We start from the raw sequence: 115,343 nt of genomic DNA on the forward strand, positions 1-115,343 counted from the left end.
AATGTGCACGCTGTTGAGTTCTCAAGGACCAGACGCACTCGACCATCCACCCGCAGGCTTCAGCACCGAGGCTGTGTTCCGTTCACTCCGCAGAGCCCCGTCATCCGGGTCAGTGTTGTGGAGTGGTCCCGCTTGAGGATCGTCGGGGGCCGTACTGCATCCCGATGTTCATCGAGATCGTCTCAGCCGCTCCGCCGCCCTGTGGGGTGACGAGGGATTACTTTACGCAGACCTCGCCTGACGTGCCAAACCAGCCGCCCGCCGGGCGTGTCGCGGTGCTGCGGGCATCCCCCGGGCCTCCCGGTCGACACAGGCCGGCGGCCGCGTCAGCGGCGGGCGAGCGCCGGGTTCGTGAGCGAGCCGATGCCGGAGATCGTCACCTCGACGACCTCGCCGTCGTGGACCTCCCCCACCCCGGCGGGCGTGCCGGTGAGGATCACGTCGCCCGGCAGCAGCGTCCAGATCGACGAGACGAACTCGACGATCGTCGGGATGTCGTGCACCATCTCGGACGTCGACGCCGCTTGTCGGAGGTCACCGTCCACGCGGGTCTCGATCCGGACGTCGGACGGGTCGAGGTCCGTCTCGATCACCGGGCCGAGCGGGCAGAAGGTGTCGAACCCCTTCGCGCGCGTCCACTGCCCGTCCCGTGCGGCGAGGTCGAACGCGGTGACGTCGTTGGCGATCGTGTACCCGAGGATGACGTCGGCGAAGTCCTCGCGGCGGACGTTCTTGGCGACCGACCCGATGACGATCGCGAGCTCACCCTCGAACCGCACCCGCCCGGCCGACTCCGGGATCCGGATCGGGTCGCCAGGACCGACGACGGCGGTGTTCGGCTTGAGGAACACCAGCGGGTCGTCGGGGGCGTCGAAGTCGAGCTCCGCGACGTGGTCCGAGTAGTTGAGTCCGATGCCGACCACCTTCGACCGCGGGATCACCGGCGCGAGGAGCGTCGCGGCCTTCCGGTCCACGCGCTCCCCCGTCGGCTCGAAGCCCTGGAAGAGCGGATCGCCGGCGAGGACCACGATGGCCTGCTCGTCGAGGATGCCGTAGCGGGGGTCTTCACCCTGGGTGCTGAACCGTGCGATCTTCACGGGACGAGCCTAGTGACCCGGCGCAGGCATCCCGTCGGTCAGCTGCAGCATCCACCCGTGCGGGTCGGCACGCCGACCGTACTGGATGTCCGTCAGTTCGTCGCGGAGGGACATCGTCAGCTCGCCCGGACCGTCGGTCGGCGACCCGATCGTGAACCCGTCCCCCCGCAGCTCCGCGATCGGCGTCACGACCGCGGCGGTCCCGCACGCGAACGCCTCGACGATCGACCCGTCCGCCACGCCGTCGCGCCACTCGTCGAGCGTCACGGGACGCTTCTCGACGCGCAGGCCGCGGTCCTCCGCGAGCTGCAGGATCGAGTCGCGGGTGATCCCCTCGAGGATGCTCTCGGAGTCCGGCGTGATCAGGGTGCCGTCGTCCCGGACGAGCACCACGTTCATCCCGCCGAGTTCCTCGAGGTAGCGGCCCTCGACGGGGTCGAGGAACATGACCTGCTGGCAGCCGTGCTCGTAGGCCTCCTGCTGTGGGAGGAGCGACGCGGCGTAGTTCCCGCCGGTCTTCGCCGCCCCCGTCCCGCCCTTGCCGGCGCGGCCGTACTCGGTCGAGAGCCAGATCGACACCGGCTCCGGGCCCGAGGAGAAGTACGCGCCGGCCGGACTGGCGATGACGTGGAAGGCGGCCTCGTGTGCGGCGCGGACCCCGAGGAACGACTCGGTCGCGATCATGAACGGGCGGAGGTACAGGCTCGTCTCCGCCGCGTTCGGCACCCACCGGACGTCGGTCGCGACGAGTCGGGTGATCGCCTCGACGAACAGCTCCGTCGGGAGTTCGGGCAGCGCGAGCCGCCGGGCGGAGCGCTGGAACCGGCCGGCGTTCGACGTCGGTCGGAACGTCCAGACCGAGCCGTCCTCGTGGCGGTAGGCCTTCAGTCCCTCGAAGATCTCCTGGCCGTAGTGCAGCACGCTCGCGCTCGGGTCGAGCGTGATCGGACCGTACGGGTGGATCGACGCGTCGTGCCATCCGGCGTCCACGGACCACTCGATGGTCGCCATGTGGTCGGTGAAGTGCTTGCCGAAGCCCGGGTCGCTGAGGATCGTCTCGCGCTCGGCCTCGGCGCGGAGTCCCCGGGACGGGGTCGTCGTGAACGACGTCGCGAACACGGTCGTGTCGGTGTTGGTCATTGCTGGACTCCTGTCGGACGACGACGGTCGGGTCGGTCTCGGTGGGGACCGCGACCCGGACGGGGACGAGCGGATCGGTCTCCGAGCAGACTACGACGTCGGGACGGCGCGCACCGCCGCGGCGATCGCGTCGCCGATCTCGGCCGTGCTGCGCTGCGTGTCCCCCCGGCCGGTGAGGTCGGCCTCGACGGCCCGCGTGACGGCCGCCGACTCTGCGCCGTGGCCGAGGTGGTCGAGGAGCAGTGCGACGGACAGGATGGCGGCCGTGGGGTCCGCTCGCTGCTGACCCGCGATGTCCGGTGCGGAACCGTGCACCGGCTCGAACATGCTCGGGAAGGTGCCGTCCGGGTTGACGTTCCCCGAGGCCGCCAGACCGATGCCGCCGCTGATCGCGCCGGCCAGGTCGGTGATGATGTCGCCGAAGAGGTTGTCCGTGACGATGACGTCGAACATGCCGGGCTCCCGGACCATGTGGATGGTCACCGCGTCGACGTGCTGGTAGTCGACCGCGACCTCGGGGTGCTCCGCCCCGACCGCCGCCACGGTCCGCTGCCAGAGGTCGCCCGCGTGCACGAGCACGTTGCTCTTGTGCACGAGCGTCAACCGGCGACGCGGACGGCGCTCCGCGAGGTCGAACGCGTACCGGACGACCCGCTCGACCCCGTACGCGGTGTTCAGCGACACCTCGGTCGCGATCTCGTGCGGTGTGCCCTTCCGGATCACGCCGCCGTTCCCGACGTAGGGCCCCTCGGTGCCCTCGCGGACCACCACGAAGTCGACCTCGCCGGGGTCCGCGAGCGGCGACACGACGCCCGGGTGGATGGTCGTCGGCCGCAGGTTCACGTAGTGGTCGAACGCGAACCGGAGCTTCAGCAGCAGCCCGCGCTCGATGATGCCGCCGGCGAGCCGGGGGTCCCTCGGGTCACCGCCGACCGCGCCGAGGAGGATGGCGTCGTGCCGGGCGAGGGCCGCCAGGTCGTCGTCGGTCAGGATCTCCCCGGTCTCGAGGTACCGGGTCGCGCCGAGCGGGTAGTCGGTCTCCGTGACCCGGACGGTGCCGCCGACCGCGACGCGGAGCACCTTGAGGGCCTCCTCGACGACCTCCGGTCCGATGCCGTCGCCGCGGATGACGGCCAGGTCGATGTCGGCGGTCACAGCGTGATGTCGATCTCGCGGAGCGACTCGGCCGCGATCGCGTCGCGCACCGTCTCGAGGAGTCCCGACGGCGCCGGCGAGTCGATGGTGAGGACGCTGAGCGCCTGTCCGCCGGCCTCGCGCCGAGCGATCTGCATGGCGGCGATGTTGATGCCCGCGTCGCCGAACTCCTTGCCGTACACCGCGACGATCCCGGGCCGGTCCGTGTAGACCATGACGACGTGGTGGCGCCCGAGGGGCACCTCGACGTCGTAGCCGTTGATCTCGACGATCTTCTCGATCTGCTTCGGGCCGGTCAGGGTCCCGGAGACGCTGATGGTCGGGCCGTCGGACTGCGCGCCGCGGATCGTCAGGACGTTGCGGTACTCCGGGCTCTGGTCGTCCGTGATGAGCCGCACGGTGACACCGCGCTGCTCGGCGAGGAGCGGCGCGTTCACGTAGCTCACCTGCTCGCTGACGACGTCGGTGAAGAGGCCCTTGAGCGCCGCGAGCTCCAGCACCGAGACGTCGTAGCGACTGAGCTCGCCGTGGACCTCGACGTCGACGTTCGTGACCGACGTGTCGGCGAGGCTCGCGAACACCTGCCCGAGCTTCTCCATCAGCGGGATGCCGGGGCGGACGTAGGGATCGATGACGCCGCCGGCGACGTTCACCGCGTCCGGCACGAGCTCCCCGCCGAGTGCGAGACGGACCGACTTGGCGACCGACACGCCCGCTTTCTCCTGCGCCTCGTCGGTCGAGGCGCCGAGGTGCGGCGTCACGACGACGTTCGGCAGGCTCGTGAGCGCGTCGTCCGTCGGCGGCTCGGTCACGAAGACGTCGAGTCCTGCGCCGGCGATGGTCCCGGCGCGGAGCGCCCGCGCGAGGGCGTCCTCATCGACGAGCCCGCCGCGCGCCACGTTGACGATGAACGACGACGGCTTCATGAGGGCGAACTGGTCGTCCGAGACCATGCCGAGCGTCTCCGGCGTCTTCGGCATGTGGATGGTCACGAAGTCCGAGCGCCGGAGCAGGTCGTCGAGGGAGACGAGTTCGACCCCGAGCTGCTGGGCACGGGCGGGGGTGACGTACGGGTCGTACGCGATGACGCTGACGCCGAACGCCTGCAGCCGCGCCGTGATGAGCGCCCCGATCCGCCCGAGTCCGATGATGCCGACGGTCTTCTCGTAGAGCTCGACACCGGTGTACTGCGACCGCTTCCAGGCCCCGCCGGCGAGCGAGGCGTGCGCCGCCGGGATGTGTCGTGCGAGGCTCAGGATGTGCCCGACGGTGAGCTCCGCCGCGGAGATGATGTTCGACGTCGGTGCGTTCACGACCATGACGCCGGCCGTGGTCGCGGCCTTGATGTCGACGTTGTCGAGGCCGACGCCGGCGCGGGCGATGACCTGCAGGTCCGGCGCCGCCGCGATGGCCTCCGCGTCGACCTTGGTCGCCGAGCGGACCAGGATCGCGTTCGCGTCGGCGAGGGCGGAGAGCAGCGCCGGACGGTCGGTGCCGTCCACCGTGCGGACGTCGAAGTCGGGCCCGAGGGCCTCGACGGTCGCGGGCGAGAGTTCTTCGGCGATCAGGACGACCGGCTTGGCCACGGGGTTCCTAACGAGAGGGGTCGGATGCGGATCCATGCTATCGACGCCGACGTCGCGTTACGCGCCGCGACCAGGCGCCGGACGGGAGGCTCGGGGGCGGCCCCGCCACGGGCCTCCCGTCCGACGGATCACAGGTTGAGGAGACTCGGCACGTAGAGCTGCAGGTCGAGCCAGACGACCCCGGCCGCGGCGAACGCGACGAAGAAGACGCCGACCATCCGCGCGAGCGTCGTCCGCCGTGTGACGAACCAGGCCACGACGTACGCGACGGGCGCCACCAGGACGTCGACGACGAGCCAGGTCCAGGGCACGCTCCGCGCGAGGGTCGCTCCCCCGTTGCCGGTCACGAACGCGTTGAACGCGTGCACGTTCTGCACCACGGTCACGAGGTTGCCGATGCTCTGCCAGAGCACGTAGGCCGAGAGCAGGCCGAAGACGACCCGGACCACGATGCGACCGGTGGTCCCGGAGCGGTTGCCGTCCGTGGTCGCCAGTGGTTCGACGGCGCTCACCCGAAGCTCCTCGTCATCACGAACGGCCACGGGACGAGGACGACGAGCCCGAGCAGCAGCCAGAGGAACCGGGTGCGCGTCCTGGCGGCGGCACCGACCCACAGCGTCACCGTGAACCACGCCGCCGGCGCGACGATCGCGAGGACCCGGAGCACCTCGACCGCGATCGTCAGGAGCGCGTCGGCACCGGACACGTACTGCGTCGACGCGGTGATCAGCCAGGCGACCGTGTACAGCAGGTAGACCGCACCGACGACGCCCATGCCGACCAGGCTGCCGGACCCCGTCGGCGCGTCCGGGTCGTGTTCCCGACGTTGCTTCGTCCGGACGACGTTGTCCGGGGCGTCGACGTACGTGGCGTCGCGGTCGTCGCCCCAGGAGAGCGCGTCGTCGTCGTGCTCGCCCGCGGGCGGGGCCTCGTGCGGCGCGTGGTCGGCCGGACCGGCCGGGGAGGCGGCGTCCGCCGGGGAGGCGGCGTCCGTCGGGGAGGCGGCGTCCCGGGGAGTGCTCATGCGTCCAGTGTAGAAGCGACGACCTCGCGCACCGCCGGGAACAGCGGGTGGCTCTCCATGAGTCCGGTGAGGATCTCGGTGAGCGCGTGGGCCGTCGCGCCGGAGCGCAGCAGCGCGTGCAGCTCGATGGACTCGGGATCGTCCTGGTCGTCGAACTCGAGGGCGACGCGGACGGCTCCGAGCAGGTGGTCGACCGGGAGCCCGCGTTCGGCGAGCTGTGCCGCGGGGCCGATGAACCGCTCGCGTCGACCGAGCTTCCGGAGCGGGTTCCGCCCGACGCGGGCGGTCGTGTCCGGCAGGAGCGGGTTCGCGATGCGGGCGAGGTTCGCCTCGACGTACCGAGCGTGCTCCGCCGGGTCGAACCCGTGCTTGGCGACGAGGAGGGCGGTGGTCTCGGCGAGGACACCGTCGACCTCCGGGCGGACGTCACGGTCCTCGAGCGCTTCGCGGATGAGCCGGATGCCCCGGACGAACCCGTGGTAGGCCGCCGTCGCGTGCGCGGTGTTCACCGTGTAGAGCTTCCGCTCGACGAACGGCTGGATGTCGTCGACCCAGGTGACGCCGTCGATCTCCGGGTGCTGCGTCCCCGCCCGTTCGAACGGTCCGCGCTCGATGACCCACTCGTAGAACGGCTCGAGCACGACGTCGAGGCCGTTCGCCTCGCCCACCACGCCGACCTGCTCCGGGACGATGCGGTCGATCGCGCAGTTCGCGAACACGGCGTCGATGTCGCGGTCCTCGAGCACCGGTGCACGCCGGATGCTCGCGTGCAGGGCATCGGTGGCGTTCAGCGCGTTCTCGCACGCGACGATCGCCACCGGACCGGCCTCGGCGGCGCGGGCGGCGAGGCCCTCGGCGATCACCGGTGCGACGAGCGGGAGCGTCCGCGCACCGACCGCGGTCGTGACGACGTCGGCCGCTGCGATCGCAGCGACGACGTTCGCGCGGTCGGTCTTGCTGTTGCGGGCGCGGAACCCGGTGACGACGTGGTCGACCGGGACGTCGCCGACCTCGTGGACCACGAAGCGGCCGGTGTCGTTCAGGGCCGTCACGACGCGGTCGTCGACGTCGACGAAGGTGAGGTCGTAGCCGCTCGCTGCGAGGAACTGACCCACGAATCCGCGGCCGATCTTGCCGGCGCCGATGTGGACCGCTCGTCTCGTCACCGCCATCCTGCGATCCTCCCACGGGCCGGGGACCGGTTCGGACGCGCAGACCGGTCGATGCGGGCACGGACCGTCCACGAGGGTCGAGGAACGGTCGACGGAACGACCGCGGACACCGGGATGACGGCGGGAGTCGGGGCTTCGGTCTGCTGCATAACGTTCGGGTCACATCGCGAGGCGGCGGTGCGGGTGCACCGCCGCCTCGTCGTCGAGGGGATGCCTGCGACTCTAGCGGGCCGCCGAACCGTCGACGTAGTCGGAGTCGGTCTGCTTCCACGCGAACAGCTTGCGCAGCTCGCGCCCCGTCGCCTCGATCGGGTGGCCCTCGCCCTGCTCGCGGAGCGCCGTGAACTCCGGTGCGCCGGCGTCCTGGTCGTCGATGAAGCGCTTCGCGAAGGCGCCGGACTGGATGTCGTCGAGGACGGCCTTCATGTTGTCCTTGACGTGCGGGTCGATGACGCGCGGGCCGGAGACGTAGTCGCCGAACTCGGCGGTGTCGGAGACCGACCAGCGCTGCTTGGTGAGGCCGCCCTCCCAGATCAGGTCGACGATCAGCTTGAGTTCGTGGAGGACCTCGAAGTAGGCGATCTGCGGCTGGTAGCCGGCCTCGACCAGGGTCTCGAAGCCGTACTGGATGAGCTGCGACGTGCCACCGCAGAGGACGGCCTGCTCGCCGAACAGGTCGGTCTCGGTCTCCTCGGTGAAGGTGGTCTTGATGCCGCCGGACCGGAGCCCGCCGATCGCCTTGCTGTAGCTCCACGCGAGGTCCCAGGCGGCACCCGAGGCATCGACCTCGACCGCGACGATGACGGGGACGCCCCGGCCGGCCTCGTACTCGCGGCGGACGGTGTGACCGGGGCCCTTCGGGGCAACGAGCAGGACGTCGACGCCCTCCGGTGCCTCGATGTAGCCGAAGCGGATGTTGAAGCCGTGTCCGAAGACGAGCGCCGCGCCGTCGGTGAGGTTCGGCTGGATCTCGTCCTTGTAGACGTGACGCTGGACCTGGTCCGGCGCGAGGATGACGACGACGTCGGCCCACTTGGTGGCCTCGGCCGGCGTCTGGACGGTGAACCCGGCCTCCTCGGCCTTGCTGCGGCTCTTCGAGCCCTCCTGCAGGCCCACGACGACCTCGACGCCGGAGTCGCGGAGGTTCAGCGCGTGCGCGTGGCCCTGCGAGCCGTAGCCGATGACGGCGACCTTCTTGCCCTGGATGATCGACAGGTCGGCGTCGGCGTCGTACACGATGTCAGTCACGGTGATGGTTCTCCTTGTTGGTGTTCGTTGTCGTTGTCGTCCGCGAGCGCTCGCGCCGGGTCAGCGCGGCACGCGGTCGGTGATGCTCTTCGGGCCGCGCCCCATGCCGAGGAGCCCCGCCCGTGCGAGTTCCTTGATGCCGTACGGCTCGAGGACCCGCATGATGGCCTGGATCTTGCCGGGGTCGCCGGTGACCTCGACGACGAGCGAGTCCGTGGCGACGTCGACGACGCTCGCGCGGAACAGGTTCACCGCCTCGAGCACCTGCGACCGGGTCTGGTTGTCGACGCGCACCTTGATGAGCATGTGCTCGCGCTGCACGGACTGCGAGAACTCGAGCTCGACGATCTTGATCACGTTGATGAGCTTGTTGAGCTGCTTCGTGACCTGCTCGAGCGGGAGGTCCTCGACGTCGACGACGACCGTGATCCGGGACAGCCCCGGGACCTCCGTCGTGCCGACGGCGAGCGACTCGATGTTGAACCCACGCCGGGCGAACAGCCCGGCGACGCGGGTCAGCAGACCCGGTTTGTCCTCCACCAGGAGGGACAGGACGTGGCTCATGCGGGCCTCCCGGTCATGTCGGCGTCCTCGTCGTCCCAGCTCGGGGCGAGTTCGCGGGCGTGCTGGATCGCGGAGTTGCTGACGCCCTGGGGCACCATCGGCCAGACCATCGAGTCGCGGCTGACCACGAAGTCGATGACGACCGGCCGGTCGTTCGTGTCGAGCGCCAGCTGGATCGCGGCGTCGATCTCGGACTCCTCGGTCACCCGGATGCCGAGTGCGCCGTATGCGTCGGCGAGCTTGACGAAGTCCGGGACCATCCGGGAACCGTGCCCGGTGTCGAGGTCGGTGAACGAGTGCCGGCCGTCGTAGAACAGCGTCTGCCACTGGCGCACCATGCCGAGCGAGGAGTTGTTGATGATCGCGACCTTGATCGGGATGTCGTTGATGACGCAGGTCGCGAGTTCCTGGTTCGTCATCTGGAAGCAGCCGTCGCCGTCGATCGCCCAGACCACACGGTCCGGCTGTCCGACCTTGGCGCCCATCGCGGCGGGGACCGAGTAGCCCATGGTCCCGGCGCCGCCGGAGTTCAGCCAGGCGTTCGGCCGTTCGTACCGGATGAACTGCGCCGACCACATCTGGTGCTGTCCGACGCCGGACGCGAACACGCCCTCCGGCCCGGTCATCTCACCGATGCGCTGGATCACCTTCTGCGGGGCGAGCAGGCCGTCCTCGGGCTCGGCGTACCCGAGGGGGAAGTCGCGCTTCAGGGACTGCAGGCGCTCCCACCACGCGGTGGTGTCGGCGCGGTCGTCGGCGGGGATCTCGCCCCACGCGGCGAGCAGGTCGACGATGACCTCGCGGGCGTCACCGACGATCGGGACGTCCGCGAACCGGATCTTCGAGATCTCGGCGGGGTCGATGTCGACGTGCACGACCTTGGCGTCCGGGGCGAACTCGTCGGCCTTGCCGGTGACACGGTCGTCGAAGCGTGCGCCGAGCGCGACGATCAGGTCGCTCTCCTGCAGCCCGAGGACGGCGGGCACCGTGCCGTGCATGCCCGGCATGCCGAGGTGCTGCGGATGCGAGTCCGGAAAGGCGCCGCGGGCCATCAGGGTCGTCACGACCGGGACCCCGGTGGCGTCCGCGAGTCGGAGCAGCTCGGCCGAGGCGCCCGAGCGGATGACGCCGCCGCCGACGTAGAACACCGGGCGGGTGGCCTCGGCGAGGAGCTGGGCGGCCGCGGTGATCTGCTTGCCGTGCGCCTTCGTGACGGGACGGTAGCCGGGCAGGTCGACCTTCGGCGGCCACACGTACGGCGCCGAGTTCTGCTGGGCGTCCTTGGTGATGTCGACGAGCACCGGGCCGGGGCGCCCGGTGGTGGCGATCTGGTACGCCGCCGCGATCGTCGCCGGGACGTCCTCCGGCTTCGTCACGAGGAACGAGTGCTTCGTGATCGGCATCGTGATGCCGACGATGTCGGCCTCCTGGAACGCGTCGGTGCCCATCAGCGTCGAGAACACCTGCCCGGTGATCGCGATGAACGGGACGGAGTCCATGTAGGCGTCCGCGATGGCGGTGACGAGGTTCGTCGCGCCCGGTCCGGACGTGGCGATGGCGACGCCGACGCGACCGGAAGCCGCGGCGTAGCCCTCGGCAGCGTGTCCGGCGCCCTGCTCGTGCCGGACGAGGATGTGTCGGATCGCGGTCGAGGCCATGAGCTCGTCGTAGAACGGGATGATCGCGCCGCCCGGGAGCCCGAAGACGTCGGTGATCCCGAGGTGTTCGAGCGAGCGCAGCACGGCACCGGATCCGGTGAGGATCTCGGGGCTGCGACGGGCTCCCGCGGCGGACAGCGGAGTTGCTTCCGTGGGCATGGGGGTCCTTGCCGTAGATGGTGGATCGGACGACCCGCACGGGCGCGGGTCGGACTCGGCTCAGCCGGTGACCGCGCCCCTGGCTGCGGACTGGACGAGCTTGGAGTACTTCGCGAGGACTCCGCGGGTGTACCGCGGGGGCAGCGGAGCCCAGCCGTCACGGCGGGACTCCAGCTCGGCCGGGTCGACCAGTAGGTCGAGCGTGCGAGCTGCGATGTCGACCCGAATCTGGTCACCATCGCGCACGAAGGCCACAGGACCTGCGTCCACTGCCTCCGGTGCTATGTGGCCGATGCACAGGCCGGTTGTGCCGCCCGAGAATCGTCCGTCGGTCAAGAGTAGTACATCCTTGCCGAGGCCAGCGCCCTTGATGGCCGCCGTGATGGCGAGCATCTCGCGCATCCCGGGTCCGCCCTTGGGGCCCTCGTACCGGATGACGACGACGTCGCCCTTCTGCACGGTCCCCTCGGTCAGGGCGTCCATCGCCGCGCGCTCGCGGTCGAACACGCGGGCCGGACCCTGGAAGACCTCGGCGTCGAAGCCGGCGGTCTTGACGACGGCGCCCTCCGGCGCGAACGTCCCCTGCAGGATCGTCAGGCCGCCGGTGGCGTGGATCGGGTCGTCGAGCTTCCGCATCACCTTGCCGTCGAGCGCCGGCGGGTCGATCTCGGCGAGGTTCTCGGCGAGGGTCCTGCCGGTGACCGTGAGGCAGTCGCCGTGCAGGAGCCCGGCGTCGAGCAGGGCCTTCATCACGACGGGGATGCCTCCGTTCCGGTCGACGTCGACCATGACGTACTGCCCGAACGGCTTCATGTCGGCGATGTGCGGGACCTTCGACCCGATGCGGTTGAAGTCGTCGAGGGTGAGCTCGACCTCGGCCTCGTGCGCGATCGCGAGCAGGTGGAGCACGGCGTTCGTCGAGCCGCCGAGGGCCATGAGGACGGTGATCGCGTTCTCGAAGGCCTCGCGCGTCAGGATCTGCCGCGCGGTGATGCCGAGCCGCAGCATGTTCACGACGGCCTCGCCGGAGCGGTGCGCGTAGTAGTCGCGGCGACGGTCGGCCGACGGCGGGGCGGCCGACCCCGGGAGGCTCATGCCGAGTGCCTCGGCCAGGGACGCCATCGTGTTCGCGGTGTACATCCCGCCACAGGCGCCTTCGCCCGGGACGATCGCGCACTCGATCTTCTTCAGCTCCTCCTCGGTCATGGTGCCGGCCTTGCACGCGCCGACGCCCTCGAACGAGTCGATGATCGTGACCTGCTTCTCCGTGCCGTCGGCCTGCTTCACGTAGCCCGGCATCACCGAGCCCGCGTAGAGGAACACGCTCGCGAGGTCGAGCCGGGCGGCCGCCATGAGCATCCCCGGGAGCGACTTGTCGCAGCCGGCGAGGAGCACCGACCCGTCGAGGCGCTCGGCGTTCATCACGGTCTCGACGCTGTCCGCGATGACCTCACGGGAGACGAGCGAGAAGTGCATGCCCTCGTGGCCCATCGAGATGCCGTCGGACACCGAGATCGTGCCGAACTGCAGCGGGTAGCCCCCGCCCGAGTGCACGCCTTCCTTCGCTCCCTGCGCGAGGCGGTCGAGCGACAGGTTGCACGGCGTGATCTCGTTCCACGACGAGGCGATGCCGATCTGGGGCTTGTCCCAGTCCGCGTCGCCCATGCCGACGGCACGGAGCATCCCTCGGGACGTGGTGGCTTCTATCCCGTCGGTGACGACTCGTGACCGGGGCTTGACGTCGATATCAGGCATGGAGCGAGTCTACGACGAAGTGGGATACCACCCGCGCACGTCGGGACCGGCGCCCGGTCACCGCGTCGCGCGGAGCCGCGCGAGCGCCTTCAGCACGTCCGTCAGCGCGGCCGGGTCGGCGACCCGGTACCGGGCGGCGGTGTCGCCCGGTCCGACCTTGACGCCGAGGTCCGCGTCGTCCTGGTCGAGGACGCCGAAGCCGTCCTCGTCGGTCACGTCGTCCCCGGCGAACACCACCGCGTCGGCCTGGAGGATCGTCCGCAGTCGGGCGATCGCGTCGCCCTTCGTGACGTGTCGGATCGAGAACTCCAGGATGTCCTTGCCGGCGCGGACGTGCACGTCCGGGTGGACGGCGGCCACGGCCGCCCGCGCGTCGTCGTCGGCGGCACGGGCCTCGTCCGGCGAGACCCGACGGGTGTGCACGCCGTGCCCGGCCGGCTTGTGCTCGATGACGACCCCGGGGTGCCGGGCGCCGACCTCGTCGAGGACGGCGCCGACGTCGGCGACGGCGGCCCGCTCGTCCGGGGTGAGGGCCTCGGACGACTCGCCGGCCACGCGCCACTCGACGCCGTGCGAGCCGATGAGCGACATGCTCGACGGTGCGTGTGTGACGCGCTCGAGGCTGCCGAGTGAACGGCCGGAGACGAGCACGACGTGTGTGTCCCTGGCGCGGTCGAGCGTCAGGACGGCGGCCCAGGAGCCGGGGAGCGCGCCGACCTGGGCGGGCTCGTCGGCGAAGGGTGCGAGCGTGCCGTCGAAGTCGAGGGCGACGAGGAGCGTCCCGGCTGCCGCGGTGCGTTCCACCGCCGCGCGGATGCGGGTCGCGTCGTCCGTCGTGACGCCGACCGCGTCGGTGCCGGTGCCGGTCTGCTCGGCCATGTCGTTCCTCCAGTGCGAAGCGGATGGTGCGCGGGTCGTGCCGCCGGGCTGCGTGGGTCGTGCCGCCGGGCTGTGGAGCGGGTGTCCGCGGGTCAGGCGTTGTCGCGGCCCTCGACCGCGACCGTGTCCGCATGCTCGACCGCACGCTCGTCGCCGGCGTCCACCGAGTCCGGGTCGATGCCGGGGCCCCGCGTGTGGCGGTCGAGCGCCTCGATGAACAGCCGCGACCACCGGGCGACGTCGTTGTCCTTGACGCGCTTGCGGAGCGCACGCATCCGGGTCGAGCGCTCCCGGCGCGGCATCTCCATCGCCCGGGTGACGGTGTCCTTCAGCGCCTCGATGTCGTGCGGGTTGATGAGGAGTGCCTGGCGGAGCTCGTCCGCGGCACCGGCGAACTCGGAGAGCACGAGGACGCCGTCGTTGTCGAAGCGGCTCGCGACGTACTCCTTCGCGACGAGGTTCATGCCGTCGCGGAGCGCCGTCACGAGCATGATGTCGGCGGCGAGGTAGAGCGCCACCATCTCCTCGCGCGGGTAGCCGTGGTGCAGGTACGCGATCGGCTGGTGGCTGATGGTGCCGAGGTCGCCGTTGATCCGCCCGACCATCAGCTCGATGTCGTCGCGGAGCGTGATGTACGTGTCGACACGCTCGCGGCTCGGGCTCGCGACCTGGACGAGGGTGGCGTCCTCGACCGCGACGCGGCCGTCCTCGATGAGCTCGCCGAACGCCTTGATGCGGTGCCGGATGCCCTTGGTGTAGTCGAGGCGGTCGACGCCGAGCAGCACGGTCGTCGGGTTGCCGAGCCCCGCGCGGATCTCCGCGGCACGCGCCTGGACCTCGGGGCGGCGCGCGATCTCCTCGTAGCTGTCGGCGTCGATCGAGATCGGGAAGTGCCGCGCCTCGACGTGCCGGACGGTGATGCCGCGACGGCTCCTCGGCGCGTCGGGGTCGTCCACCGGCACGTCCACGAGGGTGCCCTTGGTCGTGTAGCCCTTGATGTGCCGGACGGCCCGGAGGAAGTTCGAGGCGTCGTCCTGGCGCTGGAAGCCGATGACGTCCGCGCCGAGCAGCCCGTCGATGATCTGGGCGCGCCACGGGAGCTGCGCGTAGATGCCGACCGGCGGGAACGGGATGTGGTTGAAGAAGCCGATCGTGACGTCCGGACGGAGCTCGCGGATCATCCGCGGGACGAGCTGCAGCTGGTAGTCCTGCACCCAGACGACGCCGTCCTGCTCGGTGACGGCGGCGGCGGCCTCGGCGAACCGCTCGTTGACGCGCTTGTACGCGTTCCACCAGTCGCGATGGTAGGTCGGCTGCTCGATGACGTCGTGGTACAGCGGCCAGAGCGTGTCGTTGCTGAAGCCCTCGTAGTAGTCCCGGATCTCGTCCTCGGACAGCGGGACGGGGACGATGTGGATGCCGTCGTTGTCGAACGGGTCGACGCTGATCTCCGCGTGGCCGGCCCAGCCGACCCAGGCACCGTCGTTGGCACGCATCACCGGCTCGAGCGCCGTGACGAGTCCGCCGGGCGAGTGCCGCCAGCCCTCGGTGCCGTCGTCGTCGACCACCCGGTCGACGGGGAGCCGGTTCGAGACCACCACGAAGCCGTAGGTGGTCGGGTCCTGCTCGGCGGCGTCCTGCTCGGCGGCGTCCTGCTCGACTGGGGGCATGTTCTGGCGGTTCTCCGTTCGACGCTCCCCAGGCAGCGGTGGTCCCGGTCGGGGTCGAGTGCGCGCCGGAGGGCCGGTCCAGGCTACCAGCGGGGGTGACCGTCCGGCGGGGCGGCGGTGCGTGCGGTGCAGTCGGACGGTCGTCGCGTAGCGTCGTCCGCATGACACGCACCAGGGCCTGGCGGGACGGTTCCGTCGAGGCGGAGGGCTTCCCCGTCGCCGACACGTCGGACCACCTCGAGCACGACGACGGCATGGTCTGGATCGACTTCACCGACCCGTCGGCCGACGACCTCGCCCAGGTCGAGGAGGAGCTCGGCGTCCACGAGCTCGCGAGCGAGGACGCATTGGAACCCGGGCAGCGCACCAAGCTCGACCGCTACCGCGGCGGCCTGTTCCTCGTCGTGCACGACATCACCCGTCCGCGATCGGTCGACCCGGACGACGCCACGCTGGTCTCGCGCGAGGTGAAGGCGTTCATCACGCCCCGCGCCCTCGTCACGATGCACGGTGCCGACTTCGACATGGACGAGATCGTCCGCCGATGGGACGCGAACGCCGACCTCGCGACGCACGGTGTGCCGTTCCTCGTCTGGGGGCTCCTCGACGGGGTGGTCGACCACGCGACGACCGCCGTCGAGCAGATGGACGAGATGGTCGACCGGCTGGAGAGCGACCTGTTCGACACCGATGCCCGGACGGCCGGGATCCAGCGGCGGTCGTTCGGGCTCCGGAAGTCGCTCGGGACGATCCGGAGGCTGGTCGTCCCGATGCACGACGTGATCCAGTCGATCCTGCACGGGGACGCCGACCGGCTCACCGACGGCATCCGCCCGTACTTCCGCGACGTCGCCGACCACGTGGCGAGCGTCGCCGACGAGACCGACTCACTGCGGGACACGGTCGCGAGCGTCCTCGACACCAACCTGAACCTCGCGTCGAACCGGCAGAACCTCGTGATGAAGAAGGTGACGAGCTGGGCGGCGATCATCGCGATCCCGACCGCGATCACCGGGTTCTTCGGTCAGAACGTCACGTTCCCCGGGGAGAGTTCGTGGAGCGGCCTGGTGATCTCCCTCGTGCTCATCATCGGCACGAGCGTGACCCTGTACGGCGTGTTCAAGCGCAAGGACTGGTTGTAGGAACGCGGGCGTCGCGGGCGCCCGGGGCCTCGTTCGCGTCGGAGACGGCACGGAACCGCCGGGCGGGACCGTCGGGCTACAGCGCCAGGGCGAGGACGCCGGCCACGACCGTGAGCGGGGCCACGACGCAGCCGAGGAGCATGTACCGGCCCCAGGAGAGCTCGACGCCCTCGGCGCGGAGCCGGGCGTGCCAGAGCAGCGTCGCGAGCGAGGCCCACGGCGTGATGAGACACCCCGCGTTCACCCCGATGAGCAGGGCGGCGTACCGAAGGGGCTCCCCCGCTGCGGCCGGCTCGAGCACCAGGTAGGCCGGGAGGTTGTCGATCGCGTTCGCAGCCACCCCGCCGGCACCGCCGAGCAGCAGCAGGTCCCCGAGCGACGTGCCGTGGCCGCCGCCGCGCAGCGCGTCCACGAGCGGGTCCGTGACGCCCGTCGCGTGCAGGGTCTCCACGACCACGAACAGCCCGGCGGCGAGGAGCAACGGCTGCCACGGGATGCGCGACGCACGGAGTGACGACGGCTGCCGGACCGCGGCGACGACGACGAGCACGACGGCGGCCGCGATCGCGGCGATCCACACCGTGACACCGGCGGTCAGGGCGACGACGAGCGCGACGAGGACCGCGGCGGCGGCGGCGAAGAACACCCGGTCGGTCGGCTGACGCACGGCCGGGGGCGTGTACCGCCCGAACAGCTGGCGTCGGAACACGACCACGAGCACGGCACACGGCACGAGCACGCCCGCGACCGCCGACCACGCCATCAGAGCCGCGAACGGCAGCGGACCGTCGAGTCCGATCCGGGTGACGGCGAGCAGGTTCGTGAGGTTCGACACCGGCAGCAGGAGCGACGCGGTGTTCGCGAGCCACACCGTCGTCAGCGCGAACGGCATCGCCGGCAGCCCGACCCGACGGGCGAGCGTGATGACGATCGGGGTGAGCAGCACGGCCGTCGTGTCGATCGAGAGGAACACGGTGCAGAGCACGGCGAGGACGACCACCGCGCCCCACAGTCCGATCGTCCGCCCGCCGCCCACCCGCGCTGCCAGGTCGGCGAGCCGGTCGAAGACCCCGGCGTCGGCCGCGAGCTCGGCGACGATCGTCAGGCCGAGGACGAACGCGAGCACCGGGACGACGCGGTCGGCGAGCTCGACCAGGGTGGACACCGGCAGGAACCCGAGGACGACGCAGATCGCCCCGATCACGAGCAGGGCTGCTCCCACGGCGGCTTGACGCAACGGTCCTCCTCGGCACACACCAACACTCGACACGACGGTGCGCGCTGCGACCGGCGCTCCAATGTACCCGCGGGTAGCCTTGCGGACGAACGACTCCAGGAGGCACAGTGCGCAAGTTCTTGTTCAACGGTTCGGTGTTGAGCTCCATCTTCAGCGGGTACAGCGTCCTGCAGACCACCCGGAAGGGTCCGCGCGACTGGCGGCTGGCCCTGACCTGGGTGGCGTGGCTCGCGACGACCATCGTCGCGATCGGCACGGTCGTCGAGGACGACCGGCACATCAAGGCCAAGCAGTAGGGACGTCGCGACACGCGACCGGACGGACTGGAGGGACGGTGCAGGTGATCCTGCACCGTCCCTCCAGTCCGTGGTCGCGTCCGCATCGCCGCATCCGGCCCGTGTGACCATCTCGTGACAGATCGCATCCTGCATCCGGGGGACACCCCGCCTGCGCGTCCACACATGTAGCGTGTCGCGAATGACAGCCCAGGACGAGACCGGTGTGGAGACGAGACCGGCGAACGACTTCTCCCACGAGCAGGAGGGGTTCCAGCACGGACTGAAGCCCCGACAGCTCCAGATGATCGCGATCGGCGGTGCGATCGGGACCGGTCTGTTCCTCGGTGCCGGTGGTCGTCTGCACTCCGCAGGACCCGCGCTGGCCGTCATCTACCTGATCGCCGGTGTGTTCGCGTTCTTCATCCTCCGGGCGCTCGGCGAGCTCGTGCTGCACCGTCCGTCGTCCGGGTCGTTCATCTCCTACGCCCGGGAGTTCTACGGTGAGAAGTTCGCGTACGCCGCCGGCTGGATGTACTTCCTCAACTGGGCGATGACGTCGATCGTGGACACCACCGCCGTCGCGCTCTACCTGCACTACTGGTCGGGCACCCGGCCGGTCCCGCAGTGGGCCCTGGCGCTCGCGGCGCTCCTCGTCGTCCTCGCGGCGAACCTCGTCGCGGTGAAGGTCTTCGGCGAGCTCGAGTTCTGGTTCGCGATCATCAAGGTCGCGGCGCTCGTCGGGTTCCTCGTCGTGGCGCTCCTCTGGCTGTTCTTCGCGTTCCCGGTCGAGTCCGGCGGACAGAGCGTGCAGACCGGGTTCCGGATCTGGGCGGACAACGGGGGGATCCTGCCGACCGGCATCCTGCCCGCGGTCCTCGTGGTGCAGGGCGTCGTGTTCGCCTACGCCGCGATCGAACTCGTCGGCACGGCGTCCGGCGAGACGCAGAACGCCGAGAAGGTCATCCCCCGTGCGATCAACTCGGTCGTCCTCCGCATCGCGGTGTTCTACGTCGGCAGCGTCGTCCTGCTGTCCCTGCTGCTCCCGTACACGTCGTACAAGGAGGGTGTCAGCCCGTTCGTGACGTTCTTCTCGTCGATCGGGAACCCCGCGGTCGGCCAGGTCATGGGGTCGGTGATGAACTTCGTCGTGCTCACGGCGGCGCTCTCCTCGCTGAACGCCGGGCTCTACTCCACGGGGCGCGCGCTGCACTCGATGGGCATGAACGGCTCGGCACCGAAGTGGACCACGAGGATGTCCAAGGGTGGTGTGCCGTTCATGGGCATCCTGCTCACGGCGTGCTTCACGCTCCTCGGGGTCGTGCTCAACCTGTTCGTGCCGGCGCAGGCGTTCGAGATCGTCCTGAACGTCGCCGCGCTCGGCATCGTGACCGCGTGGGGCACGATCATGCTCTGCCAGATGCGGCTCCGGGCCTGGGCGAAGAAGGGCCTCGCGAAGGAGCCGACCTTCAAGCTCCCCGGTGCCCCGGTCACGTCGTGGCTGACGATCGCGTTCCTCGTGTCGGTCCTCGTGCTCATGGCGATCGACTGGCCGATCGGCACGCTCACCATCGCGTCGCTCGTGGTCATCATCCCGCTGCTCGTGGTCGGCTGGTTCCTGCAGCGTGACCGGATCCTCCGCATCGCGTCCCTTCGCGAGGGCGTCACCGGGCCGTTCCCGGTGACCGGCCGCGACCCCGCGAACCAGGTCCGTCGCGGCGACGGCGACGGCGACGACCGCGAGTAGGCACGCGGTGTCCGACGAACGCACTCCACCGACCGTGGGGTGCGTTCGTCGTTCCGGGTCCCCCATATGATCGCGTCGTGCCAGACCCCACGCTCGACCTGCAACTCACCTGGCGCGGCACCTTCGGCCGCGTCCGGGTGTTCACGGACTCCGTGCTCGCCGAGACGAGCTTCGAGCGCCCGGAACGGACCGTGGTGCCGATGGAGCAGGTCACCGGATGGCGCATCGAGCCGTGCGACTTCGACGCGGTGTGCGTGGAGTTCGAGACGTCGGAGGACACCTACCGCGTGCTGCTCGACACCGCGGACGAGGGCGTCACCCACCACGCCCTGACCCGGGTCCTCGGCGCGCCGCTCCCCCGTCAGTCCTAGTCCCCGGGCCGGCGCCCGTCGAGGATGCAGGAATCCGGGGTACTCGGGGCGCCGACCCCGGTTCGGTGCGTCCTCGACACGGTTCCGGGGACGGGACGGGACAGGACGGGCCGGTCGGACGGGACGGCGGGGGCGGACGGAGCGCGGTCGTCAGACCCCGCGGACGCCGACGTAGAGCGCGTACAGGGACATGCCCGCCGTCATGAACAGCCGGTTCCCCGCCCGCCCGCCGAACGCCACGTTCGCACATGGCTCGGGCAGGTCGATCGTCCCGATGCGCTCCCCCGCCGGCGTGAACACCCGGACCCCGTGCGCCGCCCGCTCGCGTCCGGCCCACCCGCACCAGAGGTTCCCGAGCTCGTCGATCGCCATGCCGTCCGGACCGCCGTCGACGCCGTCGACGAGGAGCCGCCGACGCCCGAGCCCCGTGCCGTTCGCGACCACGTCGAGGACCCAGATCCCCGGGTTCGGGTCACCGGTCGACTCGACCACGTACAGGTGCTGACCGTCGGGCGAGAACGCCAGCCCGTTCGGGTCGGCGAACTCGGTCGACACCACGGCGACGGTCCCCGAGCGCGGATCGATCCGGTACACGTCCGGATGCGTCTCGGACACGGCGCGGTGGCCCTCGTGGTCACTGCTGATCCCGAACCGCGGGTCGGTGAACCAGACCGCACCGTCCGGGGCGATCGTCACGTCGTTCGGTGAGTTCAGACGGGCACCGTTCGGAGCGCGGTCGGCGAGCACCGTGATCTGGCCGTCGTGCTCGGTCCGGACGACGCGACGACCGCCGTGTTCGCAGGTGACCAGGCGGCCCTGCGGGTCGCGCACGCTGCCGTTCGCGAATCCGGCGGGCTGCCGGAACACGGTCGTCCCGCCGGTCTGCTCGTCCCACCGGAGCATGCGGTCGTTCGGGATGTCGCTCCAGACCAGCTGGCGGTGGTCGCCGAACCAGACGGGCCCCTCCGCCCAGCGGCACCCCGTCGCGAGCCGTTCGACCGCCGCGTTCGACAGGCGGATGGCCGCGAACCGGTCATCGTGGACGTGGACCCTGCTGTCCGGGTAGTGGTCGGTCAGCGGTCCGAGCGGCTGCGCGTCATCGAGGAGCATGCCGCCATCCTGCCGGATCGGCACACCCCGTGGACGGCGACACCGGTGGACGGACGGCTCAGGCGTGCCGGCCGACGCGTCGGGTGATGGCGACGACGGTGACGTCCTGCGCGAGTTCGCGCCGTACCGCCTGGTCCGCCACCTGGCGGAAGAACAGTCCGAAGTCCCCGAGCGCGTGCAGCCGACGTCCGGCGAGTGCGAGCGTCTCGATCGAGTCGTCGTGGAGCCGGAGCAGACCGTCGCTGCCGATCAGGAGCGACTCGCCCGGCGCGAGGACGACCTCGCCGAGCACGTAGGCCTCACCGGGCGGCTGCAGCCCGATCGGCAGGTTGCGGCTCGTCAGGACCTCCGGGGACCCGTCGGCCCGGACGTGCACCACGAGCCCGAGCCCGGCGTCGACGAACTCGATCCGTCCGGTCGCCGTGTCGACCCGGGCCGTGAACGTCCTGGCGTGCGCATCCGTCGCGGCGAGCTCCGGGACCACCTGTGCGGCGACGTCGCGGAACGCGTCGCCGAGCGGCAGGCTCGTCCGGGCGCGGATCGCACTCCGGAGGCTCGCGGCCAGGACGGTCGCGCCGGCCGAGGACCCGCTCACCCCGGCCACCGTGACGGACGGGCCGCCCTCGCTGAACTGCCAGTCGTGGAACCCGCCCGCGACGGCGTCCGGGGTCGTCGAGGCGCCGTCGATCGACCATCCGGGCACGGTGAGGGGCGTCGGTCGGAACGCACCGGCCACCGCGCGCACGTCGTCGGCCCGGCGGCCCTCGGCGAGGATCCGCTCGGCCCACCGCGCCAGGTCCTGGAGCAGCTCGGTCTCGCGCTCGTCGAAGCTCCGCGGCACGGTGTCCATGATGCACAGGCTGCCGACGGTGGTGCCGCCGGGGGTGCCGATCGGAGCACCGGCGTAGAACCGGACGTTCGGGTCGCCGACGACGAGCGGGAGCGCCCGGAACCGTTCGTCCGTCCGGGTGTCGGGCACCACGACCGGATCGGTGCCGGACACGGTCGCCTGGCAGAAGGACCCGTTGAGCGGCATCGACCGCACGGGCCCGTCGGTCGGCGACACCATGTGGAGTTCGGCGGCGTCGGCGACGTTGAGGTACGACCACGGGACGTCGAAGAGGTCCCTCGCCATCCGCGTGATCCGGTCGAAACGTTCCTGCGGTGGGCCGCCGACGATGCCGAGCGCGCCGACGATCGCGGCCCGACGAGCCGCGCTGCGGTCGCGTTCGATCTCCTGCATGGGTCCTGGTCCTTCCCCGGGGCGGGTCGCTGTCTCCGCCGACACGGTGGCTCCGGAGTGGTCGGGTCCGTTGCACACCGTGCAGCAACGCTACGGGGCGGGTCGCTCGGTCGTCCAGCGGCGCGGACCCCCACTCCGGGGACGAGACCCGTGCCATGGTCCCGATCGGTGTCTCAGCCCGCGGTGTCGTCCGGTCCGCTCGGCACCGCGCCGCACCAGTCGACGGTCGATGCCTCGATGGTCGCCTCGATCGCCCCGCTCGACGCGTCCGCGACGAGGACGCTCTCGCCGGCCGGACTCCGCGTCAGCACCGCGACGAGCTGCGCGTTCGGCGACGGGCACAACCCGGTGACGGCGGCGTCCGCTGCGACGACGATCGGCAGGGTGGTCGCCGTCGCGCCGGCGACCCGCTCGACGTGCGCCGCGACGGTGCCGTCCGCGCGGAGGTCGCCGACGACGCGCAGGTACGTCGACGGGGTGAGCGCCGCGATCCGACCGAGGTACCCGTCCGTCGGCACGTCGGCCGGCACGTTCAGCGCGCTCGTCCGACCCGTCGCGAGGTCGAGTCGCTCGATCCCGGTCCCCGTCTCGACGATCGCGGTGGTGCCGGTGCCGACGAAGCCGTGCAGGGAGGTCGCGGCACCGAGCCGCACGGGCTTCGCCGTGCCGGTCGTGTCGACCAGGAGCAGGTCGTCGTCGTCCGTGCGGACGAGGGCCGACTCGGTGCGCGGGACGAAGGCCCACTGCCCGACGCCCACCGGCGACGCCGTGGTGCGGTCCGCGATCGTCCCGTCCGGGCGGACGGGCATCGGCAGGTGCGTCCCGGACAGCGGGACCAGGTAGAGCCCGGACGACACCGTGCGCCCTCCGGACGTCGCGTCGAACACGAACCCGAACGCGGCGCCGTCGTCCGCGACGTGCAGCGACGAGGCCCGTCCGGACCGGGTCGGCATCTGGATGTGCTCGACGGCACCCGTCCCGCTCGCGGGCACGAGGTCGATCGACGACTGCCGGTCCGTGTCGGTGCGGAGCACGACGAGGTACCGACCGAGCCGCTGGAACTCCGCGATGTCCGATGCCGCGTCGAGCACCGTGTTCCCGGCACCGTCGAGCGGCCGCCGCACGATGCGGTCCGGCGCACCGCTCGTCCGGGCCGGCAGGAGCGACAGCACGGACGTCGTCCCGGTCCGGACGGACGTCCGGAGCGTCGCCGGGACGCTCCGGCCGGCGGCGGTGACACCGCGGACGACCACCCGGTAGGACGCGTCGTACCGGAGCGGGCCGGCGAACTCGAGAGCGATCGCGTTGCCGCTCGTCGACACCGAGAACGCGGCACGGGGGGTGACGCTGACGTCCCGAGCCCGGACGGGTGCGACGCGCTGGTTCGCGGAGAGGATCACCCGCTGGGCGGCCTTCGTGACGAGGTCCGTCGCCGAGTACGACACCCTGGACAGCCGCGGACCCTGACCGGCCCCGACGACGGCCGACACGGCCGCGACGAGCGCCAGGACGAGGACCGTGCCGACGAGTCGGGCCCGGAACCGCCGAGCGCTGCGGGGACGGCCTCGGGACGGCGCCTCAGTACTCATACGGGTCCCCCGGTTCGGGCACGCGACGGACCGTGGTCGCGCCGATCACGAGTCGGTCCGACGCGGCCGGGTCGGGGTTCGCCGTGATCGTCCCGCGCACCCGGACCCAGGCGTCATCGGCCGGGACGTCGGCGCCGGCCGGCTCGACCACCCCGACCCCGACGGGCTGCGCGTCCACGGCGCAGCAGCTGATCACGAACCGGGTGAGCGTGAACCCGTCGGCGCGGTGCACGACGAACCCGGTCAGGTCGACGCGCTGACCGACGAGCGACGAGGCGTCCGTCGTGGTCCGGATCGCCGCCGCCCAGTCCTTCACCCCGAACGCGCTCGTGTCCGTGGTCGCACCGAGCAGCGACACCGCGCCGGACGACCCGGTCGCGTCGGACAGCGAGCCGGCGTCGACCGACCGCTGCACCGCGGTCCGCGCGGACAGGGTCGCGGGCGGCAGCACGAGCATCGACAGTGCCAGCCCGACCACGACGACCGTGCCGAGGGCGCCGGCGACCGTCCCGACGACGCGACGTGCGCGCCGCGGGCTCGCAGCGCCTCCCGTCCGGTCGACGGTCCGCGGTCCGGCGGACGACGTACCGGACGGGAGGCCCGGGGTCGCGTCCGCCCCATGGGCGCGGCGAGCGCTCCAGACCGACCGCACGACGGCCGCGGTCCCCGCCGTCGCGAGCACCACGGCGATCCCGGCGAGCACGATCGTGAAGACGACGTACCGCGGGTTGATGTAGAGGTCGAGTCGCCCGGTGGCCCCGAGCCACATCGTGCACGCGGCGACGACGGTCAGCGTACCGAGCGACAGGAGCGTCCCCGGAGGACCCGAGCCCGCCGGCGCGTGGTCGTGCTCGTGGTGCTCGTGGTGCTCGTGGTCAGACAACGACGTTCATCCCCCATCCCACGGCGGCCGCGAACAGGACGCACACGACGGCGAGCACCCCGAGGAACCGCACGCGGAACGTCGTCCGGAGGAGCGCGATCATCTTGACGTCGATGATCGGACCGATGAGCAGGAACGCGGTGATCGACCCGGGCAGGAACGTCGACGCGAACGACAGGGCGAAGAAGGCGTCGACGTTCGAGCACAGCGAGATCGTCATCGCGAGGACCATCATCGCGACGACGGACAGCACCGGGTCGCTGCCGATCGCGACGAGGGCGCTCCTCGGCACGACCACCTGGATCGCCGCCGCGAGCGCCGCACCGACGAAGAGCGCGGGGAGCATGGTCCGCGTCTCGCCGCCGAAGTGGACGATGCTCGACCGCCAGCGGTCCCGACGCTCGGCGGGGTCGACCCCGACGTCGCACTGCGCCCGGAACGCCGGGACGAGCAGTGCGCTCGGGTCGCGGTGCGCCGACACGATCCACCCGACGAGGTTCGCGACGACGAACCCACCGAGCACCCGGACGGGCAGGATCGCCCCGGTCCACCCGAAGGCCTGCGCCGTGCTGACGATGACGAGCGGGTTGAGGATCGGGGCGGCGACCAGGAACGTCGTCGCCTCGGCCGGCGAGAACCCCCGGACCATGAGGCCGCGGGCGAGCGGCACGTTGCCGCACTCGCACACCGGGAAGAGCATGCCGATGAGGGAGATCACCGCGCGTCGTGGGATCGGACGACGGGGCAGGATGCGCTCGAGGACGCCGGGCGGCACCCACACCTCGACGACGATCGAGAGCACGATGCCGAGGACGACGAACGGGACGGACTCCACCACGACGCTGATCGCAAGGGTGAGGAAGTCCTGCAGGACGCTCGGCAGGCCCGTGCTGCCGGTCCCGGGCAGGACGATGCGGACCGCGAGCAGGAGGACGACGAGGCCGACCGCGAGGCCGAGGGACCCGGCGCGACTGCCGGTGCGCGGGCGACTCGTCGGGATCGTCACCGCGGAAGCGTACGACGACTCCGGGTCGAGGACGCACGAACACGCGGTGCAGGTCGTCCCCCACCGCGGGTTCGTGCATTCTCGAGGCTAGAATCCGCGGGCCACCCGGTGCCAGACCTGCTGGGCGCGGACCTCGTCGCGGAACCCCCGGCTGGTGGTCTCGCCGTCGATCACCAGGAACTCCGTGCCGAGGATCGCCGCGAACCGCTCCACGACGTCGAGCCCGACCGCCGTGGTCATCACGGTGTGGTGGGCTGCCCCGGCCGCGAGCCAGGCCTCGGCCGCGACGGCGAACGACGGGCGGGGTTCCCACACGGCCCGGCCGACCGGGAGCTTCGGCAGCGGGGCGTCCGGGGCGACGACGTCGACGACGTTCGCGGTGAGGCGGAACCCGTCACGCACGTCGGACATCGCGACGACGACGGCCTCGCCGGGGTCGGCCGTGAACACCAGACGCACCGGGTCGTCCTTGCCGCCGATGCCGAGCGGGTGGATCTCGAGCGTCGGGCGGCTCGCCGTCAGCGTGGGCGAGACCTCGAGCATGTGGGCGCCGAGGATCTTCTCGCGCCCGGGCGTCAGGTCGTACGTGTAGTCCTCCATGAGCGAGGCGCCACCCGGGAGGCCCGCCCCCGCGACGTTCATCGCCCGGACGAGCACCGCGGTCTTCCAGTCGCCCTCGGCCCCGAACCCGTAGCCCTCGGCCATCAGGCGCTGCACCGCGAGGCCGGGGAGCTGCGTCAGCGACCCGAGGTCCTCGAAGTTCGTGGTGAAGGCGCCGAACCCGCCGGACTCGAGGAACGAGCGGAGCCCGACCTCGATCGCGGCCCCGTCCCGGAGCGCCTGGTGACGTCCGCCCCCGCGCCGGAGCACCGGGTCGACGTCGTAGGACTCCTCGTACTCGGCGACGAGCGCGTCGACCGCCGCCGTCGACGCCGCGTCCACCGCCGCCGCGAGCTCGTTGACGCCCCAGGTGTTCACCTGCACGCCGAGCTCGATCTCCGCCTCGGTCTTGTCACCCTCGGTGACGGCGACGTAGCGCATGTTGTCGCCGAACCGCGCCAGCTGCAGCGAACGGACGGCGGCGGCACCCGCTGCGGCACGTACCCAGGCCTCGACCGACGACACGACGGCCGAGTCGGAGACGTGCCCGATCGTCGTCGCGTGCGGGACGCCGAGCCGCGCGAGGACGTACCCGAACTCCCGGTCGCCGTGCGCGGCCTGGTTCAGGTTCATGAAGTCGAAGTCGATGTCGGCGTACGGCAGCGCCACGTTCGCCTGGGTGTGCAGGTGGAGCAGGGGCTTCGTGAGCGCCCGGAGTCCCCCGATCCACATCTTGGCCGGGCTGAAGGTGTGCATCCACGTCGTGACGCCGATGACCCGGTCGTCCGCGGACGCCTCGACGAGGGCGCGCCGGATGCCGTCGGGATCGGTGAGCACGGGCTTCCACACCAGGCGCACCGGGAGGCCGTTCGCCTCGAGCGACCCGGCCAGCGCCGCGTGCACCTCCTGGCTCTGCGCCGCGACCTGCCGCAGCGTGTCCTCGCCGTAGAGGCCTTGGGAACCGGTGAGGAACCAGACCTCGTACCCCGCGAGTGTCGTGGTCGGGTCGATCGTGCTCATCGCAGTGCTCCTGTGGGGTCTTGTCCGTAGACGTTCTGGTAGCGGTCGAACAGTCGGTCGACGTCGGCCTGGGGGATCGGGAGGGGGTCGCCGAGCTGGCGGGCGACGTGCACGGTGCGGGCGACGTCCTCGGTCATCACCGCGGCCTTGACGGCGTCCCTGCCGTCCTTGCCGATGGTGAACACGCCGTGGTTCTGCATGAGCACGGCGCGGGAGCGGTGCCCGGAGAGGGTCTCGACGATGCCGCGGCCGATCGAGTCGTCGCCGATGATCGCGAACGGTCCGACCGGGATCGGTCCGCCGAACTCGTCGGCCATCGCGGTGATGACGCACGGGATCGCCTCGCCCCGGGCGGCCCACGCGGTCGCGTACGTCGAGTGCGTGTGTACGACGCCGCCGACCTCCGGCATGGTCCGGTACACGAACGCGTGGGCGGCGGTGTCGGAGGACGGCGCGTGCGCGTTCCCCCACCCGTCCACCGGCGTGCCGTCGAGGTCGCAGACGATCTGGTTCTCCGGCCGCAGTTCGTCGTACGACAGCCCCGAGGGCTTGATGACGAACAGGTCGTGCCCGGGGACGCGCTGCGACACGTTCCCGCCGGTCCAGACGACGAGGCCGTTGCGGGTCAGCTCGGCGTGCAGGGCGGTGACGGTCGCGCGGGTGGTGGCGACGGCGGACTGGAGGGACGGGTCGGCACCGTCCCGCGCCTCCCCTCCGTCGGCGTCCCCGGCGGGCTCGCCGCGACCGCGGGTGACGGCGACGGCCGCGTCCTGGAGCGGCAGCGCCGCACGGAACCGGTCGAGGAAGGTCCGGAACCCGGCGACGTCGTCCGCGTCCGGGTGGGCGGTCGTGAGGTCGTCGCCGCCCGGCAGCGCGTCGGCGAGGTACTGCTGGAGGGTCTGCCGGTCCGCGTGCTCCAGGTAGCTCGCGAGGACCGCGATCCCCCAGGCTCCGCCCTCGGCGGCGGTGTGGGACACCGCGACGGGCACGTCGAGGGCCGCTGCGAGCAGGCGCTCGGCGACGCCGGCGGTCCGGAACAGCCCGCCGTGGGCGAGCATCCGGTCGACCCGGACGCGCTCGTCGGCGAGGACCTCCATCCCGATGGCGAGGGTCGCGAACGCGGCCGAGGTCTCGGCCCGGACGAGGGTGCCGAGGCTGAACCGGCTCCCGGGCGGGCGGACGAGGAGCGGACGGCCCTCCTCGACACCCGCGACGGGTTCGCCGGAGAGGAAGTTCGCGGTCACGAGTCCACCGGCGTCGGCATCGGCACCGGCGGCCTCGGCGAGGAGCGTTGCGTACACGGCGTCGGCGTCCAGCGGGCTGCCGGCGGCCTCGGCGAACCGTCCGAAGACCTTCGCCCACGCTCCGAGCTCGCTCGCGCCGTTGTTGCAGTGCACCATGGCCACGGTGTCCCCCGCGGGCGTCGCCACGATGTCGAGCTCCGGGTGGACGGTGCCGAGCGGCCGTTCGAGGACGACCATGGCGAAGATGCTCGTGCCGACGCTGACGTTGCCCGTCCGCGGGGCGATCGCGTTCGTGGCGACCATCCCCGTGCCGGCGTCGCCCTCCGGCGGGCAGAGCGGCGCTCCGGGCCGGAGCGCGCCGCTCGGGTCGAGCCAGGCCGCGCCCGTCTCGGTGAGCGTCCCGGCGTCCTCCCCCGCGACGAGCACCTCGGGGAGCAGGTCGGTGAGTGTCAGGGCCGGCGCGCGCTCGGCGACGAGTGCCTGCGCCCGGGCGAGCCGGTCGGCGTCGTAGTCGTGCGTCTCGGGGTCGACCGGGAACATCCCGGAGGCGTCCCCGACGCCCAGGACGTCGCGACCCGTCAGGACGTGGTGGACGTACCCGGCGAGCGTCGTGACGCGTGCGATCCGGTCCACGTGGGGCTCGTCGTCGAGGACGGCCTGGTACAGGTGTGCGATCGACCAGCGGAGCGGGACCGAGAAGTCGAGGGCCGCGCCGAGCGCTGCGGACGCCGGCCCCGTGCTCGTGTTCCGCCAGGTGCGGAACGGGACGAGGAGCTCGCCAGCGGCGTCGAACGCGAGGTACCCGTGCATCATCGCGGAGACGCCGATCGCGCGGACGTCGGACGGCGCGACGCCGTGGCGGTGCCGGGCATCGCGGACGAGGTCGGCGTAGGCGGTGCGGAGCCCGTCCCGGACGGCGTCGAGGTCGTAGGTCCAGCGGCCGTCGACGAGCTGGTTCTCCCACTCGGCAGTGCCGGTCGCGATGGGCGCGAGGTGCTCGTCGACGAGGCAGGCCTTGATCCGGGTGGACCCGAGCTCGATGCCGAGCGTCGCCTGACCGTCGAGGATGCAGCGACGAGCGTCGTCGCCCCGCGCGGTGTCGTCGCTCGGCTGGGTGTCGTCGCCCCGCGCGGTGTCGTCGCTCGGCTGGGTGTCGTCGCTCACGGGGACTCCTTCGTCGTCGCGGTCGGTCACCCGGCATCGGATGCGCGCGCTCATCGTCCCATGTGAGCGCTCACTTCCGCAACCACGACGGACGCGCGGTCGCCGTGCCGGCCGGATGCGTCAGGCCGACTCCCGGACCACCAGCGACGGCTGCAGCGTCACGTCGTCCCGCGCCGGACCACCGGCGAGCATCCGGTCCACGGCGTCCAGGATGTGGCTGCCGAGCGCGGCGAAGTCCTGGCGCACCGTCGTCAGGGGCGGGAGGAAGAACGCCGCCTCCGGGATGTCGTCGTACCCGACCACGGCGACGGCCCCCGGGACGGACACCCCGCGCGCGGCGAACGCGTGCAGGACGCCGAGCGCCATCTGGTCGTTCCCGCAGAACACCCCGTCGACCGTGGCGGGGTCGAGCGCCCTGGCAGCGGCGAACCCGCTCTCCGGCGTCCAGTCGCCCTCGACGAGGACCGGCTCGAGTCCCGCGCGCCGCACCGTGTCGACGTACCCGTCACGCCGCAGGGCGGCCTCCTGCGAGAGCAGCGGCCCGGACAGGTGCACGATCCGGCGCCGTCCGCGGTCGAGCAGGTGCTGCACCGCGGACCGGGCGCCGGCGACCTGGTCGATCGCGATCGCCGTCCCCCCGCCGGGCATCCCCGGGACGCCGTTCGCGGTGAGGAGCGGGACGGGGACCGGGACGGGCAGCGCGGCGAGGGCGGCGATGGCGGTCGTGTCCGCCGCGACGAGCACGATCGCGGCGACGTCCTGACCGAGCAGCGTCTCCACCGCCTCGCGCATCGAACCCGGTTCCGGGTCGTCGAGCGCCGCCATCACCACGTGGTACCCCGCGCGTCGGGCGGCCTGGTTGAAGCCGAGACCGGTGCTCATCGGACCGTGCAGCGTCCCGCCGGTGGTGACGAGCCCCAGCGCCCGGTTCGTCCGTGAGGCGAGGGCCCGGGCCACGGCGCTCGGGCGGTACCCGAGGGCCGCCACGGCGGCGTCGACCCGCTCCCGCATCGGCGGCCGGACCGTCGGGTCCCGGTTGATCACACGCGACACGGTCTGGTGCGAGACGCCGGCGTGCTTCGCGACGTCGAAGATGGTCGGTGCTCGTCCGGTGCTCCCGTTCACGGTTCCTCCCACCGCTGCACCGTAGCGCGTCGGCGCACCCCGGAGCACGCGGTCCGGGTCACGTCAACCGAGGACGCTGCGGAGGAACCCGTTCCGGAAGCGCCCGTGCGGGTCGACCCGGTCCGCGAGGGCGGCGAACTCCCCCAGTCGCGGGTACACCTCGTGCAGGCGCTCGGGCGTCATCGACGTGACCTTCCCCCAGTGCGGTCGGGCGTCGAACGGTGCGAGCGCGGCGTCGACGAGCGGCAGCACCCGCGCGACGCCGTCCTGGTCGCGCCGGAACGTGAAGTGGAACGCCACGGAGTCGCGGCCGACGCTCGGCGCGAGCCACGCGGTGTCCGCGGCGATGCGTCGGATCTCGGACACGAACAGCACCGGGGCGAGCTGCTCGCCGACGGCCCGGAGCGCCTCGATGGCGGGCACTGCATCGGTGGCGGACAACAGGTACTCGCACTGGATCTCTGCACCCGCGCTCGGCGTGAACGACGACCGGAAGTGCGGCAGGCGTTCGTGCCAGGGACCCGGGACCCCGCCCTGCTCGGTGACGCCGACGGTCTCCGACCCGGGGACGGGGTGCATCGCGGCGGTCGTGGGGACGGCGCCGAGGGCCTCGAGGTCGACCACCGGGTCGTCCCGGTCGAGCCGGCGCTTCGTCCACACCTGCCGGATGCCGTCGTCGACGAACCCGGTGAACATGCTGACGCTGTACCCGGCCGCCATGATCGACTCGAACGCGTCCTGCGCCGGCGCCCAGCCGAGCCCGGTGTGCACGGTCTGTGCGACCTCGTACCGCGGCTCGACCGCGAGGTGCAGGGCGGTGACGACACCGAGTGCGCCGAGGCCGACACGGTGCGCGTCGAGCAGGTCCGGGTCCGAGCCGTCGACGACCTCGACGTCGCCGGAGGCCCGGACGAGCTCGACGCCGACGACGCTCGCGGCGAGGGAGGGGTTCCGGACCCCGGAGCCGTGCGTCCCGGTCTGCACGGCGCCCGCGACCGAGATGTGCGGCAACGAGGCGAGGTTCCCGAGGGCCCACCCGGACTCGTCGAGGGCGGCGGCGACCTCGGCGTGCGTCAGTCCCGCGGACACCCGGGCGACCCGCTGATCCGTGTCGACGTCCACCACCGCGGGCATGTGCCGCAACGAGATCTGGACCGCGTCCGTGTCGGCGATCCGGTTGAACGAGTGCCGGGACCCGAGGGCGGTCACCTGCGGGTGGCCGGTGACGGCGTCGCGGAGGTCGTCCATGCTCGTCGGCGCGATCAGCTCGCGTGCGGCGTACTCGACGTTGCCCGCCCAGTTCGTCCCGACGGTGTCCGGCGTCTCGGTGGTGGTCATGTCCGCTCCTTCGCGGTCGTGGCGCGCTCGCGGGGATCCGAGTGAGCGCTCACCCGATCTCGACCCTAGCGCGCACCGCCGACGAGTGCGAGCGCCGATAGGCTCGATCCGACATGCGCGCCACCGTGCGGGACGTGGCCACCCTCGCCGGGGTGTCCGCGAAGACCGTCTCCAACGTGATCAACGGCGTCGTCCCGGTGCGCCCGGCGACCCGGGAACGCGTCGAGGCGGCGCTCCGCGAACTCGACTACGTGCCGAACATGTCCGCCCGCGGCCTCCGGAACGGACGGACCGGCGTCATCGCGCTGGCCCTCCCGGACCTCGCGACGGCGTACTCGGCGGAGCTCGCGAAGTGGTTCGTCGAGTCCGCGCACGACCGCGGCTGGGCGGTGCAGATCGAGCAGTCCGGCGAGAACGCCGAACGTGAGCTGGAGCTGATCTCCCGCGCGCGGACGCACCTCGTCGACGGGCTCGTGCTCAACCCGACGACGCTGATGGGCAGCGGGGTGCGGGGCGACCACGGTCCCCTGCCGCCGACCGTCGTGATCGGCGAGGTCGAGCCGCAGGGCGTCGACCAGGTGCACGTGGACAGCCGGCGTGCGGCACGCGAGATGACCGAGCACCTGATCGGACTCGGGCACCGCCGGATCGCGATCGTCGGCGCCTCGGACGACACGTTCCGGAGCGCCACCAGCGAGCTGCGACAGGCGGGCCACGAGGACGCGCTCCGCGCGGCCGGCATCCCGGTCGACCCGACGCTCGCCATCACCGCGACGTCGTGGTCGTCCGGCGCCGGGGCAGCGTTCTTCGCTCGGTTCCTCGACCACCACGAGCTGCCCGACGCCGTGTTCTGCTTCACCGACTCGATGGCGCTCGGCGTGCTCTCGGTCCTCGCCGATCGGGGCGTCGACGTCCCGGGCCGGGTGTCGGTCGCCGGGTTCGACGACATCCAGGACGCCGCGTTCGCCGTCCCGGCCCTGACGAGTGTGAGCTTCGACAAGCGCGCGATCGCCCTCGCGGCCCTCACCGCCCTCGAACGACGGATCGAGGACGCGACCGCCGAGCGCGAGGTCGTCGTCATCCCGCACCGCATCGTGACCCGGGCGAGCACGGCCCCTCGCGCCTGACGTCGCCGGATCGCCGCACGACACCCGCACCCGCCGACGCCCGGACGGACTGGAGGGACGGTGCCAGCTGGCACCGTCCCTCCAGTCCGTCTCGACGGTCTCGACCGCCTGGCGGGCGTCAGCCCTTCAGACCGCTGCCGGTCACACCCTCCACGATCTGCCGCTGGAAGACCAGGTACAGGATGATGAGCGGGAGCGCGGCGAGGATCGCACCGGCCTGGATGTCGGCGTAGCGCTGACCGAACGAGCCCTGGACCGTGGCGAGCCCGACCGGGATCGTCATGAGGTTCGGGTTCGACAGCACGAACAGCGGCAGGAGCAGGTTGTTCCACACCCCGACGAAGGTCAGGATCGTCACGGCCGCGATCACCGGGCGGGACAGCGGCAGGATGACCGACCAGTAGACCTTCCAGTAGCCGGCGCCGTCGATGCGGGCCGCCTCCTCGAGCTCCTTCGGGATCCCGTCGAAGAACTGCTTGAAGATGAACACCGCGATGACGGCGGGCACCTGCGGGAAGATGACCGACCAGTAGGTGTTCAGCAGGTTGACCGCCCCGAGCTCCTGGAAGATCGGGATGATGAGCACCTGCCCGGGGATCATCAGGCCGATGATGATGAGCAGGAACACGATGTTCTGGCCACGGAACTGCAGCCGGGACAGCGCGTACGCGGCCATCGACGCGAAGAACACGGTCAGGACGGCGGTGATGACGCTCGTGATGCCGCTCGCGAGGTACCAGTTCCAGATGTCGCCGGCCTGGAACAGCGCCGCGTAGGAGTGCAGCGTCGGGTTCCAGTTCGACAGGATCGACGTCGCGCCGAGCGCCGCGGTGCCGTTGTCGGTGAGGGAGGTCTTCAGCGCGAACAGGCTCGGGATGAGCCACACGATCGCGAACACGACCAGGACGATCCCGGAGATGACGTTGAACTTCCGCCCGCTCACCCCGGTCGACGCCCCGGTCTGCCGGCGCTGTGGTGCCGCGGCGGAGATCGGGGACTTCATGCTGGGGCGCGGAGCCGTGGTCGTACCGGCCATGATCAGGCCTCCTTCCGCGCTGCGGCGCGCTCGACGAGCTGACGGATGATCGCGATGATCAGGATGACGATGAAGAGGAGCACCGACGCCGCCGATGCCGCACCGAGGCGGTTGTCGGTGAACCCGGTGTTCGTGACGAGGCCGAGCGCGACCTGCGTCGAGATCCCCGGGCCGCCCTGGGTCATCAGGTAGACCTGGTCGAAGATCTTGAGGCTCGCGATGATCTGCAGCAGGATCACGAGGGTCGTCGTCCGGCTGAGGAGCGGCAGCGTGATGTACCGGATCTGGGACCACGTCGACGCCCCGTCGACGGCTGCGGCCTCGTACAGCTCCCGCGGGATCTCCTGGAGGCCCGCGAGGTAGAGCACGAAGTTGAAGCCGAGCGTCCACCAGACGGTGGCGATCGCGATGCCGATCATCGCCGTGTTCGGCCCGGCGAGGACCCCGGCACCCGGCGTGATCCCGAAGGCGCTCTGGGCGGTGGCCCAGAGACCGGAACCGGGCGTGAAGATGAACACCCAGATCAGCGAGATCGTGGCGGACGGCAGGATGTACGGCAGGAAGAACGCCAGTCGGAAGAACCACTGACCGCGGCGGATCCGGTTCGTCAGGATCGCGAACGCGAACGCGAGGATGACGAGCGGCGGGGTCGTGTAGAGCGTGAACTGCAGCGTGTGCCACATCGCGCTCCAGAAGTCGGCACGCGTCAGCATCTCGGAGTAGTTCGCGAACCCGGCGAACGAGCCGAGCCCGGTGCGCACCGTCGACGTGTTGAAGAAGCTCGAGATGAGCATCCAGATCGTCGGGCCGATGAGGAACGCGAGGTAGAAGATCCCGAACGGCAACAGGAACAACCACGCGGGACGCGAGTCTCCCCGCCGGAGCGGCGATCGACGCAGGATGGGTGAAGCCTTCGGGCGAGCCGTCGTCGGGCGACGGGTCAGCGCTGGTGCGGCGGTCACGACGTTGTACCTCCGGTGTGGGGGATGAGCGAGTGGGGGTCGTACACGGGGATCAGAGGGGGCTCGGCGTGCTGAGGTAGACCGCGAGCTGGTCCTTGATCGCGGAGAACGCCTGCGCGGGCGTGGACGCGAGCTGCTGCACCAGACCGAGCTGGGCGCCGACGATGTTCTCGAACGTCGAACCGGACCCGCCGTACCATGCCGGGTCGTCGTAGACCGCGTACTTGGCAGCCGACGCGTAGTCGGCCTGCGGCTCGAGCGCCTTGTACTTCGCCGAGTCGAGGGTCGGCAGGTACGCCGGGATGTGCCCGCCCTGCGCCCAGGTGTAGCTCTGGTCGAGCATCGACTTGATGAACCCCATCGCCTGCTTGCGCTGCTCCGGGCTCCGGTCCTTCCGCGGGAGCACGAACGTGTGCGAGTCGGCCTGCGCGGCGGGCTTGTCGTAGATGTTCGGGATCGGCACCATGCCGAACTTCAGCCCCTTGACGGACTGGGCGGTGGTGATCTCCCACTCCCCCTCGAGGTAGAACCCGCTCTTGCCGGTGAACATCGCCGTCTCGGCACCGGCGTAGTCGAGGCCCTTGTTGAGCCATCCGTTCTTCACCCAGGTCTGCAGCCGGTCGGCGACCTTCGTGAAGGCGTCCTGGTCGACCGTCAGCTTGGAGCCGTTGTCCGAGATGAACGGCGTGACGCCGCTGATCTGGTGGTAGAAGGTGGTGAACACGCGCCACGGGGTGGCGTTCTCGCTGACGTTGCCGACGGTGATCGCCGTCCCGCCGGTGACCTTGCTGATCGCGGCGAGCGCGGCCTCGAAGGTCTCCATGCCCGTCAGGTCCTTGAGCTTGCCGTCGCTGTCGAGCAGGCCGGCCTTCTTGACGACGTCCTCGTTGTAGAACATCACGAGGGGGTGCGTGTCGAGCGGGATCGCGATGTTCTTGCCGTCGGTCTTCTGCGCCGCCCAGGACTTCGGGTTGAAGTCCGCCGCCGACAGGCCGACCGATGCCAGGTCCTCGGTGGTGATCGGCTCGAGGACGTTGCCGTCGTAGAGCGGCTTCGCGCGGGTCAGGTGCGCGATCGCGACGTCCGGCGGCTTGTTCCCGACGGTCGCGAGTGTCAGCTTGGAGTAGTACGGGTTCCCCCAGGCGAACACCGTGGCCTGGAGCGACCCGCTGCCGCCGTGGGTCTTCTCGTAGCCGGCCTCCATCGTCTGCATGCGGCTGCCGTCGCCGCCGCCGAACAGGTTCCAGAAGATCAGCTGGTCCGGGTTGAGCTGGCTGCCCACGAGTCCCGCTCCGATCGGACTCGTGGCGCACCCTGCGAGCGGCAGCGTGATCGCGGCCGCGACCCCTGCGCCCAGGAATCCGCGTCTCGTCAATGAACTCGCCATCTTCGACCTCCTCGTCGATGTGACAGGTTGATGTCGCGGTGCCGGGGGGATGGTCGGCACCACGATGTGTTGCGCTGACTTTACATCGATGGAATGACCGCGCAACACCCCGGAGTGATCGCTCACACGAACCGTGACCTGATCGGCGCGTTGCGCTTGCTGCCGCGGTTACAACGATGTAATGATCGATGTACCCGCTCACACGAGCCAGTGCCGTCTCAACCAGCAGGAGCATCATGACCACCGCTCACATCACCGTCGACCGCGAGTTCACCGTCGGCCCGGTCCCCCGTCGTCTGTTCGGCTCCTTCGTGGAGCACATGGGCCGCTGCGTCTACACCGGCATCTACGAACCCGGCCACCCCGAGGCCGACGAGCACGGCTACCGCCAGGACGTCCTCGCCCTGACCCGCGACATGGGCGTCTCGATCGTCCGCTACCCCGGCGGCAACTTCGTCTCCGGCTACATGTGGGAGGACGGCATCGGCCCGGTCCCCGACCGCCCCCGTCGCATCGACGGCGCCTGGCACACGATCGAGACGAACGCGTTCGGCCTCCACGAGTTCGCCGGCTGGGCCGAGCAGGCGAACGTCGAGATCCAGGAGGCGATCAACCTCGGCACCGCCGGCGTCGAGGAGGCCCGCGCGATCGTCGAGTACGCGAACCACCCCGGCGGCACCGCGTGGAGCGACAAGCGCCGCGCGAACGGTGCCGAGGACCCCTTCGGCATCAAGGTGTGGAACCTCGGCAACGAGCTCGACGGCCCGTGGCAGATCGGCCACAAGACCGCCGACGAGTACGGCCGCATCGCGCAGGAGGCCGGCAAGGCCATGAAGCTCGTCGACCCGAGCATCGAGCTCATCGCCGTGGGGTCCTCGAGCGCGCACATGCCGACCTTCGGCGAGTGGGAGTACGACGTCCTGTCGCACGCGTACGACGAGGTCGACTACATCTCGCTGCACGCCTACTACCAGGAGCACGACGGCGACGCCAAGTCGTTCCTCGCGAGCGCGAACGACATGGACTACTTCATCGAGTCGGTCATCTCCACCGTGGACGCGGTCAAGGCGAAGCGCCAGACGAAGAAGCAGATCAACCTGTCGTTCGACGAGTGGAACGTCTGGTACCAGCAGCGCGGCGACGCGGACGACCAGCTGCACGTCATCGAGGCGAAGGCGCAGTGGCAGGAGCACCCGCGGCTCATCGAGGACACCTACAACGTCACCGATGCCGTCGTCGTCGGCACGTACCTCAACTCGCTCCTCCGCCACGGGGACCGCGTCACGATCGCGAACCAGGCGCAGCTCGTCAACGTCATCGCCCCGATCCGGAGCGAGGCGAACGGCCCGGCCTGGCGCCAGACGATCTACTGGCCCTTCGCGCGCACGGCCGAGCTGGCCCGCGGCGAGATCCTCCGGACCGTGGCCTCCGGCGACCAGTTCGAGTCGAAGGAGTACGGCGACGCCGACCTCGTCGACGCGAGCGTCACGTACGACGCCGAGCGCGGCCGGGTCGCGGTGTTCTTCGCGAACCGCGGTCTCGACGAGTCCGCGGACGTCACGGTGAGCCTCCGTGGGTTCACGGCCGGCCGGGTCACCCGCGCCGAGGTGCTCACCGCCCCCGAGTCCGGTGACCGCTTCACCGCGAACACCGAGCACGAGCAGGACGTCGTCGGGCTCGTGGCGCTCGACGCGGCGGCCGTGGTCGAGGGCGAGCTCAAGGTCACGCTGCCCGCGCTCTCCTGGGCCGTCGTCGAGGTCGAGGTCACCGAGGCCTGATCGGGGTCCGCGCGGCTCCAGCGCGGGACACGCCGCGTCGGCTCCGTCGAGGTCGCAGGACACGCCGCGTCGGCTCCGTCGAGGTCGCAGGACACGCCGCGTCCGGCAGATGGACGCGGCGTGTCCTGCGATCCGGGCTCGCCGCATGCGCGCGTCCACGGCCGGACTGGAGGGACGGTGCCAGCCCGCACCGTCCCTCCAGTCCGCACGTGGTCCGGCAGCAGCCCCATCGTGGCCGTCCTGCGCCACCTCCCGACGCGCGGCCGGTAGCGTGTGGAGACCATGCCCCGTGCCCAGGCGCACAGACCCCGAGGAGTCCCCGGCTTGACGACCGCCGCGATCGCCCCCCGCGCGGAACAGCAGCGCCGCCGGGTCCCGCTCTGGGACACGGCACGGTTCGTCGCCGTGATCCTCGTCGTGATCGGGCACTCGACCCTCAAGCTCATCTCCGGCTCGGACCCGTCGTACGCGCTGTACCTCTTCGTGTACGCGTTCCACATCCCGGTGTTCGTGCTCATCAGCGGGTACTTCGCGCGAGCCGAGCAGGGCGTGCGGAAGCTCCGGGCGACCATGACGACGGTGATCATCCCCTACCTGGTGTTCCAGACGATCTGGAGCCTCGTGCACTGGGGCCTCGACGGCGAACTGGAGCTCGACTACTCGAGCGCGTGGTGGACGCTGTGGTTCCTCGTCGCCCTCGCCATCTGGCGGATCGCACTCCCCTACCTGGCGATCCTGCGGTTCCCGATCACGATCAGCCTCGTGCTGTCGATCGGCATCGGGTACGTCTCGACGATCGACGACGCGTTCGCCGCGGCGCGGGTCGTCGGTCTGTTGCCGTTCTTCGTGATCGGGTGGCGCCTCAAGCAGTGGAAGCTCGCGGACCGGTGGATGGACCTCCGCCCCGACACCGTGCTGCGGATCCGACTCACGGCCGTCGCGCTCTTCGTCGTCGTCGCCGTCGTGCTCGGCGTGTTCATCGACACGTGGCGGGACGTGCTCGTCCGGCGGTTCCTGCTCTACGACGAGTCGTACACGAGCTTCGGGTACGACCAGTGGTGGGCCGGGGCGATCCGCGTCGCGACCATCGCCGTGGCCCTGCTCCTGAGTGCGGCCTTCCTGGTGCTCATGCCGCGCCGCCAGACCGCGCTGACGGCCTTCGGGCAGCGGACGCTGTACGTGTACCTGCTGCACAGCTTTCTCCTCTACCCGCTCCGGGAGTCCGGGCTGCTCGACGGGTACCACCCGGTGTGGGTCCTCGCGGCCGTCGTGCTGCTGTCCGTCGGGATCGCCGTGTTCCTCGGGCTGCCGTTCATCAAGACGGTGTTCCGGCCGCTCGTCGAACCACGCCTCGACTGGCTGTTCGTGCTGTCGCGCAAGCAGCAGAGGGGCGGGAGGCGCCCGGGCGACCCCGCCGCGCCGGACCCGGTGCAGGAACCGATCGCCGGGGTCGGAACCGCGGAGTAGCGGGCGGTGCGTCCGGGGGACGGACCACGACACAGCCAGGCGCTTCGTCCCTCCGACGCTCGGTGTGCGCGTAGTGTGGGCGGCATCGAACGGGACCGAGGGGGAACCGGATGACGGACCAGCAGCCCTACCGCGGACGAGCGGCCGGGGGTGACCCGCAGCACTACGGGGGTGTCCCCTACCAGCCGCCGGAGCGTGTCCAGCACCACGAGCGTGCGACGGAACCGCTCCGCACGGGCGGGATTGTGTGGCGTGTCGTGCTCTCGGTCCTCCTCGGTGTCCTCGGCGTGGCCGCGCTCGTCCGGGTCGTGCTGACCGTCGTGGCGATGGTGATCCTCGCGTGGCACCCGGACGCCGGCGTCGGGTGGGGCGGACTCTGGGGGTCCCTGGTCGCATCGGTGTTCCTCGCCGGCGCGCTGCTCTTCTGGCCGGTGGCGAACCTCGTCGCCCTGGTCCGCAGCCGCGGTCGCAGCACGGTGCGCTGATCGCGGGCCGGGACCGTCCGGTCCCGGGTTCCCGGCTCGTGCCATGCCGGACAGGAGGCGCGGGTCGGAGCGGGACCGCGCCTCCCGTCCGACACGCATCGCCGGATCGCGTAGCGTGCTGTGCATGGGCAGCTCGAGGATGGACGTGCACGTCGACATCGGCGGCGGCGACGTCCGCGACCTCGTGTGGGGCACGCCGCTGCCGTCCGTCTACGTGCGCCAGTGGGTGACCTTCGGCGTGTTCGCGATCGTGTTCGTCGCGCTCCTGCTCCGGATGCCGATGGCGTCCCCGCTGGAACGCTGGCTCGGCGCCCCGCTCGTGCTCGTCGCCGCGTTGTTCACGGTCCTGTCGCTGTTCATCGTCCGGGGGACCGCAGCGATCCGTCGGCGCGAGGGCCTCAAGAAGCTCGGCGCCTCGCTCGTCGAGCACGGGATCCTGCGGCTCGACGAGGTGCAGGCGATGCGGACGACGACGGTGCTGTCCCGGACGGGACCGGAATCGATCACGTGGACCGCGTCTGCGGCACTCGAGCGGGACGGCCAGCCGTTGCGGGTCGTGGTGCACGGGGGTGCGACCGACGAGGCGCGGGTGGTGCTCGCGCCGGAGCGCTGAGCGGGATCGGTTCGTCCCGTGCTCGCGGCGTGCCCGGCTCGGTCTGCGACGACGGACAGCCCGACCGTCGGACGCGGTCGCGTCCGGCGGTCGGGCTGTCCGGTTGGTCGGGCTGTCCGGTTGGTCGGGCTGGTCCGGTTGTCCGGGCTGGTCCGGGCGATCAGCCCTTGCTCGCTCCGAGTGTCAACCCCGCGACGAACTGCCGTTGCAGCGCGAGGTAGATGACGAGCGTCGGGATCACCGTGATGATGGCGCCGGCCGCGAGCAGGTTGTAGTTCGACAGGAACTGCCCCTGCAGGTTGTTGATGGCGGTCGTCACCGGCAGACGGTCACCGGACTGGATGAGGATCAACGGCCAGAAGTAGTCGTTGTAGATGAAGATGATCTCGAGCGTGCCGAGTGCCGCGAGCGCCGGCCGGGTCAGCGGCATGATCACCCGCCAGTACTGCGTCCACACGCCGGCTCCGTCGACGCGGGCCGCCTCGGACAACTCGATCGGGATCGCCTTCATGTAGTTCGACAGGACGAACGTGCAGAACCCGATCTGGAACCCCGTGTTCGCCAGGACGACGCCCGTGAGCTGGTTCAGCAACGACCCCGAGTCGGAGATCGAGTACGGCAGCTGGATCAGCTTGAACAGCTCGAAGATCGGCGCCGCGAGCACCTGCGGAGGGAGCAGGTTGCCCGCGGTGAACATGATGAGCAGGGTCACGTTGAACCGCCACGAGAACCGGCTCACCGCGAACGCCATCATCGACGCGAACAGCAGCGTCAGCAGCACCGTGGGGATGGTGATGAGCGCCGAGTTCCCGAAGTACCGCGCGAACCCGCCCTGGCTCCACGCGTCGACGAAGTTCTGGAACCCGAACGTGCCGCCCACCGAGAAGTAGCCGAACTTGTCGGTGTCCGCCTTCGGCCGGAGCGCGGTGTAGACCGCCCAGAGCAGCGGCACGAGCCACATCACGCTCATCACGACGAGGAACACGTGCGTGCCGTACTTCGGTCGCCCGACCGGACCGGTCGTCGCGGCCCGGCTGGCACGGGCCGCTCGGGCGGCCCGTGCCGGTGTCGGGGCGAGGGATCGCCCGGTCGTTCCGCTCGCGGTCATCGTTCTGCCTTCCGGAAGGTGCGAACCAGGTAGAAAACGATCGGCACGAGCGAGATGACGAGCAGCACCACCGCGAACGCGCTGCCGATGCCGATCACCTGCGTCTCGCCGACCAGGTACTTGACGACCAGGACACTCAGGAGCTCCAGGCCGTTCGTGCCGCCGTTGATGACGTAGACGATGTCGAACGCGCGGAGCGACTCGATGATCGTGATCACCACGATGATCACGTTCGTCGGGGCCATCGCCGGGAACACCACCCGGAAGAACGTCTGCCGGGCGTTCGCGCCGTCCAGCGAGGCCGCCTCACGGAGGCTCGGGTCGACGCCCTTCAGACCCGCCAGGTACAGGATCATGATGTACCCGGCATGGCGCCACGTCGCGGCCACCATCGCCGCCCAGAGGTTCACGCTCGAGTTGCCGTACCAGTCCACGGCTCTCGACGTCCCGGCGGTCCCGAGCACGTTGTTGATGAGGCCGTTGTCCTGGGAGTACATGAGCTCCCAGATGATCCCGATCAGCGCCAGCGACAGCATCACCGGCAGGAAGAAGATCGACTGGTAGATGCGGCTGCCACGGATGTTCTGATCCAGGAGCACGGCGAGCAGCAACCCGAGGGGTGTCCCGATGACCGCCAGGAACAGCAGCCAGATCACGTTGTGCAGGACGGCCGGCCAGAACTGCGGCGACTGTTCGAGCGCGAACTTGTAGTTGGTCAGTCCGTTGAAGTGGAAGCCGCCGAGCGACAGGCCGTCCCACTTCATGAAGGAGAGCGCGATCGACGCCAGGAGGGGCAGCCACACCAGGACGGCCTGGATGAGCGTCGGCAGGCCGATCATGACGCCGAGCACGCCCTTGTCGCGCCCGGTCAGTTGACTGAGGCGGCGCCGGGGGGCCCGGCGCCGCTCGAGCTGTGTCGTCACTGCTGTGCGTAGAGCGTCTTCGCCTGCGACTCGATGTTCTTCAGGTCGATCGAGCCGCCCTTGATGAAGTCGAGCATCGCGGGCTCGAGCACGTTGCCGGCCATGGCGGGCAGCGCGTCGCGGTCGAAGAACTGGCTGATGTACTTGGCGTCCGAGATCACACCGGCGAGCTTCTTCGTGAAGTCCGAGTACCCGGACGTGTCAGCGTCCTTCGCGGTCATGATGTTCGACTTGTCGACGCTGTAGTACGCCTCCTGGCCCTTGCCGGTGCCCATGAACTGCAGCATCGCCTTCGCCGGGTCGGACGACCCGCCCTTCTTCGACAGCATGAGGCCGTCGATCGGTGCCTCGACCGCGTCGGTGCCCTCGACCTTCACCTCGGGGAACGGGAAGAAGTCGATGTCGGCCAACACGGTCGCATCGGTGAACTGCTGGGTGATGAACGACCCGAGCAGCATCATGCCGGACTGCTTGTTGCCGAGCTTCTGCGCCCCCTCCTGCCACGTCAGACCCGCGGCGTTCGGGTCCTGGTAGGGCAGCAGCTCCTTCCAGGTGTCGAAGACGTCGCTCACCTTCGAGGAGTTCCACGACTCCTTGTGCGCGCAGAGGTCGACGTGGAACTGGTAGCCGTTGATGCGCATGTTCAGGTAGTCGAACGTTCCGCAGGCGGGCCAGGTGTCCTTGTCCGCGAAGCCGACCGGGATGAGCCCGTCCGACTTCATCTTCTTCGCGAGCGTGATCAGGGCGTCCCAGGTCTTCGGGATCTCGTAGCCCTTCTCCGCCCAGAGCGACTTCCGGTAGAAGAAGCCCCACGGGTAGTTGTAGTTCGGCACGAAGTACTGCTTGCCGTCGTCCGCGGTCGACGCCTTCTTCAGCGCCGGGGTGAAGTTGTCGCCGATCTTGTCCCAGACGTCGCTGACGTCCGCGACGAGGCCCTTCTTGGCGTAGTAGCGCATGCGGTACCCGGCGAACCAGGTGAACGCGTCGTCCGGGCTGCCCTGGAGGTAGTTCGTGATCTTGTTCTGGAAGCCGTTGTGGTCGCTCGTGTTGATCGTGACCTTGTCGCTGGACTTCTTCTCGAACGCCGACACGAAGGCTGCGTAGGCCTGCTTCGGGATCGGGTCCGAGGCGTTCGAGCCGAAGGTCAGCGACCCGGTCTTGCCGGACCCGCCGGTGCTCGAACCACCTCCGGTCGAGCAGGATGCGAGGGTCGGGGCGACCAGGAGCCCGATGGCTCCGGCGCCGATGCCGCTGAGGAGGCCTCGGCGGCTGAACTGTGCTGTGGTGGGGTGAGGCATGCGACGACTCCGTTGTTGTCTCAGATGCGAACCTCGTGCTCGTGGTTCCAGGGCGAAGCTAGACCAGGCCGTGACCGCCGTCAATCACCGAGCGCCGCCGTGTCGCAATCGGTTGCATCAGCAGGGTGAGAACTCGTCCAGCTCGGCTCCGGCGCGCGACCGTGATGTGGCTGGGTGCGGGGGCGGCTCCGGCCGTGTGCCGGTGCGGTTCGAACCGGGTCCGGGGCGGTCTGCGCCGGGAGCGGTGGTGTTCGGTTCCCGGACATGGGAAATCCCCGCCCTGTGCAGGACGGGGATCGATGTGCACCCCCTCGGACTTGAACCGAGACCCCACTGAGGGAGACTCAAGGTGAGCGGCACCCCGCATCGTTACCCGTCGATCCGCTGTGATCGGGCTATTTCGACGACAGGGCCATCGTAGCCTGCGCGTCGTTCCGACCCGCCGTGTTCGCGCGTCGTTCATGACAAGTAGATGACATCTCCCGGCTCGCCCCGGTGCGAGCGCTGGATCACCCTGTGAGCTCGACGACCTTCGCCAGCGTCGCGGTGAACCGCTCCTTCGCGCCGGCCTGCGCGAAGGACTGCCCCGATGGGTGCACGGTCCGGAGCACCCGGTACCTGTCGCCGACTGCGACATCGAGGTGAGCGCTCCACCCGTCCTGGGCCTTCTGGCCGGCGAGCACGATGACGCGAAGGTGGGGTAGCAGTTCGAGGAGTCCGCGCAGCTCCACCGATCCCTGGGCGAGCTCAGCTGGCGTCGGCTTGACCGACGCCCGTCCGAGCACCCACGGAACGATGTTCCATGCGAGGACATGCTCGTGAAGGCCTACCTCGTTCCGGGTGTTCCACACGTTCTGCGCGGTCGTGTCGTCGTTGTCGGCCGAGATGAACCCTGAGCCGCCCCACCCCGGCACCGTCTTCGGGCCGGGCGCCTCGAGCAGCAGCAGCGCCCGTGCCCGGACGCCGGCCTCCGCCGGGTCGAAGTGCGGGAGAACGATGTCGGGCATCTTCGGACGCTGTCTGTCCTCGACGCTGCGCGCCCACGCTTCCAACTGCAGCGTGTCCTCGGCCTTCGCGAGCATCTCCACCCGCGCGGCGATGCGGTCAGGGTCGCGGAAGCCTCGGGGCGCGTCGAGAAACATGACGCGAGCGTACCGAGCGCCCGCCAGCGCAGCAGCGGTGCCCGCTACCCGTTGTTGATCGTCGCAGCGAAGCGGCGCACCTCGACCTCCTCGTGGGAGTCGAAGCGGACCACGTAGCTCGCAGCCGGTGTCGAGAGCGTCAGGAACCGCCGCGATGCGTCTTTCCGGAGCGAAGCGCCCATGAGTGCGCCGAGGGCCGTTCCGAGTCCGGGCGCGAAGGCCGTTCCGATTGCCGCCCCACTGACCACACGCGTGACGCCCGACCGCGTGGCGGGGTCAACGTCGACGCTGGCCGACACATCCCGAAGCAACCACGACAAGGACTCGTAGCGGTACAGGCGATCGGCCCGGATCTTGAAGCCGTGGAAGGACTCTCGGACGGGTACGGCCCGCACCCGCCGGGCCTCCTGCTTCGATCGGCCAGCCCTCTTCTGGAACAGCTTCTTGTCTCCAGCCTTGTCCGCAGCTCTCGCGGCCTCGTCGACGAACGACCACGTCTCGAGGGGTGGAAGCCAGCCATGTCCACCAGCCCGTAGATGCACGTCGGGGTCGAGCCACCCGCGGCCTTGTGAGCAGAATGCCTCTGACCCGGCGCCGCCGCCTTACCGGTTCCCACGAAGTGGCTGCGGTCAGGGCCCGGGGCGGTGGCGCTCCCGTGCGTGGTCTTCGAGCCGTTCGAACAGTTCGTGTTGAAGTTGAAGGAGTCTGAGGACCCCACATAGCAAGCGCCCGAAGGGTCCGCGAACGTGATGGGGCTGTTCGCGCTGTACGAGTACCCGTTGTCCTGCTGCGGGTTATCGGTCGAGAACACGGGATCTACAGAAAGGAACCGACCCAAGGTGGCGTCGTAAGCGCGCGCGCCCAGCTGCGTGAGACTCGAGAAGGTCGACGTTGTCTGGTTCAGGAAGCCGTGGGTCGAGCTCCAGGTGTTGGAGCCGCCGCATCTGCCGTCTTTCGGGTCATGCGCATGGGCATGCTCTGTCTGCCACATACTGTCGATTTCTCCGAACTTGGCGGAAGGGGCAGCACCTGAGATCGACTTCACTGCGAAGAACTGCCCGGTAGTCGTTCCCCGTCGGTCACCCCGCGCCGGCATCCAATGCGGTGGCGCAGCGTGTCTGACCACAATCATCAATAGTGCTGATAATATGGATTATGTCAGTACTTCTCGACGACGCTGATGTATGAACGATTCTGCTACCTCGCTTAGCCGTCGGTCGCTCGTGGCACGATCGAGCCATGGCGTCCCCGTTCCCTTGCTACAACCCGAGCTGGATCTTCCAGGACGCCATCAAGGCAGGAACTCGCGCGAGCCTGGCCGCGAGCGAACTCATTGACCCAGGCAAGCTTGCGTTTAGTCGGTGTAGATCATGCCCGGGGCAAGGGGTTGAGCTCTAATTTTTTTTGACTTCTATAGTGCGTCCGTCATCAATGTCGCCCTGGATAAACTGTAGAGTCTCGTTCACATGGGACGCGTGGATCACTCGGGCGCTTGTTTTTCCGGTGGCGTCTATTGCCAATGCTACGGAGCTCCGATCATCCTCCCCGATATACCACCTACCCGACGCATCTTCCCTCAAATTGCTTTGAATGTCGTGGTTCACGACGGACACCGGTATGTTCCGAACTCGAACGACGCCTGATCTCAGAAATTTGACTCGCACACCGTCTCCACTCCAGGAACCAACCACCTCCGTCTTGGTGATGGGAGACGGTCCTGCTGCACAAGAAGTCAGCGCGAATGCGACCACTACAGTCATGCCGATCGCCGCACGGATGGCTACTTGTCGTCCCACGAGACCTCCTGATCCCAGTCTATCGTCTGAGATGTCTTCGACAGTGGCCCGGAGGAGAACAGTGAATTTAGAGGGTCACCGATTGTCTTTTGCCATATCGGCGTGTACCCGATGATAGGTGGATGAGTTGCCGACTGGATGGTGGATGTGTTCTCGATATGCACGTGCACACTTGCAGTGCTCGAATCTGGTGAAATCGAGTTGACAGTTATATCCATTGTGTAAGATCCGAGATAAGTCTGTGCCAGGTTACCAGTGGCACCCCCATCGAGGATCGACGTGTAGTCACGCACAAACTTCGCCGGGCCGTCGATGCCGCCAAGCTGATAGGGGACGGAGTTCTCATCGGTAATACCATTGGCGAGCTGGGTTCGTTCTGAATTGATACCAGCCTTCACTCCGCTGCTTTTGCGTAGGAGCTTCGTAAATGGGTCCTCCTGATTGAAATGATGTTGTCTCGGACCAAGACCGGTTAGCCACTGGAATCCGAGCTGCCAAGGATTGGTATTGTCGCGGGCTCGGGAAGAGTTGTGTGCACCCGTTGTTTTTGATTTCGCAGTGCCGCTAGTCCCCTTCGGCCTCGAGGTCCGAGTTGTGGCGACGTGAGTGCCTGCGCGGCTACCTGACGCGGCGGAATGCGCTGCGGGAGCGCGGTCTGGACCTGGCGCCGCTACATTGCCATGCGTAGCTGGTGCATTCTTGCCAGTGGCGCAATTCGTGTTGAAGTTAAATGAATCGGATGACCCTACATAGCAAGCTCCAGATGGATCAGCGAGCGTGACCGGACTGTTCGCACTGTAGGAATATCCATTATCCTGCTGCGGGTTGTCGGTCGAGAACACGGGATCCACCGAAAGGAACCGACCCAGGGTGGCGTCGTACGCACGTGCCCCTAATTGTGTGAGGTTCGAGAAGGTCGACGTTGTCTGGTTCAGGAAGCCGTGCGTTGAGCTCCAAGTGTTGGAGCCGCCGCGTTGGTTGCCGAACGGATCGACCCAGCGCCGGGTGATGGACTTGTCGGAGGCTCCCACCTCGAGGTCAGCTGTGCCATCGATGTCGGTGTCGATCGAGAACACTTTGTTCGAGCCGCTAGTGGTCGTGCGCTCATCGACCGGGGTGCCGTTGATGGAGTACGTGCGCGTGGCGGTGGTTGAAGTGCTGCCGGCGTTCTGATGCACCTCCGTCATACCGAGGTAGAGCGTGGACCCGGATGTTGGGTCGGTCTGGAGGAGCAGGTTCCCGTCAGCGTCGTAGATGTTCGACTGGGTCTTGCCGTTCACCGACACTGTGGAGAGCTTTCCCTCGGCGTCGTACGACAGTGCCTGGTTCGGACGTGTGGTGGTGTCACCGGCAGCGTCGTACCCGTATGCGTCGGTCGTCGATGAGGCACCCGTGGCTTTGATGACAGCCTGCACACCGTGAGGGTTGGCTGCGCCGGCGGCACGGTACTGGTAGGAGTCGACCTCGTCGGTTCCGCTGCCGACCGCGTGCTTGGTGGTCGTGAGACGGTTCCCGGTCGCGGTGTCGTAGGTGTAGCTGCTCCAGTACGGGGACGGTCCGCCGAGCGTCGAGCTGCTGCGGGCGTCCGAACAAGCTCCCGAGGACGGTGTCCAGGCTTCCGTGAGCTCCTGGAGTCCGTCGTAGGCGTAGCACTGCGTCTCAGCGCCCGCCGCACCGGTGACCTTCGCCGAGGTAATGGCGCCTGCGTCGTTCCGGGTGTAGTTCCGGTCGGCTTGGGTGGCGGAGGCGGTTCCGGTGCCGGTGGAGTCCATGATCTCGCTGATCGCGCCGGTCGCGGGGTCGTACCCGTAGGTGGAGTAGTTCGTCAGGTTCCCGTTGCGGTTGATCTGCGCGACTTGGCCGATCGCGGTGTACACCACGGACGCGTAGCTTGCCGTTCCGCCAATGGAACCGAGCTGACCAAGCCCATCCCAGCTGTAGGTCGTCTTTTCGGCTGCGAGGCCGCCGATTGCGGGAAGGCTCTGGTTGTTGAGGCTTTCGTCCTGGTTGTAGGTCGACGACGTTGTGTAGGTCGTCCCGCCGAATGCAGGAGCAGAGGAGGGGATGCTGACCGTGGTCCCCGTCGGCCGGTTCCCGCCGTCGTAGCCGGTGACAGCGCTGGTGTACGCCGTGCCAGGAGTGCCGGGGGTGGACCCGGTGTAGCTGCTGGAGGAAGTGAGGAGTCCCTTCTTCAGGGTGTCCCAGGTCCATGAGTCCAACAGGCTCCCGGACGTGGTGCCGGAGTACTCCGCCGTCTTCCGATCGAGGGCGTCGTAGGCGTAGGAGAGAGTCTGCCCGCGACCGTCCGTGGACGAGAGCAGGTTCCCGACCGCATCGTAGGAGAAGCTCGAGGTACCGGTATCGGGATCGACTGCCTGGATCTTGTTCCCGTGGAGGTCGTACTGCCAGGTCCAGGTGTTCCCGGCTGGGTCGGCCATGCTGGTCATGTTCCCGGCGGCGTCGTATCCGTAGGTGGTGGCTTGCTGCGCGGTGCCCGCGGACGGCGTCGAGCCGAGGTACTGTACGAGCTTGGTCTTCTGCCCCAGCGTGTTCGAGAAAGTCGCAGACGCGGTGCCGCCGGACGGGGGTGTGGTGTCGATCTCGTCGGCACCCTTGTAGCTCGTCGTGGTGCGGAAGCGTTCCTTGCCGAACGAGTTCGTGATAGATGCTGTCTGCCGTCCGGCGCCGTCGAACACGGATGCGATGCTCGAGGCGATCTGCTGCTGGTTCTCGGGCACGAACAGTGTTGCGGAGGGGCTGACCGAGTTCGTCCAGTAGTCGTTGTTCGTCAGGACGGCGTTGCCGGCGGAGTCGTACTGCGTGTCGGTGACGACGGTGCCGCCGCTGCCGGACTGCCGCTGCGTCTGCACGGGGCGGCCGAGGCCGTCGTAGAGGGCGTAGGTCGTCATCGTCTCGTGCGCCATGACGGTTGTCGTCGCGACGGACAGCGGTGCGGTCTGGCTCTCGACGTAGGCGTATGCGATCGACGGTGAGGTGGCGTTCGCTGACTGTGGCCGTTCCGGCCGCCAGACGCTCACCCGTCGCCCGAGCGCATCATAGGCAGCGCTCGTGATGCCGCCATCGGCCGTTGTCTGGGACAGCACCGATCCGCGGGTCGGGTCGAACGTCGTCGTGGCGGTCCAGTTGAACGGAGACGGGTTGGTGGTGACAGTTTTCGTCGTGGGGCCGCTCGTGGCGGGTGTGTACGCCGTGGTGCTGGTGCGGTTCAGTGCATCCTTGGTCGAGACTGCCCGACCGAGGGTGTCGTAGGCGACCTGGGACGTTGTCGACCAGTGCGGCGCGGACCCACTGTAGGAGTCAACGGCCTCGGCGGAGGTCGCGTCACCCTTCGTCGGTGTGGCTCCGACCGCGGTGCCGTCGTAGGCGGTCCGGGTGTCGGAGATCGCGTCGGCCGGCAGTGAGGGGTTCTGCCCGCAAGCGACACCAACACTGCGCTGTTCTTGGACCACCGCCGTCAACCAGACGGTGGTGTTCGCCGGTGCGTACGTGGTTGTGGTGCAGCTACTTCCGGCATCCGAGGTGGTCGTGTTCACCGATGTGGGGTTGCCGTAGTCGCCGTGGGTGGTGGTGGTGGTCACGGTGCGGTTCCCGCCGGCAGCGGTCGGCTGTGCCACGGTCGTGGTGCCTTCACCGACCATGCGGGCGGTGTTGGTTCCGTCGTTCGCTTCGACAGCGGACACCCACGGTGCGGTGACGGTGTCGTCGACGACTGCGCCGCCGACGCCGTTCAGCGTCTTTGTCTCGCGGACCTGTCCGGCGAACCATGGAGAGTCCGCGACGCCGGGAGCACCGGTGACGGACACCGATTTCGTGCCCCCGGTCGTGCTCGCTCGATCTCCGTCGAGGCCCTGGTAGAAGGTGTACGCGGTGGTCTGCTGCGCGCTCGGCGTGGCGGGATCACCGACCCGCACCTCAACCGTGTTGTAGCCGGCGAACTGGTCCCAGGTGCGGTGGTTCGCGGGAGTGAAGAGGGAAGTGTTGTACCTCCACGCTGCGGTGCCCGTGTAGACGTAGTTCGACACCTGCGGGCGGTCGGCGCCGCCACCGGTCTTGGGGTCGGAGACGACGCTGGTGACCATGTATTTGTGGAACAGGTCCAGCTGCGCCGGCTGCGCGGGGGTGACGGCTGGAACCCACCATTCGGGATAGCAGCGGCGGGTGTTCGTGGCGGCGTTCGCCTCGATCGTCTTCGCTTCCGACGGCTGGCAGTCCTGCCCGGAGTAGTTCACCGACGTGACCGCGCCGGTGGCGCCGGTGATCGAGGCGATGCGCCACTTGTCCAACGGTGCAAGCCCGTCGACCGCCCACACCCGGTTCTGCATCGTCGTCCCGGTGAAAGTGGTGGCGGGCTCAGTAAGTGTCGTGCTGCCGCTGGTTCCGGTGTGTTGGATCTGGGTGAGCCAGAGGGCTGCGTTCGTGCCGTCGCCGGGGGCTGGAAACGAGTGGCCGAGGGTCCAGGTGTCGACGGTGGAATAGGTGGTCGAGGCGGTGCGTGCGGCGGTGGTGACGGTGTCGAGCATCCCGTCGGTCCAGAACGACGGCACGAGGTTGGTGCTGCAGCTTGTGGTGCAGAGCTGATCAAACGGCACGTCCGGGTATGCCGACGGTGTTGCCGGCTTTGTGGCGGCGTTCATGATGTTCTCGGCCGTGCACGAGGAGTGGCTGCTGTCGCTGCATCGTCCGTAGGCGTTGTACCCGAAGGTGACCTTGTCGGAGGCAGCGTTGGCCGTGTAGACGGTCGATGCGGTGAGGCCGTACTCGATGCGGTTCAGCTGACCGCCGCGGATGTATGAGGTCGCAGCGCCGCCGTTCTTGGCGTAGCTGTTCGTCTCGGCGTTGTAGTAGAACGCTTCCGCGTTGTTGTGGACGTCGACGACGTAATCGAGGTTCCACCGCCACGCCTGCGCGCACGCGGATGCTGCGAACGTGCTGGCGTGGCAGGGCTCACCGGCGTCGTTGCCGAACACTGGAACGGTCCAGGTGGAGTTCGTAGTGGCGTTGCCGGAGCTGTAGCCGGGGAGCTGGTTCAGGCCGAAGTAGTACTGGGTGCCATCGGTGGTGGTGACACGCCAGCAGTCGGTGTCGTACGTGCCGTTCGCGGCGCAGCCCTGGCTGGTGCCGGTGAGGTGGTCGATGCGGGAGCCGTCGTCGGACGCCATCTTCCATGCACCGGTCGTCGCGTCACGGACGAGCGGGGCGCTGTGGCCGCCGAGGGAGAGAACCGCGTTGTCGCTCTTCCAGCACAGGTCGCCGGATGAGGTGACAGCGCCCGACGAGCCATCGTCCTGGGAGCAGGAGACGTACTGCCGCTCGATGAAGCCGGCACCGCTCATCGCCCAGCCCTCGCCGATGGCTGAGGGCTGGTTGTTCGTGGACCCGGTCTCGCCGTCGACGGACTGCGAGTCGTACTGGAACGACAGATCGGGAGCCGGCCCCGCGGCCGACGGTGGCGCGGTCATCGGGTACTTCCAGGAGAAGTCGCCGGTCTGCGCCGAGACGTCCCACGACGTCGCCGGCTTCAACGACGTCGCGGCGAAAGACCCGGTACCCGAGCTTGACACCGCTGAGCTCGCTGCGGCGACCATGACCGCCTTCGAGCTGACCTTCGGGGTCATCATCACGGTGCTACTAGTCGCGCTCTGATCCGCTGCGACCGGAGTCGCCTTCGCCGTCTTCGCGGTCGAGTCGGCGGGGACCTGAACCCACTGCACCCGGTCCGCGAAGTCCGCCCCGTAAAGGCTTGCCAGGAGATTCTTCGGAACGCGAACGGCGACGGGCGCAGCCGTTGTGCCACCGTCAGTTCGGGCGATCTTGAGCACCAGGCCGGAGAGGTGATGCTTTCGCGCCGTTGCGTTGTCGACGATCTCGAACGAGACGCCGGTCACAGGCTTCAGGGACGCATCGGCGGCTGATGATGCGGGAGCTGCGGTGATGCCAGTGGACCCGACTGACTCCCACGAGCCGGTCGCCGTCGCAACCCGCACACCCGCCGTGTTCCGAGTGGTGGTGCCGTGCTCCTGCCCGACCGGCAGATGGAGGTCGTACTTGCCGGGTGTCAGGGCTGCCGCGGTGGGAACGGCAGTTGAGGTCGATGACTTCGGGGCTGCCGTCACCGGCGTCCGCGGGGCGCTGTGGCCCGGTACTGGCTTGCCGAGTGACGCCAGCAACGGAATCGGCGCCGCGATCGCTGGGGTCACGGTGAGCAGCGAGCCGACCAGGGCCGCGATGCCGAGCCCGGCGACGGGCAGTCGGCGCGCGAAGATGGTCATCGCGCTCGAACCGCGACGGTGCCGTCCCCGGCTCATCGCGAGACCACCGTCGTGGTGATCCGGCCGGCGTTCTCGAGCAGCGTGCAACGTGTGCGCATTGCGTCCCCTATGTGTCCCGTCAATGCGAAGTTCCTCACACTGCGCGCTGATCGTATCCACAGGGCACACACGCGCATGTCCCCCCTGAATGGGGGGTGAACAGTCCGATTTGCCGGAAAACCGGGCTTCCCGTGTGCGAAGCTGAGCGTACTCTCATTGAGTGATACTCACGAGACCACCGCGCTTCCGGGCTCCGGATAGGTCACGTCTTCCGCGGAATTCGGGCATTGCACCACCATTGAGGTGGGTTTCGAGGCGGTGATTGTGACCCATTCGGGGGGTTCCTGTGCGCTGCTCGATGACGGATACGGTGGCCTCGCAGCGGTGAGGGTGATCACAGCTTCCAGCACTCTCTTACAGATGCTGCTTCGCTGCGTCGCTCCCAGGGGGAATATCAGTGCCACGTCGTTCCGCATTCACAATCATCGCACTGACCGTCCTCGCGCTGGTTGCGGCGCCGCTGGCACAGGTGTCTGCTTCGGAGGCCGCCACCGCCGCCTCGAACGCGAGCGACACGACGACTGCGCCGGCCGGGACCGGCGAGCCGACCGCGAACGAGTCGATCGAGCCGTCCCCGGCCGCGACGCCGACGGCCGCCCCGGCGACCGTCTCTCCCGCGGCGCCCGCCGCCGGCGCTGACGTGACGTCGACGACGGATGAGGCGGCGGCGTACGCGATCGCGAAGAAGTACGGGCATCCCGTCACGGTCGAATCCGAAACGACGCCGACAGCCTTGGTGAGCGTCCAGCCGGACGGATCGACAAAGCTGCAGGAAGACACCGTTCCGGTCCGCGTGCAGGACGGGAACGACTGGATCCCTGTCGACACGACCCTCGACCCGGCGTCGGCGTCATGGCTGGAACCGGCAGCAACGGTCGTTCCCGTGCGGTTCTCCCGCGGCGGTTCCGACGTGCTCGCGCAGGTGCAGACCGACACCGGGAAGTGGATCTCCGAGGCATGGCCCGATGGCGGCAGCCTCCCGGCACCATCTGTCGACGGGTCGACCGCCACCTACCCGGACGTCCTACCTGATGTGGACCTGAAGCTGAACGCAACCGCCTCGGGCATGTCGGAGGTCCTCGTCGTCAAGACTGCGGCGGCGGCAGCGAACCCCGACGTCGAAGCTGTGGAGTTGAAGTTGAGTGGCGCGACGATCACAGAATCGGAGAACAAATCGACCGCCCGCGCATCGGACGGATCGACGATCACTTCCTCAAAGCCGACGTGGTGGGACTCGTCCGACAACGGCTCCGCGGACGGTCCTGGCGGTGTCGCCGCTCCGACACCGCTCCCCCATTCCTCCACGGCGTCCTCGGTCACCCTCGACGTCGCCAAGATCACTGACGAGGACGTTCAGTACCCGCTGTATGTCGACCCGGACTGGTCGGCAGGCCAGCAGAACTTCTGGTTCACCGACCGTGCCTACCCGAACCAGTCGTACCTGAACGGCTCCCCCGCCGGTTATCAGAGCGTCGGATACGCGCAGCAGGACGGTATGACGTACATGTCCCGCGCGTTCTGGGAGTTCGGGACCGGAGCGTTGGTCGGGAAGCACATCGTCAGCGCCCAGTTCTCCGCGACCGCGACCTACAGCTGCAGCCCGGTCGCCGTCGAGGCTTGGAGATACGGTCCGGCGAGCCCGGGCTTCACCTGGAACTCTGACCCGAACCAGTGGGTCGATCGTCCACTCGATACCCAGAACTTTGCTTCCACCGGCGGATGCGGCATCTCCCCTACCGCAGTGGGTTGGAACGTCACGCGGGGTCTCGCCGATGTGGCTGCGAGCGGCGGGAACCGGTTCCAGATCGGTCTCCGCTCGGTTGATGAAAACAACATCTCCCGCAAGCACTTCAACAACGGTGCCAGCCTGATCGTCACGTACAACAGCCGTCCGAACAACCCCACCGCACCCGCGATGACGTCACCGCAACGGGGATGCTCCTCTTCGGCGTCCGCACCGACCTACGTCAACAACCGCGCACAAGCGCTCACTCTCCAGGTCCACGCCACGGACCCGGACGCCCAGAACGTGCAGACGCAGTTCTCCGTCGCCGCAGTGGACGGAACAGGCCACATCAGCAGTACCAGCACCAGCTGGAACTCCCAGCCCGGAGCGCAGGGTGATCAGAGCACCCAGATCCCCGTCCGCACCTTCAACAGCGACACCGCGTCCGAGTACGCGTGGAACGCAATCACCACCGACGGGGGCGATTACGGCGGATGGTCGTCGTGGTGCTACTTCGTCGTCAAGAACGTCGGTCCGCAGCTGCCAACGGTGACGACGGCGTCGACGTCCTGGACGGTCGGGAAGCCGACGTCGGTCACGGTCGGCTACGCCGCCGCGGACGCCATCCGGAGCATCGCTTACTGGTGGGTCCCCGCGCTGAAAACAGCCGACGCACCAACCCCACCCGTCACCATCACCCCAGCCACGAACGGTGACTGCGCATTCCGCGTCGGGAACGTCACGACAGCTTGCGCGTCCGGAGCGACCTCGACAACCATCACGGCCGCCCCAATCGACACGAAAGCAACCCTCTGGGTTGCGACCTACGACAAAGCGGGCAACGTTTCCCTCAACGCTGCCGGCCGCTCCTCCTCCACCGGCCTCGAGTTCACTGGCGTTACCGACGATTCTGCCGTCAGCTTCGACACAGGTCACGGGTGGCTTCTCGACGCCGGGACGAGCAACCCGACTTCCGTCGCAGACAACAATTCGACGAGCGGCTCATCCACGACCTCGGGGGCGCCGCTATCGGTGGGCTCGAACACCAGCGCATCGACACCAGCCGGGAACTTCAACGGTCCGGCCGGCAACGCGCTGACGTTCCCCGCGATGACCTCGATCAACCGGTACAGCGGAGGCACACACTCCGCAGGCATCAACGGCCACGCAGCTGCCGGCTTCAACTACGAAAGCAACCTCGGCGACCTCGCCTCTCCCGGCGGCCCACAGCCGGCGAACTCGAGAATGCTGTACTCGTGCGCTCTCGGCTCTGGTGACATGACCAGTGCATCATCGAGCTGCGAGAACCAAGGCATCACCGGCGTTCCGCTCGGGTACGTCTGGAACACCGCCTCCGCCGTCCCTGCAACGCTGACGCCCGTCCCGGTCTACCGATGCACATCCGGGAGCGATCACTTCGATTCCGGAAGCAGCACCTGCGAGAACCAACACTACGAATCCCTTCTCGGCTACTTCGTGAAGCAGACGACCGTCCACACGACCCACCAGGTCATCGACACGTCAAAGAGTTTCGCCATCTCCGCCTGGGTCCGCCCCTCCGAAATCAGCGCTGCGCACAACGCGTACACGTTCCTGTCGATCAACAGCCCGACGACCTCCGCATTCTGGGTCAAGATCGACAACGGCCAGTTCCAGTTCTGCATGCAGTCCCAACAACCACACGCGGCGAACTGCGCCGTCAGCGCCCCGATCTCCTTGTCAACAACCTTCCCGGATCAGAACTGGCGTTTCGTCACCGCCGAGTACGACGCCTCCAACCAGCAGATGCGACTGCTCCTTGACGGGTCAACTACCGCGGCGGCTGATTCGCAGATCGCGCCGTACGCGGCACCCGCGAACGAGACCTCCGCCACCGGCAATCTCTGGGTGGGCTCCGCGCTGTCCAACAACGCGATGGGTGACCTCTTCGCCGGGGACGTTCTCGACCCAACAGTGGTCCAGGGCATCCCGTCCTCGAACCAGTTGACCACCGTCCGAGACAGCGGGTCCTTCGCGGGAGGAGGCTTCTAAGTGCGTTCTAGGAACACACCGGGTACGAGGCGCCAAAGTCGCTACCCGTACGCCCTCCGTGTGAAGTCCTCGCTCCAGCGAGACGCTTCGCCGCTCACGGCGTAACCAGCAAGTCGGACGGTGGCTATCGAGCGCCAATCGCAGGTGTTGCGCAGCCGTAGGTCTCGCGGAGATGGCCGAGGGTGGAGTCGCAACTGCGGAACGGGCCCGTCCGTGGGTCGAGGAAGACCGCTGCGTGGCGGTCCCGATGCGTCAACCACCAGTCGGAGACCGCATCGAGCCGGACGCTGGAATCGTCATCGGCCTGCGACGTACCTGCCACAGTGCCCAAAGTCGCGTGACGACTTCAGAACCCACGCCGGCTTTCATTGGCGCGGACGATTGCGTCGGTACGCGAGTCGGTCACCCGGGTGACAAGGTCACCACGTCCCTCGCCGCTCGAACGGATGCGCCAGCGTACGAACTGACACACGGTCGATCATCGGCGCTTTGAAGAGCTGCCTGTCTCGTCGTCACCGAGCCGTTTGATGACCCAGTCGTAGGCCTGCGAACCCAGGACGAACGCGGCGATGACGGTGGTCGGTACGAGTCGGTGGCCCTCAGCGAGATCGCAGACGAGCCATCCCAGTCCTGACGTGTACGCCAGGATTATTCCCACGCTGCGGCGGTGCTGCCGGCCGAACTCTTGAAGCCCGAGCAGCCCAGCGTGTTCTCGGGCGGCGTCCGTGTTCGTGTGCCTCGCATCCCCTGCGGCGTCGAGTGCGGCGTCGAGTGCACGCCGGACGTCGCGATCGAGCCTGTCGATCTGTACGGATAGCTGCTCTGTGCGATCTCGCACGGCGGTGAAATCGACCCCAAGAGGACCGGCCGTGCCGACAGAACTGACGGCGAGATCAAGCGCGCGAGAGGCATCGTCGTCGTGTCCGAGAACGCTCCGCAGTTCCCCGAGTGAATCGAGGTCCGTCCCGGACTGCCGCCGGAACGCTGCTTCGAGCATCGTTGTCGTCCGCGGCCATGCCCCCGCGTCGAACGCAATACCCTCCAGCGAAAGGTTCTGGAAGTAGGCGCCGAGACTGGACTGTACCGGGCCGAAGCTTGCGTTCAGGCGCTCGCTCGCGAACCTGTTCAGGGCCTCCGACACGGCGAACGCCGGACCGAAGCTTGCGTCTCAACGTTCACTCGCGAGCCGGTTCAAGGCTTCCGAAATTCCCGACGCAGGTGCATAGTTCAGCAGCTTCGCCGCCGCGATCGCCCCGGTCGGGACCGGTACGAGGTCCGCGATGCCGGGGATCTTCGCAGCCGTAACGGACTGGAGCTGCATGGCCGAGCTCGCCGCGAGACGGTCGATCCACGGCTGAAGCGGAACCATCTGCGCCGCGAGCGACGGTGAGAGTTTGGCGATGGACGCGGAGATCCCGAGGGACTCGGGTGTGAACATCCGCCCGAACCGGGTACCACCTATCCCCTAACCCCAGCTGCTTGCAGACGCCATAGCGTTCAGCCTCTCTCCCACCGCCGACGCCTGGTCATCGAGGTGCTGTCCTCGAGGCGCGGTCAAATCGAGCCTGACCACCAGTGACCGTGTCGATCACCCTGTTCGACTTGGTGCTTCAGGGCTGAAATATCTTGTACCAGTTCCGTTGAATATGGCTCGATCTCGACCACGCGCCCGCCAACGCAGCACCCTGGCTGGCCACCCCTCCCCGGCACTCCACATCGACAGCCCGAGCCGAGGCCCTGCCCGGGCTGCAGATGCCACCCCACCATTCCAGCTCATCACGTCACGTCACGTCATCACGAAAGACTCACCCGCCGTGCCTTCTGCACCCAACCTGCCCTCGACCCCAGAAGACCCCCACCCAGTCGCGAAACAGCCACGACCAGGCACGACCTTTGACCACGTCGGGATCATCGCGATGCTCGTGCTCTTCTTCGTGGGTGGGTTTTGCAGCTTCCTGACCTGGCTGCAATGGGTCATCGGCATTGATAGGCCGCCCGCCAGCGAGCACCTGCTGAAGATCGTCGGATCGCTCGTCCTCGCCGCGATCGTCCCAGCCGCCGTCGTCGTCATCGGCCCGCGCCGGCAAGACCGCGGCCTGTTCATCGTCGCCTGCGTCCTACTGCCACTGTCGATCGTGGGCCTGGGCGCGGACATTCCGAACACCATCCGACTCGCGAACGCGGAGCATGAGCGCGAGACGAGCCCACCCACAGCCAAAGAGCGTTCCGCCACTCCGGCACAGCTCCGAGAATCGTCGGCGTTGTTCTGGGACGAGACCCTCAGTGCTGCCAACCTCACACGAGTCGAGCCCATCGACGACGCCGCCGGGGTGGGCCCCCGCGGCGAATCGTGCGAGCTCAGGAACACCCACACGGGGTACCAGCTCCTATCCTCCTTTGGCAACGTCTACTGGGGTGCGGACGACGATGATGCCGCCCTCCAGGCCGCCGCCGCCTACTGGCGCACCCTCGGGTACACCCCCACCGCGCACGCAGCCTCGCCCGCCACGGCGAACTACGCCTCGGTCGGATTCACCTCCCATGACGGCCCCATCCGCAGGGCATACCTCCGACAGGGACCGTTCGGCCTCGAGCTGTTCTTCGAGAGCATCTGCGTTGCGGACCCGGAATCGTCCTGACCCTGCCGCCGGCTGCGGACCGCGCCTTCTAGAGCGACGAAGCACTGCAGCAGCGTGGTGCCGCGAGCGTGTGCCACCGAGCTGCGCCCGAGCGCCCCAGCGCTCGGACCCAGCGAACCCTTGAGAGCACAGCCTCGAGCGCTGCGCCATGATCTCCGAAACCGCCGAGGCGGGTCAGGGGTTGATCTGGTCTTGCGTCATCCGGTCGAACACATTGGGACGGTAGGATGAGCCTTGTGTGAAGGGCATCGGTCACGCGGCGCCGCAGTTCCTTCCACGTCAGCCCCACGCTCGTCTGCAGCAGCTCCGTCCAGGCTCCGGGCACGTCGTACGCGATCTTCAGCACGGGGTCCGAGGGACTTGCGAGGTAGAGGTGCGGGCGAGCGGTTGTGATGCCGTCGTGGTGCACGGCAGCCCGGGGGCTGATGATAACGGTCGCGTTGATCTCGGACGGTGAACGTAGCTGCCGTCGATCCTCCAGACGCGGACGCGCGCGACGACGCAGCCCTCGCCCTCGTCGAACCGGGCCGAGCCGAAGGTGCCGGGAGCGAGCTTGAATGGTGGCATCAGGCGACGGGCTGACTATCGAACCAGTTCTTGACGTCGGCGAAGAGTCAGCAGAGGCTCCGGCCGATCATCCGTGCGGCAGGCCCACGGCTCTTCTCCCGCCAATTGCGGACGGTGGCGACGGGGACGCGGAGGTAGGCCGCGAGTTCGTCGATGGTCAGCAGCTGGTCGTCGGCGTAGGTGGCGAACGCCGGGACCTCAACGGAAGTTGAGGGGTGGGTGATGGGCGTCTGGGTGGCGGCAGCGGCCGCTGGGGATTTGATGGTCACACCGATACCTATGCAACGCGTGCGCAACGTTCCACCCGGGGGTTCCGGGCGGGTCGTGCGCTGGTTGCGCGACGTTCCCCAGGGGGGCATCCTCTTTGTCACATGAATGACACTTCGAGCACCCTGCGACATACAACGATCCCCGTACTTCCGCAGAAGGACGGGGATCGGGGGTGCACCCCCTCGGACTTGAACCGAGAACCCACTGATTAAGAGTCAGTTGCTCTGCCAATTGAGCTAGAGGTGCATCGCCACGGCGAGCCGCAACGGAGAACAACAATAGCATGAGATCCGAGCACCACCGACCACGGCCCACCCCGCCAGGACCATCGCATCCCGCAAGGAGCATCCCATGACCGACCGTCTCGCCATCGGCGACGTCGCCCCCGCCTTCACCCTCCCCGACGAGCGGGGTACCGCGACGAGCCTCGCCGACCTCCGCGGCCGGAAGGTCATCGTGTACTTCTACCCGGCGGCGTCGACCCCGGGCTGCACGACCGAGGCCTGCGACTTCCGCGACAACATGTCCTCGCTCCAGGCCGCGGGGTACATCGTCCTCGGGGTGTCGAAGGACACGCTGCCCGCCCTCGAGCAGTTCCACGAGGAGCAGGCGCTCACGTTCCCCCTCCTCAGCGACCCCGACCTCGTCGTCCACAAGGAGTACGGCGCCTACGGGGAGAAGAACAACTACGGCAAGGTCGTCACCGGCACGATCCGGTCCACGATCGTCGTGGACGAGGACGGCCGCGTCGCACTCCCCCTGTACAACGTCAAGGCGACGGGGCACGTCGCCTCGCTCCGGAAGAAGCTCGGTCTGGACTAGGACCGCCCGCCCGCCCGCCCGGCCGGCCGGTGCGGCGCCGTGGCGGCGCGCCGTCCCCGCGGGTGCGGCGAGTCGCCGGGCTCAGCGATCCGGGCGCGCCAGCCGTGCCGTCACGGACTTGGAGAACACCAGGACGAGCGCGAGGAGCGCCGGTACGAGCAACGCCCATCCGATCGCCGGTTCGCGGAACACGCCCTGGAACGCACCGACGGCGATCGCGATCTGGAGGAACTGCCAGACGATGATGCCGCTCCGCACCCACGGACGGCTGCGCACGAGCCCGATCACCATGAACGCGAGCCACAGTGCGGCGACGGCCGCCAGCACGACGATCGCGATGCCGTTCGCGACGACGGCGGGCGGAGTGACGAGGAGATCGACCAACAGGACGATCGTGACCGCGGCCACCGCCAGGAACTCGAGGCCGACGATGACGACCAGGACGAGCAGCGCTCGGGAACGAAGCGGCCCCCGATCAGGCACTTCTGATCCGCGACGCGGCACATCCGACACAGGCATCCTCCAGCTCAGAACCCTTGATTTGGCCATACCAGTATGGAACGATGTTGGAGGTCGTTCGGACGCCACGATGAAGTGCGTGTCTCTCGGGTAACGGTCTCGTGAACATCCTGTTTCGAGCCGATGCGAACTGCGTCACCCCGGGAATCGACCTCTCGAGCTTGTTCTCTCCACGAGGACCTCCACCACCGGACATCCAGAACAGATCATCCGATGGTGGGTCCTCGACAGGGAACCGCCCGCCGACACCCACCTGGGCGTCAGCATGCCGAGAATCATCCCCACCACGGCCTCGAGCTGTGCGATTCGCAACAGAAGGAGCATCAATTCATGGACTGGCGTGACAAGGCCGCTTGCCTCACCGCAGACCCGGAGCTCTTCTTCCCCGTCGGGAACACCGGTCCGGCCGTCGACCAGATCGACAAGGCCAAGTCCGTGTGCGCACGATGCACCGTGACCGAGATGTGCCTGCAGTACGCGCTCGAGAACTCTCAGGACTCCGGTGTCTGGGGCGGTCTGAGCGAGGACGAGCGACGCGCCCTCAAGCGTCGCGCCGCCCGCGCCCGCCGCGCCTCCTAGCGTCCGCACCCACGTCCGGCGTCCGACCCTCGACGGGTCGGGCGCCGTTCTGCGTTCCGGGCTGCCCGTGCCACGCGCCGTTCAGGACACGAGCGCTCCGACCCGCCCGCTAGGTCATCCACCGGAACGGGATGCCGATGGTGACCTCGGTCCCGCTGCCGACGAGCGTGTGCCAGTCGATCGTCCCGCCGAGCTCGCCCTGGATGAGCGTCCGGACGATCTGCGTTCCGAGTCCCGCGCCGACCTTGCCCTCCGGGAGCCCGACGCCGTCGTCGCGGACCTGGACCTCGAGGTGGTCCTCGTAGCGGTCGGCGACGATCTCGACCTCGCCGTCGCGGCCGTCCAGTCCGTGCTCGACCGCGTTCGTCACGAGTTCGGTCAGTCCGAGCGCCAGCGGTGTGGCGGCCTCGCTCGGGAGGGTCCCGAACTTCCCGGTCTTCTTCGGGCGCACGGTCGTGTTGTGGCTCGCGGCGACCTCGGTGACGAGCATGAGCACGCGGTCGAACACGTCGTCGAAGTCGACGTTCTGTTCGAGCCCGGTCGAGAGCGTGTCGTGGACGACGGCGATCGCCGCGACTCGGCGTTGCGCTTGCTGCAACGCGTCGCTCGCCTCGGCCGAGTGCGCCCGGCGTGCCTGGATGCGGAGCAGGGACGCCACGGTCTGCAGGTTGTTCTTGACGCGGTGATGGATCTCGCGGATCGTCGCGTCCTTGGTGATGAGCTCTCGCTCCTGATGCCGCATCTCGGAGACGTCCCGGACCAGGACGATCGCGCCGATCCGGTTGCCGTGCTCCCGGAGCGGGATCGACCGGAGCGTGACGGTGACGCCTTTCGCCTCGATGTCCGTCCGCCACGGAGCGCGTCCGGTGACGACGAGCGGGAGTGACTCGTCCACCACGAGCTGCCCCCCGAGCAGGACCGTGGTCACCTCGGCGAGGGACTGCCGTTCGAGCTCCCCGTCGAACCCCATGCGGTTGAACGCGCTCAAGCCGTTCGGACTCGCGAACGTCACGACGCCGTCCACGCCGAGACGGAGCAGCCCGTCAGAGGCGCGTGGCGCTCCACGGCGCGGGCCCGACGGAGCACCGATGTCCGGGAAGTCGCCGGTCGCGATCATGCCGAACAGGTCGTTCGCGCTCGTGTTGAAGATGAGCTCCTGCCGACTCGGGGTCCGCTGCTCGTCGACGTTGGAGTGCCGCGTCACGACCGCGATCGGCGCCGCTGTGGTCTCGGCACTCGCGGCAGAGAGCCGACGCAGGACGGGGATGGCCCGGACGCGTGTCGGGGTGTCCTCGTACCAGTCGGGCTCGGCGGAGTCGACGAACTCGCTCCGGCCGAAGGACTGGCGGATCTGGTCGTCCCACTCGGGCCGGGCGACGTGTCCGACGATGTCGCGGTAGAAGAGCGTCGCCGCACTCGACGGACGGGCATGCGCCACCGCGATGAACGCGTCGTCCGCGGTCGGCACCCACAGGACGATGTCCGCGAACGACAGGTCGGCGAGCAACTGCCAGTCCCCCACCAGCAGGTGGAGCCATTCGACGTCCGCCTCCGAGGAACGGCCCTGCTGCAGAACGAGGTCACTGAGAGTCGACACCGCCCAAGTCTAGGAGGCCGATCGAGGCATTATCCCCAGGGCCCGGCAGGATTAAATGTCACATTCATGTGCTCCATAGCATCGGGGGTCACGGCTGAGAGGCCAACACGCCGACATCGCGGGAGGTCACATGGACGAGGGGGGCGCGCTGCGCGTCGAGGACGGGTCGCGAGACGGGGTCGGCCCTCCGGCGCGGATCGGCGCGCCGGGGCACAGCGCCACGAGGTCCCGTCCAGGACACCGGGATCGGCAGAGCCTCAAGGCGGTCGAGACGGTGTTCGCGGTCCAGACGACCCCGCGCCACGAACTCCCCGATCCGACCCAGATCGCACGTGACCTCGCTCGGTGCGTGGTCGAGGTCCTCGCCGGCGCCCGGGAGCTCGACCAGATCGCCCGGTGGTTGAGCGAGGACGTCCAGCGGAACCTGCAGCAACGGGTGTCGATCGCGGCACGAGCTCGGGCGGTCCGGCGGCAGACCCCGCAGCGGCCGGTGTTCCGTATCGGGTCGGTGCTCGTCGACGAGCCGGCGAACGGCGTCGCCGAGGCGACCGTGATCGTGCATGCGAAGGCCCGGACACGGGCGGTGGCGATCCGCCTCGAGGGACTCGACGGCCGATGGCGGGCGACGGCGATCAGCGTGCTGTGAGCCTGGGACGGCGCGACAGCGCGACCGCGCGACCAGCGCGACAGCGCGAACGGGGCCGCCGAGACCGCGAGGCGACGAGACGGGGCCGCACCGTGCCTCCAGTCCGGGCGACCGGGGACGCAGACGGCGGCGACCCGGACTCGGGTCACCGCCGTGTGTATGGTCCGGCCGGGGCGTCAGCCCTTCTTCGCGGCCCGTCGCTCGGCTCGGTTCACCGGTGCGTCCGCTCCGGCACCGAAGGCACCCTTCTGGCCCGATGCGGTCGCCTTGCTGCCGAACGACGAACCCTGCTCCGGGCCCGTCGGGACCTGCTCCTGTTCCTGTTCGGCCTGCTGACGCTGCGCGAGTGCGGTCGCCGCCTGCTCGAGGCGGCCCCGTTCGTCGCGAACCTCGACCTCGCCGTCGATCGACGGCGCCGAGTACTCGAGCCCGTCGTTCTCGCCCTGCTCGTCGAGCCCGCGGGCCTCGATCGTCGCGGTCTCGCCGTCGGACTGCACCTGCACCTCGAGGTTGAACAGGAACCCCACGGACTCTTCGCGGATCTGTCCCATCATGCTCTGGAACAGCGCGTAGCCCTCCCGCTGGTACTCGACCAGCGGGTCACGTTGCGCCATCGCTCGGAGACCGATGCCGTCCTTCAGGTAGTCCATCTCGTAGAGGTGGTCACGCCAGCGGCGGTCGATCACGGAGAGCACGACACGGCGTTCCAGTTCACGCATGGCCTCGTCGCCGAGGGTCTCCTCGCGTGATGTGTACGCGACCTTGGCGTCGGAGAGGATCTCGCGACCGAGGAACTCCCGCGAGGCCTTGCCGCGCGAGCCGGCTTCGGTGATGACCTCGTCGATGGTGATCGAGATCGGGTAGAGGGTCCCGAGCTCGGTCCACATCGCGTCGAGGTCCCAGTCGTCCGGGGAGCCTTCGCTCGTGTGCGTGTCGATGACGTCGTCGACGACGCTCGAGAGGAACGCCTGGGCGCGGTCCTGGAGGTCGTCGCCCTCGAGGATGTGCCGACGGTCGCTGTAGATCGCCTCGCGCTGACGGTTCAGGACGTCGTCGTACTTGAGGACGTTCTTGCGGATCTCGGCGTTCCGCGACTCGACCTGCGCCTGCGCGGAGCGGATCGCGCGGCCCACGAGCTTGTTCTCGATCGCCAGGTCGTCGGGGACGTTCGAACGCCCCATCAGCGCCTCGGCGGCACCGGAGTTGAACAGGCGCATCAGGTCGTCGGTCAGCGACAGGTAGAAGCGGCTCTCACCCGGGTCACCCTGGCGACCGGACCGTCCGCGGAGCTGGTTGTCGATCCGACGGGACTCGTGGCGCTCGGTACCGAGCACGTACAGCCCGCCGGCCTCGCGCACCTTGTCGGCCTCGGACTTGAGCTCGTCCTTCACGCGGTCGAAGACGGCATCCCACTCGGCCTCGTACTCCTCCGGCGTCTCCGTCGGGGACAGGCCCTTCGCGTGCATCTCGGCGACCGCGATGAACTCCGCGTTGCCCCCGAGCATGATGTCGGTCCCTCGACCGGCCATGTTCGTCGCGACCGTCACCGCTCCCAGCCGGCCCGCCTGTGCGACGATCGCGGCTTCTCGAGCGTGGTTCTTGGCGTTCAGCACCTCGTGCTTGACGCCGCGCTTCGCCAGCAGCTTGGAGAGGTACTCGGACTTCTCGACCGAGGTCGTCCCGACGAGGACCGGCTGCCCCTTCTCGTGCCGCTGCTCGATGTCCTCGGCGACCTGCTCGAACTTGGACTCCTCGTTCTTGTAGACGAGGTCGGTCTGGTCGATGCGCACGACGGGCATGTTCGTCGGGATCGGGACGACGCCGAGCTTGTAGGTCGACATGAACTCGGCGGCTTCGGTCTCCGCCGTACCGGTCATCCCGGAGAGCTTCTTGTAGAGGCGGAAGTAGTTCTGCAGCGTGATGGTCGCGAGGGTCTGGTTCTCGGCCTTGACCTCGACCCCCTCCTTCGCCTCGATTGCCTGGTGGATGCCCTCGTTGTAGCGACGACCCATCAGGATGCGGCCGGTGTGCTCGTCGACGATCAGGACCTCGCCGTTCATCACGACGTAGTCCTTGTCGCGCTTGAAGAGGGCGTCGGCCTTGATCGCGTTGTTGAGGAACGAGATGAGCGGGGTGTTCGCGGACTCGTAGAGGTTGTCGATGCCGAGGTAGTCCTCGACCTTCTCGATGCCCGGTTCGAGGACGCCGACGGTGCGCTTCTTCTCGTCGACCTCGTAGTCCTCGCCGACCACGAGGCGGGTCGACAGGCTCGCGAACTCGGTGAACCACCGATTGGCCTCGCCCGACGACGGACCGGAGATGATCAGCGGGGTGCGGGCTTCGTCGATGAGGATCGAGTCGACCTCGTCGACCACGGCGAAGTAGTGCCCACGCTGGACCATGTCCGACGCCTGCCACGCCATGTTGTCGCGCAGGTAGTCGAAGCCGAACTCGTTGTTGGTGCCGTACGTGACGTCCGCGGCATACTGCTCGCGACGTTCGGCCGGGGACTGTCCGGCGAGGATGCACCCCGTCGTCATGCCGAGCGCGCGGAAGACACGGCCCATGAGCTCCGACTGGTAGCTCGCGAGGAAGTCGTTGACCGTGATGATGTGGACGCCGCGCGACGCGATCGCGTTCAGGTAGGCGGCCGTCGTCGCGACGAGGGTCTTGCCTTCACCGGTCTTCATCTCGGCGATGTTCCCGAGGTGGAGTGCGGCGCCACCCATCATCTGCACGTCGAAGTGGCGCATGCCGAGCGTGCGCTTCGCTGCCTCACGGACCGCGGCGAACGCCTCCGGGAGCAGGTCGTCGAGGCTCTCACCGTTCGCGTACCGTTCGCGGAGCTCGTTGGTCTCGTCGTGCAGGTCGTCGTCGGAGAGGCTCGCGAAGTCGTCTTCGAGGTCGTTCACGGCCTCGGCGTAGGCCTTGAGGCGGCGGAGGGTACGACCTTCGCCGATGCGGAGGACCTTCTCCAGGACGTTCGTCACTCTGCGACTCCTTATGACGGCACGGCGGCCCGACGGGCGGGCGCGTGCGTTCGATCAGCGGTCAATGCTAGCAACCCCGGTCCCCCCGCGGCTGAGAGGGCCCCGGTCGGACTGCGCGACCGGGGCCCTCGTCGCCGCGGTGCGTCAGGCGATCAGACCGGCGCGTTCGACGGTCCGGATCTCCTGGTGCTCCGAGGCGGCGCCGTCGAGACCGATGACGCCGTAGTCCCAGCCCTTCCGGCGGTAGACGACACTCGGGCGCTCGGTCTCCTCGTCGATGAACAGGTAGAAGTCGTGCCCGACGAGCTCCATGTAGTACAGCGCGTCGTCCACGGTCATGGGAGTGGACGCGAAGACCTTCTTGCGGATGACGACCGGGCAGTAGGCCTCCTCGGTCTCGGCCTGGTCCGGTTCCCGGTCGTCCGTGACGACCGGGACGACACCGGTCGCGACGTCCTCGAGGAGTCCGCCGTCGGCCGGCGTGACGTCCATCCCGGAGAAGGACTCACCGGCTGCCTGCGACACGGACGTCGGGCGGTGGCGGCCACGGTGGACCTTCTTGCGGTCCTTCGCCCGGCGCAGACGCTCCATGATCCTCGCGTACGCGAGGTCGAACGCGGCGTACTTGTCGGAGGCGGTGGACTCGGCCCGGACGAGCGGTCCCGGACCGATCAACGTGAGCTCGACACGATCGTCCCCGCTCGCGCCGGAGCTCTTCTCGTGGTGTCGACTCACCCGCACCTCGAACGCGAGGGCTCGGTCGGCGAGCGCGTCGATCTTGGCGGACTTCTCCTCGGCGTACGCGCGGAATCGATCGGTGATCCCGACGTTCCGTCCCGTGATCGCGATGTCCATGGCGGCTCCATCCAGACTCGGCGCGTCGCCTCCATCCGGCGAACTCCCAACGCCTTTCCGGCAACCGTAGACCCCTCGTCCGACGAGGGCATCCCGCGTCGGCGTGTTGCCGGGATGTCCAGAGAACGCACACCGTTCCTCCACAGCGGCGTCGGTCTGGAGGCCCGTCCACAGTCCGGCGAGCGCCGATCGACCGCGGGCGGCCGGCCGGCATCGTCGTCGTCATGGACATCTCGACGACGACCGCGACCGGGCAGCGGACGCGGACCGGCCGGGCCCGGACCGGGCGGCAGACGCGGACCGGGCAGGAGACGCGGACCGGGCAGGCTTGGCGCGACGCCGCGGCGGAGGCCCTCGCGGTCCTGCTGCCCGTCGAGTGCGCCGGGTGCGGGGAACCGGACCGCGCCGTGTGCGTCGCCTGCCGGGACGAACTCGCCGCGACCGCCCGCTGCGTGCGGCTGGTGGCTGGCGTACGGCTCGACGCGGCGTTCGAGTACGCCGGTGTCGCGCGGACGCTGCTCCTCGCGCTCAAGGTGCACGGTCGCGTCGACGTCGCGTGGGCACTCGGCCGACCCACGGTGCGGACGCTCGACCGCGCCCGCGCCGCGGCTCCGGACGCGGTGGTCGTCCGGATCCCGCCGTCCCCCGCCGGACTGCGACGCCGCGGCTGGGACCCCGTCGTCCTCCTCCTCGGCCGCGGCGGGGTGCGGGTGCGGCGACGTCTGGTCCGCCGACACGGTGGTGTCGGGCGCGGTGCGAGCTCGGCACTAGGGAGCCAGGTGTCGCAGAGCCAGAAGTCACGCAGCGCCGTGGAACGCGTGACGGCGACCGTCGGCACGCTCCGCGCAGTGGGCGTGTCCGGACGCCGGGTGATCCTCGTCGACGACGTCGTGACGACCGGCGTGACGATGGCCGAGGGCGTCCGGGCCGTCCGGGCTGCGGGTGGGACGGTCGTGCGCTGCGTCGCGACCGCGAGCGTCGAGCCGTGAGCGCGCCGATGGACGGGCGGCCGCCGGTGCCGCGGACCGGAAGCTTGAGATCGCTAGCGTTGCGTTCCGAGCACGTCCGCGGTGACGCCGGTGTCGTCCCATCCCCCCGCGCTCTCGGAGAGGACGCGACCGTCACTCATCCGGAGCAGCAGGGAGCCGGACGCACCGCCGACGATCGTCGTCGCGATGCCGCTCGGCCGACTGAGCGTGGTCGCCTGTCCGCCGATCGTCGACGTCGTGACGGCGGACCCGGACGACGTCGTGCCGAGCGACGCCACCTCGACGTCGCTGGCCCAGGTGGCGTCGACCGGATCGCCCGATGCCGACTGCACCCGGATCGGGGTCCCGAACGCGGTGGGGTCCTTCTGCGCGTCGCGGATGATGGACATGACGTAGAGCGCGGCACCGGAGTCGGTGTCGATCAGGGCGAGCGCGCGCGTCGAGTCGCGGGACACCCGGAACGCGACGAGTTCGCCCGAGGGCAACGTCGACGCCACGGTGTGCGGGTCGCCTCCGAACCCGTACGCGGTGATCGAGCGTGGGTCGGACCGCTGCCCGGACCACAGGAACCCCTGGTCGTCGATCGACGGCGGTACCGCGTCGCCACGTCCGTCGACCAGGAGCGACGCCGCCGACCCGTTCCGCACGATCCAGCTCCCGGCCGCGTTGCCGACCGCCGCGTCGGACCCGTTCGCCGCGAGTTCGATCGACGTCGGTCGCAGCGCCTTGACCTTGTCCCCGATGCCGCTGAGCGGTGCGACGGACGTCCCCGTGGCGTTGCCGACGGCGTCGTTCGTCACGACGAGCGGCCGGGGGTCCACGTCGGGGTCGCGCTCGGCCGTCGTCCCGGTCGACTCCGGCACGGCGAGCCCGGTGCCCTCCACGGTGATGCTGACCGACGAGATCGACGCCACCGTCGACAGGCTCGCCGTGAGCTGCTCGCGCATGCGGACCTTCTCGAGCGTGTTCGCCTTGAGGGCGTCCGACGTCAGGTCGACCTGCGCGGACCCGTTGTCGACCGTCACCGCGTTGAGCGACAGCTGGGTGCCCTCGGGGAACGCGGACACCACGGCGCCCTTCAGCCAGTCGCTCGGGCCGGCGAGCAGGGCGCTGACGATCCTCGTGCTCGTCGACGACCGGGCGAGGAACCAGCGTTCATCCGGCACCAGGAACTTGTACGACGGGTCGTAGAAGTAGATCGCGTGCGCCTGGAACACCGATTCGAAGCTGACCGAGCTCAGGATGATCCCGTCCGGCGCGTAGCTGATGCGCCACTGGCCGTGCTCCTTCGTGAACTGGAACGTGAGCGTGGAGCTCGTCGGCCGGACGGCCTGCGTGTACTGACCGGCTGCGTCGACCGTCGCACTCGCGGTGAGCGTGTACGCGAGCGACTTGGCGGTCGCCCGTGTGACGTCGCCGCCGCCTTGACGGACCGTGACGCCCTGCCGCGGGTTCCACTTCTGCGAGAACTTGTCGGCCAGGAACTCCCGTGCGATCGCGTAGTTGTCCTGCGGGCCCGTCGCGGCGTCGATGAACTTGCGGAGGATCGTCTCCTGGTCGCTCCCCGGCACCGGGGCGTCCGGGCGGTAGTCAAAGCCGGACGACGTGTCGTCCTGCACCTTGCCGGCCGTCTGCACCGGTCCGGTGGTCGGGATCGCGGCGCAGGCGGTCAGCGCGACGAGGGCGACCGCGGCCAGCACGCCGACCACGAGGCGCCGGACCCTGGTCGTCGACGGCCGGGCACGCCCGCTGGAGCGCACCGGGCCTCCAGTCCGAGCCGCGTTCATCGGGACCCCTCGGGCAGGCGCGGGCCGTCGTACGGTTCGTCGCTCGGCGGGAGCGGGATCGCACTCGAACGGGGTTCGACGGCGTCCTGGCGCCGTCGCGGGAGCGTCAGCACGAAGACCGAGCCGGTCCCGCGCTGCGACCACACGTCGATCCGCCCGCCGTGCAGGTGGGCGTCCTCGAGGCTGATCGCGAGCCCGAGTCCGGTGCCGCCGATGGTGCGCTTCCGGCTCGGGTCCGCCCGCCAGAAGCGGTCGAACACGCGCTCGGCGTCCTGCGGCGGCATCCCGACGCCGGCATCCCGGACCGCGATGGCGACCGTCTCGGCGTTGCTGTCCACGACGACCAGCACCGGCTTGGCCTCGCCGTGTTCGATCGCGTTGCCGACGAGGTTCCGGAGGATCCTCCGGATGCGGCGCGCGTCCATCTCCATCGCGACGTGGCCGCCGGGGGTCGCGAGCTGCAGTTCGACGCCGGCCGACTCGGCGAGTGGGCGGAACTCGTCGACGATGTCGGTCGCGAGCGACGCCGGAACGGCCGTCTCGCTCTCGAGCGTCACGGCCTGCGCGTCGTACCGGGAGATCTCGAGCAGGTCGGCGAGGAGCACCTCGAACCGTTCGATCTGGGTGTGGAGCAGTTCGCTGGACCGGGCGATCGCCGGCGCGAACGCGTGCCGCGCGTCGAACAGGACGTCCCCAGCGAGCCGGATCGTCGTGAGCGGGGTGCGGAGTTCGTGCGACACGTCCGACACGAACCGTTGCTGGACGCGGGAGAGTTCCGCGAGCTGGGTGATCTGGCGGCTCATCACGTCCGCCATGCCGTTGAAACTGGTCGCGAGGATGGCGATGTCGTCCTCGCCCCGCACCGGGATCCGCTCCTCGAGCCGACCGGCGGCGATCTTCCGACTCGTCGCAGCGGCCACCCGGACGGGGACCACGACGAGTCGGACGACGAGACTCGTGACGAGGGCGATGAGCACCACGAGCGCGACGCCGCCGATCGAGAGCGTCTGGGAGACGAAGTCGAGCGTCTTCTGCGCGTCGCTCAGGTCGTACACGAGGTACAGCTCGTACTGCCCGGCGCTCGGGATCTGCAGTGTGGACCCGACGGCCAACCCTGGTTCGCTGCGTCCGGCGTCGCTCAGCGAGACGGGCTGGAGGTTGAGGTCGCCGGTGTTCTTCGCGACCGCCTTGCGCATCTCCGGGGTGATCACGGCATCCGGGAAGTCCGGGCTCGCGATGTTCTGGAGCGACTGCGTCGTGTTCTGGTCGGGACTCCGGAGGATCGCGATGCTGGTCCCACCGGGGCTGGTCGTGGTCGACAGGATCGAGCGCTGGGCCTCGTTCTGGAGCGTCTCGAGCTCGACCTGGTTGTTGTCCTCGGCCGCCGTCGCCGCGTCGAAGATGTTCTGGGCGAGGATCGTGGCGCGCTCCGACTCCGCCTCGATCTGGTCACGGCGCTGGGCGTACACGTTGTTCGAGATGCTCAGGGTGACCGCCGTGCCGATGACCGTCACGGCGAGTCCGGTCGTGAGCACCGTGATCGCGACGGCCCGGAACAGCAGGGAGCGTCGCCAGAGGAACGCGGTCCCCCGCCAGCCCCGACGCGTCCATCGGCGGATGCGCCGACGCACGTCGCGGATCGTCAGCTCGCGCCGCGGTACGACGGTGCTCGTGCCGCCCGTCTGCGAGGACATCGGCGGGTCAGGCCCCGGCGCCCGCTCGGTACCCGACGCCACGGACGGTCGTCACGATGCGCGGGTTGTCCGGGTCGTGTTCGATCTTGGCGCGGAGCCGCTGCACGTGCACGTTCACGAGCCGGGTGTCGGCCTTGTAGTGGTAGCCCCAGACCTGTTCGAGCAGCATCTCGCGCGTGAACACCTGGTTCGGCTTCTCGGCGAGCGCGCGGAGCAGGTCGAACTCCAGCGGTGTCAGGGAGATCGGGGCGTCGCCCCGACGGACCTCGTGCCCGGGGACGTCCACCGTGACGTCGCCGACGGTGAGGACCGCGGCGTCGCTCGCGACCGGGCGGAGTCGGGTACGGATCCGGGCGACGAGCTCCTTCGGGTTGAACGGCTTCACCACGTAGTCGTCCGCGCCCGACTCCAGACCGACCACGACGTCCGAGGTGTCGCCGCGCGCCGTCAGCATGATGATCGGTGTGCCGCTCTCGGCTCGGATCCGGCGACAGACCTCGATCCCGTCGATCCCCGGGAGCATCACGTCGAGCAGGACGAGGTCCGGACGCGTCGCCTGGAACGCCTCGAGCGCACCGGTCCCGTCCGCGCTGAAGTCGAGCTCGAAGCCCTCCGAGCGCAGCACGATGCCGATCATCTCGCTGAGGGCCTGGTCGTCGTCGACGACGAGGATGCGCGGGGTCATGTCTCTCTCCGGCAGTTCACGGGACACGCGGGGACGCGCCGCCCGGACGGGCGCTGGGACGCGCCTGTCCCGGACACCATAGTCGAGCGCGCTGCCGGTGCACGGGATCCCGCTCCGCGCGGGGCTCGTCGGTGCGTGCGGCACACCGCTGATCGGTGCGGATGCTGGCCGAGGGGGGTCCGAGTCCGACAGAATCGGAGTCCACGCGCTCGACCGGGCGCGGTCGGCTCCGACATCGGGGCCGTGATCGCGGGAGGGGCGGCATTGTCGAACGGCGAGCACTGGCAGACGCCGGGTTCCGATGCGCCGGGGGCCGGTGGGCATGAATCCCCGTCTCATGATCCGGACCAGCCCGCAACCGGAGGCCCACCGTGGCCCGCGTCGACGGGCGCACCGCCGGCAGGTGGCGCGACCGACCCCGGCTCCGGGCTGCGCGGCCGTCCCGCGATCCCGATCCGACCGCTCGGACTCGGCGACGTCCTGGGCGGGGCGTTCGGGGTGTTCCGTCGGAACGTGCGTGTACTGCTCGTGTACGGACTCGTGCTGAGCGGTGTCGCGACGACGATCTCGCTCCTCGTGTCACGGGGGTTCACGGCTGACTCCACCGCCCGCATCGACTCCGCCGATCCGAGTGACGTCTCGACGATGCTCGCCGGCTCGTACACGCTGACGCTCGTCGTGTCCGTGATCTCGGCGATGATCGGCATCGTCGGTCGCGGACTCCTCCAGGCTCCCGTCGCCGCGGAGACCGGGCAGCAGATCCTCGGTCGGCGGGCGAGTGTGGCCGGGGTGATGGCACTGCTCGCCGGACGCCGTCTGCGGGTGCTGTGGTGGAGCCTCCTGCTCGCGGCCGCGATCGGCGTGGGCGGAGCCGTGCTCGTGGTCGTCTTCGCCGCCATCGCCGCCGGGATGAGCGGCATCGGTGGGTTCTTCGCTGCGTTCGGGGCGCTGACCGGGATCGGGCTCGCGTTCGGTGTGCTCGCGGCCTGGCTCGGCACCAAGTTCTCGCTGACCGTGCCCGGGATCGCACTCGAGGGCCTCGGCGTCGTCGCCGCAGCGCGGAACTCGTGGCGGCTGGTCCGTGGCGCGTTCTGGCGCACGTTCGGGATCGAGCTCCTCGTCCGCGTGATGTTCAACGTCGCAGTGACCATCGCGAGCATCCCCCTGTCGCTCGTCGTCGCGTTCGCCGGCGGCACGCTCGATCCGCTCGGTGCCGGGTCGGGGTCCGGCACCGGGTCCGCCTCCGGTCCGGTCGCGATCGCCGTGGTCGTCCTGGGCGGTGCGCTCGCGGTGGCCGTGACCGCGATCACCGACGTGATCGCGGCAGGGACGACGACGTTGCTCTACGTCGACCGACGGTTCCGCACCGAGGGACTCGACGGCCGCGTCGCCTCCCATCTCGACATCGGGGTCCCGGCGGATCCGTTCAGCACCGTCGACCCCGATGCACGCCGGCCGCACTGGTCCGGACCCCCGTCGGGAGCAGCCGGTGCCTGGTACGGGCCAGGCGGCTCGAGCGGCCAGCAGCCGACCTGGGGCGGCCAGCAGCCGACCTGGGGCGGCCAGCAGCCGACCTGGGGCGGCCAGCAGCCGGGTCCCCGCACCCAGCCGCCCGTCTGGGGTGATCCGACCCGAGGTCCGGGCGAGCAGTCCGGTCCTCCCGGACCCCCGCACGGATCGGGCCGATGACGACCGGAGCGTCGATCGTCGCGTTCGGCACCGCAGTCCTCGGCACGGAGCGCATCGGCTCGTCCGCGCTCGCGATCGCCGCGGTCGATCCGGGCGAGGCACGCCGACTCCTCCGTCACGAGCTGTCCGGCCGTGCGTACGACGCCGCGCGACCGACGTGGTGGGACCGTCTCTCGAAGGGCTTCATCGACTGGCTGGGCTCGCTCCGCATCGGCGGCGACGACAGCTTCGACCGGACCCTCCTCGTGATCGCGATCGTCGTCGTGCTCGCCGTGCTCGTCCTCGTGGTGCTCGTGTACGGACTCCCCCGCCGTCGTGCAATGCAGCGTTCTGCGGCGAGCGCCGTCTTCGACGACGACGACCACCGCACCGCAGCTGCACTCCGGGCGGCGGCGGACGACGCCGCCCGCCGCGGCGACTGGGACAGCGCCGTCCTCGACGGGTTCCGCGCACTGGCCCGCGGCCTCGCAGAACGCGACCTCGTGCCGGACGTCCCCGGTGCCACGGCGCGGACCATCGCCGAGCAGGCCGTCGGGTCGTTCCCCGCACACGCCGACGGCCTGCGGGACGCCGCCCGCCGGTTCGACCGGGTCCGGTACGCCGACGTCCGTGCGACCGACGACGACCACCGAGCAGTCAGCACCGTCGAGCGTGGCGTCGCGACGTCCCGTCCGACGGTCGACCGGATCGCCGTGCCCTCGTGAGCACCGCGACCGCCGCCACGCCACCCGCGACCGCTCCCCGAGCGGGGAGCGCGCCGGGCTCGGGCCTGCGGGCACGGGTCCTCGCGTGGGGCTCACTGGTCCTCGTCGGCCTGATCGTCGCCGTCGCGGCCGGGCTGGCCGGACGGGACACCGCAGCCACGCCGGCGGAACTCGACCCCGCGTCGGCGACCTCGACCGGCGCCCGGGCGCTCGTGCACGTGCTCCGGGACCGCGGCACGCGGGTCGATGTCGTCCGCGACGCTGCCGCGGCGACCGACGCCGTGTCGACCGGTGGCACGGTGTTCGTCGACGACGGTGGCGGCGACCTCACACCCCGTGTCGCTCGACGGATCGCCGCGACCGCCGAGCGAGTGGTGCTGGTCTCCTCCGATTCCCGGGTGATCTCCGCGTTCGGACTGCGCGCGGAGCCGACCGCCCCGATCCGGGGATCGACGACCGTCTCGACCCGGGACTGCCCGATCGACGCTGCAGCACGCGCGGGCCGGATGACGACCGCCGGTGTCGGGTACGCCGTCTCGGCGGACGTCACACGATGCCTTCCGTCCGGCGCCTCGGGAGACCGCACCTGGGGCCTCGTCCGCGCACCGATCGCCAACGGGACCGTGACGCTCATCGGCGCGACGTCGGTGCTCGAGAACGCCACGATCACCCGCGGCGGGAACGCTGCGTTCGCCCTCGACCTGCTGGGCAGCGGGGACCGCGTCACCTGGTTCGTACCGACGCCGGGCGGTGCCGGGTCCGCGCCGTCCCTCAGCGACCTCGCACCCGGGTGGGTGACACCCGTGCTCGTCGTCGGGGCACTCGTCGCACTCGCCGGGGCGTTCTGGCGAGGACGGCGTCTCGGACCGCTCGTCGTGGAGCGGCTGCCGGTCGTGGTCCGTGCCGCGGAGACCACCGAGGGTCGGGCGCGCCTCTACGAGCGGGCCCGGGACCGGACCCACGCACTCGACACCCTGCGCGTCGCGGCTGTCCGACGGATCGCCCGACGGCTCGGACTCGCGCGGGGCAGCCACGTCGACGCCGTCGTCGAGGCTGCCGCAGCCGCCGTCGATCGCCGCCCGGGGGAAGTCGGCGCCGTCCTCGTCGGTGGCCCGGCGGGCCGGGACGCCGACCTCGTCGCCGGCGCCGCCGCCCTCGCCGAACTCGAGTCCGCGATCCGCTCGACGCAGCTCCGACCGCTCGGGGACGGGTCGCGCCGGAGCACGTCGGAACCCGACGCACCACGCCGGAGCGGGCCGCGCGAGCACCCGCCCGGACAGCCCGGAGCACGACCCGACCGCCGCCGCACCGATCGTCCAGGAGGACGCCAGTGAGCACCGAACCCACCCAGCAGACCCCGTCGTCCAGTCCCGACGCCGCTCCCCCGGCCCGTTCCGCGATGACGGACGGCGCGACGACGGACCGTTCGGACGCGGACCGTTCGGCCGCGGACCGTTCGGGCGCGGACCGTTCGGCCGCGGACCGTTCGGGCGCGGACCGTTCGGGCGCGGACCTCCGCGCCGCGTTCGGCCACGTCCGCGCCGAGGTCGGCAAGGCCGTGGTCGGCCAGGACGGCGCCGTCTCCGGCATGATCGTCGGGCTGCTGGCACAGGGCCACGTCCTCCTCGAGGGCGTCCCCGGCGTGGCGAAGACGCTCCTCGTGCGGAGCCTCGCCGCGTCGATGTCGCTCGACACGAAGCGCATCCAGTTCACCCCGGACCTCATGCCCGGGGACGTCACGGGCTCCCTCGTGTACGACGCCTCGAGCGGGACGTTCCCGTTCCGCGAGGGCCCCGTGTTCACGAACGTCCTCCTCGCCGACGAGGTCAACCGCACGCCGCCGAAGACCCAGTCCGCACTCCTCGAGGCGATGGAGGAGCGACAGGTGAGCGTCGACGGGGGGGCGCACGTCCTGCCCGACCCGTTCTTCGTCGCAGCGACGATGAACCCGATCGAGTTCGAGGGCACGTACACGCTGCCGGAGGCCCAGCTCGACCGCTTCCTGATGAAGCTGACGATGGACATCCCGCCGCGCGACGTCGAGTTCCAGGTACTGCGCCGGCACGCCGACGGGTTCGTCGCCCGCGACGTCTCGTCCGCAGGGATCGTGCCGGTGATCGGTGTCGACGAGGTCCGGGCCGCACAGCGAGCGGTCCGCGCCGTCGGTGCACGGGACGACGTCCTCGCGTACGTGGTCGACCTCGCCCGGGCCACGCGCGAGGCACCGTCGGTCCGCGTCGGGGTGAGCCCGCGCGGCGCGACGGCACTGCTCGCCGCGGCGAAGGCCTGGGCATGGATCACGGGGTCCGACGCCATCACCCCCGACCACGTGCAGGCGATGGCGACGCCGGTGTGGCGGCACCGTCTCCGCATCGCGCCGGACGCCGAGCTCGAGGGTGTCGGCGCGGACGCGGTCCTCCGCCAGGTCCTGCAGCAGGTCCGGGTGCCGATCTAGTGGCCATCACCGGGCGGTTCGTGGCGCTCCTCGCGGTGGCTGTCGTCCCGACGATCCTGCTCGACTCGGGGTGGGGCGCCGTCGCGTGGATCGGCGTCCTCGTCGTCGCGGCCGCGATCGACCTCGTCCGCGCAGCGGACCTCCGACGCGTGCGCGTCGAGCGTCGCCTCCCGACGGCGACTCGCCGAGGCACGCGGGTCGACGGGGTGCTCGTCCTCGCGAACGACGGCGACCGCCCACTCCGCGGGACCGTCCGCGATCTCTGGGAGCCGTCCGCCGCGCTCGATCCGCGGCGGGCCACGGTCGACGTCCCGCCCGGCGAGCGTCGCGCCACCCCCGAGCGGTTCCTCCCGTTCCGCCGCGGACGCCGTCGCACGGCCGGTGTCGCGATCCGTGCGGTCGGCCCGCTCGGCCTCGCCGCGCGCCAACGGGTCGTCGCGGCACCGGGTGAGCTCGTCGTCACCCCGCCGTTCCTCGCCCGACGTCACCTCGCCTCCCGGCTCGTCCGGCTCCGCGAGCTCGACGGTCAGACCACCCTGCAGCTCCGCGGGCACGGGACGGAGTTCGACTCCCTCCGCGACTACGTCCGCGGCGACGACGTCCGGTCCATCGACTGGCGCGCGACGGCCCGGCGACAGGACCTCGTCGTCCGGACGTGGCGCCCGGAGCGGGACCGCCGGGTGATCGTCGTCGTGGACTCCGGGCGGGCGTCGGCCGGGCGGATCGGGGACGAGCCGAGGCTCGACACCTTCATCGAGGCGGCACTCCTCGTCGCGGCGCTCGCGGCCGCGGCCGGCGACCGGGTGGACCTCGTGGTGCTGGACGACGTCGTCCGTGGCCGGGTCCACGGCGCGACCCGCGCGGACGTCCTCCAGCGTTTCGGCGACGTCCTCGCCGAGGTCGACCCGACCCTCGCCGCGACCGACTTCGCCCGGGTCCCGGGGATCGTCGACACGATCACGACCGCTCGGGCGTTCATCGTGCTCGCGACGACGGTCGACTCGCTCGGCGCCTCGGCCGACGTCCTGACGATGTTGCCGCAGCTGACGAACCGGCACACGGTCGTGGTGACGGCCGTCACGGATCCGTCGGTCACCACCATGGCCGGCACGGGAACGTGGGACGTCGGGTCGGGGCGGGCACCGGCGCCGGTCCCGCAGCGGGGTGGTCCGAGGGCGTCCGGACGGGAGGTGCGGGGCACATCCGCACCGCGCCGCACGGCCGGCGGGCTGGCGCGGCGGGCGGTCGGGACCGACCTGTACCGGCGGGCCGCTGCCGAACGCACCGTCCTCGACGCCGACGGGGTCGCCGACGCGGCACGGCGCCTCGGTGCCGAGGTCGTCGTCGGGACGCCGGAGCAGGTGCCGCCATTCGTCGCCGACGCCTACCTCCGCGCCAAGGCCACCGGTCGGCTCTGACCGGACCAGACATGACCTGACCGGACCCGACAGGGCCACGGCTCGCTCACCCGGCGACGAGCACCGTCGCGCCGCGGTCGAACTCGTCGACGTCGCCGCGCTCCCCGGCCCGCGCAGCACGCCCACCGACGACCCACTGGTAGTACAGGACGACCGCGAGTGCGACGGTCCCGATCCCGATCTTGACGGGCCAGGGCCAGGGCTGCCGGGTCACGGTGCCCTCGATGATCCCGGACAGCAGCAGTGTCAGCACGAGCCCGATCGCGACCGCGACGAGTGCGCGTCCGCTCTCGGCGAGCGCCTGCCCGCGCGTCCGCCCACCGGGCGCCATCCACGACCAGAAGATCATCAGCCCCGCCGCCCCGGCCATGAACACCGAGTAGAGCTCGAGCTGCCCGTGCGGCGCGATGTACAGGAAGAAGTCGCCGAGCCGCCCCTGCCAGTGCATGATCGCGCCGGACACACCGAGGCTCACCGCGTTGTTCATGATCGCGTACGGCACGAACAGACCGGTGACGCCGAAGCCCACCATCTCGGCCGCGAGGAACGCGTTGTTCGTCCACACCTTGCCGGTGAACGACGCGAGCGAGTGATCGGAGTAGTAGTCGACGAAGTCCTGGGTGGCGTACCGGTGGAGCGCCGCCGAGGACCCGAACGTGCTGATGGCCCGCGGGTCGGACGCGATCCACAGTCCGGTGACGACGGCGATCGCCCCGGTGGCCGCCGCGAGGACGAGTGTCACCCATCGGATCCGGTACAGCGCCGCGGGGAGCTGCACGGCGAAGAACGTCGCCACCCCGAGCAGCGCGTTGCCCGGGGTGCCGGTGAACCGGAGTCGCGCGCGGAACAGGGTCAGCGAGAGCCGGTCCCCCATGCCCGACCGGGCGACGGTGCCACGGACACGGGCCAGGTCGGTCGCCCCGGACTGGTAGAGGGTCAGGAGCCGGTCGATGTCCTCGCCGGAGGCACGACGACGCCGGGCGAGCCGGTCCAGCTCGTCCCACTGCTCCCGGTGGACGGCACCGTATGCTTCGAGGTCCATGACTGCTTGAATGATGGCATGTCGACGCCGTCACCGCACCACGACCGAACCGGCCGTGCGAACCGTCAGCGCGACCATGCCGAGCGCCAACACGACCTGACGGCGCGCGGCCTCCTCCGCACCCTCGACGACGAGGCTCCGGCGCTCGTCGTCGGGGAGGCCGTGGCGCTCGACGTCCAGCCCGCGAGCATCGCGCTCCGGCTCGCCGGCGGGATCATCGACGGCATCGTGTACGTCCTGCTCTGGATCGCGCTGGTCATCGGCGGGGTCGTCGCGTTGTCGCACGTCGAGGACGACGCCTGGCTGTCGATCTGGTCGGTCGTCGCCCTCGTCCTCGCCATCGTCGTGGCCCCCACCGCGCTCGAGGTCGCGTCGCACGGCAAGAGCATCGGACGATGGGCGGTCGGCACCCGCGTGGTGCGGATGGACGGCGGCTCGGTGGGCTCCCGCCAAGCGTTCGCCCGCGCGCTGATCGGCGTCCTCGAGCTGTTCTCGACCGTGGGTGCCCTCGCGCTCCTCGTGGCGCTCTTCGGGGCACGTCCACGACGCCTCGGCGACCTGATGGCCGGCACCTTCGTGCAGCTCGAACGGATCCCGCGGAGCCAGGACCCGGTCGTGTCGCTCCCACCCGACCTCGTGGGCTGGGCGTCCGTCGCCGACGTCTCCCGGCTCCCGCAACGCCTCGAGGACCGGCTCGCCGGGTACTTCCGAACCGCGACGACGCTCCGACCGGACCTGCGGTGGTCGACGGCGTCGGCGTTGGCGGCGCAGATCGCCCCCTACGCGCGCCCGGTGCCCCCGGTCGATCCCGAACGGTACCTGGCCGGGGTCGTCGCCCTCCGTCGGGAGCGCGACGTCCGCGCACTCGCGAGCCGAGCGCGGACGTTGCAGGGGCTCGCCGAGGTCGCATCTGCGCGACCGACCGGGTTCCCGCACCGGTAGGCCCGACGCACCCCGGGCCTCCCGTGCGACGAGGGGGCCTCCCGTGCGACGAGGTCGGACCACCACTCCCGGAACGGATCAGTACCGGTACATCTCCGGCTTGTAGGGGCCGTCGACCGTGACACCGATGTACGCAGCCTGCTCGGGTCGCAGCGTCGTCAGGCGGACGCCGAGGGCGTCGAGGTGCAGACGGGCGACCTTCTCGTCGAGGTGCTTCGGCAGCACGTACACGCCGACCGGGTACTCCGACGGCTTGGTCCAGAGCTCGATCTGCGCGAGGACCTGGTTCGCGAACGAGTTGCTCATCACGAACGACGGGTGACCGGTCGCGTTCCCGAGGTTCATGAGTCGACCCTCCGACAGCACGAGGACGCTGCGGCCGGTCGGCAGGCGCCACTCGTGCACCTGCGGCTTGATCTCGACGCGCTCGGCGCCGGGGAGCCGCTCGAGGCCCGCGACGTCGATCTCGTTGTCGAAGTGCCCGACGTTCGCGAGGATCGCGAGGTGCTTCAATCCCAGCATGTCGTCGACCGTCACGACGTCGACGTTGCCGGTGCAGGTCACGACGATGTCGACCTGGTCGACGACGGACTGCAGCGTCGTCACCTGGAACCCGTCCATCGCGGCCTGGAGCGCGCAGATCGGGTCGACCTCGGACACGATCACGCGGGCGCCCTGACCGCGGAGCGCCTCGGCGGCACCCTTGCCGACGTCGCCGTAGCCGACCACGAACGCGACCTTGCCGCCGATCAGGACGTCGGTGGCCCGGTTGATGCCGTCCGGGAGGGAGTGCCGGATGCCGTACTTGTTGTCGAACTTCGACTTCGTCACGGAGTCGTTGACGTTGATCGCCGGGAACTGGAGCTGCCCGCTCCGCGCGAGCTCGTACAGGCGGTGCACGCCGGTGGTGGTCTCCTCGGTGACGCCGCGGATGTCGGCGGCGATGCGCGTGAACCGGTCCGGGGACTCGGCGAGCGACGCGGCGATCGCACGGAGGACGACGTGCTTCTCGGCGGGGTCGGACTCGCTCGCGGTCGGTGCCACCCCGGCTGCCTCGGCCGCGGCGGCGTCGTGCACCAGCATGGTGGCGTCGCCGCCGTCGTCGAGGATCATGTTCGGGCCGGCCCAGTCCGCTCCGGCGGCTCGGGCCTCCGCGCTCCAGTCGAAGATCCGGCTCGTGCACCACCAGTACTCGTCGAGCGTCTCGCCCTTCCAGGCGAACACCGGCACGCCGTCCGGGGCGTCGGGGGTGCCGGTCGGGCCGACGGCGATCGCCGCTGCAGCCTCGTCCTGCGTCGAGAAGATGTTGCAGCTGGCCCACCGGACCTGGGCGCCGAGGGCGGTGAGCGTCTCGATGAGCACCGCCGTCTGCACCGTCATGTGGAGCGACCCCGCGATCCGTGCTCCGGCCAGGGGCTGGGACTCGGCGAACTCGGTGCGCAGCGACATGAGCCCCGGCATCTCGTTCTCGGCGAGCCGGATCTGGTGACGGCCCGCCTCGGCCAGCGTCAGGTCTCGGACGCGGTACGGCTCGGTGGTCTGCGTGTCGGTGGGCATGGAGTCAGTCTGACAGACGACCTCCGAGCCGCATGCAGCTAGTCGCGGGTGATCGGCAGGTGTCGGACGACCTGCCAGCCCTTCGGCACCGAGAGGCGTTCGGCGTGCCGCGCGCAGAGATCGTACCCGTGCGGCTCGATCCGGGTGGAGAGCGGCCCGACGACGACCATCGAGTCGCCGTAGTCGTAGGTCAGGGTCGCCGCGGCACGCGCCGCGCACGCGACCTTGCTGCAGATCCTCGAGTCCATCCCGCGCACCAACCTACCGCGTCCGCCGTGAGCGCCACCCGTGCCCGCTCGCAGTACGATTGCCCGCATGGTCCGACGTCACCGCACGGTCGCCCGCGTCGATCGTGCGCGGGGGCGGTCCCGCCACGGACGCGGCGGCCGGTCGTCGGTCACCGGACCCGACCTCGCGCCGATGCTGACCCGCGCGGAGTCCTTCGACCGGATCGTCGCCGACGCCGCGCACTACCTCGTGGACCTGTGGCCCGACGAGCTCGACGGCATCGTGTTCCAGGTGGCGGACATGCCGTCGGAACCCGTGTCCGGCCCCGACGCCACCATGCCACGCCACCGCCTCGACCGCGGCCGGAAGACCGTGACGCTGTTCCGGATCCCGGTCGAGCGGCTCACCCGCCTGGTCGAGAAGGACGACGTCGACAAGCGGGTCATCGTCGAGGCAGCGGTGTTCCGCGCGGTCGGCGAGCTCATCGACAAGGACCCGTGGGACCTCGCTCCGGACCGGTACCGGCACTTCTGATCCCCGCCGACACGGAGCGGCCGACACGGAGCGGCCGACACGGACCGGGCCGACACGCACCGCACGCCCGGCCGGGAGGCACGGCACACCCCGCGGCGCGGGTCCGGTCGCCCGGTCTTCCGCGCCTCCCGGGGAAGGACTGGCCTACGGGTACACCGTGACCGGTGTCGACACGGCAGCACCCGGTCGGAGCGGGAAGCCGGCGATCCCCGCGTCGCCCTGGTAGGTGATGCCTGCCGTGAGTCCGGCTGCGCCGCGGATGGTGATCGGGCGACTCGTCGGGAACGAGGTGCTCGCGGTGGACCCGGCCGGCACCGTCACGGTGACGGTCCTCGGACTCGAGTCCGAACCCGCACCCGCGCCTGCACCGGCGACCAGCCGCACCGTGGCGTTCGAGGTCGTCGGGTTCACCAGGGTCATCGTCGCGTCGGGCCCGTCGACGACGTCGACGAGCGTCGGACCGGTGAGCGTCGGGGCGGACGCGAACCACCCGAGGTCGGCCCGGCCGTCCGAGGTAGGGGTGCTCGTGCGTGCGGCAGCGACGACCGGCACGGTGGACGAGACCGAGATCGAGTACACGCCGTCCGGGAAGTCGTCGAGGGGCACGTCGGTGACGACGCCACCGTCGGCGTTCGCGGTCACGGTCGTGCCGGCCCCGTCGGCAGTGGTGATCGCGAGGGTCAGGTCCGCGGCGCTCGATCCCGGGACGAACACCCGGACGATCGGCGCCGCGTCGGCGGTGTCGGACCCGGACTGCGCACCCTGCGCGTCCTGCAGCACGACACCGGGGATCGTCTGGCTCCGCGACGGCTCGGCCGAACCCTCGACGATGTCGACCCCGCCCGGGGTGAGGGTCCGGACGACGCTCTCCTGCATCGTCGCGACGATCTGCCCTCCGGACGAGGTGACGTGCACGACCGGCGAGGTCTGGTCGGACACGAACCCGGCGAGCGGGACGACCTTCTGCGTGTTCGGGGCCACGACGATGCCGGTGGTGCCCGGCGCGGACGCGGTGCCGCTCCCCGTGAAGACGTCGAGGTCGACGGTGGCGTTCACGTCCGTCGGGTTGGAGAGCGTGATGAGACTCGTGCGGCCCGTCTCGGTCGACCCGCCGACGAGCCACGTGGACGTCGCCGGGTCGTCGCAGGACGCCGCGGCGAGTCCGGCGAGGTCGCCGCGCTCGATGTCCTGGATCCCGCTGCCCGCGACGGTCGGGGTCCGGTCACGGGCCTTCGCGGTCAGCACCGTGGGGTCGCTGCCGCCGTTCGAGGAGGCCTGGAGCGCGCCCCGCTCGACGTCCCCGGTGGACGACGCCGCGGCGACGGTCTGACGCCCGACGCGCGTCGCGGTGGTGGCGTCCGCGCCGGTCTCGTCGGAGAGCTGGAGGACGCTGCCGGCGCACACCCGTTCGGCGTCGGCGGGGACCGGCGTGACCGTCCGCCCGGCGGGCCGTTCCGCGATCCGCGGCACGGAGCCGGTGAGCGCCGGAGCATCGACCAGGTGCGCGGCGCCGATCGTCCCCACGGCGACGACGAGCGCGACGACGGTCGCGGCGCCGCGGACCGCCCAGCGCGCGCCGCTCCTCGGGGCCGCCGTCGGACGGGTGGTGCTGCTCATTCGTCGCGCTCCTCGTCGAAGGTGGTGGCGGGTTCGTCGGCCTCGAGCACGTTCGAGACCGCGCGGCGCCGACGCGGAGCCGTGGGGATCGCGAGCAGCGCAGTCGCGCCGAACACGATGCCGAGCACGAGGAGCACGAGCACGTGCGTGGTCTCGACGGTCGCGGACCCGGTGCTCGGACGGTCGACGCGGCCCTCGTAGTGCCAGAGCGTGCCGTTCGTGGTGTCGCCGATGCTCGTGAAGAGGGCGTTCTGGCCGATCGACCCGGCGGCACGCGTGTGCAGTGCCCTGGCGGCCGCGGTGCCGCCGGTGCCGTCCGCGCCGGCGGTGCCGGCAGTGCCGTCCGTGCCGGCGGTACCGTCCGCGCTGGCCGCGCTGGCCGACACGTCGGATGCGGCGGCGCCGTCGTCGGCGTTCGCCGCGCTCCCGCTCCCGCCGGCGTCGCCCAAGAGGATGAAGCTCACGCCGAGCTCGCGGAGGTCCGGTCGCGGGTCGAAGCCGCTGCGGCTCGCGAGGTTCGCCGCCAGGGTCGTCAGACGTCGGCCGGCCGGCGACAGGGCGAGGGCGGTGGCGTCGAGCGTGGACTGGTCGTCGAGCGTCGACCCCTGGCCGCGTTCGAGCGAGACCCCGAGGGTGCCGTCGTCGAGCGGCGAGATGACGAGCGTGCCGACGTCGGGGTTCGCCTGCGCCTCGGCGTTGACGTACGCCGACAGGACCCGTCCCGTCGTCGGCGCGATCGAGGCCGTGCCGAGGAACACCCCGGCGAGGACCGGTGCGACGGCGAGGCCGACGAAGCCCGCGGCGACGACCCCGAGCCCCGGCGCCAGACGCGGCAGCGTGTCGAGCCCGACGGCGGTGGCGAGCACGAGGGCGAACCAGTACACGGTGAGCGCGGACCCCGGCCAGATGATCGTCGTCGTCGACCCCACACCGGTCAGCGCGACGTGGGTCGCGGCGAACGCGGACACGTACCCGGCGAACGCGAAGCCGAGTGCCACCGCGGCGAGGTGCCAGCGGTGCCCGAGCAGCGCCCCGATCGCGGTCGCCCCGATCGGCAGGGCGAGCACGGCGAACACGATCGGCAGGGCCGCTACGACGCCGCCGAGGCCCGCGACGCCATGCAGGGAGGTCAGCCACCCGTTCCAGTCGGGCAGCGGTGACCCGACCGCGAGCTGCAGCGCGGAGGGTGCGCGGGTCGCGGACGGAACACCGGGGTCGGCGAGGATCGCCAGTGGCGTGCCGCGGTCGATCTGCGCCCACACCAGCGGCGCGAACAGCACGATCGCCGGCAGCGGGATCGCGATGCGGCGATGCGCGTGCCGCCACCCCGCGGCGAGCGCGACGAGCCAGCCGAGGACCATCAGCGGGATGAGCGACGGAGCGCCCGCGACGATGACCGCGAAGAGCAGCGCTGCGCCGGCGGATGACGCCCAGGAGCGGTGCGCCGCGAGGATCGTCAGGAAGAACCACGGCAGGAGCACGTGCGCGAGCACCGCGCCGAGGTGCCCGCTCATCACACCGCTCACCAGGGGCGGAGCCAGCGTGTAGAGGGACGCCCCGACCACGGGGACCCAGACGCGCGTCGTGACCCGGCGGACCGCGAACCAGGACCCGAGGGCGGCGAGCGGGAACGACACCAGGACGAGCAGCACGATCGACCACGACGGCGACCAGGCGGTGATCGAGCCGAGCACCGCGAGGACCGCCGCGAACGGGTCCGACGGACCGGCGAACCCGGTGCCGAGCGTGTGCCAGCCGTAGCCCACGTTCTGCCAGAGCCGGCCGACCGTGTCGCTGACCGGCAGGAGCCCGCCCCCCGTGAGCGCCGGACTGCCGATCACCGACCCGAGCATCACGGCGCTGACGACCACGGCGGCGAGCACCACCCAGAGCCCGCCGTCGCCGAGGAACGACGCGCGGGGGACGGCAGCGTCCTCCACGTGCGCGATCTCGACGTCGCGTGAGGTGATCCGTCGTTCCAGGACACGTCGCCAGCTCACCCGGAGCGGCTCGATCGCCGTCCAGCCGACGCGTCGGTTCCGGGCGAGCGCACGACGGGCCGTCGCGGCGCCACCGCCGAACGCGACCGCGAACGCAGCGGCGAGTTCGCCGCCGACGGCACCCGGGTGCTTCGCCACGAGGTGCCCGATCGAGCGTCCGACGGCGAACGGGACGAGGCTCAGCCAGTGCAGCCAGAGGAGACCCGCCGGCGCGTACGTCATCCGCCGGTGCAACTGCGCCTGACGGTGGAACCGAACGCGGCGGGACTCGTGCAGGGCCCGTCGTCCGAAGTCCTCGGGCGGTCCTGCGGTGATCACCCGGGACTCGGGGACGAGCGAGACGCGGTGTCCGGCGAGCCGGGCGCGGACGCAGAAGTCGAGCGATGCGTCGACGTGCGGCAGCGCGGGGTCGAAGCCGCCGAGTGCGGTCCACACCGTGCGGCGGACGATCATCCCCGCGGCCGCGACCGCGAGCACGTCGGTGTGGTTGTCGTGCTGGCCCTGGTCGAGCTCGTCGGCCACGAGCGTCATCGAGCGACCGAAGCGGGTCATGCTCTCGCCGAACGCCTCGATCTTGGCCGGCTGGTCGGCCGCCATCAACTTCGGCCCGGCGACGGCGACCGACGGCGCGATCTCGACGGCGCCGAGGAGCTCGGCGAGGGCCGTCGGAGCAGGGGCGTTGTCGTGTCCGACGAGCCACAGCCACTCGTCGACCTGCTCGTCGGCGTCCGCCTGCGGGGCGAGCCGCTCGCCGTGCGACACGGCCTCGCCGAACGGACGTCCCGACGGGATCCGACTGACCTGCGCCGCGCCGCCGAACGACAGCGCGTTCGTCGATCCGTCCGTGGACCCGACGTCGACGACGACGAGGTTCTCCGGCGGTCTGGTCTGCGCCGCGAGCGCCTCGAGGGTCCGATCGAGGAAGCCGGCGCCGTTGGCGCAGACGAGGATCGCGGTGACCCGGGGCTGGAGAGATGAGCTCGGCTGCATGACGGGCGTCACTCTACGAGGCGGCCGCCGATGCGGTCGGGAGGCACGGGGCGCGTCGGCAACCTGTGGCCGTCCTGTCCGGTGGCTGGGTCCCAGCGCCTCCGTCGGACCTCGGGGACTACGCCCGCTTGCGCAGCTTCCGGCGCTCCCGCTCGCTCATGCCGCCCCAGATGCCGAAGCGCTCGTCGTTCTCGAGCGCGTACTCGAGGCACTGCGCCCGGACGTCGCACGAGGAGCAGATCTTCTTGGCCTCGCGCGTCGAGCCGCCCTTCTCGGGGAAGAAGGCCTCGGGGTCGGTCTGCGCGCACAACGAGTCGACCTGCCATGACAGCGGGTTGTCGCCGTCGTCCTCGGTCGCCCTGCGGACACCCGGGACGCCGAGGTCGACGGGGTCGACGTGCCAGTCGTCCGGGACGCCCGGCCGGAATTCGGAAGCGTTCACCTGATCACCCCTTGCTGCACCGTGGACCGGCACCGTGCTGAACGTCGTATCTCGAACGTCGCGACGCGTGTCGCTGGACTAATTACACAGGTGTGATTCACGGAGGTCAAGTCGGCGCATCATAAAAGGGTCGACCCGTTCTCGAAGGTCATGTCCCCCGTTTTGGCGTGTCGCGCTGCGCCCCGCGGATCGTGTATGGGTGCTCCGGCGACCCCGGCCCGGCGTGTCCGAGCGAACCTCGGGCGTGTCCGACGCGACCCCCTCGTCGTCCCCCGCGGAGCCCTCGGCCGAGGACGCACGAACCGGGGGTGCGGTCTGCAGCCCACCCCGGATCGCTGCGTTCTCGGTCGGCTCCCGGCGCGCTCGGTCGGCTCCTGGCGCGCTCAGTCGGCGGAGCGCCGGGCGTTCCAGGCGCTCGTCACCATCTCGTCGAGGGTGTGCCGCATCGCCCATTCGAGGTCGCGCGCGGCGAGCTCGCCGGTCGCGACGATCCGTGCCGGGTCACCCGGACGCCGCGCCGTGACCTCCGGTGTGAAGTCGATCCCCGTCCCGGTCGCCATCGCGGTCATGATCTCCCGCACCGAGACGCCGTCGCCGCTGCCGAGGTTGTAGGCCCGTTCGACGGGTTCGTCCGCCTCGAGCCGCCGCGCGGCGACCGCGTGCGAGTGTGCGAGGTCGGCGACGTGCACGTAGTCGCGCACGCAGGTGCCGTCCGGCGTCGGGTAGTCGTCGCCGTTGATCTTCGGGGTCCGACCGGCGAGCAACGCGTCGAAGACGAGCGGGAACAGGTTGTGGGGGCTCGCGTCGTACAGGTCCGGTTCCCCGGAGCCGACCACGTTGAAGTACCGGAGACTCGTGGTCCGGAAGTCCCGCGCGACCTCCATGTCGCGGAGCAGCCACTCGCCGACGAGCTTGGACTCGCCGTACGGGGACTCCGGGTTCTTCGGCGTGCTCTCGACGACGGTCTCGACGTCCGGCGTCCCGTACACGGCGGCACTCGACGAGAACACGACCTTCGTGACGTCGTGCTCCGCCATCACGCCGAGCAGCGTCGCCATGCCCGTGACGTTCTGCGCGTAGGTGTGCAGTGGCCGCTGCACCGAGACCCCCGCGTACTTGAAGCCGGCGACGTGCACCACGCCGGTGACGTCGTGCTCGTCGAATGCCCTCGTGAGGAGCTCGCGGTCGAGGATCGAGGCCTCGACGAACGGGGTGTGCTCGGGGACGAACGCCCGGAACCCGCTCGACAGGTCGTCGACCGCGACGACCGACATCCCCGCCCGTTCGAGCGCTCTGACGACGTGCGATCCGATGTACCCGGCCGCGCCGGTGACCAACCAACTCATGGCCGCCACGCTACCGGCATCCGGACGGGAGGGGCGGTCCGAGCCCGCACCGCGCCTCCCGTCCGGCGCCGCGTCCGCGCTACGCGCTCGTCGCGATGAAGACCGTCGCCGTGGCGCCGAGCGCCGCGTCGGACTCGACCACGACGTCGCCCTCGTCGGGGGTGACGTAGCAGGACTCGCCACGGCGCAGCATGGTGGCGGAGTGCGCGCCGACGAGGGTCGCGGCACCCTCGGTGCAGATCGCGATCGAGGGTCCGGCGAGCGGTGCGACCCCACCGGTGCCGAACCCCATCGGCTCACCGGCGCTCGAGATGCGGAGGAGCGCGAACCCGACCCCGGCCGGCGCGAACCGGTCGACCCCGGCGGCGAGCTCGTCCGGCACCAGGTACGGCTCCGGGTGGGCGCTGAAGTCGAGCACGTCGAGCAGCTCGGGGACGTCGATGTGCTTCGCGGTCAGCCCGCCGCGCATCACGTTGTCGGACGGCGCCATCAGCTCGATGCCGAGACCCTCGAGGTACGCGTGGATGTTCCCCGCGGGCAGGAACAGGCATTCGCCCTGCGCGAGCGACACGCGGTGCATGAGGAGCGACAGGACGATGCCGGGGTCGCCGGGCGCGCTCGCAGCGAGGTCGACGACCGTCCGGACGTTCGGCGTCGGGTCCTCGACGGCGCCGGCGAGCTCCGACGCCGCAGCGATGACCGCGCGCGCCGCGTCGTCCGGCTCGATGAGCCAGCGGAAGGTGTCCTCCAGCCCGGCGGCGAGGTGCGCGACGAGCGGCCCGAGTCGGCCTGTCCCGGCGTCGATCGTCGCGACGTCCGCCACGGCGTCGGCCGCGGGACGGAAGCCGCTGAGCGCCTCGAACCGCTCGCTGATCGCGACGATCAACTCGGGCTTCGGGAACGGGTCCTTGAAGTTCCGTTCGGGGGCGTCGAGCGGGACCCCGGCAGCGTTCTCGCGCTCGAACCCGGCGCGGGCCTGCTCGGCGGTGGGGTGCGCCTGGAGCGAGAGCGGAGCGGCAGCGGCGAGCACCTTGAGCAGGAACGGCAGGTCGTGCGCGGTGTCGCTGCCGAGTGCTTCGCGCGGCTCGGCGTCGATCCAGTCCAGCAACGTGTCGGCCCCGCCGACCATCGCGGGGTTCACCACGACGCTCGGGCTGCCGGGATGCGCACCCAGCCACAGCTCCGCCTGCGGGCGACCGGTGACGGTCCGGCCGAGCAGTTCGGGGATCGCGGTGACGGACCCCCAGGCGTAGTCGCGAGGGGTGTTGGTGATGCCGAGGAACATGCTCAGACCCTACTGTCCGCGCCTGACGCCCCGGTACGGCCCGGTATGGTGCTCTCCGTGACGAACACATGGCCGCTGGCACGCCGTCGTGTCCCCGAGCGCGAGGCCTTCGCCTTCGCGGCCACCCTGCTGTTCATCGTGTTCGCGGGCGACGGCGTCTCGAACCTCCTCAGCTACTACGGCTGGGCGGTCGTCTGCGCGGCGGCGGGCGCCTGGGGCGTCTCGATCCTCGTCCGGGCCAGGCCGTCGTTCCGGCGGACGCCGCCCGGTCTCTGGATCCTGCTCGGGTGGTGCCTGCTGTCCGTCGCGTGGTCGCACTGGCGGATCGCGACGATCTCGAGCCTCCTGGCGCAGGTGCTCTGCACCCTGGTGGCCTTCGTCGTCGCCTCGACCCTGTCGTGGCGCCGGATCGTCGACGCGCTGAGCCTCGCGCTCCGCTGGGTGCTGTCGCTGTCGCTCGTGTTCGAGTTCGTCGTCGCGGTCGTCGTCCGGCACCCGGTGTACCCGGTGTGGACGCACTACGGCGACCGCAAGGTGCCCGACGCCTTCGCCTTCTCGCGCGCGGAGCTGTTCACCGGCGGGCGGATCCAGGGACTGCCGGGGAACGCCAACCTGCTCGCGATGGTCGCGCTCCTCGCCGCGATCGCCGTCGGGATCCAGCTCGCCGAGGACCGGATGAAGCGCGTCCGGGCCACCGGGTGGCTCGTCGTCGCGGCGGCGGTGTTCCTGCTGACCCGGTCCTCCACGGTGATCGTCGCCGCCGTCGTCGTCGCGGTGGTGCTGTTCGCCGCCGTCGCGGTCCGGCGGGTGCCGACCGGACGACGTGCGCCGTGGTACCTGGGGGGGCTCACAGCGGTCCTCCTGGTCGGTGGGCTCGTCGCGGTCGCGTCCCGACCGATCACGGCGCTGCTCGGCCGGAACGCGACACTCACCGGGCGCAGCGACATCTGGTCCGACGTCTGGAACGAGCTCGTCGTGCACCACCCGGTCCTCGGATGGGGCTGGATCGGGTACTGGTGGCCGGCGATCTCCCCCCTGAACCACGTGCACGTCCAGAACGGTGTGACGTACCTGCAGGCCCACAACGCCTACCTCGACATGTGGATGCAGATCGGGGCGATCGGCCTGGTCCTGTTCCTGGTGTACGTCATCGGTGCGGTGGTCCGATCGTGGTGGAACGCCACCGCCATCAGTCGCGGTCCCGATCTCGAACCGAAGCCGTTCGACCCGGTCTCGCTCGCCGCGCTCCTGCTCGTGACCGCGCTCCTCGTGCAGTCGTTCGCGGAGTCACGACTGCTCTACGAAGGCAACTGGATCCTCTTCGCGATCCTCGCGATCAAGACCCGGTCCGTGCTCGTCGGCGAGGAACCCGTCTCGACCGGCGACGGCCCGCGGACGCCGGTCGCACGGCGCGAGTTCCGGCGTGGCGCCGCAGATGGTCGAGCGACCCGGGAGCGGGCACCGCGGGAACCAGCACGGCGGGAGTCTTCGCGCCGACTTTAGGACGCGATATTCCGTACACGACATTGCAGTAGGCTGCCGTCGTGCCCGCATCGACCGTCGCCGCCGACCGATCACGGACGTTCGGTCGCCGTGTCGCACGGCGCGGTGACGCGACCGGGCGCACCGCACGCCGGCGGAACACCGCCCACCGGAACACGGCCCACCGGGACACGGCCCACCGGGACACCATCCGCCGCGAGTGGCTCCGCGCGATCGTCGGCTCCCTGACGCTCTGGGCGATCTCCCGGGCGCTCGTCACGGCCATCGCGATGACGACCCTGCAGCGCACCCGCGGCGCAGCGCTCGGCGGTCGACCGTTCACCGCCCTCCTCGCGCAGTGGGACAGCGAGCACTTCGCGACCATCGCGGCGGACGGCTACTTCCCCGCCGCCGCCGACGACCCGGGGCTCCCCGCGTTCTTCCCGGGGTACCCGCTCCTCGCCCGTGGGACCGCCGTGCTGCTCGCGCCGCTCGGGACCGACGCGGCACTCCCCCGCGCGCTGGCGCTCGTCGCGGCCCTCGGCGCCGTCGTCGCGGGCGCGTTCGTCTGGCGCGTCGCGAGCACCCGGACCGGCGAGCGCGCCGGCCTCGCCGCGACCGCCCTCCTCTTCTTCGGCCCGTACGCGCTGTTCCTGCACGCGTCGTACTCCGAGTCGACGTTCCTCGCGTTCGCCACCGCCGCCTGGTGGGCGGGGACCCGTGAGCGGTGGCTCCTCGCCGGCGTGCTCTGCGCCGCCGCCGGCGCCACCCGGGTGAACGGCCTGTTCCTGCTCGCGGCGCTCGTCGTCATGTCCGTGGTGTCCCGACGACGCGAGCGACGCGGTCTGCTCGGCCCGGGCCTCCCGGCCGTCCTGGTGGGAGCCTGCGGGACGGCGACGTACCTCGTGTTCCTCTGGGTACGGACCGGCCGGCCGGACGCCTGGTCGCATGCCCAGGCGGTCGGCTGGGGCCGGACCCTCTCCTGGCCGTGGGACGCACTGCGGACGTCGGTCTTCCTGACGCACGCGCACCCGAACGTGTCCGCACGGATCCAGGCCGTGTTCGACATCGGGTTCGCCGCGTTGGTCGTCGTGGTGCTCGCGTGGTTCGTCGCGCGTCGGTCGTGGCCGGAGGCGGTCCTCGTCGGACTGACCGCGGCGTCGCTCATGACGAGCGTGTCGTTCGTCTCGCTCGGCCGGAACATGCTGACGCTGTTCCCGGTGCCGATCGCGCTGGGACGCGGGGCCGCGCGCGGCGACGGCGTCGGGGGGCTCGTCGGACCGGTCCTGTGGGTCGGGACGCTGGTCGTCGGGGTGGCGTTGCTGACGTTCCAGACGCACCAGTTCGCGCTCGGACTCTGGGCGGGCTGAGCCCAGCCCGACGGCCGACACCGACCCGGTACGCTGGTCGGCAGCTCGCAACCGTCTGTCGCCGGCACAGGCAGGAAGGCCTCCGTGACCCCGACCCCGACCCGGGTGCGTCCCCGACTGCACCCGATCGAGACCGTCGCGATGGTGGTCGTCTCCCTCGCCCTCACCGTCGTCAGCTACCTGCACAAGACCACGTGCACGACCGGCGTCGTCGACGGCAAGGGCTCGAGCGTCGGCGTCACGCTGCAGGACCTCACACAACGGGCCTGCTACTCCGACGTCCTGTCCCTGTGGGGTGGGAGGCGGCTCGTCGGTCACCTCCTGCCGTACGTGCACGGCAGCTACACGGCGGACCCGCCGGCGGTGCACGGCGGGACGGTCGAGTACCCGACGCTGACCGGCCTCGTCGTCTGGCTGACCGCGCTCCCGGTGCGCACCGACTCCGGGTTCCTGTTCGTGACGATGCTCGTGTTCCTGCCGATCGTCGCGACCACGACCGTGCTGCTCGCCCGGACGGCGGGCCACCGCGCGTGGATCTGGGCCGCGACGCCCCCGCTCGCGATCTACGCGCTCTACAACTGGGACGTCCTCCCGGTGCTCGCGACGACCGGCGGACTGGCGCTCGTCCTGGTCGGACCGCGCCGATGGTCGCCCCGGACACGGGTCCTGCTCGCCGCAGCCGCCTTCGGCATCGGTGGGGCGCTGAAGCTCTACCCGGTCATGTTCGTCCTGCCACTCGCACTGGCGGTGCTCGCCGCGACGCCGACGCTGCCGCTCGGGCAGCGGCTCCTCCGGGCGCTCGCGCCGGTGGGCGTCGCGGTCGGCGTCCTCGCCGTCGCCAACGTGCCGTTCGTGCTCGTGAACGCGGCCGGCTGGTTCTCGGTGTTCCGGTTCCAGGCCGCCCGGGTCATCGACGCCTCGACGCTGTCCGTCTGGTACTGGGGGTTCCGCCCCTGGTCGGACGACACGTCCGCGCACACGCAGGCGGTGATGCGGAACGCGTCGACCGTCGCCACCGCCCTCGCCATCGCGGCCGTCGTCGTCGTCAGCCTGGTGCTCGCCCGACGCCGCGGACACGTCCCGTGGGTGCAGACGGCTGCGGCGCTGCTCTGCGTGTACATGGCCTTCAACAAGGTGGACTCGCTGCAGTACACGCTCTGGCTGCTCCCGTTCTTCGTCGTGCTGCGGGTGCGCATCGGGTGGGTCGTGGCCTACCTCGTCGCCGACCTCGCGGCGTTCGTCGGCTGGTACCGGTGGATCTACTACGGGACGCTCGGACACGCGAGCGGGACCACGTGGGCGGACCAGGCGTTGGCGATCGGCGTGTGGGGTCGGTTCGGGCTGCTGCTCGCCCTGGTGTTCGCGTTCTTCGCCTCCGAGGTCGCGCGACGGACGCCCGGCACGGTGGACGCGGTCGGCGGGAACGACCCGGACGCGATCGGCCCGTCCGCGATCGGCCCGGACGCGAGCGACGCGGACGGGAACGATCCGGACGCGATCGGCCCGGACGCGTCCGTCAGCTCCGTCGCCCGCCACCGAGACGTCGCGCGATCCCCCACTGCGTGACGCGGAGCATCGCCTCGAGCACGATCGCCCGCGACATCTTCGACGTCCCGAGCACGCGGTCGCGGAACTCGATCGGCCGCTCGACGATGGTGCCCCCGGCGTCGTGGACGCGGAGGGTCATGTCGACCTGGAAGCAGTAGCCCTTCGAGTCGATCGAGTCGAGGTCCATCCGGGCGATCGTGTCGGCCCGGTAGACGCGGTAGCCGGCCGTGATGTCGGCGACGTCGAGGCGGAGCATCCGCTTCGCGTACCAGTTGCCGCCGCGGCTCAGGAGCTCGCGGCTCCGCGGCCAGTCGACGACCGACCCACCGTCGACCCACCGGGAACCGATCGCGAGGGCGACGGGTGCGTCGGCGGGCGCGTCCGCGACGGCGTCGATGAGACCCGGGAGCGCGTCCGCCGGGTGGGAGCCGTCGGCGTCCATCTCGATGAGGAACCCGTACCCCCGCTCGATCCCCCAGCGGAACCCGGCGACGTACGCCGTGCCGAGGCCGAGCTTGCCCGTGCGACGGAGGAGGTGCACGCGGTCGTCGGTCGCCGCGATCGACGCCACGATGTCCGCGGTGCCGTCCGGACTGCCGTCGTCCACGACGAGGAGGTGCGCGTCCGCGACGGTGGAGAGCACCACGTCGACCACGGCACGGATGTTCTCCGCCTCGTCGTACGTGGGGACGATGACGAGCGGTCGGGGTCGTTGAGCGGGCATGCGCGAAGTGAACTCCGGAGTCGGAACAGAGACGATCGAGCCTATCCCGTCCCTGCCCCGGCCCAGCTCGGAGCCGCCCCGGCCCAGCTCGGAGCCGCCCCGGCCCAGCTCGGAGCCCGGTCCGGAGCCCCGCCCGGCGCGGCCGGTGCCCGCGAGCGGCCTGTCTCGGCGGGCTCCGGGAGACGATGGACCAGAATGGGCGGGTGAGCGCTGAGCCGGGACGCCGTGTCGTGACCCGGCGGTACGTCTCCGCCTGGATCGGGTTCTCCGCCGGCGGCCGGTTCTCGCAGGCGCTCGCCACCGTCATCGTCCTCTTCGCGTTCGCGGCCCCGACCGTGCGCGTGCTCGTCGGGACCGCCGGGGTGTGGGCGATCCTCGGCGCGCTCGTGGTGCTCGCCGGACTGAGCCTCCTCGGCCAGCGCTACCGGATCGAGTGGCACGGGGTCCTGCCGCTCAGCCTGCTCGGGCTCGTCGGGTACATGGCGCTGAGCGTGCTGTGGAGCCAGTACTCGTGGGCGTCGCTCCGCGGGTTCACCGGGACGGTCTGCTTCATCGCGCTCGGGCTCTACCTGGCGCTCGGTCGCGACCTCGTGCAGCTCGTCCGGGCCTCCGGTGACGCGTTCCGGATCATCATCGTCGCCTCGCTCGGCCTCGAGATCCTGTCCGGCCTCGTCATCGACGTGCCGATCACGAGCCTCGGCATCCAGGGGAACATCGCGTACGGCGGCCCGATCCAGGGTGTCGGCGGGACCCGCAACTTCATGGGGTTCGTCGCCGGGATGGCGCTCGTGACCTTCGTCCTCGAGGCCCTGACCCGGAGCGTCACCCGGTGGCGGGCGATCGGGTCCGTGTCGATCGCCCTCATCACGCTCATGCTCGTCCAGTCGCCGATCACGAGCATCGCGATGGTCGGGCTCGTGATCGCGGCCCTCGCGATCGTCGTGCTCCGTCGGACGGCACCCGAGCGTCGACCGAGGATCAACGCCGTGCTCGGCACCGTGGTCGGTGGCGGTCTCGTGGTGGCGTTCGTGTTCCGCGGGCGGCTGCTCTCGACGATCGGTGCCGCCGGGGGCACGGAGAGCCGGATCGACCTCTGGCAGCGGATCCGGCTCCTGACCGAGGCGTACCCGATCCAGGGATGGGGCTGGGTCGGGACCTGGCCGACCGACGTGTTCCCGTTCGACACCCTGTTGACCGACGGCGGACGCCCCTACACGTCCGGGCTCAACGCCGTGGTCGACGCCTGTCTGCAGCTCGGACTCGCCGGGACCATCATCCTCGTCGCGACCGCCGGGCTCGCGTTCGCGCGGGCCTGGGTGACCGCGACGACGTTCCCGGGCGTCGCGTACGTCTGGCCGGCCGTCGTGCTGGTGCTCATCGGGATCACGAGCGCCGCGGAGAGCTACCTGCTGCACGGCGCGGGGCTCATGATGTTCGTCGCGGTGCTCGTCATCGCCGCCCGGCGCCGCTCGTGGCGGTCCCGGCTGCGGCACAGTTAGGGGAATCGTCGGTCCCCGACGACGTCGGCGCAGGCGAGACGCACGCCCCACCGGGTGGGCGCACCCTCGATGAGGACCCGTGCCGTCGGCGGCTCCGACGCGCAGGTCCGTTCGGCGGTCCGCACCGACCCGTGCCAGTCCGGACCGTCGGAACGGGCCGTGTACGCGGGATGGTAGGCCGACGCGAGCACCCCGGCGAGTGCGACGAGCGAGACACCGCCGACCACCCGCGCGACCACGCGTGCCGCCGTCGCCGACCGACGCCGGGCAGACCGCCCGCCGGCGCGATCCGGGCCGCGGAGCAGCCGGTCGGCCGCGACGACGACGAGGGCCACGAGGAACATCGACGGCACGAGTGCGTACCGGACGAACCCGAAGGTCCCGAGCACCCCCCATCCGTCGGCGCCGAACGCGACGAGCTCGTTCGGGTTCACCGCGAGGTCGACGAACCAGATCACGACCGCTCCGGACGCGAGCGTGACGGCGAGGAGCGACCGCGCACCCCACCGCGCGGCGACGGTCACCGCGAGTGCCACCACGAACGGCGCGAACGCGACCGCGAGGAGTCCGGTGCCGTGCGCCTCGAGCAGCCGAGCGGCCCGGCGGCCCTCGTGCACCCAGACGCTCAGCGACGGCTCCGCGAAGAACCCGCGGACCGCGTCGTCGAGCACGAACGACGGCGCGTCCGACCGCACCCGCGGACTCGAGAGGAACGTCGCGAACTGCACGGCGAGCCCGACGAGGGCGACGATGCCGACCGGCCATGCACGTCGCCGTCGGACCACGACCAGCAGCAGGGGCAGGAACACGACGGTCTGGATCTCGGTCATCGTGACGAACGCCATGAGCACGGCCTGCAGGACGGCCCGGGTCCGGGTCGCCGGGCGGTGCAGCAGGAGGAAGGGCGCGAGCCAGAGCGCGAACCAGTGCAGGTTCGCGAAGTTGCCGAGCGCCTCGGTCGCGACGATCGGCAGCAGCACCGGGACGAGCGACACGGCGATGCGGGCCGTCCTCGTCCGCAGCATCCCCCCGGAGAACGCGAACGTCGCGGCCGCCGTCACCCCGACGGCGGCGAGGGCCAGGAGGGTCACGGTCGTCGCGTACCGGTCGATCGGCGCGACGGCCACCGCGACGTCGGTCAGGACGCGCGGCACGAGGTGCTGGTACCCGTCGTACGGATGCAGCAGTGTCGCCCACGGCCCGAGCACGACCCGCTCCTGCAGGAACAGGCGCGAGTCCTCGGCCCAGAGGGTGTCCCGGGTGATCGCCGGCAGTCGGAACCAGCCGAGGACCGTCGCCGCGACGCCGACGGCGAGCGCGATCGCGATCCCGGCGACGGGCACCCGCCGGACGGTCGGCCGCGCGCCGCCGGCAGGGGTCCCGCCCATGTGCGCCGGGATGCCCGGACTGGAGGCCCTGGTGCGGTCCGTCAGGGACGGTGCCCGAGCCTCCTGGCCGGCCGCAGCGTGCTCAGCCGCGTCGGTCACCGACGTGCGGCGCCGCCGCGACGTCCGCTGCGGCACGGCCGGCGGACTGCTGGTCGGCGGCGCGAGCGACGTCCTGTTCGTCGGCGCGCTCGACGATCTGCGCGTAGGACGAGTCGCCGATCTCGGTCGGGGCGTCCCAGGCGAGTCGGACGCCCGGGCTGTTCGGGGCCGCGTAGGTGAGGTACGCCAGGCGGCTCGTCTCGCGCCGGGACCGGGTGATCCCGTCGAGCACGAAGCCGACGAGCCAGGTGAAGAACGCGATCACCATGAGGAGCCCGGCGAGGATCGCCGTCGGGAACCGCGGGACCAGCCCGGTCTCGCTGAACTCGACGAACAGCGGGATCGCCAGGATGACGGCCACGAGCGCGAACACGCCCCCGAGGATGCCGTGGAACAGGAGGGGTCGCTCGTAGCGGATCAGGTGGGCGATGAGCGACAGGATCTTCAGGCCGTCCTTGACGGTGGACAGCTTCGACTCGCTGCCTTCCGGCCGGTCGCGGAACCCGACGGGGACCTCGGTCTGCGGGATCCGGAGGTTCATGGAGTGGATCGTCAACTCGGTCTCGATCTCGAACTCCTTGCTGAGCGCCGGGAACGACTTGACGAAGCGCCGCGAGAAGATCCGGTAGCCGCTCAGCATGTCGGACACCGGCAGTCCGAAGATCCGGCCGACGATGGTGTTGAAGGCGCGGTTGCCGGCTTCGTGGCCCGGGCGGTACGCGGTGGCCTCCGGGTCGTCCTGCCGGACGCCGAGGATGTGGTCGTACGGGCCTTCGAGCAGGGTCCGGATCATCTCCGGCGCGGCGCTCGCGTCGTACGTGTCGTCGCCGTCGATGAGCAGGTAGACGTCCGCGTCGATGTCCCCGAACGCACGCCGGATGACGTTGCCCTTGCCCTTGGTGCGCTCGTAGCGGACCGTCGCTCCCGCCGCGCGGGCGAGCTCGTCGGTGCCGTCGGTGCTGTTGTTGTCGTACACGAACACGTGGATGCCGGGCACGGCCTCGAGGAGGTCCGTGACGACCTTGCCGACGGCCGCCGCCTCGTTGTAGCAGGGCACGATGGCGGCTATGACGAGATCGTCGTCGGTCACGATAGGGTCCTTCAGGTCGGGGCGCAGAACAGCGGGCGGCTCCGATCCGCCCGCGACAACGGTAGCAGGGGCGTAATTCCCGGCAGGCCCGCCCCCGGAAGGAACCGATCGTGTCGAGCGCAGCGCCCGCGGGTGCCAGGGCCTGGGTCGTCGGGCACCTCCGACGCGGCGGCAGCTTCCTGGTCGTCGGTGGCGTCGGGTTCCTCGTCGACGCCGCGATCTACAACGCCCTCGCCTTCTGGGGCGGGCACGGTCCCCTCTTCGCGGTGCCGCTCGTCGCCAAGGTCATCGCGATCGCCGGTGCGAGCGTCGTCACCTACGTCGGGAGCCGGCTCTGGACCTACCGCGACCGGGCTGCCGAGCCCCGACGCGGTGCGTTCTGGATCTTCGCGCTCCTCAACGTGGTCGCGATCCTCCTGCAGCTCGCCTGCCTCGGGTTCTCCCGGTACGTGCTCGGGCTGCACTCGCCGATCTCGGACAACGTCTCCGGGACCCTCGTCGGACAGGTCTTCGCGACCGTGTTCCGGTACTGGGCGTACGGCCGCTGGGTGTTCCCCGACGAGGGTCAGCGGACCCGGTAGATCGTGATGTCGCTCGCGCCCTGGCGGGCGTCGTCGACCTCTGTCAGGCACGAGCTGTCGACGGGCGACTCGGACAGGACGTAGTCGACGTTCCGCTGCGCGAACCGGCTGCAGGCGTCGAACGTGACCTGGATCTGGTCGCGGTAGGGGTTCGAGACGACCGGCGCACCCGGGCCGACCACCCAGCCGACGTTCGCGAGACGGTTCCACTCGTTCTCGTAGACGCCCTTCGGGTCGATCTCGTGCCACATCCTCCGCGGCGGGTACGTCTGCACGCCGTTGTAGGCGGTGACCCCGGACTCGACCAGGAGCGGGGTGGCGTACCGGGTGCCGATGCCGACCCAGTGCGCGTCCGGGTGCTTCGCCTCGATCGCGGCGATGTCCTTGCCGGCGCTGGTGTCGTTGAGGTCGTAGACGCCCCGGTAGACGGGGTTCACCTGGAGCCCGACGACGACCGCGGCGGCGAGGAGGAGCACCGCGCCGGACGTCGCCCACCGCCGGAGCACGAGCAGGACGCCGACCGCGAGCAGCACCGTGACGGGCTTCCACGCCCGTGACACGTCGATCACGTCCGAGTGCCCGGTCCGGAGCATCACGTACACGAGCGCGACGGAGCCGACGACGAGTGCCGGTCCCCAGAGCGCGACCGACCACGGTGCCCTCGTCCGCTCGGCGTCGAGGCGCCGCACCACGACCGCCAGCGCGATGGGGGCGAGCACGTCGAACACCAGCCGCATGCGCGCGTCCGTGGTCCGGTCGAGGAGCAGCAGGTGCGCGAGACGGTCCCAGTGCGGGACCTGGAGGAACGCGGTGACGAGGGCGAGCGTCACGAGCACCCCGAGTGCCGGCCAGTCCACCCGACGACGACGAGCGGCGAGGACGAGGCACCAGACGAGCCCCGGGACGAGGAACACCGCCGTGAGGATCGGCACGGCGGCCTCGGACTGGTTCACCGCGAGCCCGGCCGCCGATCCGTCCTGCGACGCGCGCATGAACGGTCCGGCGAGCAGCGCGATCGAGAGGTCGAAGGACACCGGCCCGGTCGCCTGGAGCCGCTGACCCGGGTACACCGTCCCGAGCACGGCCTGGATCGTCGCGGCGCGGGTCACGATCCACACGCCCACGACCACCACGGCACCGACCACGGCGACGATGAGCGGGAGGACGGCACGGACCGTGCGGAGCGTCGCGGCTCCGGCGCGGACGCCGCCGTCGAGGACCAGTCCGCGGCCGTGCGCGACGAGGAACGCGGCGCCGACGACAACGACGGCGACCGCGGCCGGCACCATGAACGGCACGTAGATGCTCATCACCATGGTCACCGTGAGGTACCCGGCGACGGCGGACATCACCCACCGCGCCCAGGTCGTCCCGGACCGGAGACACCAGATGATCGCCGTCAACGCGGCGAAGGCCCACGCGACCGGCCAGATCGTCGTCGGCAGGAACCACCACTGGACGAGCGGCGAGAGCGCGACCGCCAGCCCCGCCGCGGCGGCGAGGACGGGCCGACGCGGCAGGAGTGTCACGACGAAGGCGTGGATGGCGATGACGAGGGCGATGACCGGCAGCCACCACCGCACAGCCATGCCCTGGTCGAGCGGCAGGAACAGGAAGCCCAGCACGTGCGGGCGGAACGCGCTCGACCAGTCCCAGGAGGGCAGGTCGTTCTGGATCGTCGCGTCCATGCCGCCGGGCAGGGTGTGGTTGAGGACCGGGAAGCCCTGCTCGACCTGCGACACGATCCAGCTCGACTGTACGAGCCACTCGTCGGTCCGGATCTCCCGAGGCTGACCGGCCAGCAGGTGCGCGTCGTGGCCGGTCCCGAACTCGGTCCAGTAGGCGCCCGTCGAGCTGCCCGAGATGCCGAGGGCGACCAGCACGACGCCGAGCAGCACCAGGAGCACCGGGAACCAGAGGAGGACGAGGAGGTTCGGCAACCCGGACGGGCGTGGGGCGGTGAGGCGGGTCCACCTGCGGGTGACCTCGTCGAACATCGGCGGGAGCGATCGGCGGGGCGCTGTCGTCGTCACGGTGGCGGGAGGTCCTTCAGGTCTGCGTTCGGGTCGCGTGCGTGCGTGCACACGCCAGGGACACCCTAGGCGACCGCGACTCAGGGGACCGTGACGGCGCGGCACGCGAGGACGGGGTTGTCGCCGCCGGTCGTGTCGATCGCGTAGACGCAGACGGAGTGCGTCCCGGCGGACGCTCGGACCGTTCCGGAGAACCCGTGATCGGGCCCGGACGCGGGGTGGGCGCGACCGACGTCGGTGCGGGTCTGGTCGGCGGTGAGCCGGTCCCCGCGCCCGTCGACGTACACGTCCGCGAACGTCGGGCCCGTGGTGTCGGGGTCGATCACCCACCCACGGACGGCGATCCCCCCGGCGACCCCGGTCATGGCATCGAGCGAGCCGAACGGCGGGTCGTTCGTGACGGTGACCGTGTCGCAGCGGAGCGTCGTGTTCGCCGCGGTCGCACTGATCGCGTACACGCACACCGAGTGCGGCCCCTTGGCGAGCGTCCAGGAACCGCTGAACCCGTGCGCGGCCCCCCACCCCGGGTAGGCACGCCCCACGTCGGTGCGGGACCGGTCCGCGGTGAGCCGGTGGCCGCGGCCGTCGATGTAGACGTCGGCGAAGGTCGGACCGGTCGCACTGCCGTCGACCGCCCACCCGCTGACCGTGAACGTCGTGCCGCTCGCGGTCATCGTGTCGACCGACCCGAAGGCGTCACGGGTGGGGACGCCGACGGTCCGGCAGGCGCCGAGCGGTGTGTCGGTGCCGTACTGGCCGACGTTGACCGCGGTGAGGCAGACGGTGTGGTTGCCGGGCTGCGCCGGGAGGACGAGGTCGAACCCGTGCTGCGCGCCGCTCCCGGGGAACGCCGCGGCGACGTCGGTGCGGGCGGTGTCCGCGACGACGGTGCTCGGGGTGCCGTCGACGACGGCCCGGACGTTGATCGGGTCCGTCGTCTCGGCGTCGAGCGCCCACCCGCGCACACGGACGCCGCCGGGTGCCGCCTGCACCTGGTCGAGCGAGCCCGCCGGCGAACCGGCGCGGACCGTCACGGCGCGGCACCCGAGCTGCGTGTTCCGGGAGGTGTCGACGCCGATGGCGTAGACGCAGACCGTGTGGGCGCCCGCCGACGCGGCCACCGTCGCGGCGAACCCGTGCGCCGACCCACGGCCCGGGTAGGCGTTCCCGACGTCCGTCCGCGTCCCGTCCGCCGTGAGACGCGTGCCCCGACCGTCGACGTACACGTCGACGAACGTCGAGTCGTTGCGGGTCGCGTCCATCGCCCAGCCACGGACCGCGACGCCGTCGAACCCGGCGGTGACGTCGTCGAGGCTGCCGATCGGGTTCGCGGCGCCCGTCGGGTCGCCGAACCAGTCGGAGTACATCCGCCAGAAGTTGCGGTTGCCGTACGCGGAGCAGGAGTCGCCGGTGCCGTAGAGGTTGGCGAGTGCGGCCGCGTTCGGTGTGTAGGGCGTGTAGTAGTACAGCGCGGCGGTCGCCTTGTTCGCGACGGTCACCGTCTTGGTGCCGCAGGAGGTCGGGACGTTGTACTGGACCTGCCGCGTGCCCGGGTTGAACCACGTGAAGTAGTTGCTCGTGCCCGCCGGGTTGCCGTAGCGCTTCCACTGCCAGGCGGACCAGTAGATCTGGTTGCCGACGCCCGCGTACGCCGGATCACACCCGTTCCCGGTGTCCGGACACGCGTACCCCATGGCCTTCTGGAGCGTCGCCGCGGACGGGTTCGTCGCGGTGACGAGCCCCTGCTCCTTCTGCAGCGTCACGAGGACGACCTTCGGACTGATGCCGCACGCGGTGGCGACCTGGGTGATGATCTGCGCGGTGGAGAGGCTCGCACCGCCGGCCACGGGGGCGCACATCGCGTCGGCACCCCGGGCGTTCATCGAGAACCGGCCGTTGCCGAGGCACGAGCTCGACCGGCACGTGCCGCCCTGCGCCACCAGGAAGGACTGGACCGCGTCGGTCGACATCGACCCGCCGTCGTAGAAGGCCGCGTCCGAGATGATGTTCCCCGCGTCGAACGAGGACCCGCTGAGCGCGTGTGCGGCATCCGGTCCGGACGGCTGTGCGAGCGACATGCCGACCAGGACGGACGCGACCGCCGACGCGGCGGCGATCATTGCCAGGAGCTTCTTCACGGGTGCGGTCCTCGATCGGTGGATCACGTGCGGGCACAGTGGTCTCCCGAGATTACTCGAGTCCCTCTCGTCACACAGGCCCCTCGACGGCCCCCGATCGGGAGGCACGCGCAGATCGGACGGCACGCGCCGACCTAGCGTCGCGCCAGCAGCCCCTCGACGCGCCGCCGGTCCGTCGCGCGGAAGCCGTCCGCGCGACGGGCGCGACGTGCGTGCCGGACGATGCCGCGGGCCTCCCGGGCGAACCGCCGCCACTGGGACGGCGCGAGCTGCGCGCGCGACGGTCGGGCGACGTCGAGGACCCACCGGAGCACGGTGCGGACCGTGACGAGCGCGACCAGTCGGGCGGAGCCGTCGCGGACGACCACCGCGAACCGGTTGCGGAGGCTCTGGTAGCGCACCAGGGGCGAGTCACTGCCGGAGCTCCCCCCGTGCCGGTGGACCACGACCGCGTGCGGCGCGTGCCCGACGTCGTACCCCGCGAGCCGGAACCGCCAGGCGAGGTCGACGTCCTCGTAGTACATGAACAGGGAGTCGTCGAACCCGCCGACGGCGTCCAGCGCGCTCCGACGGATGAACGCGGCGCCCCCGGAGAAGCCGAAGAGCACCGTCGTCTCGCGGGTCCCCTCGATCGGGGTCAGCCAGTCGCGGTCGCGGCCGTTGCCGTCGACGGTGAGCACGACCCCGGTGCCGTTCACGAGCGTGACGCCCGGGCTCGTCCGGCGCCAGCGGGTGCCGTCGGCCGCGACGAGGTCGTCGCCGTCGGGCGATCCCGTGGCGGGGGCGAACGTCCCCGCGAGCACGGCGGTGCCCGCGACGGCCGCGGTCCCGGGCCCCGCGGCCGACAGCGTGGCGAGCCCGGCCTCCACGAAGCCGTTGTCCGCGACGGCGTCGTTGTTCAGCAGGACGACCACCTCCCCGGTCGACGCCGCGATCCCCCGGCTCACGCCCCCGGCGAACCCGGCGTTCGTCGCGACCGGCACGACGACCGCGCGCGGGTACGCCGCCCGGAACCGTTCGACGTCGGCGTCGGCGGCCTCGTTCACCACCAGGACGAGCTCGACGTCGTGCTCGGTCCGCTGCGCGAGCACCGACTCCACGGCGCGCACGGTGAGGTCGGCGCGCTTCCAATCGACGACGATGACCGAGGCGAGCATCCCGACATCATCGCATCGGCGACCGCGGCCCGCCGACGGCATCCCGGGGCCCCGCAGCGGGCCTGGCTACACTGTCCTCGGCCCGCGCGCCACCGACCATCGCCGAACGCTGCAGGAGATCTCGTCTTGACCGTCACCACCCCGGGCACAGTTTCCGTCGTCATCATCAACTTCCGCGGAACCGACGACACCCTCGAGTGCGTCGCGCGCCTCAACGAGGTCGACTGGCCGACGAAGCAGCTCGAGATCGTCGTGGTCGAGAACGGCTCCGGCGACGACAGCGAGACCCGCCTCCGCGCCGCCCTCGGCGAGCAGGCGAACGTCACGCTCGTCGTCTCCGACGAGAACCTCGGGTTCACCGGCGGTTCGAACCTCGGAGCGGAGCGGGCCACCGGCGACTACGTCGCGTTCCTCAACAACGACGCCAAGCCCGGCAAGGACTGGATCCGCGAGGGCATCGCCGCGTTCGGGGCGAGCCCGCGGATCGGCGCGGTCGCGAGCAAGGTCCTCGACTGGGACGGCAAGGCGATCGACTTCGTCGAGGCCGGCCTCAGCTGGTTCGGCATGGGCTACAAGAACCACACGACCGAGCAGGACGACGGCCGGTTCGACGTCCAGAAGGACATCCTCTTCGGCACCGGGTCGGCGCTGTTCGTGCGTCGTGCCCTGTTCCTCGACATCGGCGGGTTCGACGAGGACCTGTTCATGTTCTACGACGACGTCGACCTCGGCTGGCGCCTGAACCTCTACGGATACCGCGTCCGGTTCGCCCCGGACTCGATCGTCTACCACAAGCACCACGGCTCGATGAAGTCGTTCGGCGAGTACCGCGAGATGTACCTGCTCGAGCGGAACGCCCTGCACCTGCTCTACAAGAACCTCGACGACGCCAGCCTCGGCACGCTCCTGCCGGCCGCCCTCGCCCTGCTGGCCCGCCGCGCCGTGGCGAAGGGCTCGCTCGACTCCGAGTCGTTCGACATCCGTCGGTTCACCGGCGCCGACGACGAGTTCGAGGAGACCGTCCCGATCCACAAGGACACGGTCGCGGGCCTGTACGCGATCGACCAGTTCGTCGCCGACCTCCCGAAGCTCCGGGAGCAGCGGAACGAGATCCAGTCCCGCCGCGTGAAGACCGACAAGGAGGTCTTCCGGCTCTTCGGGAACATCTTCCACCCGCTCTTCGGTAACGACTACTACCTCGAGGGCTTCGCCGCCATCCAGGACGCCTTCGCGGTGAACCGGCCGATGATGCGCAAGCGGATCCTGATCATCACCGGCGACGCGCTCGGCGAGAAGATGGCCGGCCCGGGCATGCGCGCCTGGAAGATCGCGGAGGCGCTCAGCGAGCACAGCGACGTCCGCCTCGTCACCTGGAACGTGGCGAACCGCGCCTCCGACCAGTTCGAGGTGCACCGCGTCCGGCTGCAGGACGAGCGCGCGATGAAGGTCCACGAGGAGTGGGCGGACGTCATCTTCTTCCAGGGCTTCGCGCTCCGTCACTTCCTGACGCTCCAGGCGTCGAACAAGATCATGGTCGTCGACCTCTACGACCCGATGCACCTCGAGCAGCTCGAGCAGGGGCGCGAGATGGGCGACGCCGCGTGGCGGAACCAGGTCCTCGTCACCACCGAGGTCGTCAACGAGCAGCTCCAGCGCGGCGACTACTTCCTCTGCGCCTCGGAGCGGCAGCGCTTGTTCTGGATCGGGCAGCTCGCCGCCGTCGGACGCGTCAACCCGGACACCTACGCGCAGGACGAGAACCTCAAGTCGCTCATCGACATCGCGCCGTTCGGCATGGACTCCACCCCGCCGGCGCACACCCGCAAGGCGATCCGTGGCGTGACCCCCGGGATCGGCGACGACGACAAGGTGATCATCTGGGGCGGTGGCATCTACAACTGGTTCGACACCCCGACCCTCGTCGAGGCGATCGGCAAGGTCGCTGAGAAGCACGACGACGTGCGGCTGTTCTTCCTCGGTGTCGCGCACCCGAACCCGGACGTGCCCGAGATGGCGATCGTGTCGAAGACCCGCGAGATCAGCGAGCGGCTCGGCCTGACGAACAAGCACGTGTTCTTCAACGAGCAGTGGGTGGCGCTCGACGACCGGCAGAACTACCTGCTCGAGGCGGACGCCGGCGTCTCCACGCACTTCGCGCACGTCGAGACGACGTTCTCGTTCCGCACGCGCATCCTCGACTACATGTGGGCGAACCTGCCGATCGTCACGACCGGCGGCGACAGCTTCGGCGACCTCGTGGCGGCCGAGGGCATGGGCGTCGCGGTCCCCGAGCGCGACGTCGACGCCCTCGCCGACGCCATCGAGAAGATGCTGTACGACGACGACGCGATCGCGGCGGCCCGCGAGCAGGTCGCACGCGTCCGGGAGGACTTCACCTGGGAGAAGGCCCTCGCGCCGCTCATCGCGTTCGCGCACTCCCCCTACCCGGCGCCGGACCGCGCCAACGAGGCCGCCGAGCGCGAGCGGACCGGCGGCGGCGTCCTCGTCCCGCAGATCGGCAAGTCCCGCGAGCAGCGGTTCCACGAGGTCGCCAACTCCAGGCACGGCATCCGGCGGGACATCAAGCTCGCACAGCACTACCTCACGGACGGCGGGGTGGGTGAACTCGCCGGCAAGGTCCGGAACCGGGTCGCCACGATGCGCGCGAGCAAGAACGGCGTGTGACGGATCCGCGGGGGCACGCCCCGGACCACGGTCCCGGAGCGGCTCCTCCGATCCGGAGCGAGGTATAGTTTCCTGTTCGTCCGACGAGTGAGGTAAGCACTGATGACAATCGTCTCCGAGAGGTTCGAACGGCTCCGCGACGAGCCGATGGTCCCGGCCGGTCGACCCGCCGGTGGCACGGTCGGTTCGATCCGTGAGATCTTCGGCCAGCGTCAGCTGCTCGACCTGCTCATCCGCCGTGACCTCAAGTCGCGCTACAAGGACAGCGTCCTCGGGTTCGCGTGGACCCTCATCCGTCCGCTCGTGCAGCTCGGCATCTACTGGCTGATCCTCGGGCAGATCCTCGGGTCCGCCCGGGCCATCCCCGGCTTCGCGATCTACGTGTTCTCCGGCCTCGCGCTGTACGGCCTGTTCAGCGAGATCGTGTCCGGAGCGACCGGCTCCGTCGTCGCGAACGCCGGGCTCCTGAAGAAGGTCTACCTGCCGCGGGAGATCTACCCGCTGTCGGCCGTCGGCGGCGCGCTGTTCAACTTCGCGATCCAGCTCGTGATCCTCGTCCTCGCGACCCTCGTGCTCGGGGTGTTCCCCGCGAACCCCGGCATCCTGTTCTTCATCCCGGCGACCCTCCTCATCCTGATCTGGGCCACGGCGATCGGGCTGCTCTTCTCGGCACTCAACGTGTACCTCCGCGACATGGCGTACCTCGTCGAGGTCCTCATGATGCTGTTCATGTGGGCGTCGCCGATCGTGTACTCGTGGCAGATGGTGCACGACAAGGCGCTGCTGCACGGGCTCGGCTGGGTGTTGGGCCTCTACGAGAACAACCCGGTCACGTTGGCGATCCTCGGGTTCCACCGGGCCTTCTGGACCCAGGGCGGCCCGGAGCAGTACCCGGACCACCTGCTCATGCGCATGGCGATGGCCGGCCTCGTCGGACTCGTCGCGCTGTTCTTCTGCCAGCGCGTCTTCGCCCGGCTCCAGGGCAACTTCGCGCAGGAAATCTGAGCAGGACGAGCGGGCAGGAAAGGCCATGACCATGTCGATCGACAACGACATCTCCGTCCCGACGGACACCGACGAGGTCGAGTTCCACGACGCTCCGACCGTGGTGAGCATCCAGGGCGTCTCGAAGCGCTTCGTGATCCGCAAGGACAACTCGCTGAAGGAGCGGATCGTCACGCTCGGCCGCACCGGTCGTCGCCACAGCGAGGACTTCTGGGCGCTCCGCGACGTCGACCTCGAGATCAAGGCCGGGACGACCATCGGGCTCCTCGGCCCGAACGGCTCCGGCAAGTCGACGCTCCTCAAGGTGATCGGCGGCATCCTCGAGCCGACCACCGGCTCGGTGACCCGACGCGGACGCCTCGCGGCACTCATCGAGCTCGGCGCCGGCATGCACCCGGACCTCACCGGCCGCGAGAACGTCTACCTGAACGCGGCCATCAACGGCCTCACCCAGGAGGAGGCGGAGGAGAAGTTCGACGACATCCTGGCGTTCTCCGGCATCGGCGACTTCATCGACACCCAGGTGAAGTTCTACAGCTCGGGCATGTACGTCCGACTGGCGTTCTCCGTCGCCATCCAGACGGACCCCGACGTCCTCCTCGTCGACGAGGTCCTCGCCGTCGGCGACGAGCAGTTCCAGAAGAAGTGCCTCGACAAGATCCGCGAGTTCCAGCAGCAGGGACGCACGATCGTCCTCGTCAGCCACTCGCTCGGGCAGGTCCAGGAGCTGTGCGACCAGGCGGTCGTGCTCCACCACGGCGAGGTCAAGTTCCAGGGTTCGGCCCGTCACGCGGTGAAGAACTTCCGCGAGATCCTCGAGGGTCGGCGCATCGCCGAGGCCGAGGCCGCGAACCCGGACGAGGACGCCACGCCCGGCAAGGTCGAGTCCGTGCGGATCACGTCACCGGGTCGCGCACCCGGCGAGGAGCTCCAGGCGGGTGACGACCTCGTCATCCAGATGACCTTCTCGCACACCACCCCGCTCGAGGAGTGGCACTCCGGGTTCAAGATCGAGAACACCCACGGGCACTTCGTGTACGGCACCGACAGCCGCAAGATCGGCGTCACGCACGAGCCCCTGCACGGCACCGCGACGGTCGAGTACCGCCTCGAGGACCTGCAGTTCGGCGGCGGCTCGTACTTCATCCACTGCTTCCTCGCGAAGAAGTCCGGCGAGCACATCGCGATCCTCCGCGAAGCGGCACGCTTCGTGATGGCGGACGACGACCGGCACTCCGGCATGGCCCGCGTCACCACCTCCGCGCGCGAGATCTCCGCCTGACGGTGCCGTCGCTGCCCGTCCTCGTCGACGCGACGAGCATCCCGCCGAACCGCGGGGGTGTCGCCCGGTACATCGCCGGCCTCCTCCGCGGGTTGGCGGAGCTCGACACGTCGGTCAGCGTCGTCGTGAAGCGCGAGGACCTGGCGTGGCTCCGCGGCGAGGCCCCCGGGCACCGGTACCACCCCGCACCTGCCGCGGTCTCGATCCGACCGGTCCGGCTGCTGTGGGAGCAACTCGTGCTCCCCCTGGTCGTCCTGCGCACCCGGTCGCGCGTCCTGCACTCCCCGCACTACACGTTCCCCATCGTGAGCGCCCGGCGCACGGTGGTGACCCTGCACGATGCGACGTTCTTCAGCGACCCGGCGGCGCACGGTCGTCTCAAGCGGACCTTCTTCCGGCGATGGAGCACCCTCGCCCGGACCCGGAGCGCGGCGACCGTCACCCCGAGCGCGGCGACCGCGTCCGAGATCGACCGCTTCGTCGGCACCACGCCCGTCCCGAACGTCGTGGCGCACCTCGGTGTCGACGCGGCCGTGTTCCACCGGCCGACCCCGGCCGACCTGCAGGCCTTCCGGAGCGCGCACCGGATCGACCCGTCGACGGGGTGGATCGCGTTCCTCGGCACGGTCGAACCGCGCAAGCAGGTCGGTTCCCTCATCACGGCGCACGAACGGCTGTCGGCGCACGCCGCGACGGGGACGGCCGCCGCCGGGACGCAGCCGGGCGTCCCGCCCCTCCTCGTCGCCGGCGGGCTCGGGTGGGACCGGGAGGCCCGCGGACGGCTCGAGCGCGCCGGGGACCGACCGGGATCCCCCGTCCGGTACCTCGGGTACCTGCCCGTCGACGAGCTGCGGAGTCTGCTCGGCGGGGCGGACGTCGTGGCGTACCCGAGCATCGGCGAGGGCTTCGGGCTCCCGGTGCTCGAGGCGATGGCCTGCGGCGCCGCCGTGCTCACCACCGACCGGCTCGCGATCCCCGAGGTCGGCGGCGACGCCGTGGCCTACGTCGAGCCCACCGCGACGGGGATCGAAGCGGGTCTCCGGGACCTGCTCGACGACACCGACCGGCGGGACGCCCTCGGCTCCGCCGCCGAGTCCCGCGCCCGGACGTTCGACTGGGCGGCGTGCGCCCGCGTGCACGTCGAGGTGTTCACCCGATGACCGCCAGACCCGCACGCGTCGGCATCGTGACCGTCAGCTACAACTCGGGCCGCTACCTCACCGACTTCCTCGCCTCGACCACCGAGGCGTCGACGGCGGCGACCCCGGTGATCGTCGCGGACAACCGCTCCGAGGACCCGGTGTCGCTCCGGGCGGCGACCGAGGCGTCCGGAGCGACCTTCCTCGAGCTCGGCACGAACGCGGGATACGGCTCGGCGACGAACCGCGCCGTCGCCGCACTCCCCGACGGTGTCGAGTGGGTGCTCGTGTCGAACCCCGACGTCGTCCTGGGGGACGGCGCCGTCGACACGATGCTCGCGACCGCCACCGCGTCCGACGACATCGGCGCCGTCGGCCCGGCGATCGTCGAACCGGACGGCTCGGTGTACCCGTCGGCGCGCCGCATCCCGTCGCTCCGGAACGGCCTCGGGCACGCCCTCTTCGCGAACGTCTGGGCGTCGAACCCGTGGACGCAGGCGTACCACAGCGACCGCGACGGGTCGGGGACCCGCGACACGGGGTGGCTCTCCGGCGCGTGCCTGCTCGTCCGGCTCGACGCGTTCCGGGCCCTCGGCGGGTTCGACGAGCGCTACTTCATGTACTTCGAGGACGTCGACCTCGGCTACCGACTGGGGCGGGCCGGGTACCGCAACGTGTACGAACCCGCCGCGCAGGTCATGCACGTCGGTGCGCACTCCACGCGCGGCGAGTCCGATACGATGCGGCGAGCCCACCACGCGAGCGCCTACCGGTTCCTGGCGTCGAAGTACTCGGGCTGGTACCTCTGGCCACTCCGCGTCGCACTCCGTGTGGCACTCGGCGTCCGCGCGAGGATGCACGGCCGCACGCTGTGACCGTCACGGACCGTGACCGGTCGCACTCCCACCCCGAACCCAGGACGACCACACCATGAAACTCGCCGTCACGCTCATGGTCCGCGACGAAGCGGACATCATCCAGCAGTGGCTGGACTACCACGTCGCGCAGGGCGTCGACCTCCTCGTCATCACCGACAACGGATCCGAGGACGGCACCCGCGAGGTCCTCGAGGCGTTCGCCGCCTCCGGTCGGGTCGAGGTCGACCTCCGGCACGACCCGGTGCACCGCAAGCAGCAGAGCACCACCGTCACCCGGATGGCGCGCGAGGCCTTCACGCAGCACGGCGCCGACTGGGTCGTCAACGCCGACGCCGACGAGTTCCTGATGCCGAAGGACCGTTCGCTCTCGCTGCACGACGTCTTCACGCGACTGGACCCGGACGTGAACGCGTTCGTCGTCCCCGTCGTCAACATGGTCGGCCGGATGGCGAAGCGGGGTGCCGGCATCGACCGGCTCGTGTGGCGGGACGAGCGGTCCCCCGAGGAACTCCGCGCCGTCGGCCTGCTCGCGCAACCGTCCGGGAACGCGATCCACGTCGGGAACGCCGAGGTCTCGGTCGTGCAGGGCAACCACCTCGTGACGATGCCGAACCACCGTGCTCCGGACGAGGCCCTCGCGCTCGAGGTGCTGCACCTGCCGTGGCGGTCGTGGGCGCAGTACGAGCACCGCGTCGAGATCGCCGGCCGGGCCTACGCGTCGAACCCTGATCTGGTGCCGAGTCCGAACCACCACGGCATGCGCGACTACCGCCGTCTCGGCCAGGGGATCCTGCCGGCGTACTACGCGCTCCGCCACATCAGCGACGCCGACGCCGAGCACGGCGGGTTCCGGCGCGACGAGTCCCTCGTGGACTACTTCGCGTCGAT

At 70.3% G+C, this 115,343-nt stretch carries 89 protein-coding genes, 1 tRNA gene and 3 pseudogenes (1 of these 93 running past the window's edge); 33 read left to right on the plus strand and 60 right to left on the minus strand.

The genetic code is table 11. The features are described from left to right. Positions 1-326: 326 nt before the first annotated feature. From ACO0E0_RS12875 to otsA, 13 genes are all read right to left on the minus strand, one after another. Positions 327-1,097, minus strand: a complete 771-nt coding sequence (locus tag ACO0E0_RS12875) for a fumarylacetoacetate hydrolase family protein (RefSeq protein WP_422871836.1) — start codon at positions 1,095-1,097, stop codon at positions 327-329. A gap of 9 nt (positions 1,098-1,106) precedes the next feature. Continuing rightward, positions 1,107-2,237, minus strand: a complete 1,131-nt coding sequence (locus ACO0E0_RS12880; RefSeq protein WP_422871837.1) for a branched-chain amino acid aminotransferase — start codon at positions 2,235-2,237, stop codon at positions 1,107-1,109. A 90-nt stretch (positions 2,238-2,327) separates the two neighbouring features. Then, positions 2,328-3,392, minus strand: coding sequence for a 3-isopropylmalate dehydrogenase (locus ACO0E0_RS12885; protein WP_422871838.1), 1,065 nt, complete (start codon positions 3,390-3,392; stop codon positions 2,328-2,330). Then, positions 3,389-4,978, minus strand: coding sequence for a phosphoglycerate dehydrogenase (gene serA / locus ACO0E0_RS12890; protein ID WP_422871839.1), 1,590 nt, complete (start codon positions 4,976-4,978; stop codon positions 3,389-3,391). Before serA ends, ACO0E0_RS12885 begins: the two co-directional genes overlap by 4 nt. A gap of 128 nt (positions 4,979-5,106) precedes the next feature. Next, the gene (locus tag ACO0E0_RS12895) at positions 5,107-5,490 is read right to left on the minus strand and encodes a hypothetical protein (protein ID WP_422871840.1); all 384 of its coding nucleotides are present in this window, start codon (positions 5,488-5,490) and stop codon (positions 5,107-5,109) included. Beyond that, positions 5,487-6,002, minus strand: coding sequence for a hypothetical protein (locus ACO0E0_RS12900; protein ID WP_422871841.1), 516 nt, complete (start codon positions 6,000-6,002; stop codon positions 5,487-5,489). The genes ACO0E0_RS12895 and ACO0E0_RS12900 overlap by 4 nt, the downstream gene beginning before the upstream one ends. After that, a complete protein-coding gene (locus tag ACO0E0_RS12905) occupies positions 5,999-7,174 on the minus strand; it encodes a mannitol-1-phosphate 5-dehydrogenase (protein WP_422871842.1) in 1,176 nt (391 codons plus the stop codon). The genes ACO0E0_RS12900 and ACO0E0_RS12905 overlap by 4 nt, the downstream gene beginning before the upstream one ends. Positions 7,175-7,396: 222 nt before the next feature. Continuing rightward, positions 7,397-8,422, minus strand: a complete 1,026-nt coding sequence (gene ilvC, locus ACO0E0_RS12910) for a ketol-acid reductoisomerase (protein WP_422871843.1) — start codon at positions 8,420-8,422, stop codon at positions 7,397-7,399. Positions 8,423-8,482: 60 nt separating this feature from the next. Next, on the minus strand, positions 8,483-8,986 hold the full coding sequence (gene ilvN / locus ACO0E0_RS12915) for an acetolactate synthase small subunit (protein ID WP_422871844.1): 504 nt from the start codon (positions 8,984-8,986) through the stop codon (positions 8,483-8,485). Beyond that, the gene (locus ACO0E0_RS12920; RefSeq protein WP_422871845.1) at positions 8,983-10,803 is read right to left on the minus strand and encodes an acetolactate synthase large subunit; all 1,821 of its coding nucleotides are present in this window, start codon (positions 10,801-10,803) and stop codon (positions 8,983-8,985) included. The genes ilvN and ACO0E0_RS12920 overlap by 4 nt, the downstream gene beginning before the upstream one ends. 60 nt (positions 10,804-10,863) lie before the next feature. After that, complete coding sequence (gene ilvD, locus ACO0E0_RS12925; RefSeq protein ID WP_422871846.1) at positions 10,864-12,558, minus strand: dihydroxy-acid dehydratase; 1,695 nt, start codon at positions 12,556-12,558, stop codon at positions 10,864-10,866. A 57-nt stretch (positions 12,559-12,615) separates the two neighbouring features. Then, positions 12,616-13,437, minus strand: a complete 822-nt coding sequence (otsB, locus tag ACO0E0_RS12930) for a trehalose-phosphatase (protein ID WP_422871847.1) — start codon at positions 13,435-13,437, stop codon at positions 12,616-12,618. Positions 13,438-13,529: 92 nt separating this feature from the next. After that, positions 13,530-15,107: an alpha,alpha-trehalose-phosphate synthase (UDP-forming) gene (gene otsA / locus ACO0E0_RS12935; RefSeq protein WP_422871848.1), complete on the minus strand. Its 1,578-nt coding sequence runs from the start codon at positions 15,105-15,107 to the stop codon at positions 13,530-13,532. A 161-nt stretch (positions 15,108-15,268) separates the two neighbouring features. Between otsA and ACO0E0_RS12940 the strand changes: the two genes are divergently transcribed. Continuing rightward, positions 15,269-16,249, plus strand: a complete 981-nt coding sequence (locus ACO0E0_RS12940; protein WP_422871849.1) for a magnesium transporter CorA family protein — start codon at positions 15,269-15,271, stop codon at positions 16,247-16,249. A gap of 76 nt (positions 16,250-16,325) precedes the next feature. Here the strand turns inward: ACO0E0_RS12940 and ACO0E0_RS12945 are convergent, their stop codons facing one another. Further along, on the minus strand, positions 16,326-17,486 hold the full coding sequence (locus ACO0E0_RS12945) for an SLC13 family permease (RefSeq protein ID WP_422871850.1): 1,161 nt from the start codon (positions 17,484-17,486) through the stop codon (positions 16,326-16,328). A gap of 107 nt (positions 17,487-17,593) precedes the next feature. On the opposite strand from ACO0E0_RS12945, the gene ACO0E0_RS12950 reads away from it, so the two are divergent. The 3 genes from ACO0E0_RS12950 to ACO0E0_RS12960 all read left to right on the plus strand — a co-directional run bounded on the left by ACO0E0_RS12950 (position 17,594) and on the right by ACO0E0_RS12960 (position 19,879). Next, positions 17,594-17,782: a hypothetical protein gene (locus tag ACO0E0_RS12950; RefSeq protein WP_422871851.1), complete on the plus strand. Its 189-nt coding sequence runs from the start codon at positions 17,594-17,596 to the stop codon at positions 17,780-17,782. Positions 17,783-17,963: 181 nt separating this feature from the next. After that, a complete protein-coding gene (locus tag ACO0E0_RS12955; RefSeq protein ID WP_422871852.1) occupies positions 17,964-19,508 on the plus strand; it encodes an amino acid permease in 1,545 nt (514 codons plus the stop codon). A 77-nt stretch (positions 19,509-19,585) separates the two neighbouring features. Continuing rightward, complete coding sequence (locus tag ACO0E0_RS12960) at positions 19,586-19,879, plus strand: hypothetical protein (RefSeq protein ID WP_422871853.1); 294 nt, start codon at positions 19,586-19,588, stop codon at positions 19,877-19,879. A 150-nt stretch (positions 19,880-20,029) separates the two neighbouring features. Here ACO0E0_RS12960 and ACO0E0_RS12965 read toward each other — a convergent pair whose 3' ends face one another. The 10 genes and pseudogenes from ACO0E0_RS12965 to ACO0E0_RS13005 form a co-directional block, all read right to left on the minus strand. Then, positions 20,030-20,989, minus strand: coding sequence for an SMP-30/gluconolactonase/LRE family protein (locus tag ACO0E0_RS12965; protein WP_422871854.1), 960 nt, complete (start codon positions 20,987-20,989; stop codon positions 20,030-20,032). 58 nt (positions 20,990-21,047) lie between these two features. Beyond that, complete coding sequence (locus tag ACO0E0_RS12970; RefSeq protein ID WP_422871855.1) at positions 21,048-22,232, minus strand: PP2C family protein-serine/threonine phosphatase; 1,185 nt, start codon at positions 22,230-22,232, stop codon at positions 21,048-21,050. Positions 22,233-22,405: 173 nt separating this feature from the next. Continuing rightward, on the minus strand, positions 22,406-23,821 hold the full coding sequence (locus ACO0E0_RS12975) for a hypothetical protein (RefSeq protein WP_422871856.1): 1,416 nt from the start codon (positions 23,819-23,821) through the stop codon (positions 22,406-22,408). Continuing rightward, on the minus strand, positions 23,811-24,704 hold the full coding sequence (locus ACO0E0_RS12980) for a TIGR03943 family putative permease subunit (protein ID WP_422871857.1): 894 nt from the start codon (positions 24,702-24,704) through the stop codon (positions 23,811-23,813). The genes ACO0E0_RS12975 and ACO0E0_RS12980 overlap by 11 nt, the downstream gene beginning before the upstream one ends. After that, positions 24,697-25,710: a permease gene (locus ACO0E0_RS12985; protein ID WP_422871858.1), complete on the minus strand. Its 1,014-nt coding sequence runs from the start codon at positions 25,708-25,710 to the stop codon at positions 24,697-24,699. Before ACO0E0_RS12985 ends, ACO0E0_RS12980 begins: the two co-directional genes overlap by 8 nt. Positions 25,711-25,797: 87 nt before the next feature. Further along, positions 25,798-27,330, minus strand: a complete 1,533-nt coding sequence (gene araA, locus ACO0E0_RS12990; RefSeq protein ID WP_422871859.1) for an L-arabinose isomerase — start codon at positions 27,328-27,330, stop codon at positions 25,798-25,800. Next, a pseudogene (locus ACO0E0_RS15145) lies at positions 27,327-28,004 on the minus strand (L-ribulose-5-phosphate 4-epimerase); the annotation flags it as partial. The gene araA and the pseudogene ACO0E0_RS15145, both read right to left, overlap by 4 nt. 84 nt (positions 28,005-28,088) lie before the next feature. Next, positions 28,089-29,642 (minus strand): annotated as a pseudogene (locus tag ACO0E0_RS12995) (xylulokinase); the annotation flags it as partial. A 216-nt stretch (positions 29,643-29,858) separates the two neighbouring features. Further along, positions 29,859-30,875 (minus strand): LacI family DNA-binding transcriptional regulator, encoded by a 1,017-nt coding sequence (locus ACO0E0_RS13000; RefSeq protein ID WP_422871860.1) that lies wholly within the window; start codon positions 30,873-30,875, stop codon positions 29,859-29,861. A gap of 51 nt (positions 30,876-30,926) precedes the next feature. Next, positions 30,927-32,201 (minus strand): FAD-binding protein, encoded by a 1,275-nt coding sequence (locus ACO0E0_RS13005; protein ID WP_422871861.1) that lies wholly within the window; start codon positions 32,199-32,201, stop codon positions 30,927-30,929. A gap of 113 nt (positions 32,202-32,314) precedes the next feature. Here ACO0E0_RS13005 and ACO0E0_RS13010 point away from each other — a divergent pair, with 113 nt between their 5' ends. Further along, positions 32,315-33,328 (plus strand): LacI family DNA-binding transcriptional regulator, encoded by a 1,014-nt coding sequence (locus ACO0E0_RS13010; protein ID WP_422871862.1) that lies wholly within the window; start codon positions 32,315-32,317, stop codon positions 33,326-33,328. A 118-nt stretch (positions 33,329-33,446) separates the two neighbouring features. On the opposite strand, the gene ACO0E0_RS13015 is transcribed toward ACO0E0_RS13010, so the two are convergent. From ACO0E0_RS13015 to ACO0E0_RS13025, 3 genes are all read right to left on the minus strand, one after another. After that, complete coding sequence (locus ACO0E0_RS13015) at positions 33,447-34,364, minus strand: carbohydrate ABC transporter permease (RefSeq protein ID WP_422871863.1); 918 nt, start codon at positions 34,362-34,364, stop codon at positions 33,447-33,449. Positions 34,365-34,366: 2 nt separating this feature from the next. Beyond that, complete coding sequence (locus ACO0E0_RS13020; protein ID WP_422871864.1) at positions 34,367-35,218, minus strand: carbohydrate ABC transporter permease; 852 nt, start codon at positions 35,216-35,218, stop codon at positions 34,367-34,369. A gap of 160 nt (positions 35,219-35,378) precedes the next feature. Continuing rightward, positions 35,379-36,713 (minus strand): extracellular solute-binding protein, encoded by a 1,335-nt coding sequence (locus ACO0E0_RS13025; RefSeq protein ID WP_422871865.1) that lies wholly within the window; start codon positions 36,711-36,713, stop codon positions 35,379-35,381. A 236-nt stretch (positions 36,714-36,949) separates the two neighbouring features. On the opposite strand from ACO0E0_RS13025, the gene arfA reads away from it, so the two are divergent. From arfA to ACO0E0_RS13045, 4 genes are all read left to right on the plus strand, one after another. After that, positions 36,950-38,491 (plus strand): arabinosylfuranosidase ArfA, encoded by a 1,542-nt coding sequence (gene arfA, locus ACO0E0_RS13030; protein WP_422871866.1) that lies wholly within the window; start codon positions 36,950-36,952, stop codon positions 38,489-38,491. Positions 38,492-38,815: 324 nt separating this feature from the next. Beyond that, positions 38,816-39,958, plus strand: a complete 1,143-nt coding sequence (locus tag ACO0E0_RS13035; protein WP_422871867.1) for an acyltransferase family protein — start codon at positions 38,816-38,818, stop codon at positions 39,956-39,958. Between the two features lie 110 nt (positions 39,959-40,068). Next, entirely contained in the window at positions 40,069-40,443 is a 375-nt protein-coding gene (locus tag ACO0E0_RS13040; protein WP_422871868.1) for a hypothetical protein, read from the plus strand. Between the two features lie 124 nt (positions 40,444-40,567). Then, the gene (locus ACO0E0_RS13045) at positions 40,568-41,056 is read left to right on the plus strand and encodes a hypothetical protein (RefSeq protein ID WP_422871869.1); all 489 of its coding nucleotides are present in this window, start codon (positions 40,568-40,570) and stop codon (positions 41,054-41,056) included. A 160-nt stretch (positions 41,057-41,216) separates the two neighbouring features. On the opposite strand, the gene ACO0E0_RS13050 is transcribed toward ACO0E0_RS13045, so the two are convergent. From ACO0E0_RS13050 to ACO0E0_RS13080, 7 genes and pseudogenes are all read right to left on the minus strand, one after another. After that, positions 41,217-42,164, minus strand: coding sequence for a carbohydrate ABC transporter permease (locus ACO0E0_RS13050; protein ID WP_422871870.1), 948 nt, complete (start codon positions 42,162-42,164; stop codon positions 41,217-41,219). After that, positions 42,161-43,087, minus strand: coding sequence for a carbohydrate ABC transporter permease (locus tag ACO0E0_RS13055; RefSeq protein WP_422871871.1), 927 nt, complete (start codon positions 43,085-43,087; stop codon positions 42,161-42,163). The genes ACO0E0_RS13050 and ACO0E0_RS13055 overlap by 4 nt, the downstream gene beginning before the upstream one ends. Beyond that, positions 43,084-44,385 carry an ABC transporter substrate-binding protein gene (locus ACO0E0_RS13060; protein WP_422871872.1) on the minus strand — a complete coding sequence of 434 codons (1,302 nt, stop codon included), beginning with the start codon at positions 44,383-44,385 and terminating at the stop codon, positions 43,084-43,086. The genes ACO0E0_RS13055 and ACO0E0_RS13060 overlap by 4 nt, the downstream gene beginning before the upstream one ends. A 509-nt stretch (positions 44,386-44,894) precedes the next feature. Continuing rightward, on the minus strand, positions 44,895-45,527 hold the full coding sequence (locus ACO0E0_RS13065) for a uracil-DNA glycosylase (RefSeq protein WP_422871873.1): 633 nt from the start codon (positions 45,525-45,527) through the stop codon (positions 44,895-44,897). Positions 45,528-45,571: 44 nt separating this feature from the next. After that, on the minus strand, positions 45,572-46,069 hold the full coding sequence (locus tag ACO0E0_RS13070; RefSeq protein WP_422871987.1) for a hypothetical protein: 498 nt from the start codon (positions 46,067-46,069) through the stop codon (positions 45,572-45,574). Between the two features lie 197 nt (positions 46,070-46,266). After that, positions 46,267-46,659: pseudogene (locus ACO0E0_RS13075) on the minus strand (RHS repeat-associated core domain-containing protein); the annotation flags it as partial. A 648-nt stretch (positions 46,660-47,307) separates the two neighbouring features. Then, positions 47,308-53,613, minus strand: a complete 6,306-nt coding sequence (locus tag ACO0E0_RS13080; RefSeq protein WP_422871874.1) for an RHS repeat domain-containing protein — start codon at positions 53,611-53,613, stop codon at positions 47,308-47,310. Between the two features lie 496 nt (positions 53,614-54,109). Here ACO0E0_RS13080 and ACO0E0_RS13085 point away from each other — a divergent pair, with 496 nt between their 5' ends. After that, positions 54,110-57,469 carry a botulinum neurotoxin N-terminal receptor binding domain-containing protein gene (locus tag ACO0E0_RS13085; protein ID WP_422871875.1) on the plus strand — a complete coding sequence of 1,120 codons (3,360 nt, stop codon included), beginning with the start codon at positions 54,110-54,112 and terminating at the stop codon, positions 57,467-57,469. 124 nt (positions 57,470-57,593) lie between these two features. Here ACO0E0_RS13085 and ACO0E0_RS13090 read toward each other — a convergent pair whose 3' ends face one another. From ACO0E0_RS13090 to ACO0E0_RS13100, 3 genes are all read right to left on the minus strand, one after another. Then, positions 57,594-57,791, minus strand: coding sequence for a DUF4913 domain-containing protein (locus ACO0E0_RS13090; RefSeq protein WP_422871876.1), 198 nt, complete (start codon positions 57,789-57,791; stop codon positions 57,594-57,596). 156 nt (positions 57,792-57,947) lie between these two features. Then, positions 57,948-58,610, minus strand: coding sequence for a hypothetical protein (locus tag ACO0E0_RS13095; protein ID WP_422871877.1), 663 nt, complete (start codon positions 58,608-58,610; stop codon positions 57,948-57,950). Positions 58,611-58,637: 27 nt separating this feature from the next. Then, positions 58,638-58,907: a hypothetical protein gene (locus ACO0E0_RS13100; RefSeq protein ID WP_422871878.1), complete on the minus strand. Its 270-nt coding sequence runs from the start codon at positions 58,905-58,907 to the stop codon at positions 58,638-58,640. 478 nt (positions 58,908-59,385) lie between these two features. On the opposite strand from ACO0E0_RS13100, the gene ACO0E0_RS13105 reads away from it, so the two are divergent. Beyond that, positions 59,386-60,108, plus strand: a complete 723-nt coding sequence (locus ACO0E0_RS13105; protein WP_422871879.1) for a hypothetical protein — start codon at positions 59,386-59,388, stop codon at positions 60,106-60,108. A gap of 614 nt (positions 60,109-60,722) precedes the next feature. Here ACO0E0_RS13105 and ACO0E0_RS13110 read toward each other — a convergent pair. Further along, the gene (locus ACO0E0_RS13110; protein WP_422871880.1) at positions 60,723-60,944 is read right to left on the minus strand and encodes a helix-turn-helix domain-containing protein; all 222 of its coding nucleotides are present in this window, start codon (positions 60,942-60,944) and stop codon (positions 60,723-60,725) included. Between the two features lie 174 nt (positions 60,945-61,118). Next, a tRNA-Lys gene (locus tag ACO0E0_RS13115) sits at positions 61,119-61,191 on the minus strand. 105 nt (positions 61,192-61,296) lie between these two features. On the opposite strand from ACO0E0_RS13115, the gene bcp reads away from it, so the two are divergent. Further along, positions 61,297-61,767 carry a thioredoxin-dependent thiol peroxidase gene (bcp, locus tag ACO0E0_RS13120; protein ID WP_422871881.1) on the plus strand — a complete coding sequence of 157 codons (471 nt, stop codon included), beginning with the start codon at positions 61,297-61,299 and terminating at the stop codon, positions 61,765-61,767. A gap of 81 nt (positions 61,768-61,848) precedes the next feature. Here bcp and ACO0E0_RS13125 read toward each other — a convergent pair whose 3' ends face one another. After that, entirely contained in the window at positions 61,849-62,250 is a 402-nt protein-coding gene (locus tag ACO0E0_RS13125; RefSeq protein ID WP_422871882.1) for a hypothetical protein, read from the minus strand. 366 nt (positions 62,251-62,616) lie between these two features. On the opposite strand from ACO0E0_RS13125, the gene ACO0E0_RS13130 reads away from it, so the two are divergent. Beyond that, positions 62,617-62,865 carry a WhiB family transcriptional regulator gene (locus ACO0E0_RS13130; RefSeq protein WP_055953448.1) on the plus strand — a complete coding sequence of 83 codons (249 nt, stop codon included), beginning with the start codon at positions 62,617-62,619 and terminating at the stop codon, positions 62,863-62,865. 109 nt (positions 62,866-62,974) lie between these two features. On the opposite strand, the gene ACO0E0_RS13135 is transcribed toward ACO0E0_RS13130, so the two are convergent. Continuing rightward, the gene (locus ACO0E0_RS13135; protein ID WP_422871883.1) at positions 62,975-64,462 is read right to left on the minus strand and encodes a sensor histidine kinase; all 1,488 of its coding nucleotides are present in this window, start codon (positions 64,460-64,462) and stop codon (positions 62,975-62,977) included. Between the two features lie 130 nt (positions 64,463-64,592). Between ACO0E0_RS13135 and ACO0E0_RS13140 the strand changes: the two genes are divergently transcribed. Further along, complete coding sequence (locus ACO0E0_RS13140) at positions 64,593-65,108, plus strand: Rv3235 family protein (RefSeq protein WP_422871884.1); 516 nt, start codon at positions 64,593-64,595, stop codon at positions 65,106-65,108. A 176-nt stretch (positions 65,109-65,284) separates the two neighbouring features. Here the strand turns inward: ACO0E0_RS13140 and secA are convergent, their stop codons facing one another. After that, entirely contained in the window at positions 65,285-68,098 is a 2,814-nt protein-coding gene (secA, locus tag ACO0E0_RS13145) for a preprotein translocase subunit SecA (RefSeq protein WP_422871885.1), read from the minus strand. 144 nt (positions 68,099-68,242) lie between these two features. Further along, complete coding sequence (hpf, locus tag ACO0E0_RS13150; RefSeq protein WP_422871886.1) at positions 68,243-68,953, minus strand: ribosome hibernation-promoting factor, HPF/YfiA family; 711 nt, start codon at positions 68,951-68,953, stop codon at positions 68,243-68,245. 224 nt (positions 68,954-69,177) lie between these two features. On the opposite strand from hpf, the gene ACO0E0_RS13155 reads away from it, so the two are divergent. Next, positions 69,178-69,942, plus strand: a complete 765-nt coding sequence (locus tag ACO0E0_RS13155; RefSeq protein WP_422871887.1) for a ComF family protein — start codon at positions 69,178-69,180, stop codon at positions 69,940-69,942. A 53-nt stretch (positions 69,943-69,995) separates the two neighbouring features. On the opposite strand, the gene ACO0E0_RS13160 is transcribed toward ACO0E0_RS13155, so the two are convergent. Genes ACO0E0_RS13160 through mtrA form a run of 3 tightly spaced genes read right to left on the minus strand, consistent with a single transcriptional unit; the run spans position 69,996 to position 74,108 of the window. Then, on the minus strand, positions 69,996-71,702 hold the full coding sequence (locus tag ACO0E0_RS13160; RefSeq protein ID WP_422871888.1) for an LpqB family beta-propeller domain-containing protein: 1,707 nt from the start codon (positions 71,700-71,702) through the stop codon (positions 69,996-69,998). Positions 71,703-71,725: 23 nt separating this feature from the next. Beyond that, positions 71,726-73,423, minus strand: coding sequence for an MtrAB system histidine kinase MtrB (gene mtrB, locus ACO0E0_RS13165; protein WP_422871889.1), 1,698 nt, complete (start codon positions 73,421-73,423; stop codon positions 71,726-71,728). 7 nt (positions 73,424-73,430) lie between these two features. Continuing rightward, complete coding sequence (mtrA, locus tag ACO0E0_RS13170; protein ID WP_422871890.1) at positions 73,431-74,108, minus strand: MtrAB system response regulator MtrA; 678 nt, start codon at positions 74,106-74,108, stop codon at positions 73,431-73,433. Positions 74,109-74,621: 513 nt separating this feature from the next. On the opposite strand from mtrA, the gene ACO0E0_RS13175 reads away from it, so the two are divergent. The 5 genes from ACO0E0_RS13175 to ACO0E0_RS13195 are packed head-to-tail and all read left to right on the plus strand — an operon-like array spanning position 74,622 to position 80,374. Then, positions 74,622-75,797 (plus strand): glycerophosphoryl diester phosphodiesterase membrane domain-containing protein, encoded by a 1,176-nt coding sequence (locus tag ACO0E0_RS13175; RefSeq protein WP_422871891.1) that lies wholly within the window; start codon positions 74,622-74,624, stop codon positions 75,795-75,797. Next, the gene (locus tag ACO0E0_RS13180) at positions 75,794-76,501 is read left to right on the plus strand and encodes a DUF4129 domain-containing protein (protein WP_422871892.1); all 708 of its coding nucleotides are present in this window, start codon (positions 75,794-75,796) and stop codon (positions 76,499-76,501) included. Before ACO0E0_RS13175 ends, ACO0E0_RS13180 begins: the two co-directional genes overlap by 4 nt. After that, a complete protein-coding gene (locus ACO0E0_RS13185) occupies positions 76,498-77,835 on the plus strand; it encodes a DUF4350 domain-containing protein (RefSeq protein ID WP_422871893.1) in 1,338 nt (445 codons plus the stop codon). Before ACO0E0_RS13180 ends, ACO0E0_RS13185 begins: the two co-directional genes overlap by 4 nt. Further along, complete coding sequence (locus ACO0E0_RS13190) at positions 77,832-78,956, plus strand: AAA family ATPase (protein WP_422871894.1); 1,125 nt, start codon at positions 77,832-77,834, stop codon at positions 78,954-78,956. The genes ACO0E0_RS13185 and ACO0E0_RS13190 overlap by 4 nt, the downstream gene beginning before the upstream one ends. Further along, positions 78,956-80,374, plus strand: a complete 1,419-nt coding sequence (locus ACO0E0_RS13195; RefSeq protein ID WP_422871895.1) for a DUF58 domain-containing protein — start codon at positions 78,956-78,958, stop codon at positions 80,372-80,374. The genes ACO0E0_RS13190 and ACO0E0_RS13195 overlap by 1 nt, the downstream gene beginning before the upstream one ends. A 46-nt stretch (positions 80,375-80,420) precedes the next feature. Here ACO0E0_RS13195 and ACO0E0_RS13200 read toward each other — a convergent pair whose 3' ends face one another. After that, positions 80,421-81,416 carry a stage II sporulation protein M gene (locus ACO0E0_RS13200; RefSeq protein ID WP_422871896.1) on the minus strand — a complete coding sequence of 332 codons (996 nt, stop codon included), beginning with the start codon at positions 81,414-81,416 and terminating at the stop codon, positions 80,421-80,423. An 18-nt stretch (positions 81,417-81,434) separates the two neighbouring features. Here ACO0E0_RS13200 and ACO0E0_RS13205 point away from each other — a divergent pair, with 18 nt between their 5' ends. Continuing rightward, on the plus strand, positions 81,435-82,358 hold the full coding sequence (locus ACO0E0_RS13205) for an RDD family protein (RefSeq protein WP_422871897.1): 924 nt from the start codon (positions 81,435-81,437) through the stop codon (positions 82,356-82,358). A gap of 78 nt (positions 82,359-82,436) precedes the next feature. Here the strand turns inward: ACO0E0_RS13205 and ahcY are convergent, their stop codons facing one another. Together ahcY and ACO0E0_RS13215 are read right to left on the minus strand one after the other, a co-directional pair. After that, on the minus strand, positions 82,437-83,915 hold the full coding sequence (gene ahcY, locus ACO0E0_RS13210; protein ID WP_422871898.1) for an adenosylhomocysteinase: 1,479 nt from the start codon (positions 83,913-83,915) through the stop codon (positions 82,437-82,439). Positions 83,916-83,953: 38 nt separating this feature from the next. Next, positions 83,954-84,163 carry a DUF3499 family protein gene (locus tag ACO0E0_RS13215; protein WP_422871899.1) on the minus strand — a complete coding sequence of 70 codons (210 nt, stop codon included), beginning with the start codon at positions 84,161-84,163 and terminating at the stop codon, positions 83,954-83,956. A gap of 67 nt (positions 84,164-84,230) precedes the next feature. Between ACO0E0_RS13215 and ACO0E0_RS13220 the strand changes: the two genes are divergently transcribed. Then, positions 84,231-84,677 (plus strand): hypothetical protein, encoded by a 447-nt coding sequence (locus tag ACO0E0_RS13220; RefSeq protein ID WP_422871900.1) that lies wholly within the window; start codon positions 84,231-84,233, stop codon positions 84,675-84,677. 144 nt (positions 84,678-84,821) lie between these two features. Here ACO0E0_RS13220 and ACO0E0_RS13225 read toward each other — a convergent pair whose 3' ends face one another. From ACO0E0_RS13225 to manA, 5 genes are all read right to left on the minus strand, one after another. Then, entirely contained in the window at positions 84,822-86,294 is a 1,473-nt protein-coding gene (locus ACO0E0_RS13225) for a DUF5719 family protein (RefSeq protein WP_422871901.1), read from the minus strand. Then, a complete protein-coding gene (locus ACO0E0_RS13230) occupies positions 86,291-89,284 on the minus strand; it encodes a glycosyltransferase (RefSeq protein ID WP_422871902.1) in 2,994 nt (997 codons plus the stop codon). The genes ACO0E0_RS13225 and ACO0E0_RS13230 overlap by 4 nt, the downstream gene beginning before the upstream one ends. Positions 89,285-89,402: 118 nt before the next feature. Further along, complete coding sequence (locus tag ACO0E0_RS13235; RefSeq protein WP_422871903.1) at positions 89,403-89,726, minus strand: WhiB family transcriptional regulator; 324 nt, start codon at positions 89,724-89,726, stop codon at positions 89,403-89,405. Between the two features lie 383 nt (positions 89,727-90,109). Beyond that, positions 90,110-91,072 carry a UDP-glucose 4-epimerase GalE gene (galE, locus tag ACO0E0_RS13240; RefSeq protein ID WP_422871904.1) on the minus strand — a complete coding sequence of 321 codons (963 nt, stop codon included), beginning with the start codon at positions 91,070-91,072 and terminating at the stop codon, positions 90,110-90,112. A gap of 79 nt (positions 91,073-91,151) precedes the next feature. Then, positions 91,152-92,357 (minus strand): mannose-6-phosphate isomerase, class I, encoded by a 1,206-nt coding sequence (gene manA / locus ACO0E0_RS13245; protein WP_422871905.1) that lies wholly within the window; start codon positions 92,355-92,357, stop codon positions 91,152-91,154. A 57-nt stretch (positions 92,358-92,414) separates the two neighbouring features. Between manA and ACO0E0_RS13250 the strand changes: the two genes are divergently transcribed. The 3 genes from ACO0E0_RS13250 (at position 92,415) to ACO0E0_RS13260 (ending at position 96,775) form a co-directional block, all read left to right on the plus strand. Further along, positions 92,415-93,860, plus strand: coding sequence for an O-antigen ligase family protein (locus ACO0E0_RS13250; RefSeq protein ID WP_422871906.1), 1,446 nt, complete (start codon positions 92,415-92,417; stop codon positions 93,858-93,860). Positions 93,861-93,901: 41 nt separating this feature from the next. Further along, a complete protein-coding gene (locus ACO0E0_RS13255) occupies positions 93,902-95,209 on the plus strand; it encodes a mannosyltransferase family protein (RefSeq protein WP_422871907.1) in 1,308 nt (435 codons plus the stop codon). 84 nt (positions 95,210-95,293) lie between these two features. Beyond that, complete coding sequence (locus ACO0E0_RS13260; RefSeq protein ID WP_422871908.1) at positions 95,294-96,775, plus strand: hypothetical protein; 1,482 nt, start codon at positions 95,294-95,296, stop codon at positions 96,773-96,775. Here ACO0E0_RS13260 and ACO0E0_RS13265 read toward each other — a convergent pair. After that, on the minus strand, positions 96,726-97,481 hold the full coding sequence (locus ACO0E0_RS13265; RefSeq protein WP_422871909.1) for a polyprenol monophosphomannose synthase: 756 nt from the start codon (positions 97,479-97,481) through the stop codon (positions 96,726-96,728). The two genes, ACO0E0_RS13260 and ACO0E0_RS13265, sit on opposite strands and share 50 nt — an antisense overlap. A gap of 203 nt (positions 97,482-97,684) precedes the next feature. Here ACO0E0_RS13265 and ACO0E0_RS13270 point away from each other — a divergent pair, with 203 nt between their 5' ends. Beyond that, positions 97,685-98,980 (plus strand): O-antigen ligase family protein, encoded by a 1,296-nt coding sequence (locus ACO0E0_RS13270; protein ID WP_422871910.1) that lies wholly within the window; start codon positions 97,685-97,687, stop codon positions 98,978-98,980. On the opposite strand, the gene ACO0E0_RS13275 is transcribed toward ACO0E0_RS13270, so the two are convergent. After that, positions 98,977-100,467, minus strand: coding sequence for a hypothetical protein (locus tag ACO0E0_RS13275; protein ID WP_422871911.1), 1,491 nt, complete (start codon positions 100,465-100,467; stop codon positions 98,977-98,979). The two genes, ACO0E0_RS13270 and ACO0E0_RS13275, sit on opposite strands and share 4 nt — an antisense overlap. Continuing rightward, positions 100,451-101,557: a glycosyltransferase family 2 protein gene (locus ACO0E0_RS13280; RefSeq protein ID WP_422871912.1), complete on the minus strand. Its 1,107-nt coding sequence runs from the start codon at positions 101,555-101,557 to the stop codon at positions 100,451-100,453. Before ACO0E0_RS13280 ends, ACO0E0_RS13275 begins: the two co-directional genes overlap by 17 nt. 110 nt (positions 101,558-101,667) lie before the next feature. Between ACO0E0_RS13280 and ACO0E0_RS13285 the strand changes: the two genes are divergently transcribed. Beyond that, positions 101,668-102,138: a GtrA family protein gene (locus tag ACO0E0_RS13285; protein WP_422871913.1), complete on the plus strand. Its 471-nt coding sequence runs from the start codon at positions 101,668-101,670 to the stop codon at positions 102,136-102,138. On the opposite strand, the gene ACO0E0_RS13290 is transcribed toward ACO0E0_RS13285, so the two are convergent. From ACO0E0_RS13290 to ACO0E0_RS13300, 3 genes are all read right to left on the minus strand, one after another. Then, the gene (locus ACO0E0_RS13290; RefSeq protein ID WP_422871914.1) at positions 102,123-104,171 is read right to left on the minus strand and encodes a DUF7657 domain-containing protein; all 2,049 of its coding nucleotides are present in this window, start codon (positions 104,169-104,171) and stop codon (positions 102,123-102,125) included. The genes ACO0E0_RS13285 and ACO0E0_RS13290 overlap by 16 nt on opposite strands. Positions 104,172-104,251: 80 nt before the next feature. Beyond that, positions 104,252-106,309 (minus strand): hypothetical protein, encoded by a 2,058-nt coding sequence (locus ACO0E0_RS13295; protein WP_422871915.1) that lies wholly within the window; start codon positions 106,307-106,309, stop codon positions 104,252-104,254. Between the two features lie 134 nt (positions 106,310-106,443). Further along, positions 106,444-107,466 (minus strand): glycosyltransferase family 2 protein, encoded by a 1,023-nt coding sequence (locus ACO0E0_RS13300; RefSeq protein ID WP_422871916.1) that lies wholly within the window; start codon positions 107,464-107,466, stop codon positions 106,444-106,446. Between the two features lie 126 nt (positions 107,467-107,592). On the opposite strand from ACO0E0_RS13300, the gene ACO0E0_RS13305 reads away from it, so the two are divergent. From ACO0E0_RS13305 to ACO0E0_RS13330, 6 genes are all read left to right on the plus strand, one after another. Beyond that, the gene (locus ACO0E0_RS13305) at positions 107,593-110,151 is read left to right on the plus strand and encodes a glycosyltransferase (protein ID WP_422871917.1); all 2,559 of its coding nucleotides are present in this window, start codon (positions 107,593-107,595) and stop codon (positions 110,149-110,151) included. Positions 110,152-110,253: 102 nt separating this feature from the next. Further along, positions 110,254-111,156 carry an ABC transporter permease gene (locus ACO0E0_RS13310; protein ID WP_422871918.1) on the plus strand — a complete coding sequence of 301 codons (903 nt, stop codon included), beginning with the start codon at positions 110,254-110,256 and terminating at the stop codon, positions 111,154-111,156. Between the two features lie 25 nt (positions 111,157-111,181). Beyond that, a complete protein-coding gene (locus ACO0E0_RS13315) occupies positions 111,182-112,438 on the plus strand; it encodes an ABC transporter ATP-binding protein (protein WP_422871919.1) in 1,257 nt (418 codons plus the stop codon). Positions 112,439-112,440: 2 nt separating this feature from the next. Then, entirely contained in the window at positions 112,441-113,598 is a 1,158-nt protein-coding gene (locus ACO0E0_RS13320; protein ID WP_422871920.1) for a glycosyltransferase family 4 protein, read from the plus strand. Next, positions 113,595-114,452: a glycosyltransferase family 2 protein gene (locus ACO0E0_RS13325; RefSeq protein WP_422871921.1), complete on the plus strand. Its 858-nt coding sequence runs from the start codon at positions 113,595-113,597 to the stop codon at positions 114,450-114,452. The genes ACO0E0_RS13320 and ACO0E0_RS13325 overlap by 4 nt, the downstream gene beginning before the upstream one ends. 55 nt (positions 114,453-114,507) lie before the next feature. Then, a protein-coding gene (locus tag ACO0E0_RS13330; RefSeq protein ID WP_422871922.1) for a glycosyltransferase family 2 protein crosses the window boundary here: on the plus strand, positions 114,508-115,343 show its 5' portion. The gene runs 343 nt beyond the window's last position; the window shows 836 of its 1,179 coding nt (coding positions 1-836); the start codon lies at positions 114,508-114,510; the stop codon falls past the right edge of the window.

Source organism: Curtobacterium phyllosphaerae, assembly GCF_049341865.1.
GTDB lineage: Bacteria > Actinomycetota > Actinomycetes > Actinomycetales > Microbacteriaceae > Curtobacterium > Curtobacterium phyllosphaerae.

Excerpts from the sequence above, each read along its gene's own strand:
- ACO0E0_RS12880 (WP_422871837.1), bottom strand. The coding sequence starts at position 2,237 with ATGACCAACACCGACACGACCGTGTTCGCGACGTCGTTCACGACGACC.
- ACO0E0_RS12900 (WP_422871841.1), bottom strand. The coding sequence starts at position 6,002 with ATGAGCACTCCCCGGGACGCCGCCTCCCCGACGGACGCCGCCTCCCCG.
- ACO0E0_RS12905 (WP_422871842.1), bottom strand. The coding sequence starts at position 7,174 with ATGGCGGTGACGAGACGAGCGGTCCACATCGGCGCCGGCAAGATCGGC.
- ilvN (WP_422871844.1), bottom strand. The coding sequence starts at position 8,986 with ATGAGCCACGTCCTGTCCCTCCTGGTGGAGGACAAACCGGGTCTGCTG.
- ACO0E0_RS12920 (WP_422871845.1), bottom strand. The coding sequence starts at position 10,803 with ATGCCCACGGAAGCAACTCCGCTGTCCGCCGCGGGAGCCCGTCGCAGC.
- ilvD (WP_422871846.1), bottom strand. The coding sequence starts at position 12,558 with ATGCCTGATATCGACGTCAAGCCCCGGTCACGAGTCGTCACCGACGGG.
- otsB (WP_422871847.1), bottom strand. The coding sequence starts at position 13,437 with ATGGCCGAGCAGACCGGCACCGGCACCGACGCGGTCGGCGTCACGACG.
- otsA (WP_422871848.1), bottom strand. The coding sequence starts at position 15,107 with ATGCCCCCAGTCGAGCAGGACGCCGCCGAGCAGGACGCCGCCGAGCAG.
- ACO0E0_RS12940 (WP_422871849.1), top strand. The coding sequence starts at position 15,269 with ATGACACGCACCAGGGCCTGGCGGGACGGTTCCGTCGAGGCGGAGGGC.
- ACO0E0_RS12955 (WP_422871852.1), top strand. The coding sequence starts at position 17,964 with ATGACAGCCCAGGACGAGACCGGTGTGGAGACGAGACCGGCGAACGAC.
- ACO0E0_RS12965 (WP_422871854.1), bottom strand. The coding sequence starts at position 20,989 with ATGCTCCTCGATGACGCGCAGCCGCTCGGACCGCTGACCGACCACTAC.
- ACO0E0_RS12970 (WP_422871855.1), bottom strand. The coding sequence starts at position 22,232 with ATGCAGGAGATCGAACGCGACCGCAGCGCGGCTCGTCGGGCCGCGATC.
- ACO0E0_RS12975 (WP_422871856.1), bottom strand. The coding sequence starts at position 23,821 with ATGAGTACTGAGGCGCCGTCCCGAGGCCGTCCCCGCAGCGCTCGGCGG.
- araA (WP_422871859.1), bottom strand. The coding sequence starts at position 27,330 with ATGAGCACGATCGACCCGACCACGACACTCGCGGGGTACGAGGTCTGG.
- ACO0E0_RS13005 (WP_422871861.1), bottom strand. The coding sequence starts at position 32,201 with ATGACCACCACCGAGACGCCGGACACCGTCGGGACGAACTGGGCGGGC.
- ACO0E0_RS13010 (WP_422871862.1), top strand. The coding sequence starts at position 32,315 with ATGCGCGCCACCGTGCGGGACGTGGCCACCCTCGCCGGGGTGTCCGCG.
- ACO0E0_RS13015 (WP_422871863.1), bottom strand. The coding sequence starts at position 34,364 with ATGGCCGGTACGACCACGGCTCCGCGCCCCAGCATGAAGTCCCCGATC.
- ACO0E0_RS13025 (WP_422871865.1), bottom strand. The coding sequence starts at position 36,713 with ATGGCGAGTTCATTGACGAGACGCGGATTCCTGGGCGCAGGGGTCGCG.
- arfA (WP_422871866.1), top strand. The coding sequence starts at position 36,950 with ATGACCACCGCTCACATCACCGTCGACCGCGAGTTCACCGTCGGCCCG.
- ACO0E0_RS13040 (WP_422871868.1), top strand. The coding sequence starts at position 40,069 with ATGACGGACCAGCAGCCCTACCGCGGACGAGCGGCCGGGGGTGACCCG.
- ACO0E0_RS13045 (WP_422871869.1), top strand. The coding sequence starts at position 40,568 with ATGGGCAGCTCGAGGATGGACGTGCACGTCGACATCGGCGGCGGCGAC.
- ACO0E0_RS13050 (WP_422871870.1), bottom strand. The coding sequence starts at position 42,164 with ATGACCGCGAGCGGAACGACCGGGCGATCCCTCGCCCCGACACCGGCA.
- ACO0E0_RS13060 (WP_422871872.1), bottom strand. The coding sequence starts at position 44,385 with ATGCCTCACCCCACCACAGCACAGTTCAGCCGCCGAGGCCTCCTCAGC.
- ACO0E0_RS13065 (WP_422871873.1), bottom strand. The coding sequence starts at position 45,527 with ATGTTTCTCGACGCGCCCCGAGGCTTCCGCGACCCTGACCGCATCGCC.
- ACO0E0_RS13080 (WP_422871874.1), bottom strand. The coding sequence starts at position 53,613 with ATGACCATCTTCGCGCGCCGACTGCCCGTCGCCGGGCTCGGCATCGCG.
- ACO0E0_RS13100 (WP_422871878.1), bottom strand. The coding sequence starts at position 58,907 with ATGTTCACACCCGAGTCCCTCGGGATCTCCGCGTCCATCGCCAAACTC.
- ACO0E0_RS13105 (WP_422871879.1), top strand. The coding sequence starts at position 59,386 with ATGCTCGTGCTCTTCTTCGTGGGTGGGTTTTGCAGCTTCCTGACCTGG.
- bcp (WP_422871881.1), top strand. The coding sequence starts at position 61,297 with ATGACCGACCGTCTCGCCATCGGCGACGTCGCCCCCGCCTTCACCCTC.
- ACO0E0_RS13130 (WP_055953448.1), top strand. The coding sequence starts at position 62,617 with ATGGACTGGCGTGACAAGGCCGCTTGCCTCACCGCAGACCCGGAGCTC.
- ACO0E0_RS13140 (WP_422871884.1), top strand. The coding sequence starts at position 64,593 with ATGGACGAGGGGGGCGCGCTGCGCGTCGAGGACGGGTCGCGAGACGGG.
- hpf (WP_422871886.1), bottom strand. The coding sequence starts at position 68,953 with ATGGACATCGCGATCACGGGACGGAACGTCGGGATCACCGATCGATTC.
- ACO0E0_RS13155 (WP_422871887.1), top strand. The coding sequence starts at position 69,178 with ATGGACATCTCGACGACGACCGCGACCGGGCAGCGGACGCGGACCGGC.
- mtrB (WP_422871889.1), bottom strand. The coding sequence starts at position 73,423 with ATGTCCTCGCAGACGGGCGGCACGAGCACCGTCGTACCGCGGCGCGAG.
- mtrA (WP_422871890.1), bottom strand. The coding sequence starts at position 74,108 with ATGACCCCGCGCATCCTCGTCGTCGACGACGACCAGGCCCTCAGCGAG.
- ACO0E0_RS13180 (WP_422871892.1), top strand. The coding sequence starts at position 75,794 with ATGACGACCGGAGCGTCGATCGTCGCGTTCGGCACCGCAGTCCTCGGC.
- ACO0E0_RS13200 (WP_422871896.1), bottom strand. The coding sequence starts at position 81,416 with ATGGACCTCGAAGCATACGGTGCCGTCCACCGGGAGCAGTGGGACGAG.
- ACO0E0_RS13205 (WP_422871897.1), top strand. The coding sequence starts at position 81,435 with ATGTCGACGCCGTCACCGCACCACGACCGAACCGGCCGTGCGAACCGT.
- ahcY (WP_422871898.1), bottom strand. The coding sequence starts at position 83,915 with ATGCCCACCGACACGCAGACCACCGAGCCGTACCGCGTCCGAGACCTG.
- ACO0E0_RS13215 (WP_422871899.1), bottom strand. The coding sequence starts at position 84,163 with ATGGACTCGAGGATCTGCAGCAAGGTCGCGTGCGCGGCGCGTGCCGCG.
- ACO0E0_RS13220 (WP_422871900.1), top strand. The coding sequence starts at position 84,231 with ATGGTCCGACGTCACCGCACGGTCGCCCGCGTCGATCGTGCGCGGGGG.
- ACO0E0_RS13225 (WP_422871901.1), bottom strand. The coding sequence starts at position 86,294 with ATGAGCAGCACCACCCGTCCGACGGCGGCCCCGAGGAGCGGCGCGCGC.
- ACO0E0_RS13230 (WP_422871902.1), bottom strand. The coding sequence starts at position 89,284 with ATGCAGCCGAGCTCATCTCTCCAGCCCCGGGTCACCGCGATCCTCGTC.
- galE (WP_422871904.1), bottom strand. The coding sequence starts at position 91,072 with ATGAGTTGGTTGGTCACCGGCGCGGCCGGGTACATCGGATCGCACGTC.
- manA (WP_422871905.1), bottom strand. The coding sequence starts at position 92,357 with ATGTTCCTCGGCATCACCAACACCCCTCGCGACTACGCCTGGGGGTCC.
- ACO0E0_RS13265 (WP_422871909.1), bottom strand. The coding sequence starts at position 97,481 with ATGCCCGCTCAACGACCCCGACCGCTCGTCATCGTCCCCACGTACGAC.
- ACO0E0_RS13300 (WP_422871916.1), bottom strand. The coding sequence starts at position 107,466 with ATGCTCGCCTCGGTCATCGTCGTCGATTGGAAGCGCGCCGACCTCACC.
- ACO0E0_RS13310 (WP_422871918.1), top strand. The coding sequence starts at position 110,254 with ATGACAATCGTCTCCGAGAGGTTCGAACGGCTCCGCGACGAGCCGATG.
- ACO0E0_RS13315 (WP_422871919.1), top strand. The coding sequence starts at position 111,182 with ATGACCATGTCGATCGACAACGACATCTCCGTCCCGACGGACACCGAC.
- ACO0E0_RS13325 (WP_422871921.1), top strand. The coding sequence starts at position 113,595 with ATGACCGCCAGACCCGCACGCGTCGGCATCGTGACCGTCAGCTACAAC.